At 60.0% G+C, this 109,942-nt stretch carries 113 protein-coding genes, 1 tRNA gene and 2 pseudogenes (2 of these 116 only partly in view); 53 read left to right on the top strand and 63 right to left on the bottom strand.

What is annotated here, in order from left to right:
* Window positions 1-1,842: the 5' portion of a bifunctional diguanylate cyclase/phosphodiesterase gene (locus tag ACZ89E_RS04400; protein ID WP_476254945.1), read on the bottom strand. Its footprint begins 744 nt before the window's first position; the window shows 1,842 of its 2,586 coding nt (coding positions 1-1,842); the start codon lies at window positions 1,840-1,842; the stop codon falls past the left edge of the window.
* Between the two features lie 195 nt (window positions 1,843-2,037).
* Entirely contained in the window at window positions 2,038-3,237 is a 1,200-nt protein-coding gene (gene punC, locus ACZ89E_RS04395) for a purine nucleoside transporter PunC (protein ID WP_476254944.1), read from the bottom strand.
* A 122-nt stretch (window positions 3,238-3,359) separates the two neighbouring features.
* Between punC and punR the strand changes: the two genes are divergently transcribed.
* Complete coding sequence (punR, locus tag ACZ89E_RS04390; protein WP_476254943.1) at window positions 3,360-4,289, top strand: DNA-binding transcriptional activator PunR; 930 nt, start codon at window positions 3,360-3,362, stop codon at window positions 4,287-4,289.
* Window positions 4,290-4,295: 6 nt separating this feature from the next.
* On the opposite strand, the gene ACZ89E_RS04385 is transcribed toward punR, so the two are convergent.
* The gene (locus tag ACZ89E_RS04385) at window positions 4,296-4,421 is read right to left on the bottom strand and encodes a hypothetical protein (RefSeq protein WP_476254942.1); all 126 of its coding nucleotides are present in this window, start codon (window positions 4,419-4,421) and stop codon (window positions 4,296-4,298) included.
* Window positions 4,422-4,441: 20 nt separating this feature from the next.
* Complete coding sequence (locus ACZ89E_RS04380) at window positions 4,442-5,359, bottom strand: LysR family transcriptional regulator (RefSeq protein WP_476254941.1); 918 nt, start codon at window positions 5,357-5,359, stop codon at window positions 4,442-4,444.
* A 131-nt stretch (window positions 5,360-5,490) separates the two neighbouring features.
* Between ACZ89E_RS04380 and ACZ89E_RS04375 the strand changes: the two genes are divergently transcribed.
* The gene (locus tag ACZ89E_RS04375; RefSeq protein WP_476254940.1) at window positions 5,491-5,892 is read left to right on the top strand and encodes a RidA family protein; all 402 of its coding nucleotides are present in this window, start codon (window positions 5,491-5,493) and stop codon (window positions 5,890-5,892) included.
* 115 nt (window positions 5,893-6,007) lie between these two features.
* Here ACZ89E_RS04375 and ACZ89E_RS04370 read toward each other — a convergent pair whose 3' ends face one another.
* Window positions 6,008-6,655: a hypothetical protein gene (locus tag ACZ89E_RS04370; RefSeq protein WP_476254939.1), complete on the bottom strand. Its 648-nt coding sequence runs from the start codon at window positions 6,653-6,655 to the stop codon at window positions 6,008-6,010.
* 802 nt (window positions 6,656-7,457) lie between these two features.
* On the opposite strand from ACZ89E_RS04370, the gene ACZ89E_RS04365 reads away from it, so the two are divergent.
* The 4 genes from ACZ89E_RS04365 (at window position 7,458) to ACZ89E_RS04350 (ending at window position 13,787) form a co-directional block, all read left to right on the top strand.
* Window positions 7,458-8,834 carry a pyridoxal-phosphate dependent enzyme gene (locus ACZ89E_RS04365; protein ID WP_476254938.1) on the top strand — a complete coding sequence of 459 codons (1,377 nt, stop codon included), beginning with the start codon at window positions 7,458-7,460 and terminating at the stop codon, window positions 8,832-8,834.
* Window positions 8,831-10,009: a trans-sulfuration enzyme family protein gene (locus ACZ89E_RS04360; RefSeq protein WP_476254937.1), complete on the top strand. Its 1,179-nt coding sequence runs from the start codon at window positions 8,831-8,833 to the stop codon at window positions 10,007-10,009. Before ACZ89E_RS04365 ends, ACZ89E_RS04360 begins: the two co-directional genes overlap by 4 nt.
* A 681-nt stretch (window positions 10,010-10,690) precedes the next feature.
* The gene (locus tag ACZ89E_RS04355; RefSeq protein WP_476254936.1) at window positions 10,691-12,550 is read left to right on the top strand and encodes an ABC transporter ATP-binding protein; all 1,860 of its coding nucleotides are present in this window, start codon (window positions 10,691-10,693) and stop codon (window positions 12,548-12,550) included.
* 163 nt (window positions 12,551-12,713) lie between these two features.
* Window positions 12,714-13,787, top strand: a complete 1,074-nt coding sequence (locus ACZ89E_RS04350) for an NAD(P)/FAD-dependent oxidoreductase (RefSeq protein WP_476254935.1) — start codon at window positions 12,714-12,716, stop codon at window positions 13,785-13,787.
* 410 nt (window positions 13,788-14,197) lie between these two features.
* On the opposite strand, the gene ACZ89E_RS04345 is transcribed toward ACZ89E_RS04350, so the two are convergent.
* Entirely contained in the window at window positions 14,198-14,653 is a 456-nt protein-coding gene (locus ACZ89E_RS04345) for a VOC family protein (protein ID WP_463257759.1), read from the bottom strand.
* Between the two features lie 242 nt (window positions 14,654-14,895).
* Here ACZ89E_RS04345 and ACZ89E_RS04340 point away from each other — a divergent pair, with 242 nt between their 5' ends.
* Complete coding sequence (locus ACZ89E_RS04340) at window positions 14,896-15,726, top strand: alpha/beta fold hydrolase (protein ID WP_476254934.1); 831 nt, start codon at window positions 14,896-14,898, stop codon at window positions 15,724-15,726.
* Between the two features lie 54 nt (window positions 15,727-15,780).
* Here the strand turns inward: ACZ89E_RS04340 and ACZ89E_RS04335 are convergent, their stop codons facing one another.
* Both ACZ89E_RS04335 and ACZ89E_RS04330 read right to left on the bottom strand, forming a co-directional pair.
* Entirely contained in the window at window positions 15,781-16,653 is an 873-nt protein-coding gene (locus ACZ89E_RS04335) for a hypothetical protein (protein ID WP_476254933.1), read from the bottom strand.
* Between the two features lie 40 nt (window positions 16,654-16,693).
* A complete protein-coding gene (locus ACZ89E_RS04330) occupies window positions 16,694-17,620 on the bottom strand; it encodes a Gfo/Idh/MocA family protein (RefSeq protein WP_149659758.1) in 927 nt (308 codons plus the stop codon).
* A gap of 152 nt (window positions 17,621-17,772) precedes the next feature.
* On the opposite strand from ACZ89E_RS04330, the gene ACZ89E_RS04325 reads away from it, so the two are divergent.
* Both ACZ89E_RS04325 and proP read left to right on the top strand, forming a co-directional pair.
* Window positions 17,773-18,684: a bestrophin family protein gene (locus ACZ89E_RS04325; RefSeq protein WP_463257763.1), complete on the top strand. Its 912-nt coding sequence runs from the start codon at window positions 17,773-17,775 to the stop codon at window positions 18,682-18,684.
* Window positions 18,685-18,792: 108 nt separating this feature from the next.
* Window positions 18,793-20,295, top strand: a complete 1,503-nt coding sequence (gene proP, locus ACZ89E_RS04320; RefSeq protein ID WP_149659760.1) for a glycine betaine/L-proline transporter ProP — start codon at window positions 18,793-18,795, stop codon at window positions 20,293-20,295.
* Between the two features lie 125 nt (window positions 20,296-20,420).
* Here proP and ACZ89E_RS04315 read toward each other — a convergent pair whose 3' ends face one another.
* Window positions 20,421-20,876 carry a hypothetical protein gene (locus ACZ89E_RS04315; protein ID WP_149659761.1) on the bottom strand — a complete coding sequence of 152 codons (456 nt, stop codon included), beginning with the start codon at window positions 20,874-20,876 and terminating at the stop codon, window positions 20,421-20,423.
* Window positions 20,877-21,169: 293 nt separating this feature from the next.
* Window positions 21,170-24,073, bottom strand: a complete 2,904-nt coding sequence (locus tag ACZ89E_RS04310; RefSeq protein ID WP_476254932.1) for a sensor domain-containing phosphodiesterase — start codon at window positions 24,071-24,073, stop codon at window positions 21,170-21,172.
* 244 nt (window positions 24,074-24,317) lie between these two features.
* Here ACZ89E_RS04310 and ACZ89E_RS04305 point away from each other — a divergent pair, with 244 nt between their 5' ends.
* Window positions 24,318-25,016, top strand: a complete 699-nt coding sequence (locus ACZ89E_RS04305; RefSeq protein ID WP_306108895.1) for a tRNA (adenine(22)-N(1))-methyltransferase — start codon at window positions 24,318-24,320, stop codon at window positions 25,014-25,016.
* 12 nt (window positions 25,017-25,028) lie between these two features.
* Here the strand turns inward: ACZ89E_RS04305 and ACZ89E_RS04300 are convergent, their stop codons facing one another.
* A complete protein-coding gene (locus ACZ89E_RS04300) occupies window positions 25,029-25,895 on the bottom strand; it encodes a DNA/RNA non-specific endonuclease (RefSeq protein WP_476254931.1) in 867 nt (288 codons plus the stop codon).
* Between the two features lie 273 nt (window positions 25,896-26,168).
* On the opposite strand from ACZ89E_RS04300, the gene ACZ89E_RS04295 reads away from it, so the two are divergent.
* The 6 genes and pseudogenes from ACZ89E_RS04295 (at window position 26,169) to ACZ89E_RS04270 (ending at window position 32,521) form a co-directional block, all read left to right on the top strand.
* Entirely contained in the window at window positions 26,169-28,649 is a 2,481-nt protein-coding gene (locus ACZ89E_RS04295; RefSeq protein WP_476254930.1) for a hypothetical protein, read from the top strand.
* Window positions 28,650-28,709: 60 nt separating this feature from the next.
* Entirely contained in the window at window positions 28,710-29,006 is a 297-nt protein-coding gene (locus tag ACZ89E_RS04290; RefSeq protein WP_463257768.1) for a DUF3144 domain-containing protein, read from the top strand.
* 133 nt (window positions 29,007-29,139) lie between these two features.
* Entirely contained in the window at window positions 29,140-29,811 is a 672-nt protein-coding gene (locus ACZ89E_RS04285; protein WP_476254929.1) for a hypothetical protein, read from the top strand.
* 201 nt (window positions 29,812-30,012) lie between these two features.
* The gene (locus ACZ89E_RS04280) at window positions 30,013-30,705 is read left to right on the top strand and encodes an EcsC family protein (RefSeq protein ID WP_463257770.1); all 693 of its coding nucleotides are present in this window, start codon (window positions 30,013-30,015) and stop codon (window positions 30,703-30,705) included.
* Between the two features lie 250 nt (window positions 30,706-30,955).
* A pseudogene (locus ACZ89E_RS04275) lies at window positions 30,956-31,228 on the top strand (PAS domain-containing protein); the annotation flags it as partial.
* Window positions 31,229-31,429: 201 nt separating this feature from the next.
* Entirely contained in the window at window positions 31,430-32,521 is a 1,092-nt protein-coding gene (locus ACZ89E_RS04270) for a methyl-accepting chemotaxis protein (RefSeq protein WP_463260627.1), read from the top strand.
* A gap of 126 nt (window positions 32,522-32,647) precedes the next feature.
* Here the strand turns inward: ACZ89E_RS04270 and ACZ89E_RS04265 are convergent, their stop codons facing one another.
* Window positions 32,648-33,043 (bottom strand): RidA family protein, encoded by a 396-nt coding sequence (locus tag ACZ89E_RS04265; RefSeq protein ID WP_149659767.1) that lies wholly within the window; start codon window positions 33,041-33,043, stop codon window positions 32,648-32,650.
* An 18-nt stretch (window positions 33,044-33,061) separates the two neighbouring features.
* Window positions 33,062-34,075 (bottom strand): GlxA family transcriptional regulator, encoded by a 1,014-nt coding sequence (locus ACZ89E_RS04260; protein ID WP_178129154.1) that lies wholly within the window; start codon window positions 34,073-34,075, stop codon window positions 33,062-33,064.
* A 130-nt stretch (window positions 34,076-34,205) separates the two neighbouring features.
* On the opposite strand from ACZ89E_RS04260, the gene ACZ89E_RS04255 reads away from it, so the two are divergent.
* Window positions 34,206-34,526, top strand: coding sequence for an isochorismate lyase (locus tag ACZ89E_RS04255; RefSeq protein ID WP_463257771.1), 321 nt, complete (start codon window positions 34,206-34,208; stop codon window positions 34,524-34,526).
* Between the two features lie 636 nt (window positions 34,527-35,162).
* On the opposite strand, the gene ACZ89E_RS04250 is transcribed toward ACZ89E_RS04255, so the two are convergent.
* A complete protein-coding gene (locus ACZ89E_RS04250) occupies window positions 35,163-36,560 on the bottom strand; it encodes an MFS transporter (protein WP_149659770.1) in 1,398 nt (465 codons plus the stop codon).
* Window positions 36,561-37,261: 701 nt separating this feature from the next.
* On the opposite strand from ACZ89E_RS04250, the gene ACZ89E_RS04245 reads away from it, so the two are divergent.
* A complete protein-coding gene (locus ACZ89E_RS04245; protein WP_476254928.1) occupies window positions 37,262-37,513 on the top strand; it encodes a DUF6555 family protein in 252 nt (83 codons plus the stop codon).
* A 38-nt stretch (window positions 37,514-37,551) separates the two neighbouring features.
* Here the strand turns inward: ACZ89E_RS04245 and ACZ89E_RS04240 are convergent, their stop codons facing one another.
* The 9 genes from ACZ89E_RS04240 to ACZ89E_RS04200 all read right to left on the bottom strand — a co-directional run bounded on the left by ACZ89E_RS04240 (window position 37,552) and on the right by ACZ89E_RS04200 (window position 44,782).
* Window positions 37,552-37,704 carry a hypothetical protein gene (locus ACZ89E_RS04240; protein ID WP_178129155.1) on the bottom strand — a complete coding sequence of 51 codons (153 nt, stop codon included), beginning with the start codon at window positions 37,702-37,704 and terminating at the stop codon, window positions 37,552-37,554.
* Window positions 37,705-37,846: 142 nt separating this feature from the next.
* Entirely contained in the window at window positions 37,847-39,247 is a 1,401-nt protein-coding gene (locus ACZ89E_RS04235) for an XAC2610-related protein (RefSeq protein ID WP_476254927.1), read from the bottom strand.
* Between the two features lie 88 nt (window positions 39,248-39,335).
* Window positions 39,336-39,935: a hypothetical protein gene (locus ACZ89E_RS04230; RefSeq protein ID WP_476254926.1), complete on the bottom strand. Its 600-nt coding sequence runs from the start codon at window positions 39,933-39,935 to the stop codon at window positions 39,336-39,338.
* A gap of 134 nt (window positions 39,936-40,069) precedes the next feature.
* Entirely contained in the window at window positions 40,070-40,369 is a 300-nt protein-coding gene (locus ACZ89E_RS04225) for a hypothetical protein (protein ID WP_149659775.1), read from the bottom strand.
* Between the two features lie 122 nt (window positions 40,370-40,491).
* Window positions 40,492-41,490, bottom strand: coding sequence for a bile acid:sodium symporter family protein (locus tag ACZ89E_RS04220; RefSeq protein WP_149659776.1), 999 nt, complete (start codon window positions 41,488-41,490; stop codon window positions 40,492-40,494).
* 105 nt (window positions 41,491-41,595) lie between these two features.
* On the bottom strand, window positions 41,596-41,871 hold the full coding sequence (locus tag ACZ89E_RS04215) for a hypothetical protein (protein ID WP_476254925.1): 276 nt from the start codon (window positions 41,869-41,871) through the stop codon (window positions 41,596-41,598).
* A gap of 21 nt (window positions 41,872-41,892) precedes the next feature.
* Window positions 41,893-42,831 (bottom strand): methyltransferase, encoded by a 939-nt coding sequence (locus tag ACZ89E_RS04210; RefSeq protein ID WP_476254924.1) that lies wholly within the window; start codon window positions 42,829-42,831, stop codon window positions 41,893-41,895.
* Window positions 42,828-44,246, bottom strand: a complete 1,419-nt coding sequence (locus ACZ89E_RS04205; protein ID WP_476254923.1) for an iron-containing redox enzyme family protein — start codon at window positions 44,244-44,246, stop codon at window positions 42,828-42,830. The genes ACZ89E_RS04210 and ACZ89E_RS04205 overlap by 4 nt, the downstream gene beginning before the upstream one ends.
* 134 nt (window positions 44,247-44,380) lie before the next feature.
* Window positions 44,381-44,782: a DUF1801 domain-containing protein gene (locus ACZ89E_RS04200; RefSeq protein WP_476254922.1), complete on the bottom strand. Its 402-nt coding sequence runs from the start codon at window positions 44,780-44,782 to the stop codon at window positions 44,381-44,383.
* A 159-nt stretch (window positions 44,783-44,941) separates the two neighbouring features.
* Between ACZ89E_RS04200 and ACZ89E_RS04195 the strand changes: the two genes are divergently transcribed.
* Complete coding sequence (locus tag ACZ89E_RS04195) at window positions 44,942-45,604, top strand: glutathione S-transferase family protein (RefSeq protein WP_476254921.1); 663 nt, start codon at window positions 44,942-44,944, stop codon at window positions 45,602-45,604.
* A 132-nt stretch (window positions 45,605-45,736) separates the two neighbouring features.
* Here ACZ89E_RS04195 and ACZ89E_RS04190 read toward each other — a convergent pair whose 3' ends face one another.
* Entirely contained in the window at window positions 45,737-46,120 is a 384-nt protein-coding gene (locus ACZ89E_RS04190; RefSeq protein ID WP_476254920.1) for a c-type cytochrome, read from the bottom strand.
* Between the two features lie 60 nt (window positions 46,121-46,180).
* Window positions 46,181-46,507 carry a hypothetical protein gene (locus tag ACZ89E_RS04185; protein WP_372242351.1) on the bottom strand — a complete coding sequence of 109 codons (327 nt, stop codon included), beginning with the start codon at window positions 46,505-46,507 and terminating at the stop codon, window positions 46,181-46,183.
* A gap of 157 nt (window positions 46,508-46,664) precedes the next feature.
* Here ACZ89E_RS04185 and ACZ89E_RS04180 point away from each other — a divergent pair, with 157 nt between their 5' ends.
* The gene (locus tag ACZ89E_RS04180; protein WP_476254919.1) at window positions 46,665-47,600 is read left to right on the top strand and encodes a SphA family protein; all 936 of its coding nucleotides are present in this window, start codon (window positions 46,665-46,667) and stop codon (window positions 47,598-47,600) included.
* A gap of 228 nt (window positions 47,601-47,828) precedes the next feature.
* Here the strand turns inward: ACZ89E_RS04180 and ACZ89E_RS04175 are convergent, their stop codons facing one another.
* Window positions 47,829-48,350 (bottom strand): GNAT family N-acetyltransferase, encoded by a 522-nt coding sequence (locus ACZ89E_RS04175; protein WP_476254918.1) that lies wholly within the window; start codon window positions 48,348-48,350, stop codon window positions 47,829-47,831.
* Window positions 48,351-48,555: 205 nt separating this feature from the next.
* Here ACZ89E_RS04175 and ACZ89E_RS04170 point away from each other — a divergent pair, with 205 nt between their 5' ends.
* The gene (locus tag ACZ89E_RS04170) at window positions 48,556-48,804 is read left to right on the top strand and encodes a hypothetical protein (RefSeq protein ID WP_149659785.1); all 249 of its coding nucleotides are present in this window, start codon (window positions 48,556-48,558) and stop codon (window positions 48,802-48,804) included.
* A gap of 57 nt (window positions 48,805-48,861) precedes the next feature.
* Here the strand turns inward: ACZ89E_RS04170 and ACZ89E_RS04165 are convergent, their stop codons facing one another.
* Together ACZ89E_RS04165 and ACZ89E_RS04160 are read right to left on the bottom strand one after the other, a co-directional pair.
* Window positions 48,862-49,482, bottom strand: a complete 621-nt coding sequence (locus ACZ89E_RS04165; RefSeq protein WP_476254917.1) for an NADPH-dependent F420 reductase — start codon at window positions 49,480-49,482, stop codon at window positions 48,862-48,864.
* 76 nt (window positions 49,483-49,558) lie between these two features.
* Window positions 49,559-50,497 carry an SDR family oxidoreductase gene (locus ACZ89E_RS04160; protein WP_476254916.1) on the bottom strand — a complete coding sequence of 313 codons (939 nt, stop codon included), beginning with the start codon at window positions 50,495-50,497 and terminating at the stop codon, window positions 49,559-49,561.
* 165 nt (window positions 50,498-50,662) lie between these two features.
* Between ACZ89E_RS04160 and ACZ89E_RS04155 the strand changes: the two genes are divergently transcribed.
* On the top strand, window positions 50,663-51,115 hold the full coding sequence (locus ACZ89E_RS04155; protein WP_149659787.1) for a winged helix-turn-helix transcriptional regulator: 453 nt from the start codon (window positions 50,663-50,665) through the stop codon (window positions 51,113-51,115).
* Window positions 51,116-51,175: 60 nt separating this feature from the next.
* On the opposite strand, the gene ACZ89E_RS04150 is transcribed toward ACZ89E_RS04155, so the two are convergent.
* From ACZ89E_RS04150 to ACZ89E_RS04135, 4 genes are all read right to left on the bottom strand, one after another.
* Complete coding sequence (locus ACZ89E_RS04150) at window positions 51,176-51,589, bottom strand: nuclear transport factor 2 family protein (protein ID WP_476254915.1); 414 nt, start codon at window positions 51,587-51,589, stop codon at window positions 51,176-51,178.
* A 47-nt stretch (window positions 51,590-51,636) separates the two neighbouring features.
* On the bottom strand, window positions 51,637-52,065 hold the full coding sequence (locus ACZ89E_RS04145; RefSeq protein WP_476254914.1) for a nuclear transport factor 2 family protein: 429 nt from the start codon (window positions 52,063-52,065) through the stop codon (window positions 51,637-51,639).
* 84 nt (window positions 52,066-52,149) lie between these two features.
* On the bottom strand, window positions 52,150-52,749 hold the full coding sequence (locus ACZ89E_RS04140; protein WP_476254913.1) for an NADPH-dependent F420 reductase: 600 nt from the start codon (window positions 52,747-52,749) through the stop codon (window positions 52,150-52,152).
* Window positions 52,750-52,819: 70 nt separating this feature from the next.
* Window positions 52,820-53,554, bottom strand: coding sequence for an SDR family NAD(P)-dependent oxidoreductase (locus ACZ89E_RS04135; RefSeq protein ID WP_149659790.1), 735 nt, complete (start codon window positions 53,552-53,554; stop codon window positions 52,820-52,822).
* A gap of 111 nt (window positions 53,555-53,665) precedes the next feature.
* Here ACZ89E_RS04135 and ACZ89E_RS04130 point away from each other — a divergent pair, with 111 nt between their 5' ends.
* Window positions 53,666-54,028: a winged helix-turn-helix transcriptional regulator gene (locus ACZ89E_RS04130; RefSeq protein WP_149659791.1), complete on the top strand. Its 363-nt coding sequence runs from the start codon at window positions 53,666-53,668 to the stop codon at window positions 54,026-54,028.
* Window positions 54,029-54,102: 74 nt separating this feature from the next.
* Complete coding sequence (locus ACZ89E_RS04125) at window positions 54,103-55,296, top strand: M50 family metallopeptidase (protein WP_476254912.1); 1,194 nt, start codon at window positions 54,103-54,105, stop codon at window positions 55,294-55,296.
* A gap of 3 nt (window positions 55,297-55,299) precedes the next feature.
* Here the strand turns inward: ACZ89E_RS04125 and ACZ89E_RS04120 are convergent, their stop codons facing one another.
* The 3 genes from ACZ89E_RS04120 to ACZ89E_RS04110 all read right to left on the bottom strand — a co-directional run bounded on the left by ACZ89E_RS04120 (window position 55,300) and on the right by ACZ89E_RS04110 (window position 57,574).
* A complete protein-coding gene (locus ACZ89E_RS04120) occupies window positions 55,300-55,623 on the bottom strand; it encodes a hypothetical protein (protein ID WP_476254911.1) in 324 nt (107 codons plus the stop codon).
* Between the two features lie 530 nt (window positions 55,624-56,153).
* A complete protein-coding gene (locus ACZ89E_RS04115; protein WP_149659793.1) occupies window positions 56,154-56,552 on the bottom strand; it encodes a hypothetical protein in 399 nt (132 codons plus the stop codon).
* A 41-nt stretch (window positions 56,553-56,593) separates the two neighbouring features.
* Entirely contained in the window at window positions 56,594-57,574 is a 981-nt protein-coding gene (locus tag ACZ89E_RS04110; protein ID WP_463257793.1) for a fimbrial protein, read from the bottom strand.
* A gap of 406 nt (window positions 57,575-57,980) precedes the next feature.
* On the opposite strand from ACZ89E_RS04110, the gene ACZ89E_RS04105 reads away from it, so the two are divergent.
* The 3 genes from ACZ89E_RS04105 (at window position 57,981) to ACZ89E_RS04095 (ending at window position 60,174) form a co-directional block, all read left to right on the top strand.
* Window positions 57,981-59,114, top strand: a complete 1,134-nt coding sequence (locus ACZ89E_RS04105) for a pyridoxal-phosphate-dependent aminotransferase family protein (protein WP_476254910.1) — start codon at window positions 57,981-57,983, stop codon at window positions 59,112-59,114.
* A gap of 116 nt (window positions 59,115-59,230) precedes the next feature.
* The gene (locus ACZ89E_RS04100; RefSeq protein WP_476254909.1) at window positions 59,231-59,800 is read left to right on the top strand and encodes a DJ-1/PfpI family protein; all 570 of its coding nucleotides are present in this window, start codon (window positions 59,231-59,233) and stop codon (window positions 59,798-59,800) included.
* A 134-nt stretch (window positions 59,801-59,934) separates the two neighbouring features.
* Entirely contained in the window at window positions 59,935-60,174 is a 240-nt protein-coding gene (locus tag ACZ89E_RS04095; protein ID WP_476254908.1) for a hypothetical protein, read from the top strand.
* A 120-nt stretch (window positions 60,175-60,294) separates the two neighbouring features.
* On the opposite strand, the gene ACZ89E_RS04090 is transcribed toward ACZ89E_RS04095, so the two are convergent.
* The 6 genes and pseudogenes from ACZ89E_RS04090 to ACZ89E_RS04065 all read right to left on the bottom strand — a co-directional run bounded on the left by ACZ89E_RS04090 (window position 60,295) and on the right by ACZ89E_RS04065 (window position 66,050).
* A complete protein-coding gene (locus tag ACZ89E_RS04090) occupies window positions 60,295-61,617 on the bottom strand; it encodes a purine-cytosine permease family protein (RefSeq protein ID WP_476254907.1) in 1,323 nt (440 codons plus the stop codon).
* Between the two features lie 111 nt (window positions 61,618-61,728).
* On the bottom strand, window positions 61,729-62,703 hold the full coding sequence (locus tag ACZ89E_RS04085) for a 5-oxoprolinase subunit C family protein (RefSeq protein WP_476254906.1): 975 nt from the start codon (window positions 62,701-62,703) through the stop codon (window positions 61,729-61,731).
* Complete coding sequence (locus ACZ89E_RS04080; protein WP_149659799.1) at window positions 62,700-63,572, bottom strand: 5-oxoprolinase subunit B family protein; 873 nt, start codon at window positions 63,570-63,572, stop codon at window positions 62,700-62,702. The genes ACZ89E_RS04085 and ACZ89E_RS04080 overlap by 4 nt, the downstream gene beginning before the upstream one ends.
* Window positions 63,569-64,943, bottom strand: a pseudogene (locus tag ACZ89E_RS04075) (acetyl-CoA carboxylase biotin carboxylase subunit). The gene ACZ89E_RS04080 and the pseudogene ACZ89E_RS04075 overlap by 4 nt, the downstream one beginning before the upstream one ends.
* A 10-nt stretch (window positions 64,944-64,953) precedes the next feature.
* Complete coding sequence (locus ACZ89E_RS04070; protein WP_095079351.1) at window positions 64,954-65,199, bottom strand: acetyl-CoA carboxylase; 246 nt, start codon at window positions 65,197-65,199, stop codon at window positions 64,954-64,956.
* A gap of 92 nt (window positions 65,200-65,291) precedes the next feature.
* Window positions 65,292-66,050 carry a 5-oxoprolinase subunit PxpA gene (locus tag ACZ89E_RS04065; RefSeq protein WP_476254905.1) on the bottom strand — a complete coding sequence of 253 codons (759 nt, stop codon included), beginning with the start codon at window positions 66,048-66,050 and terminating at the stop codon, window positions 65,292-65,294.
* A gap of 125 nt (window positions 66,051-66,175) precedes the next feature.
* Between ACZ89E_RS04065 and ACZ89E_RS04060 the strand changes: the two genes are divergently transcribed.
* Window positions 66,176-67,093, top strand: coding sequence for a LysR family transcriptional regulator (locus ACZ89E_RS04060; protein WP_149659802.1), 918 nt, complete (start codon window positions 66,176-66,178; stop codon window positions 67,091-67,093).
* 137 nt (window positions 67,094-67,230) lie between these two features.
* Here the strand turns inward: ACZ89E_RS04060 and ACZ89E_RS04055 are convergent, their stop codons facing one another.
* Window positions 67,231-67,980, bottom strand: a complete 750-nt coding sequence (locus ACZ89E_RS04055; RefSeq protein ID WP_476254904.1) for an SDR family NAD(P)-dependent oxidoreductase — start codon at window positions 67,978-67,980, stop codon at window positions 67,231-67,233.
* A gap of 143 nt (window positions 67,981-68,123) precedes the next feature.
* On the opposite strand from ACZ89E_RS04055, the gene ACZ89E_RS04050 reads away from it, so the two are divergent.
* Window positions 68,124-68,987 (top strand): AraC family transcriptional regulator, encoded by an 864-nt coding sequence (locus tag ACZ89E_RS04050; RefSeq protein WP_476254903.1) that lies wholly within the window; start codon window positions 68,124-68,126, stop codon window positions 68,985-68,987.
* Between the two features lie 274 nt (window positions 68,988-69,261).
* Here ACZ89E_RS04050 and ACZ89E_RS04045 read toward each other — a convergent pair.
* The 5 genes from ACZ89E_RS04045 to ACZ89E_RS04025 all read right to left on the bottom strand — a co-directional run bounded on the left by ACZ89E_RS04045 (window position 69,262) and on the right by ACZ89E_RS04025 (window position 73,609).
* Window positions 69,262-69,336 (bottom strand) — tRNA-Gln (locus ACZ89E_RS04045).
* Between the two features lie 89 nt (window positions 69,337-69,425).
* Window positions 69,426-70,538: an agmatine deiminase family protein gene (locus tag ACZ89E_RS04040; protein WP_476254902.1), complete on the bottom strand. Its 1,113-nt coding sequence runs from the start codon at window positions 70,536-70,538 to the stop codon at window positions 69,426-69,428.
* A 14-nt stretch (window positions 70,539-70,552) separates the two neighbouring features.
* Entirely contained in the window at window positions 70,553-71,650 is a 1,098-nt protein-coding gene (locus tag ACZ89E_RS04035; RefSeq protein WP_476254901.1) for an extracellular solute-binding protein, read from the bottom strand.
* A 2-nt stretch (window positions 71,651-71,652) separates the two neighbouring features.
* Entirely contained in the window at window positions 71,653-72,561 is a 909-nt protein-coding gene (gene aguB / locus ACZ89E_RS04030) for an N-carbamoylputrescine amidase (protein WP_476254900.1), read from the bottom strand.
* Window positions 72,562-72,565: 4 nt separating this feature from the next.
* A complete protein-coding gene (locus tag ACZ89E_RS04025; RefSeq protein ID WP_476254899.1) occupies window positions 72,566-73,609 on the bottom strand; it encodes an agmatine deiminase family protein in 1,044 nt (347 codons plus the stop codon).
* A gap of 134 nt (window positions 73,610-73,743) precedes the next feature.
* On the opposite strand from ACZ89E_RS04025, the gene ACZ89E_RS04020 reads away from it, so the two are divergent.
* Window positions 73,744-74,598 (top strand): LysR family transcriptional regulator, encoded by an 855-nt coding sequence (locus ACZ89E_RS04020; RefSeq protein WP_149659809.1) that lies wholly within the window; start codon window positions 73,744-73,746, stop codon window positions 74,596-74,598.
* A gap of 146 nt (window positions 74,599-74,744) precedes the next feature.
* Entirely contained in the window at window positions 74,745-75,017 is a 273-nt protein-coding gene (locus ACZ89E_RS04015) for a DUF2790 domain-containing protein (protein ID WP_476254898.1), read from the top strand.
* Window positions 75,018-75,059: 42 nt separating this feature from the next.
* On the opposite strand, the gene ACZ89E_RS04010 is transcribed toward ACZ89E_RS04015, so the two are convergent.
* From ACZ89E_RS04010 to ACZ89E_RS03990, 5 genes are all read right to left on the bottom strand, one after another.
* Complete coding sequence (locus ACZ89E_RS04010) at window positions 75,060-75,998, bottom strand: LysR family transcriptional regulator (protein ID WP_476254897.1); 939 nt, start codon at window positions 75,996-75,998, stop codon at window positions 75,060-75,062.
* Window positions 75,999-76,138: 140 nt separating this feature from the next.
* Window positions 76,139-77,095: an aldo/keto reductase gene (locus ACZ89E_RS04005; RefSeq protein WP_463257804.1), complete on the bottom strand. Its 957-nt coding sequence runs from the start codon at window positions 77,093-77,095 to the stop codon at window positions 76,139-76,141.
* Between the two features lie 31 nt (window positions 77,096-77,126).
* Window positions 77,127-78,581, bottom strand: a complete 1,455-nt coding sequence (locus tag ACZ89E_RS04000; protein ID WP_476254896.1) for an efflux transporter outer membrane subunit — start codon at window positions 78,579-78,581, stop codon at window positions 77,127-77,129.
* Between the two features lie 20 nt (window positions 78,582-78,601).
* Window positions 78,602-80,056 (bottom strand): DHA2 family efflux MFS transporter permease subunit, encoded by a 1,455-nt coding sequence (locus ACZ89E_RS03995; protein ID WP_476254895.1) that lies wholly within the window; start codon window positions 80,054-80,056, stop codon window positions 78,602-78,604.
* A gap of 6 nt (window positions 80,057-80,062) precedes the next feature.
* Window positions 80,063-81,184, bottom strand: coding sequence for an HlyD family secretion protein (locus ACZ89E_RS03990; RefSeq protein WP_476254894.1), 1,122 nt, complete (start codon window positions 81,182-81,184; stop codon window positions 80,063-80,065).
* 225 nt (window positions 81,185-81,409) lie between these two features.
* On the opposite strand from ACZ89E_RS03990, the gene ACZ89E_RS03985 reads away from it, so the two are divergent.
* Genes ACZ89E_RS03985 through ACZ89E_RS03975 form a run of 3 tightly spaced genes read left to right on the top strand, consistent with a single transcriptional unit; the run spans window position 81,410 to window position 83,074 of the window.
* The gene (locus ACZ89E_RS03985) at window positions 81,410-82,033 is read left to right on the top strand and encodes a TetR/AcrR family transcriptional regulator (RefSeq protein WP_149659816.1); all 624 of its coding nucleotides are present in this window, start codon (window positions 81,410-81,412) and stop codon (window positions 82,031-82,033) included.
* A gap of 12 nt (window positions 82,034-82,045) precedes the next feature.
* Window positions 82,046-82,564, top strand: coding sequence for a G/U mismatch-specific DNA glycosylase (gene mug / locus ACZ89E_RS03980; protein ID WP_476254893.1), 519 nt, complete (start codon window positions 82,046-82,048; stop codon window positions 82,562-82,564).
* 39 nt (window positions 82,565-82,603) lie between these two features.
* Window positions 82,604-83,074 (top strand): hypothetical protein, encoded by a 471-nt coding sequence (locus ACZ89E_RS03975; RefSeq protein WP_149659818.1) that lies wholly within the window; start codon window positions 82,604-82,606, stop codon window positions 83,072-83,074.
* On the opposite strand, the gene ACZ89E_RS03970 is transcribed toward ACZ89E_RS03975, so the two are convergent.
* Window positions 83,075-84,010, bottom strand: coding sequence for a Ppx/GppA phosphatase family protein (locus tag ACZ89E_RS03970; protein ID WP_149659819.1), 936 nt, complete (start codon window positions 84,008-84,010; stop codon window positions 83,075-83,077).
* 190 nt (window positions 84,011-84,200) lie between these two features.
* Between ACZ89E_RS03970 and ppk2 the strand changes: the two genes are divergently transcribed.
* A complete protein-coding gene (ppk2, locus tag ACZ89E_RS03965; protein WP_149659820.1) occupies window positions 84,201-85,118 on the top strand; it encodes a polyphosphate kinase 2 in 918 nt (305 codons plus the stop codon).
* A 99-nt stretch (window positions 85,119-85,217) separates the two neighbouring features.
* Here the strand turns inward: ppk2 and map are convergent, their stop codons facing one another.
* The 4 genes from map to ptrR all read right to left on the bottom strand — a co-directional run bounded on the left by map (window position 85,218) and on the right by ptrR (window position 88,086).
* The gene (gene map / locus ACZ89E_RS03960; protein ID WP_372242350.1) at window positions 85,218-86,018 is read right to left on the bottom strand and encodes a type I methionyl aminopeptidase; all 801 of its coding nucleotides are present in this window, start codon (window positions 86,016-86,018) and stop codon (window positions 85,218-85,220) included.
* Window positions 86,015-86,266 carry a ParD-like family protein gene (locus ACZ89E_RS03955; RefSeq protein ID WP_149659821.1) on the bottom strand — a complete coding sequence of 84 codons (252 nt, stop codon included), beginning with the start codon at window positions 86,264-86,266 and terminating at the stop codon, window positions 86,015-86,017. The genes map and ACZ89E_RS03955 overlap by 4 nt, the downstream gene beginning before the upstream one ends.
* A 507-nt stretch (window positions 86,267-86,773) precedes the next feature.
* Window positions 86,774-87,109, bottom strand: a complete 336-nt coding sequence (locus tag ACZ89E_RS03950) for a hypothetical protein (RefSeq protein WP_149659822.1) — start codon at window positions 87,107-87,109, stop codon at window positions 86,774-86,776.
* A 98-nt stretch (window positions 87,110-87,207) separates the two neighbouring features.
* Window positions 87,208-88,086: a putrescine utilization regulator PtrR gene (gene ptrR / locus ACZ89E_RS03945; RefSeq protein ID WP_463257812.1), complete on the bottom strand. Its 879-nt coding sequence runs from the start codon at window positions 88,084-88,086 to the stop codon at window positions 87,208-87,210.
* A gap of 100 nt (window positions 88,087-88,186) precedes the next feature.
* On the opposite strand from ptrR, the gene ACZ89E_RS03940 reads away from it, so the two are divergent.
* Window positions 88,187-89,578, top strand: a complete 1,392-nt coding sequence (locus tag ACZ89E_RS03940; protein ID WP_476254892.1) for an aldehyde dehydrogenase family protein — start codon at window positions 88,187-88,189, stop codon at window positions 89,576-89,578.
* 42 nt (window positions 89,579-89,620) lie between these two features.
* Here ACZ89E_RS03940 and ACZ89E_RS03935 read toward each other — a convergent pair whose 3' ends face one another.
* Complete coding sequence (locus ACZ89E_RS03935; RefSeq protein ID WP_476257015.1) at window positions 89,621-90,529, bottom strand: GNAT family N-acetyltransferase; 909 nt, start codon at window positions 90,527-90,529, stop codon at window positions 89,621-89,623.
* A gap of 241 nt (window positions 90,530-90,770) precedes the next feature.
* On the opposite strand from ACZ89E_RS03935, the gene ACZ89E_RS03930 reads away from it, so the two are divergent.
* Window positions 90,771-91,076: a panthothenate synthetase gene (locus ACZ89E_RS03930; protein WP_463257814.1), complete on the top strand. Its 306-nt coding sequence runs from the start codon at window positions 90,771-90,773 to the stop codon at window positions 91,074-91,076.
* On the opposite strand, the gene ACZ89E_RS03925 is transcribed toward ACZ89E_RS03930, so the two are convergent.
* A complete protein-coding gene (locus tag ACZ89E_RS03925; protein ID WP_476254891.1) occupies window positions 91,077-92,489 on the bottom strand; it encodes an MFS transporter in 1,413 nt (470 codons plus the stop codon).
* Window positions 92,490-92,607: 118 nt separating this feature from the next.
* On the opposite strand from ACZ89E_RS03925, the gene ACZ89E_RS03920 reads away from it, so the two are divergent.
* The 8 genes from ACZ89E_RS03920 to ACZ89E_RS03885 all read left to right on the top strand — a co-directional run bounded on the left by ACZ89E_RS03920 (window position 92,608) and on the right by ACZ89E_RS03885 (window position 103,625).
* Window positions 92,608-93,513: a LysR family transcriptional regulator gene (locus tag ACZ89E_RS03920; protein WP_476254890.1), complete on the top strand. Its 906-nt coding sequence runs from the start codon at window positions 92,608-92,610 to the stop codon at window positions 93,511-93,513.
* A gap of 421 nt (window positions 93,514-93,934) precedes the next feature.
* Window positions 93,935-94,027 (top strand): K(+)-transporting ATPase subunit F, encoded by a 93-nt coding sequence (gene kdpF, locus ACZ89E_RS03915; RefSeq protein ID WP_123402870.1) that lies wholly within the window; start codon window positions 93,935-93,937, stop codon window positions 94,025-94,027.
* A complete protein-coding gene (kdpA, locus tag ACZ89E_RS03910) occupies window positions 94,024-95,796 on the top strand; it encodes a potassium-transporting ATPase subunit KdpA (protein WP_149659828.1) in 1,773 nt (590 codons plus the stop codon). Before kdpF ends, kdpA begins: the two co-directional genes overlap by 4 nt.
* Before the next feature lie 10 nt (window positions 95,797-95,806).
* Window positions 95,807-97,885: a potassium-transporting ATPase subunit KdpB gene (gene kdpB / locus ACZ89E_RS03905; protein ID WP_476254889.1), complete on the top strand. Its 2,079-nt coding sequence runs from the start codon at window positions 95,807-95,809 to the stop codon at window positions 97,883-97,885.
* Window positions 97,886-97,897: 12 nt separating this feature from the next.
* The gene (kdpC, locus tag ACZ89E_RS03900) at window positions 97,898-98,470 is read left to right on the top strand and encodes a potassium-transporting ATPase subunit KdpC (protein ID WP_476254888.1); all 573 of its coding nucleotides are present in this window, start codon (window positions 97,898-97,900) and stop codon (window positions 98,468-98,470) included.
* A 26-nt stretch (window positions 98,471-98,496) separates the two neighbouring features.
* Entirely contained in the window at window positions 98,497-101,193 is a 2,697-nt protein-coding gene (gene kdpD / locus ACZ89E_RS03895; RefSeq protein WP_476254887.1) for a two-component system sensor histidine kinase KdpD, read from the top strand.
* Entirely contained in the window at window positions 101,190-101,879 is a 690-nt protein-coding gene (locus ACZ89E_RS03890; RefSeq protein WP_476254886.1) for a response regulator, read from the top strand. Before kdpD ends, ACZ89E_RS03890 begins: the two co-directional genes overlap by 4 nt.
* A 294-nt stretch (window positions 101,880-102,173) precedes the next feature.
* Window positions 102,174-103,625 (top strand): hypothetical protein, encoded by a 1,452-nt coding sequence (locus ACZ89E_RS03885; RefSeq protein ID WP_476254885.1) that lies wholly within the window; start codon window positions 102,174-102,176, stop codon window positions 103,623-103,625.
* A gap of 690 nt (window positions 103,626-104,315) precedes the next feature.
* Here ACZ89E_RS03885 and ACZ89E_RS03880 read toward each other — a convergent pair.
* On the bottom strand, window positions 104,316-104,798 hold the full coding sequence (locus ACZ89E_RS03880) for a VOC family protein (RefSeq protein ID WP_463257822.1): 483 nt from the start codon (window positions 104,796-104,798) through the stop codon (window positions 104,316-104,318).
* A gap of 405 nt (window positions 104,799-105,203) precedes the next feature.
* On the opposite strand from ACZ89E_RS03880, the gene ACZ89E_RS03875 reads away from it, so the two are divergent.
* Both ACZ89E_RS03875 and ACZ89E_RS03870 read left to right on the top strand, forming a co-directional pair.
* Window positions 105,204-105,338, top strand: a complete 135-nt coding sequence (locus ACZ89E_RS03875) for a hypothetical protein (RefSeq protein WP_476254884.1) — start codon at window positions 105,204-105,206, stop codon at window positions 105,336-105,338.
* A 51-nt stretch (window positions 105,339-105,389) separates the two neighbouring features.
* Window positions 105,390-105,611 carry a hypothetical protein gene (locus ACZ89E_RS03870; protein WP_476254883.1) on the top strand — a complete coding sequence of 74 codons (222 nt, stop codon included), beginning with the start codon at window positions 105,390-105,392 and terminating at the stop codon, window positions 105,609-105,611.
* A 104-nt stretch (window positions 105,612-105,715) separates the two neighbouring features.
* Here the strand turns inward: ACZ89E_RS03870 and ACZ89E_RS03865 are convergent, their stop codons facing one another.
* Complete coding sequence (locus ACZ89E_RS03865; RefSeq protein ID WP_476254882.1) at window positions 105,716-105,841, bottom strand: hypothetical protein; 126 nt, start codon at window positions 105,839-105,841, stop codon at window positions 105,716-105,718.
* Window positions 105,842-106,028: 187 nt separating this feature from the next.
* Between ACZ89E_RS03865 and msrA the strand changes: the two genes are divergently transcribed.
* Window positions 106,029-106,535 carry a peptide-methionine (S)-S-oxide reductase MsrA gene (msrA, locus tag ACZ89E_RS03860; RefSeq protein WP_476254881.1) on the top strand — a complete coding sequence of 169 codons (507 nt, stop codon included), beginning with the start codon at window positions 106,029-106,031 and terminating at the stop codon, window positions 106,533-106,535.
* A 50-nt stretch (window positions 106,536-106,585) separates the two neighbouring features.
* Here msrA and ACZ89E_RS03855 read toward each other — a convergent pair whose 3' ends face one another.
* Complete coding sequence (locus tag ACZ89E_RS03855; protein ID WP_476254880.1) at window positions 106,586-106,861, bottom strand: DUF2798 domain-containing protein; 276 nt, start codon at window positions 106,859-106,861, stop codon at window positions 106,586-106,588.
* Between the two features lie 124 nt (window positions 106,862-106,985).
* On the opposite strand from ACZ89E_RS03855, the gene ACZ89E_RS03850 reads away from it, so the two are divergent.
* From ACZ89E_RS03850 to ACZ89E_RS03840, 3 genes are all read left to right on the top strand, one after another.
* The gene (locus tag ACZ89E_RS03850; RefSeq protein ID WP_476254879.1) at window positions 106,986-107,930 is read left to right on the top strand and encodes a LysR family transcriptional regulator; all 945 of its coding nucleotides are present in this window, start codon (window positions 106,986-106,988) and stop codon (window positions 107,928-107,930) included.
* A 72-nt stretch (window positions 107,931-108,002) separates the two neighbouring features.
* Window positions 108,003-108,173 carry a DUF2986 domain-containing protein gene (locus ACZ89E_RS03845; protein WP_149659836.1) on the top strand — a complete coding sequence of 57 codons (171 nt, stop codon included), beginning with the start codon at window positions 108,003-108,005 and terminating at the stop codon, window positions 108,171-108,173.
* A gap of 133 nt (window positions 108,174-108,306) precedes the next feature.
* Window positions 108,307-108,594 (top strand): hypothetical protein, encoded by a 288-nt coding sequence (locus ACZ89E_RS03840; RefSeq protein ID WP_149659837.1) that lies wholly within the window; start codon window positions 108,307-108,309, stop codon window positions 108,592-108,594.
* Window positions 108,595-108,640: 46 nt separating this feature from the next.
* On the opposite strand, the gene ACZ89E_RS03835 is transcribed toward ACZ89E_RS03840, so the two are convergent.
* Window positions 108,641-109,021, bottom strand: coding sequence for a RidA family protein (locus ACZ89E_RS03835; protein ID WP_149659838.1), 381 nt, complete (start codon window positions 109,019-109,021; stop codon window positions 108,641-108,643).
* A gap of 222 nt (window positions 109,022-109,243) precedes the next feature.
* Between ACZ89E_RS03835 and ACZ89E_RS03830 the strand changes: the two genes are divergently transcribed.
* Together ACZ89E_RS03830 and ACZ89E_RS03825 are read left to right on the top strand one after the other, a co-directional pair.
* On the top strand, window positions 109,244-109,696 hold the full coding sequence (locus ACZ89E_RS03830) for an Ohr family peroxiredoxin (protein ID WP_476254878.1): 453 nt from the start codon (window positions 109,244-109,246) through the stop codon (window positions 109,694-109,696).
* A 103-nt stretch (window positions 109,697-109,799) separates the two neighbouring features.
* Window positions 109,800-109,942, top strand: partial view of an Ohr family peroxiredoxin gene (locus tag ACZ89E_RS03825; RefSeq protein WP_149659840.1) — the beginning only. Its footprint extends 310 nt past the window's final position; only the first 143 of its 453 coding nucleotides appear in the window; its start codon is at window positions 109,800-109,802; its stop codon lies beyond the right edge, outside the window.

Raw genomic sequence — 109,942 nt, 5'->3', positions numbered from 1 at the left:
GATGGCGTAACGCAGGTCGCTTTCCAGGCGGCGGCGCTCAATGATTCGGGCGTTCATATCACCGGCATAAAAGCGCCAGGTGTTGCGACCGGCGGACTTGGCTTCGTACAGCGCAATATCCGCGTAGCGCAGCAACTCGGCGGCTTCAAAAGCGTCGGTTGGCGCCATCGCGATGCCGATGCTGGCGCTGACAAACACTTCCTGCTCCTCGATGGCGATAGGCCGCTCGATGGACTCGATCAGGCGATGACAGAGTGCCTCGACTTCGTCCTGGGAGCTCACGTCGGTGAGGATCAATACGAATTCGTCCCCACCGATACGAGCGACAAGGTCGCCATCGCGCACGCAGGCCGCCAGGCGGCTGGAGACTTCATTGAGGACCAAATCACCGGCGGCATGCCCCAGCAAGTCGTTGACCGGTTTGAACCGGTCCAGGTCCAGGCTGAGCATGATCAGCGGCTGCTCTACCGTCGGCAGCGCTTTGAGTTTGCCATCAAGAAACTCCTGCAGACGCGTCCTGTTGGGTAAGCCGGTCAAGGCATCATGCTGGGAGAGGAATTCGATGCGCCGGCGGGATTCAACCTCCTCCGTCACATCGGTCGCGGTGCCCCGGAATCCTTCCCGGGCCATTTGTCGAGCCGATAGGCGAGTGATGCGCTCCCGGCCCTTGGTGTCGACGTATCGGCACTGGACGCTGATATCCGGACGGCGATTCGGGATGCTGAGCCATTGGGATAACGTGCCTAATTCGGTGCTCAGCAGATCGTCGATAAGCGCACCGGCCCAGGCGTCCCGGGAAAGACCGGTCACGATTTCAAATCGTTCGGACAAAAAGGTCAGACGCCAATCAGCATCGATTTCCCATACCCAGTCCGAGCTGGCTTCCACCACGTCGCGAAACCGCGCTTCGCTGATGGCCAGCGCATCTTGACTGCTCTGTAGCGACGCATAGCTGGCGTCGAGTGCCAGTGCGCCAGCGGTCGTGCGACGCAAAATGGCCCAGGTCATCAACCACACCAGCAGCGCGGCGACGCCGATCAATGGCAAGCCGATACCCAACAAACGCAGGCCTGGCTGTGACGACTTCCAATGCAGGCTGCCGGCCGCACCGTTATCGCCCAATGCAAGCAAAGAACCTGCGTCCTTTTCGTCGGGGGTGGCGACGTGCAAATGATCGACCCCAAAATCGCTGCCGATTAGTTCAAGTTTGGTGCTGCTCAGCATGTCCACGAAAACCAGCACCGAAGGCGACCGGTCATCGAGCGCCACCGTGGGGTCAGTGCCCGGGGTGATCGCGGCCGCGGCGACAAGCACGGGGGTGCCCCTGACATTGATAAAGGTCGTGATCGGCGTTTCCGTTTCCGCACCGGCACGCGCTTTATCGAGAATGCCGACAATGGACTGGCCGAGCCAATCGGCGGCTTCTACAGGTTTCAACTCACCCTTGATCACAGAGTAAACGGTGCGATTAACGTCGTTGACGACAAACACGCCCTGCATTCCGAAGTCCGTATAAAGCGTTGAACCAATGTTCTGCCGAACGTAAGCCCAGTCAGTGTCCACTTCCGTGTGCAGGTGCTTGTAGGCATCGCCCCAAAATGCGTAGTCCTTGACGGTCGAACGCATGGACTTTTCCAGCGATTGCACGGCCTTCTTGGTGTAGAACGCACTTTCGACCTCTTCCGTGCGGTCGAGATCATGGGCCAGATAAATAAGGGAGAGGCTGGCCAGTACAAATACGGCGGCTAACAGCCCCACAAACTTGAACAGAGAACCGCGTGCCAGCGACAGGCTTGAGCGAATGGTGAGGGTTTGGACGATAGAAGCGAGATTGCTCGGCATAATTTCCCGCTTGTCTTGGAGGCGAGTCGGTCGCATATAACGCTATCGGCTGCGTTAACAGAAGGGTGAGTAACCTCGCTTTTCACGACGCCGTTTAAATACTCTCCAAGAGGCTAGCTGAGTATTTCCCTTCCCCTTGGGAAAGAGGTGAATTAGCGCCAATCCGCAGAGGTTGCGACATCAGATAAATCGAGGTTACCGATCTATCTCGGCTCGCCCAAACCGCGCCACTTGCGCCCTCTTGCGCCCCTGAATCCAATACCCCAACGCCGCCACCGGCACTGTCCCGAGCATTACCACCACGGCAATCTGCAAAGGCTGCTCGATCCACGTCGACACCAGCAAACTCGCGCCAAAACACGCTCCCAGTTGCAACGCGTTTTGCAACGCCGCCGCTTTGCCGGAGTTTTCCGTAAAGGGTGTCAGTGCGTTGGTAATGATGATCGGGAAACTGGCGCCGTTGACCAAGCCCATCAGACAGAACGGGATCAGCAGTGTGGTGAGGGTCGGCGTGGTCAATGTCGCGACCAGGTACAGCGCGACCATGCTCACGCAGTAGGCGAGGATCAGCCAGGGCAGCATGACGTTACCGCTGATGCGTTGCAGCAAACTGCGGCAGCTGAAGCCGCCGATCAGGAAACCGAGGGTTGGCAATGCGTAGCTCAGGCCGATGTCGCTGGGGCTGTAGCCCATGCCGCCGAGGATGAACGGTGAGGCGGTGAGCCAGGCGAAGAACGCGGCTGAGCAGGCGGCGTAGATCAGGACGTTGCCGCTGAAGGCCGGGGTTTTGAGGAGTTGTCCGAAACTGATGCGCGAGCGTTCGCCGTTGGCTGTCAGGCGTTTCGCGGTAGTTTTGAGCAACACCGTGGGCACCAGCAACAGAACACTGACGCCCAGCAGCACGGCAAAAATCGACAGCCAGCCCAAGTGATTCAGCAGCAGCGCGCCCAGCAGCGGCGCGAGTGCGGGTGACAGGGACATCAGCGGGATGATCCCGGCGAACAGGCGATTGGCTTGTTCTGGCGGGTAGCGGTCGATCACCAGCGCTTGCCAACTGACCGCCGCCGAGCACACGCCGACAGCCTGGATAAAGCGCAGCGCCCAGAGTTGCACGTCGGTTTCGACCCAGAACATGCCGAGGCAGCCCAGGGCGAACAGGCTCAAGCCCATCAGCAACACGGGTTTGCGGCCGATGCGGTCGGACATCGGGCCCCACAGCAATTGGCCGACGGCAAATCCGGCGAGGAAAATGCTCAGGCTTGCGCCGACCGCGCCGGGCGACAGATGCAGTTCGCCGCCGATAACGCCGAACGCCGGCAGGTACATGTCCATGCCCAGGTAGCCAAGCACACTCAGCCCAATCAGGTAACAGGTGAAGCCAAACGAGTTTTTCATCAACGCCCTAACGGAATCTTCAATCAAATAATTTGTTAGCAGCGTGCCATTATGGGTGGGGAGCATTTCGTGTGAAGCGTTAATAATTGAACACTGTGATCAATATTTTTGAAGGCAACTGAATGTGGTCTGAATATTCCCTGGATGTGGTCGACGCCGTGGCCCGGCATGGCAGCTTCAGCGCGGCGGCGCAGGAGCTGCACCGCGTGCCGTCAGCGGTGAGCTACACCGTGCGCCAATTGGAACAATGGCTGGCGGTGCCGTTGTTTGTGCGGCGTCATCGCGACGTCGAGCTGACGCCGGCCGGCAAGTTGTTTATCGAGCAAAGCCGTGGGGTGATGAAGTCGATGCTCGACACGCGCCGTTTGTGCCAGCAAGTGGCCAACGGCTGGAGTGGTCAGTTGAAAGTGGCGGTAGACGCCATCGTCAAACAGGAACGCTGTCGCCAATTGGTGCTGGATTTTTATAAACAGTTTCCCGACGTGGAATTGCTGCTCAGCTACGAAGTGTTTAACGGCGTGTGGGACGCCCTCGCCGATGAGCGCACCGACATCGTGATCGGCGCCACCAGTGCCGTGCCGGTGGCCAGTCACTACAGCTTCCGCGACATGGGCCTGTTGAACTGGTTGTGCGTGGCCAGCGCCCGGCATCCATTAGCGGCATTGGACGGACCACTGGAAGACGATCAACTGCGCCCCTACCCCGCGCTGTGCATGAACGACACCTCGCGCCATCTGCCGAAACGCGATACCTGGTCGCTGGATAATCAGCGGCGGTTGGTGGTGCCGAACTGGGCTTCGGCCCTGGATTGCTTGCGCGAAGGTTTGTGCGTGGGCATGGCGCCGGCGCACTTGATGCTGCCGCTGATCGAGCAAGGCGAACTGGTCGCGCTGAACCTGCAACGACCGTTCGCCGCCAGTCCGTCATGCGTGGCGTGGAATCAAAACAAGCATTCGCCGGCCATGGCCTGGTTGCTGGATTATTTGAGTGATGCCGAGACGATGAATCAGGAATGGTTGAATGGCGCGTTGATCATTGGCGACAAAAACTGAAGCCGATCAATCCGCCGACACCCACTTCAACCCGATCACACCGCCCAGGATCAGTGCGATGCAGAGAATCCGCAGCGGCGTGGCGGCATCGCCCAATACCGCCATGCCCGCCGCGCCACAGGTTTTGCACACTACAGCGGATCCGGCGTTTTCTATGGGCCAGTGATCGGCGCGTGCTGCGCCATCAACTCCGCGACCCAATCGATGAACACCCGCACCTTGATGCTGATGTGCCGGTTGGGCGGAAAAGCCACATAAAGCGGCATCGGCTCCAGGCGCCAATCCGCGAACAGGCGCATCAGTTCACCCCGGGCTTCGGGGCCTTTGGACATGTAGTCCGGCAACCAAAACACGCCCATCCCGGCCAGCCCCGCCGCGAGGTAGGCATTGCCATCATCGACCGCCAGCACATAGCGACCCTTGATCTGTAAGCGCTCACTGCCGCTGCTCATCGCATAGGGCAAAGCCTTGCCCGTACGCGCCCACAGGAAGCCGACGATCCGATGCTCCGAGTCTTCCAGCTCCCGCGGATGCGTCGGCGTACCGAGCCGCTCCAGGTAACTCGGCGCGGCAAACACGCCCAGCTGAAGCTCGCCCACTCGCCGGGCCATCAGCGATTGATCCGTAAGCTCGCCGCCGCGCACCACGCAATCGACGTTCTCGCCGATGATGTCGACGATGCGATCACTGACGCCCATGTCGATCTGGATGTCCGGATAGCGCGCATGAAACGCCGGCAATGCTGGCATCAGAATCAGCCGCGCCAGCGGGCTGGGCACATCGACCCGCAGGCGGCCCCGGGGTTGCACCGAGGCGCCGGACAGGCTGGTTTCGGCATCGTCCATGTCCGCCAGCAGCCGCACCACGCGCTCATAAAAAACCGCGCCGTCGGCGGTGACGTTGACCTTGCGCGTTGTGCGGTTGAGCAATTTCACCCGCAACCGCGCCTCCAATTGCTGCACCAGTTGCGTCACGCTGGTCTTGCTCATGTGCAGGGTCTCGGCAGCCTTGGTGAAGCTGCCGGTTTCCACCACCCGGGCGAAGGCCTGCATTGCATCAAAACGGTCCATTTTTGCCCCGGATTGTTTGGGTATTACAAACAGTGATGGCCAAGGTTGCTCGTTTATCGGGCGGGCGCAAGTGCCTACAGTTCCTTCATCGTTAATTGCGGGTCAGTGTTGACCTGCCGATGGAGGTACTTATGACTCAGCGTGATGTGGTTTTTCCGCCTGGACGCCAGGCACTTTACGAGCGCAATCGTTATTCGCCGGCGATCAAGTCCAATGGCTTTTTGTTCGTCTCGGGCCAAGTCGGCAGCACCGAAGACGGCTCGCCCGAACCCGATCTGGAAACCCAAGTGCGGCTCGCGTTCAATAACCTGAATGCGATCCTGGTCGCGGCGGGTTGCACGTTCGATGATGTGGTTGATGTGACGGTGTTTATCGTCAATCCCGAGGAGAAGTTCGAAACCATCTGGAAGATCGTGCCGGAGTTCTGGGGCAACGCACCGCACCCGACGCTGACGGGGGTGGGTGTGACGTGGCTGTATGGGTTTGATTTCGAGATCAAGGTGATTGCCAGGCTTCCACAGGCACAGGCGTAACCCAAAACCACAACGACCTTCCTTGTGCGGGGCCCGGATTGCCACCCGACACAAAGAAGGCCGTTTCCTTTGTCTGACTGCGGAAAAGTCCTCGGGGCTTACACGCTAAACCGGTTTAGCATGCGCTCGCCACAGCACGATGTAGCGTAACGACTGAGTCGGTTTTTTTCGCTCGCCAAGTCAACACCAGCATCGTCAGGAAGCCCAGCACGATCAGCACCGGATAGGCCAGCAACAGTTCAGAAAGCGAATATTTCCAGGCCAACGGGCGCCCGACACCGAGCATCGCGGCATACATCCAGGACACCGCTGATAACGAGCCACAGAACAGCGCCAGCATCCGTGCACTGAACCCGAGATTGAGCAAGGAGCCCGCCTTTTGCAGGGCCGGCAACACCAAGCGATGCAGCAGGATGCCGTTATAACTCAACAACAGGACAATAATCACTTTGGCTTGAAGTTTTGGATTCATAAAGTAATCCATCCCCTTGTCCAGATAATCAATACCGACTATGCCGATACCGGTCAGCCACAACGCTATCAATGCCACGATGACAGACTTCTGAAGGCCTTCCATGTGAGCGTTATCATGTTCAGTGAATGTTTTTCGCTTAAATAAATCTTTGACCATTGTGATATCACTGGTCAACACCAGGCCAATTGCCACACAACACGCCACTAAATGAACATACACAACACCTAGACGTAAAAACTCCATGAATTCTTTATTTTCGAGCAGGCTCATAATTGTATTTATCGCCACGGTCAGTTCTCCACCTTATTCGATAGTACAGATCAGCTACTTAACAGGATATTTGTCCACTCAAAAAATCCTGCGCGACCTTACTTATACAAGACAAGCCAAATCATAGACTTGGCACTGCAATGCCCATTGATTCGCCTGGCAAATCAACGACCGGCATATGTGATACCTCCTGAATTGCAGATAAAAAAATCCCCATTTGCATACTCTGCACATGAGGTTCAATTTCCACTTCTTTTTCTGCGACAGCTGCAGCAGGTCATGGGGTGACGTGCTGAAGGATCAGAGGCCCATGCTCCAGAAATGTTCATTTTTCGAGCAGACTACCGACAAACGGCAGCCCCACTTAACACCGTCTTAATCGCCCACTAATCTGACAACTAACCGTCAACGCCCATGGCAACTGGCTTACTTGATTACAGAGGGGCGCGACTACTATCTATTGGATCCACTAGTTACTGTACAGCCTCAAACAGGTGCAATAGCGACGAACTCTCATTTACACCTCCCCCCCTTCAAAAACGTCGTACTATTGAGCGTGCGATCATCCGCCATTAGACATGAACACTCAAAGACCCAATTGAATTGTTCCGCCCCCAACTTTCGCCGACTAATCCATATCAATTGAATATTGTTAACGCTATCCAGTAACTATTTATCTAATATTTCGAACCGTTATACCGAGTGACGATGCAAGGTTGCGGATGGTGCCAACCCGGCCTATGGTCCAAGCGTGATTTACCTGCAACTGGTAGACGACAAATCCCGTCGCCAGTGGCTGCCCCCCACAGGAGGTGACGACATGCCAACTAATTCCCGCCCCGCCGTTCTCGAACTGATTGGCAACACGCCGCTGGTGCGCGTCAGCCGCTTCGATACCGGCCCATGCACGCTGTTTCTCAAACTCGAATCGCAGAACCCCGGCGGTTCGATAAAGGACCGTATCGGCCTGGCGATGATCGACGCCGCCGAACGCGATGGGCGCCTCAAACCCGGTGGCACTATCGTTGAAGCCACCGCTGGGAATACCGGCCTGGGCCTGGCGCTGGTCGGGCGTGCCAAAGGCTATCGGGTGGTGCTGATGGTGCCGGACAAGATGTCCACCGAGAAGGTCTTGCACTTGAAGGCCATGGGCGCCGAAGTGCACATCACCCGCTCCGATGTCGGCAAGGGCCATCCCGAGTATTACCAGGACGTGGCCGCGCGGTTGGCCAAGGAAATTCCCGACGCGTTTTTCGCCGATCAATTCAACAACCCAGCCAACCCGCTGGCACACGAATGCAGCACCGCGCCGGAGATCTGGGCGCAGACCCAGCATGATCTGGATGCGATTGTGGTCGGCGTGGGTTCCGCCGGCACGCTCACCGGGCTGACCCGATTCTTCAAGCGCGTACAGCCGGACCTGGAAATGGTCCTGGCCGATCCGGTCGGTTCGGTCATGGCCGAATACAGCCGCAGCGGCATTCTCGGCAAGCCTGGTTCGTGGGCGGTGGAAGGCATTGGCGAAGACTTTATTCCGTCAATCACCGACCTCTCCAGCGTGCGCCACGCCTATTCCATCAGCGATGAAGAAAGCTTCGACCACGCCCGCCAACTGCTGCGCGCCGAAGGGATTCTCGGCGGCTCGTCCACCGGCACCTTGCTGGCCGCGGCCCTGCGTTATTGCCGCGAACAAACCGAGCCGAAACGCGTGGTCACCTTCGTCTGCGACACCGGCACCCGCTACCTGTCGAAGGTCTACAACGACCAATGGATGAACGACCAGGGCTTGCTGCAATACAAACGCTACGGCGACCTGCGCGACCTGATCTCCCGGCGTTTCGAGGATGGCCGGGTGATCAGCGTTGGCCCGGATGACACCCTGCTCACTGCGTTCCAGCGCATGCGCCTGGCGGATGTATCGCAACTGCCGGTGCTGGTGGATGGCAAGCAGTTGGTCGGCGTGATCGACGAGTCCGATATTCTGCTCGGCATGCAGGAAGACGCTTCGCACTTTCGCTTGACCGTGGCCAGCGCGATGACCGACAAGGTACAAACCCTGTCGCCCGGCGCCAGCCTGCCTGAACTGCAGGCCGAACTCGACCGCGGACTGGTGGCGATCATCGCCGACGCCTCGGGCTTCCACGGCCTGATTACCCGCGTCGACCTTCTCAATCATTTACGGAGATCCCTTACATGAGTCAGCACGATGAAACCGGTGCGCCACGTGCCTTCGCCACGCGGGTGATCCACGCCGGCCAGGTCCCGGACCCGTCCACCGGGGCGCTGATGCCGCCGATCTACGCCAACTCCACCTACTTGCAATCGAGCCCCGGCGTGCACAAGGGCCTCGACTACGGCCGCTCGCATAACCCGACGCGCTTTGCCCTGGAACGTTGCGTCGCCGACCTTGAGGGCGGCACCCAGGCCTTCGCCTTCGCCTCCGGGCTGGCGGCGATTTCCACCGTGCTCGAACTGCTCGACGCCGGCTCGCACATCGTCTCCGGCAATGACCTGTACGGCGGCACCTTCCGCCTCTTCGACAAAGTGCGCCAACGCAGCGCCGGGCATCGCTTCAGCTACGTCGACCTGACCAGCCTGGCGAATTTCGAAGCCTCGCTGCAGGACGACACGCGCATGGTCTGGGTCGAGACGCCGAGCAATCCCCTGCTCAGCCTCACCGACCTCAGCGCCATCGCCCGCACCTGCCGCGACCGCGGCATCATCTGCGTCGCCGACAACACCTTCGCCAGCCCGTGGATACAACGTCCGCTGGAGCTGGGCTTCGACATCGTCGTGCACTCGACCACCAAATACCTCAACGGCCACTCCGACGTCATCGGCGGCATCGCCGTCGTCGGGCAAAACCCGGAACTGGCCGAACGCCTGGGCTTCCTGCAAAACTCCGTCGGCGCGATCTCCGGCCCATTCGACGCCTTCCTCACCCTGCGTGGCGTAAAAACGTTGGCCCTGCGCATGGAACGCCACTGCAGCAACGCCCTGGAACTGGCGCAATGGCTGGAAGCCCAGCCGCAAGTGTCCCGCGTCTACTATCCGGGGCTGCCGTCACATCCGCAGCACGAACTGGCACGCCGGCAAATGCGGGGTTTTGGCGGGATGATTTCGGTTGATTTGAATACCGATCTGGCCGGCGCCACACGCTTCCTTGAGAACGTAAAAATCTTCGCCCTGGCGGAGAGTTTGGGTGGCGTGGAAAGTTTGATTGAGCATCCGGCGATCATGACCCATGCGAGCATTCCGGCGGCGACGCGTGCGCAGTTAGGGATTGGGGATGGGTTGGTGCGGTTGTCGGTGGGGGTTGAGGATGTGGAGGATTTGCGGGCGGATTTGGCGCAGGCTTTGGCGTTGATTTGATTGAAACCGTAGGAGCGAGGCTTGCCCGCGAAGAACGATAACGCGGTGTATCAGGCCTGACGCCTTCGCGAGCAAGCTTCGCTCCTACAGGGATTGATGTTGCCCGCCAATTTTGTGAACGACGCAAACAAATGTAGGAGCAAGGCTTGCCCGCGAAGGCGGTGTGTCAATGACGAGGATGTCGACTGACACGCCGCCTTCGCGAGCAAGCTTCGCTCCTACAGGGCCGGGTGTTGCCCGCCAACTCTGTGAACGACGCAAACAAATGTAGGAGCGAGGCTTGCCCGCGAAGGCGGTGTCTCAGCGACGAGGATATCGACTGACGTGCCGCTTTCGCGAGCAAGCTTCGCTCCTACAGGGATTGATGTTGCCCGCCCATTTTGCGAACGACGCAAACAAATGTAGGAGCGAGGCTTGCCCGCGAAGGCGGTGTCTCAGCGACGAGGATGTCGACTGACGCGCCGCTTTCGCGAGCAAGCTTTGCTCCTACAGGGATTGATGTTGCCCGCCAACTCTGTGAACGACGCAAACAAATGTAGGAGCGAGGCTTGCCCGCGAAGGCGATCGGTCAATGACGAGGATGTCGACTGGCACGCCGCCATCGCGCAGGCGAACCTTCCAAACCCTCAACGCCGCCGTTCAATGGCAAACTCCCCCCAACTGATCGTTTTGGAGACCGCCATGCTTCGTGTGTTTGAACGAAGGCTCGACCCCTTCCCCCCCGACGAGGTCCCCCCGCCGCCCGACGGCCTGGCCCGATTTCTGTGGGCCTGCACCCGCGGCGCTCGCGGTTACATCCTGGCGCTGGCGCTGCTCAGTGCCGGTGTGTCGATTTACGAAGCCTGGCTGTTTTCCTTCCTTGGGCAGATCGTGGACCTGCTCTCGACCTGGCAGGCCGGCGGTGAAGCGGCGGCGCAGGAAAGTTCCGTGTTGTGGGGCATGGGCATTGTCATGGTGACCAGCGTCGGGCTGGTGGCGTTGCGCACGATGGTGCAGCACCAGGTCTTGGCGATCAATTTGCCGTTGCGCCTGCGCTGGGACTTCCATCGCCTGATGCTGCGACAAAGCCTTTCGTTTTTTTCCGATGAGTTTTCCGGGCGCGTCACCACCAAGGTGATGCAGACCGCGCTGGCCGTGCGTGACGTGCTGTTTACCCTGATCGAAATCCTCCCGGGGATTGGCGTTTACTTCATCGCGATCATCGCGCTGGCCGGCGGCTTCGCGCTGAAGCTGATCCTGCCCTTCGTGGCCTGGTTCGTGTTGTTCGGGCTGGCCATGTGGTATTTCGTGCCTCGTCTGGGGAAAGTCGGACAGGAACAGGCAAACGCACGCTCGATGATGACCGGGCGTATCTCGGACGCCTACACCAACATCACCACGGTGAAGCTGTTCTCCCACTCCAATCGCGAGGCGCATTTCGCGCGTGCCGCGATGGAAGACTTCAAGCAAACCGGGTTCCGGCAGATGCGCCTGGTCAGCCAGTTCGAGATCGTCAACCAGGCCTTGGTGGTGGCGCTGATCATGGCCGCCGGCGGTTATGCCCTGTGGCTGTGGCACCAGGGTGCGGTCGGCGCCGGCGCCGTGGCGGCAATCATTGCAATGGCATTGCGGATCAATGGCATGTCGAACTGGATCATGTGGCAAATGACCTCGCTGTTCGAAAGCATCGGGACCGCCCAGGATGGCATGGCGACGCTGACCCTCGGCACCCAAGTGCAGGACGCGCCGGATGCGGGCGTGCTGCAGACCACCGGCGGCGCGGTCACCTTCAACAATGTGAGTTTCAACTACAACGGCGAACGCCAAGTGCTCAGTGGCCTGAACCTCAGCATCCGCCCGGGCGAAAAAATCGGCCTGGTGGGCCGTTCCGGCGCGGGTAAATCCACGCTGATCAACCTGCTGCTGCGCTTCTACGACGTCAACAGCGGGGAGATTTGCATCGACGGCCAGAACATCGCCAAAGTGACGCAAGACAGCCTGCGCGCCTCCATCGGCATGGTCACGCAGGACACCTCCCTGCTCCACCGTTCCATCCGCGACAACATTGCCTACGGCCGTCCCGACGCGACCGACGCGCAAATCCGCCGCGCCGCCGCCAACGCCCAGGCCGATGAATTCATCAGCCAACTCAGCGACCGCCAAGGTCATAGCGGCTACGACACCCTGGTGGGTGAACGCGGCATCAAACTGTCAGGCGGCCAGCGCCAACGCGTCGCGATCGCCCGGGTCATGCTCAAAAATGCCCCGATCCTGCTACTGGACGAAGCCACCAGCGCGCTGGACTCGGAAGTCGAAGTCGCCATCCAGGAAAGCCTCGATGACATGATGCAAGGCAAAACCGTCATCGCCATCGCCCATCGACTGTCCACGATCGCCGCCATGGACCGCCTCATCGTCATGGATGACGGCCGCATCATCGAACAGGGTACGCACAGTGAGTTGCTGGCGAAGAATGGGGTGTATGCGCGGCTTTGGCAGCATCAGAGTGGTGGGTTTCTGGGGGAGGATAAGGGTGTGGTTGAGGTGTTGGATCAGGTTTGAGGGGGACGTTCGGGCAGCGATGGGCGTCATGATCGGCGCTGCTTGGTGAGGGTGCTTTCGGCCAGAAGCAGACACTCAAAAAGCGTCCTGAACGATCAGGCTCTCATGTCATGAAATCATCCAGCTGTCGTACCATCGGCACATCGACAGAACGGAGGTTGATATGGGAAATGGTCAGGGAAAACGAGTGGTTGTCATTGGTGCAGGCATCGTGGGCGCGTCATTGGCGTATCACTTGGCAGGTAAAGGCGCGAATGTCACCTTGGTCGAGGCTCAAGGAATAGCTTCGGGAGTGACTGGCAGTTCATTCGCCTGGATCAATACCTCACACCCCGAACCTGACCCAATTGCGCAACTGCGCGGTTCTGCAATCAAGGAGTACCGCCGACTCGAAACGCAGCTGCCTGGTCTGAAGATACGATGGACAGGAGCCTTGTCTTACAGCGTGATGGCAAGTGGAGAGCTGCAGATCTCAGGTAGCCAAGCTTCGGCAAACCTGGTGTCTCGATCGCAGATTCTCGACCTTGAACCAAATCTCAAGAATCCTCCTCAGTCTGCTGTGTATGTGGCTGAAGAAGGGGCGCTGGACGCAGTGGCAGCTACGCATGTGTTGATCGCAGGTGCCCAGGCACATGGGGCGAAGATTCTCACTCAGACGCGGGTGCTCGGCTTTGTAACCCAGCGTGCAAAGGTGACCGGAGTCGAAACAACAATAGGCATCATCGATGCCGATATTGTCGTATTGGCGGCCGGGACAGGCATTACGAAGCTGGCAGACATGCTTGAAGTGTCCCTGCCAATCGAGGCCTCGCCTGCCATTTTCATCCGTTACAAGTCACAACCCAACCTCGTGCACACCCTCATCTCCAGCCCTGAAATGGAAGTGAGGCAAAGTCCGGAGGGTGCGTTGCTGGCGGCAGAAGATTACGTGGACGACTCCATGGAAAATCAGCCGGCAGCGATAGCGCTTCGAACTGCCAAGACCATCCAGAACGAACTCCATGGTGTTGTTTCCATAGATCCGGAATGGGCTTGTGTCGGACTTAGGCCCATGCCTGCCGATGGCATCCCCGTTATCGGTTATCTACCAAAAGTGGGCGGCGTCTATGTTTGTGCAATGCACCCTGGAGTGACTTTGGCGGCGGTAGTGGGACGCCTTGCCAGCGAGGAGATCATCGATGACAAGGCGTCCAGTGCCCTTTGCCCCTGCCGGCCCGATCGATTCTTCCAAGCGTAGGGATCCTCTTGGGAGGCGGCAATCGGCCCATCCGCGTCCAATTCGACTCTGGCACTTCCCGTTAGTAAATCTGACTGGGCCGTATTTAGCATGACGGAGACAAACATTCAGGAAAGGAAAACTCGATGAATACACAGACTCAGCCCCCTGAACACCATTTATAAAATGAATGACGACTCAACTTACCCAACAGTCGTCACGAAAGTAAGATTAGGGAAAAAGGGACAGACTTATTTACATGCCCCCCTTTTTCCTGTGTAGAACGGAAAAATAAATCCGTCCCTTTTTCTGTCGAAAAATAAATCCGTCCCTTTTTCTCGGTGTATAGCATTCAGAACAGGCGAAAAGACGGATGTTGAACGTCCGCTTCTGCCAAAAGTAGACTGTCGTGAACGGCTGCTACATTGTTTTTAGATAAAGGCAGTCTCGATAAACGCTTCCAGAGCCTTTTCTTCAAGTATCTCGATAGAAAAGTGCCCGAAGCGCTTTGGTAACCAGATGATGCGTGCGCCGGACGGGGATTGCAGATTCGCGCGAGCCAATGGTTCTCCATTTTCGTCTTGAGGCTGAACACCGACGTCTATCAATTCGTCATAGGCTTTTTCGATATCCGTTGTTGAGTAGCAGTGGCGGTAAATCATCCCTTCACCCGAAGAATCTAAAAGTTCTTTCAGATTCCCCGCCAACGGTTGCACCAGCATGAAACGCTCTTGACCGATCATTGCAATCGCGTAGTGGACGTGCAAACCACCCCGCTCCCAGACAAGCGTTTTGGAGATCCTGGCGTTTAGTATGTGTGCGTAGTAAGCACAGGCTTCCTCAAGATTCTTGACCAGTACATCTACGTGACTGAACTTCAGATCCATTGCATTGCTCCTGTCGAAACGGCACCTATCGTAAACACAACTCGGCGTATTAGGTTGTCAATGAGTGACTGCTCCTTGCCGATAGCTGCCAGTAACCAACAAACCCCACCCATCGCTTGAAAGCGTCCCTCCCCGCCCGTCTTCTACACTGACCAAGCCCGCTCGTGCCCCGTCGTTCGCGACCACGAGCGCGCTATCTTTTGCACGCCCCACACCCACCAGATCACAAGGGGACACATCCCATGAACACCATCACGACCAAAGACGGAACGCGGATTTTCTACAAGGATTGGGGTCCGAAGGACGCGACGCCGATCGTGTTTCACCACGGCTGGCCCTTGAGCGCGGATGACTGGGACAACCAGATGATGTTCTTCCTGCTCAAAGGCTACCGGGTGATCGCCCACGACCGTCGCGGACACGGGCGCTCGACGCAGACGTGGGAAGGCAATGAAATGGACACCTACGCCGCCGATGTCATCGAGTTGACCGATGCCCTCGACCTCAAGGGCGCGATTCATGTCGGCCATTCCACCGGTGGCGGTGAAGTTGCACGCTACACCGCGCGCGCCAAGCCTGGACGCGTGGCCAAGGCTGTATTGATCAGCGCGGTGCCGCCGATCATGGTCAAGTCGGAGAAGAACCCCGGCGGGCTGCCGCTGGAGGTGTTCGACGGGTTCCGCTCGGCGCTGGTCGCCAGCCGCGCGCAGTTTTATGTGGACGTGCCGGCGGGGCCGTTTTATGGCTTCAATCGGCCCGGGGCCAAGGCCTCGCAAGGCGTGATCGACAACTGGTGGCGTCAAGGCATGATGGGCGGCGCCAAAGCGCATTACGACTGCATCAAGGCGTTTTCCGAGACTGACTTCACCGAAGATTTGAAGGCGATTGAAGTGCCGACGCTGGTCATGCATGGCGAGGATGATCAAATCGTGCCATTTGCCGACTCGGCGCCGCTGTCGGCCAAACTGTTGAAGCATGCAACGCTCAAAACCTACCCGGGCTTCCCGCATGGTATGCCGACGACGAATGCGGATCAGATCAATGCGGATTTGTTGGCGTTTATTCGCGGTTGAAAGTGAGATAAGGGAACAGATTTATTTCCGAAAAAAATAGATCTGTCCCTTTATTCAAGCCTCGTTCAGTAAGGCTTCAAGCGCACTTTCCAAATCCGATAACCCAACTGTTTTTCCGCCCCCCCAACGCGCAACGCGCCCATCACAGTCGACCACGACGCGCACGCCCTGCCCCATCCGGTCTCCAGGGAATTTGCGCAGTTTGAGTTCTACGGTCGTCGGGGTGAGCCAAGTGGATTTATCCGCCGACCAACAAGCGTCCGAGAATTGAAAAATGCAGAGGCCCTGCCGGGTATCGATGATGCGCGGCGGATAGACCCAAAGCGAGTGGCGTGCCTCCCAAGGCGTCACCTGAACACAATAGTGACCGTCCGGTGAGCTGGATTGAGTTTCGCTTTCGTCCACCGGACGTCGGGGGCTACGCGAGGTGACGTACAGGTCGAACGCCCCGACTTGAGCCGTCATCAGAGCGGCATCCTTGTAGGAGTAAACGTGGTTTCGATAGGCCACGAACGCCTCCGACTGCGCACCGTCAGCGAACAGCGAAGCGAGCGCCGCGCTTTGCATCAGCCAGTAAATGTCCGGCGAAAGCTCTTGGGCTTTGGAGCTGCTGAGGTCAATCGCTTTTCCCAGCAGGTCCCTGGCCAGGCGCCGCCCGGCCTCGCGCAACGCTGCGTTGGCCACGGGCGCATCGAGCGTCTCCACTTGCGCAATGTAGGCCCGATAGCGACTGACCAACTCGCCGGTGGACGGCCCTAATGGCGGACAGGCGGGAGGCGGCAGACCAAGGGGCTTCGGCGCTTCGAATGTCGGCATCCACGCCAGGTTTTGTTCCTGGCGGGACGAAGCTTGATCGTTATCTTGCGCCTCTGAAGCGCCGGCCTCCCGATGCGAATTCCACCCAAAGTACGCCTTGATCCGTTGCATACACTTCATCACTGAGTCATCCCTGAAAATACCACCTCCGCTAGTCGTAAAACGCCTCAACCAACGCCCGACTCCCCACAAAAAAACTATCCGCCACCAGCCGCAACGGCTGAAGATCCAGATCACTGGCCTTATCGCCAATCAACTGCTGAAAATGCCGATACACCGCCGCGTACTCGCCCTCCTCCGACACCGCCTGGCGCACGCCGTCGATGCTCAACAGGGCGCCGCCGTTGTCCAGGCGCAGGACGCCTTCGGTGCAGCGAATTTCGATGCTCCAGAGTTCGTCGTGACCGTGGTCGAAATCGAACTCGGCGCGCACGTCGAGGTGGCGGGCGTCGGACATTTTGATCGACGCGGCAATCGGCGACTGGCAGTTGCTGGGGACGCGCAGTTCGGCCGACTCGACAAACAGCGGCAGCGCCAGCAAGTGGGTGGCGATCGACAAGGCGTTGATGCCGGGATCGAACACGCCCAGGCCGCCGGGTTGCCAGATCCAGGCCTGGCCGGGGTGCCATTTGCGCACGTCTTCCTTCCAGTCGATCTGCACGCTTTGCAAGGTGCGGCTAGCCAGCCAGTCACGGGCGGCCTGGATGCCGGGGGCGTAGCGGGAATGCCAGGCGAACAAGCCGCTGACGCCCTGCTCCGCGACCTGATCCACCAGCGCCATCGCCTCGCCCAAGGTGGCGCACGGCGGTTTTTCGACCAGCACGTGTTTGCCCGCGGCCAGTGCTTGTTGCACCAGAGCGAAGCGGCCTTGTGGCGGTGTGCAAAACGCAATTGCATCGACGGGCGGGCCGTTTTCCAGCAACTCGCCCAGGGACTTGAAGTTTTCGACCCCGGCGCAGGGCTGCCCTTGGGTGGCGACGGACACCAACTGGAACGCGGGGTTGGCGTGGATAGCGGGGACGTGTTGATCCTGGGCAATCTTGCCGTAGCCCACCAGACCGAGACGGATCGGTTGCATCAATGACTCCTGTTTATTTTTCTTGTCGGGGTATGCGAGCGGGCAAGATTACACCTCTCATGACCATTGATCGCCCCCCTACCGAACCTTTACCCGACAACCACCGTCCGAGTTAGAGCATTAATGCCCCCCACTCGCCGCGAGGTCGCCGCTTGAAAGCCGCCGTCATCAAAAAATACCGCCTGATCATCAAGACCATGGGCTATGTGGGCTGGGCCCTGTTCTGGTTACTGCTCTGGGATATTGCCGTCACCGTGGACTTCATGCTGTTTCTGGAAAACAAGATCACCCTGCCGCTGATGCCGCTGACATTGCTCGGCTCGGCGTTGGTGGTGCTGATCAGTTTTCGCAACAGCAGTGCCTACAATCGCTGGTGGGAGGCGCGCACGTTGTGGGGGGCAATGGTCAATAACTCCCGCAGCTTTGCGCGGCAAGTCCTGACGCTGGTGGATGACCCGGATAACGAAGTCAACCCGATGAAATCAACCCTGCTGCGCCGTCACGTGGCATATGTGAATTGCCTGGCGGCGCATCTGCGGGGCCAGCCATGCCCGCCCGAATTACAGGCGTTTATTCCCGCCGGGGAGTTCGCGCGCAGTGGTTCTACCAATAACTTCGCCAACGATATCCTCAACGGTTCCGCGGCGCTGTTGGCCCAGGAATACAAGGCCGGGCATCTGGACAGCATTCGCCTGTCGCGGCTGGAGACGACCCTGGTCGATCTGTCCAACAGCCAGGGCGGCATGGAGCGGATTGCGAATACGCCGCTGCCCTACCCTTACGTGTATTTTCCACGGCTGTTTATTTCGCTGTTCTGCCTGATCGTGCCGGTGGGGCTGGTCGAGTCCCTGGGCTGGTACACCCCGCTGGCTTCGACGGTGGTGGGCTTCATGCTGCTGGCCATCGAACGCATTGGCACCGATCTGCAAAGCCCGTTCCGTGACAGCGAGCACCAGATCCAGATGGAAGCCTTGTGCGAAACCATCGAGAAAAACCTGCACTCCATGCAGCGCGATTCCCTGGGCGGCGAACGCCTCCACTACCCCAGCCCGGCGGTGATTTAACAAAAATGCGGCGAGTGGTGAATTATTTCGTGTCCTGATGTATCTGAACCAAGAGCACGTGCCATTAGAACAATGGCATCGACAGCCATCAGGGACAGAGTAATTCGTATGAAATCAAGCAAGAAAACCGTCAATCCGATCGGACTGGACGACATCATCATTGTCGACGACGCCAAGATGCGCAAAGCGATTACCGCCGCCGCACTGGGCAATGCCATGGAATGGTTCGACTTCGGCGTTTACGGCTTTGTCGCCTATGTGCTGGGCAAGGTGTTCTTCCCCGGCGCCTCGCCCAGCGTGCAGATGATCGCCGCACTGGCGACCTTCTCGGTACCGTTCCTGATCCGTCCTTTGGGTGGCCTGTTCTTCGGCGCCTTGGGCGACAAATATGGCCGGCAGAAAGTCCTGGCCGCCACCATCGTCATCATGTCCTTGAGCACCTTCGCCATCGGGCTGATTCCGTCCTATGACACGATTGGTATCTGGGCGCCGATCCTGCTGTTGCTGGCAAAGATGGCCCAAGGCTTCTCGGTGGGCGGCGAATACACCGGCGCCTCGATCTTCGTCGCCGAGTATGCCCCGGACCGCAAACGCGGCTTCCTCGGCAGTTGGCTGGACTTCGGCTCCATCGCCGGGTTTGTCCTGGGTGCCGGCCTGGTGGTGTTGATTTCCGCCGTGATCGGCGAGCAGCAGTTCGAATCGTGGGGCTGGCGCCTGCCGTTCTTCCTCGCCCTGCCCCTGGGCATGATCGGCCTCTACTTGCGTAACGCACTCGAAGAGACCCCGGCCTTCCAGCAACACGTGGAAAAACTCGAACAGGGCGACCGCGAAGGCCTGGCGCGCGGCCCGAAAGTGTCGTTCAGAGAAGTCGCGACCAAGCACTGGCGCAGCCTGATGACCTGCATCGGCGTGGTGGCCGTGACCAACGTCACTTACTACATGCTGCTCACCTACATGCCGAGCTACCTCGCACACAACCTGCACTACAGCGAAAACCATGGGGTGCTGATCATCATCGCGATCATGGTCGGCATGTTGTTCGTGCAGCCCCTGATCGGCTTCTTGAGCGACAAGATTGGCCGCCGCCCCTTCATCCTCTTCGGCAGTATCGCGCTGTTCTGCCTGGCCATTCCGGCCTTCATGCTGATCAACAGCGGCAAGCTCGGGTTGATTTTCTCGGGGCTATTGATCATCGCCGTGGTGCTCAACTTCTTCATCGGCGTGATGGCCTCGACCCTGCCGGCGATGTTCCCCACGCACATCCGCTACAGCGCCCTGGCCAGTGCGTTCAACGTGTCGGTGCTGATCGCGGGCCTGACCCCGACTTTGGTGGCCTGGCTGGTGGAGAGCACCAACAACCTGTACATGCCGGCGTACTACCTGATGGTGATCGCCATCGTCGGCCTGGTGACCGGCTTCACCATGAAAGAAACCGCCAACATGCCCTTGCGCGGCGCGGCCCCGGCAGCCTCCGACCTTGAGGAAGCGAAAGAACTGCTGCAAGAGCATGAAGACAATATCGAACAGAAGATCGAAGACATCGACGCGCAGATCGCCGAACTGGAAGCCAAGCGCAAGAACCTGGTGCAACAGCATCCGCGCATTGAGTGACATCCGGTCAACCCGCACGTGTTCTATCGGCAATGGTGCGTTGGCTGGGGCGGCGGGCGTAGGCGCGCGTTTAATCACACCAGGTGAATTGAACGCACGCCTACTTCATACAACGAACTGCTCACTCAATGCGTGATGGCTTCACATTCAGTGCGCTGGTCGCTGTTGGAGATCGAGTTGCAATTGCTTCTGCCTCCGCCTGCCTTGGCATTGCAGTAAGCGCGCTGGTCACTGTCGCTGATGCTGTTGCAATTGCTGCGGCCGCCGCCCGATTCTGCGTCGCAGGTGGCGCGCAGGGCGGAGCCGGAGATCGAGTTGCAATTACTGCTGCCTCCACCAGCCTTGGCATTGCAGTAAGCGCGTTGGTCACTGTCGCTGATGCTGTTGCAATTGCTGCGGCCGCCGCCGCTTTCTGCATTGCAGGTGGCGCGCAGGTCGGAGTTGGAAATCGAATTGCATTTGCTGCTGTCTCTATCCGCCCTGGCATCGCAGTAAGCACGCTGATCACTGTCACTTAGGCTGTTGCAGCCGGCAAAGGCATAACCGCTAAGCATCAACAGCATCGCAACAATAATTCTCATCACTCTCTTCCCTGGTTTTCCGGGAAACAGCCCGGCACTGTCTGGCTCTGTAGGACGCGCGCTGCAAGGCGCATGTCAAATTGACACTACTGTTTAGAATAGTTCCCTTACTGCGGACGAAGTAGCCATGTGGAAGCAATCACACGACTTGATTGCGACCATTTCGCTTGGCTTGATAGTCCGCATCATCGGCACGCACCACCAGGTTTTCCACCGTGTCGTCCGCACCGGAAGCCAAGCGCAAAAACCTAGTGCAACAGCACCCACGCATCGACTGACGGGGCGATCGCTCGTCAGCCCTGACAACCGATCAGCTCACTCGCCAACAACGCCTTCAACCCCATCGGTTTGGCAAAGTAATAACCCTGGGCCTGCCCCGCGCCCATTTCGCGCAGCAGGTCCAGGGTCGCTTGATCCTCGACCCCTTCCGCCACCACGCTCAAGTCCAGCGATTCGGCCATGCGCACGATCGCCCGCACGATTGCGCGGCTGCGGGGGCTGGCGGTCAGTTCGAGGATGAACGACTTGTCGATTTTCAAGCCGCTGAAACGGTATTGATGCACGTAGCTCAGGGACGAAAAACCGGCACCGAAGTCATCCAGCACCACCGACATGCCGTTGTCGGCCAACTGCTGCATGGTCAGGCGGGCAATCGCCGGTTCGGCCACCAGCGCGCCTTCGGTCAGTTCCAGGCAGATCCGCGACGGCGCGACCCCGTGCCGCGCCAACAGGGCCAGCACGTCACTGGCGAAGTCCGGGCGGGTCATGCTGTAGCTGGAGCAGTTGACGTGCACTGGCGGCCAATTCGCGTGTTGGGGTTGGGCAAGGATCAGAGCGACGCTGGTGAGCATGTACAGGTCCAGGCGACCGATCAGGCGCAGGCCCTCGACATCCGGCAGAAACTCGCCCGGCGCGATCACTCGGCCACCCGGTTGATGCCAGCGGATCAGCGCTTCGAGGGCCACCAGTTCACCGGTGTCGACGCTGACAATCGGCTGGAAATACGGCAGCAGTTCGTCGGTACGTTTGAGCGCATTGCGCAGCGCGCCTTCGCGTTCGACCTGGTCCGAGACTTCCCGGCGCACTTCCTGGTTGAACACCGCGTAGCTGTCGCGCCCGGCACTTTTGACCCGGTACATCGCCGCATCGGCATCGCGCAGCAAATCGGCGGGTTCGTGATGGAACTGGCTGTCGGCGCTGACAATGCCGATGCTGCAGGACGAAAAAACCTGATGGCCATTAATCACAAACGGCAGGTCGAACGCCACCAGGATCCGTTCGGCGATGTCGATCACCACCTCCAGCGGCGCTTCGGGCGCGAGTACGGAAAACTCATCGCCGCCCAGGCGCGCGAGCATGTCGGTGTCGCGCAGGCAACCGCGCAGACGCTGGGCGGCCTGCATCAGCAGCAGGTCGCCAAAATGGTGGCCGAGGCTGTCGTTGACCATTTTGAAACGGTCGAGGTCGATGAACATCACCGCCAGATGCCCGCCGTCGCTGCCGAATTGCGACCAGGCCAGGTTGAGGCGCTGTTGCAGGTAGGTGCGATTCGGCAGCCCGGTCAGCGCATCGTGGGAGTTTTCGTGTTGCAGCTTGGCATTGGCGTGATCGAGTTCACGTGTGCGGTTCTGTACCCGGGCTTCGAGCTTGAGGTTGGCGGCATGGATCGCCTCGGCGGCGGTGCGGCGCGACAACGCAGTGTCGATGTGCCGCGACACGAACGTCAGCAGTTCCTGGTCCCGCAAGGTATAGCGCACGTTCGAGGTGTAGCTTTGTACTGCCAGCACGCCGCGCACCACATCGCCATCGAACAGCGGAATGCCCAGCCAGGAATAGGCTTGGTAATACACATCGGCGACTTCGATTTCGCCTTCTGCGGTCAATCGTTCGGCTTCGTCGACGTCAATCAGGCATGCCCGGCGCTGACGAATGACGTACTCGGTCAAGCCCCGACTCCCGCGCCGAGCTTCCGGGCGAACCGTCTGGCGCTCATCGACGTAATACGGGAAGGTCACTTCACTGGTGCCGTCGTCGAACAGCGCGATGTAGAAGTTCTGCGCGAACAGCAAATCACCGACGATGCCATGCAAGGTTTGGAACAGCTCGGCCATGTCACCGGGCTGGCTCGACAGTTCGGCGATCTGGAACAGCGCGCTCTGCAGATGTTCGGCGCGCTCGCGGTCGGCCACTTCCTGGCGCAAGGCGTCGTTGAGCTCCGAGAGCTCCAGGGTACGCCGCATTACCGTTTCTTCCAGATCGGCGCGGTGCAGGATCCGGTCCAGCGCCATGGCCACGTGGCGGGCCACCACCAGGAACAGCGCGCGGTCTTCAGCGCTGTAGATTCGGGACACGTCGTAGACCTGCATCGCCAGCATGCCAAACACGTCGTCCGAGGCGTTTTTCAACGGCGCGCCCATCCAGAACTCCGGACAGTCGCCCACGCAGTAGAAGCGACCTTCGGCCGCCGCCGCGTGAATGCCGGCGGCGTCGATCAGCAACGGCTGCCCCGAGGTCAACACCTGGGCGGTCAGCGACAAGTGCGCGGGGTCAAGGTATTCGTAGTTCTCGGATTCCAGGGCTTCGACATCGATGATGTCGACGTAGTACGGGTATTCCATCTTGCCGGTGTGCGGGTCATACAGCGCGAGATAGAAGTTCTCGGCGTCGATCAGGCTGGCCAGCAACTGGTGAACCCCCACCAGGAACACGGCGCGGTCGCGGGTCGAACTGGCCAGGTAGGTGATTTCATACAGCACGCGTTGGGTAATCTGCGCACGGGCCAGGGTGTCGGTCTGCACCTGAATGCCCAGGCGCAGGGCAAACTCGGCGAGCGCTGGTTGCGCGGCATCGCTGATGGGTGCGAGTAGCCAACCGAGCTCACTTTCGCCGCGACCGGTCGGCCAGCGGTGCAACTGCCGACTCCGGCAAAAGGCTTCGAACTCGTCATTGGCCACGCTGGACGGCCACTGCACCTGCGGATCGCCCTGCCCGACCAGATGCAGTTGTTCACCGGCGCGATAGACCACCCACGCGGTGGTGTGGGCCCAGTTGCGCGCCGAGTCCAGCAAGTGTTCGATGGTGTCCCTGTTGCCAGCGTAAGCCATGCCGACTGTTTCCAGATTCCCTTTCAGTTGGGATGCGATAACGCCGCAATCGTTCGATTGCGCTGGGAAGTCAGTCAATGGGCGAAAACTCATCAGCGTTCCCTGAGCCAGAAACTGGCGATACTTAATTATTGTTTGCTAGCACTGCGCCAGTGATCTTCCCGTTTAAAGCTTATGGCCGTTTTTTTCAATAGCTTTATCGCTTTAGTGCCAACCAAGGCACGGCCTCAAGCCCAAGTAGCGGTCGCTGGGATTTGACATGCACGGCGTTGCTCGCCAGAGTCGCGCCCCGATCCGGCCAAAGGTGCCGGGCGTTCGTGGTGAAAAGGGGTTGCAGTTGAACGAACAGACATTGTCCATGCGCCTGGAGCGCGTGGCGGCACATGTGCCCGCCGGTGCGCGCCTGGCCGACATCGGCTCGGATCATGGCTACCTGCCAGTGGCGTTGATGCGCCGTGGCGCCATCGTGGCGGCGGTGGCTGGCGAGGTGGCATTGACGCCGTTCCGCTCGGCCGAACGCACGGTGCGCGAGAGCGGCCTGGAACAACAGATCAGCGTGCGCCTGGCCAGTGGCCTGGCGGCCATCGAGCCGGAAGACGGGATCACGGCGGTCAGCATCTGCGGCATGGGCGGCGAGACGATCCGCGACATCCTCGACCACGGCAAGGCGCGCCTGAACGGCCAGGAGCGCCTGATCCTGCAACCCAACGGCGGCGAGCAGCCGCTGCGCCAATGGCTGATGGACAACGGCTACCGCATCTTCTGCGAGGAGTTGCTGCGGGAGAACCGCTTCTACTACGAAATCATCGTCGCCGAGCGCGCCGGGCCGGTGATGTACAGCGACGAGCAGCTGTACTTCGGACCGCTGCAAATGCAGGCGCGCAGCCCGGCGTTCCTGGCCAAGTGGCAGCGCATACTGCGAGAGAAGCATAAGACCCTGGACAACTTCGCCCGGGCGCGGCAGGCCGTGCCCGAGGAGAAACTGCAAGAGATCGCCCGGCAGGCCCGGTGGATCACCGAGCTGCTCGGGGCGTAGTGCATCAGGCGATCAAGAGCGCCCGACGGAACCGCTCACCGGTAGATTCCCGAGCAATTTGAGCCCGGTGCTTTTCACGAAGGTGTCGTAGTCCATCGGTTTCTGGATGCGGGTTTCAGCGTTGGGCAGCACGTAGGCCCAGGCCCGCTGGGACGAGGTGTCGTATACCAGCTTGAACAGGCGCGTCGGCACCCAGACCTTGTTGGCGCCGATGGTGCCGTGGCCGTCGTCAAACAGCGGGCCGGTGAAGACGAACACATTGCCATCGGCGCGCTTGGCAAACTTGCGCACATCCGCCTCGACCTTGCTCCAGATCTTCCGGTTGTTGGTGGGGTCCTGTGGCACCATGTTCGACAACGCGAAGGACTGGGCCATGGCATTCGGACTCGGTGCATCGGCGGCCGGAGATTGATGCCCACGGTCCACAGCCGGATGCTGGCTGCGGTAGTCGCTCAACTCGGCGCGCCCACTCTTGGGAATGCGTGGGTCCGGGTAAAACTGATTGGTGCGTTCCTCGCCTTTGGCGTCCCGTAACTGGGCGGCATTCAGGCGTTCGACCACTAACAGCGGCGTGCGGCTGGTTTGCGAGTACAGCACCGCGAAGTTGTCGGAACACAGGGCCATCGGTTTCATGGTGGCAGGCACGGTGGCGGTGCTGATCGGTTTCGCGGCCGGGAACAGGTCTGCGCAACCGTCAAACGAGGGCTGTTTCTGTTTGTTCGAATAGAGGTCCAGGGCGGCGTTCTGGTTGATCGAGCCCGAGTGCGACGTTTGATGCTGGGTTTGCGGCTTGAGCAGATCCAGCAGACTGCGCGCTTCGGCGCCGGTGGAGAGCAAAACAAGGGCCGACAGCCCAACTGCAATTTTGCGTAGGTGCATGCTTTAATTCTTCGAATGGGATTGAGGGACAAACACAAGGCGAGTTCCGTTGACGGAACCAGGTGGCGGCGGTGGCGGATTATCGTGCGGCGAGCATGCGTTCACTTTCCTTGATCAAAATACCGATGCGCAGTATGACCACTGACGGTCGTGGGGGTTTATGGACCGTGATAAATCACTTTAGTGCTGGGCACTTTTACATTCTATCTGCGCGTTCCATCGTCCTAACGACACCCAGTAGCCCTTTGAAATCGCCCATCTGTTATCGAGGTAATGGTGCCCCACTCTTGCGAACAATCTGCTGACGAAAAAAGCCTGCCGCGATTATTGCTCGATCTGCTGTGGCAACTCGCCGTGCTGCTGATCCCGATTTTCCTCGTGACAGTCATCCCGTTGTTGTGGGCCCTCGGTGTCGTGCTGGCGTGTGCGGCCCTGATGTGGCTGGCGTCGTGGGCGGGTTGGCTACGCGCCGGCCGAGGGCTTGCCCGGTTCATGACCTCCGCCGCCATCGGCCTGGGCTTTAACCTGGGCCGGGCGTTGCCAGCGTACTGGGACATCGCGGGGGCCGCCGTGGTGATGTTTGCCGGGCTGGCCTGCGTCAGTCATCTGGAGCGACGTTTGGGCTTTGCCGAGCCGACAAAGGCGAAGGCCAGGTCGACACCCCTGGCGTCGGGCCAGTCTTGCGGCGGCGCCAGTGCCTGGGGCGGCGGCGAGCCCCAACAGACACCCGAGGGCGAACCCATCCGCGTGTTCAACTACAGCGAAATCGCCATGGGCGGCCCCGTCCTGTGCGATTACCTGTTCCCCGATGGCGTGCTGCTCCAGAGTCTTGGGTCGTCGGCGCGTTTTTCCAACGACGGGCGTTACTTCGCCGCGCCTTTGCCCTCGCGCCAGGCTTGGGGTTTAGTGATTCTGGATCGGCAGGAGCGTGTGCTCTACCAATGTGCCTGCGATGAATTCTGGGAACTGGATGCCTTTAACGACGGCACCCTGACTGGGCGTTACAGCCCTTTGGTCGACAACGGCGGGCGGGCGATCAGCCTGGAGCAACTGCTGGCCACGGCTGAGCGGATCAGCCTGGTGCCGGTGGCCGACCTCTGGCTAGAACCGGGAACCTGGCAACACAACCTGGCGCGCGAAACGCTCCACCATACATCCCCCGATGGCCAGCACCGTCTGGACGCGAGTGCGGCCGTGCCCGCCAGTCTGCGCGACTTGCCGCAACCCTGCGACCCGCTGAGGTACCCGCAATACCGCGTGAGCCTCAACGGCGAGCTCACGTCGCTGCTGATCACGGCCGACACCGCCATCATCTGGCATGCCGATAGTCGCTCGTTCGCGTGCCGGGCACGGATGGGTGCCGAGCAAGCCCTCGATTACTGGCTCTGGCACGTGGACCGAGGCTGGCAAGCACTGCCCTGCCCGTGGATACCCGCTGACAACGAACCCTCCCTGGGCTGGAGCGAGCCGCTGGAACTGGACGACCACTGCCTGCGGTTGTCGTCCTACTTCGACTACCCGCAGCCTGATCACGGTCGTTATGGTTACGGCTTGTACAGCATTCACAGCGACTGTGAGACGCAGGTGGGCCACGCGCCGAACGGCCGGATGCAAGTCGCGGAGCGACAACTGACTCGCGTGCAGTTAGCTGTGCCGCTGGCGGGTGATGGACAGCGTGGCGCGACGAAGGTCGAGTCCGCGCCCTTGAGCGGTAAAACCCGCGCTCAATTCAGTTGGCAGCAAGACAACGGCCTGGGCCTCGGCGGCTATGGCTGTCGGATTGGCGACTGGGATTTGCCGGGGGTTTGGCAACTCGATCATCGGGTGTGCGACACCGGACGCTACATCGCCTTGATCCCGTTCACCCAGCCACCCGCCACTGCCGGTCATGTGGTGGTGGCCGACGCCCAGGAACGCCGGTTGCTGAACAGCCCCGCGCTGATGGTCGCCCGGGTGTTGGATTTCCGTGGACCGACACTCAGCGTGGCGGTGATTCGCGGTCGCCTCGATCAGGATCGGCAAGGCACACCGTTGCAGCGCTTTGACCAAGCAGCCCCCGCAGCGGACGATGGCGCGGCCTTCTGTGAGCATCGACCGGACTCGCGACTTTACTATGAGTGGTGCGAGCTGAATGTCACCCCGCAAGGCCTGACCGCCCTCCCCGACTGGCGTCTGGTCAATCAGCCACAGTCTGCCACCGCCGATGGCAACTTCATCCAGCCCGCACCGACGGACAAGGATGCCGCCTGGCTGTTCGGCTGTGAAACCGAATACGCCGACAGCTGGCTGCGCGTCCAGAGCCCACGCCTGGGCGGGCATTTGCTGACGGCCTCCGGTTGCGCCATCAGCCATCTCGCGCCCTCGATGATCTGGTCCGAAGACGCCCGTTATCTGGCCCTTACCCGTCTGCATACCGACGCCGACGATGACCACGACGGCCGATTGGCATGGCAGGTTCTGCTGCTGGATGTCCAGGCGCGAACCCTGAGGCAATCGACACAGCGGTTGCACAACCGTCCGCAGTTTGAAAGTTTTAAAGCGGAGGTCTTGAAGGTGCGGCTATTCCAGCGCGACTGGGAAGCCGAGAATGACAAAGACCGAGGCTCGATCAACGTGATGAAGCTGAGCGATCTGCTGGCACTCCCCGCCGAAGCCCTGTGCCCGTACGAGGGGCTGTGGCTGACAGAAGATCAACTGGCGGAGGCTGACGCGTGGCGTGCCTTGGGTGCGTCGGCGTTGAGTGATTGGCGCTAGTCAGATTCATCGAAGGGGCCGCCCCCCTTTTCTCTAAAAATGATCAAAAGGTATCAAGCAATGCCAGAAACTACTGACGATTCGTTCTATGACCGTGCCGACGCACATATCCACTTATCAAACGAGCAGCTCAAGGCCTTCGAAAACCTTGGCAAGGTCAGTGCATCGATGATGTTCGGCACGACCCGATTCAATGCCTGGGTGAGCGCTCGCGGCTTCAAATCCGGCGCTGAGATGGCTCAGGCTCGCGAGGCGATGTTGAGCTACTTCTGTGAGCAATACCGAATGATGCTCGAGGATAATCTCGACGACCACATCAACAACTTCACGCAATACATGGGTACGACGGACGTTTGATTGATCTGCCTTCATTTTTTTTCAGAAAATGGAGCTTCCCTTTTTCCTGGCGTAATGAGGCCCGCGTTTGGAGTGCGGTATCATCGGCCGTGGACCCGGATCTACTGGGCTCCTTCCCCTGATAAGGATCATCATGAACGACAACACCCCCCCTCTGCAGAATGCAGGTGACGCCGTGGCAGTTCCGATTGCAACGCCCGCGCAAGCAGATCAGCACGCTCAGCAGATGCCACCTGAACCGCCCGCAGAATCAGCACTCCCTGAGCAACCCACGCCAGCACCTGGCGCATCCGAATCGCCAACGTTGCTTGTTTCCAAAGAGGACAAGTTCGTTAACGCGGTTACCCCATGGGTTAAAAGTGCGCTGTACGTCGTTACGCTATCGGCCGTATGTTTTGCCGTATTTCTGAATTATAAGTTTGGCTGGGAAATAGCACTGGCTTACTCCTTCGCCGCCGGAAGCCTGATGCTGATCTGTTTTGGGTTAGTGCTCACGAGCCAGCGCGCACAGATACTCATCGCGATCAGCGGGATTGTGCTGACGGTCATAGGCGTAAGCGTCTTCAAGCCTTGGGAAGCCGGTCCGCATGACCCTAAAATCGGCCACGGTTTCGAGGCAGCTGGTTACAAGGTTGTAGGGCAAAATAATGAGCCATGCGTGTGGAATCTGGAGGAGAAGGTGCAGACCTACACTTGCTACTTGACGATAGAGCCGCTTGGAAAAAAAGGCGTCGCGCCGATAGCAGCAGATCCTCAACCTGAGGCAATGCCTCCATCGACGCCGTCTCCCGCCAAGGCTGGTTAATCCACTCAATCAGCGAATCGAGTGGTCTGACCGATAGCCCGGACGACCTCAATAAAAGCCCGCCCTGTGCGGGTTTTTTACGCTTGGGTGCTTCCCGCGACAATCAAGACCAGCCCCGGACAGCCCATGGAGTGTTCCCGTGTCGAGGCGAACCTTTAAGTTGCGGATATACTGCGCTTTCACTAGGGAAGGAAGTTTTACATGACGGCAGAGAAAGAAGACACCGGCTCATCGCTGATGAAGATGGTCGAGGCAATTGCTATCACGCCTCAGGATGCTCGCGTAGTGGTGGAACAATATAGAGCCCAGGCACGCAAATCGTTGCCTGAAGCCACAGACGAAAAAATCCAGAAACTTGTAACCGATAAGATCATCAGCCGATATTCCAAACTGGCCGCGACGTCCGGCGCTGCCACCGCAATTCCCGGTGCCATTCCAGGCATAGGAACAGCGGTCAGCATGATTGGAGGCGGGTTGGTGGACGTTTCAGTCTGCATGAAACTGCAAATCGACATGACGATGTGCCTGGGCATTGCCATCAATGACGGGATGTCCAATGAAGATGCGAAGCACATGTCTTACATCATCGCCTTGTACGGTTCTCTTGAGCAAATGGGCTCAGCCGGTGCCACAAAGATCGCCAGTAAGGCCGGTGTGCGCATGGTGAACCAATACCTCGCTGGCGCAACACTCGTTGCAATCAAAGAGTTTTTCAAAAAAATAGGCATCACCTTTACCCAAAAGGCCGTCGCCAAAGCTATCCCGTTCGGGGTTGGCATTATTATTGGGGGGAGCGCCAATTATGCTTTGACGAAATATGTTGGTAGCGCCGCTCGCGAAACTTTTTTGCTGGATACCGCTGAAAAAACCCAACCGACGGATTCAGTAACTTAAGACCACTTCCAGTTGTTGCAAAGAAAAGCGAACGACCGCTACGCAACCGAAGCCTGCGGTCGGCTCGCCCGGGATTGCAGGTGCCACTATCACCATCGCGGAAAATGCTTGGCGACCTGTGCGAGGCAAGCTGGCTTTCTATACCGCATAATCCGGCTTTCCGACGCGCAGCAGCTCCTTTTCAGAATACTCGCTAACCTTTCACTGATTGCAGCCGATGCCTCTAACTTAGGGCATTGGAGCAATACAGATGAGAAACAATCAACCAGTTACGCAGCGCGAGGTTGCCCTTGGACCTCAACAAAAACTCATCTCCACCACGGATGCACGAGGCGTCATCACGTACTGCAATGACGCCTTCGTCGAGATCAGCGGTTTCAACAAGACAGACCTGATCGGCGCCCCGCAAAACATCGTGCGTCACCCCGATGTACCGTCGGCGATCTTTGCCCATATGTGGGGCGCGCTGAAGCAGGGCAAGCCGTGGATGGGCATCGTCAAGAATCGCTCGAAAAACGGCGACCACTACTGGGTCAACGCCTACGTCACGCCGGTTTTCGAAGGCAGCCAGGTCGTGGGTTATGAGTCGGTCCGGGTCAAGCCAACCGCCGAACAGATCCGTCGCGCCGAAGCGCTCTACAAACGGATCAACCTCGGCAAGTCCGCCGTCCCGGCCAGTGATCAATGGCAGCCTGCCGTATTCGCCTGGCTTCCGGTGGTGACCATGGGCCTGGTGGGTGCGCTGGGTGGCGTGTACCTCGGCATGACGGAGGCGATCATCCTCGCGGTCGGGGTTTCAGTGCCGCTCGGGCTCTGGGTGTCGAGTCGCCAAAATCGTGGGGCGTTGCATCTGCTGGCGATGGCTGAAGCCTCCACCTCCGATGCGGTGCTGGCCAAAATGTACAGCGATGAACGCGGCCCTCAGGCACGCCTCGAAACGGCATTTGTCAGCCAGGCATCGCGGCTCAAGACCTGCCTCACCCGGCTGCAAGATACCGCTGAGCAACTGACCAGCCTCGCCGGCCGATCCGATGGCCTGGCCGCCGACAGCGCTCGTGGGCTGGACCGCCAACGCGTCGAGACCGAACAGGTGTCGACAGCGGTCAATCAAATGGCCGCCACCACACAAGAAGTCGCCAGCCATGTACAACGCACCGCCGACGCCACCCAGGAAGCCAATGTGCTGACCGGGCGTGGCCGCGATGTGGCCCGTGATACCCGCGAAGCCATTCAGCGCCTCTCGGTGGTGGTCGGTGAGACCGGGCTGACGGTCGCGCAACTGGCCAAGGACAGCAATGAAATCGGCACGGTGGTCGACGTGATCAAAGGCATCGCCGACCAGACCAACCTGCTGGCGTTGAACGCCGCCATCGAAGCCGCACGTGCGGGTGACATGGGTCGAGGCTTCGCTGTCGTCGCCGATGAAGTGCGTCAGTTGGCACAACGCACGACAGAGTCCACGACGCAGATCCATAGCCTGATTTCCAAGCTGCAGGTTTCGTCGAACAACGCGGTGAAGACCATGGAAAGCGGCCACCGACAGGCCGAAGAAGGCGTGGCGTGGGTGCTGGAGGCCGACAAGGCGCTGGTCGGTATCAGTGAAGCCGTGGCAAACATCACGGACATGACCACCCAGATCGCCGCCGCGACGGAAGAGCAAACAGCGGTGGCCGAGGAAATCAGCCGCAACATCACCACCATCGCGACGCTGGCGGATCAAACGTCGGAACAGGCCAGGCATTCGGCTGAATTGAGTAAGGAACTGACTCAGACCGCTAAAACCCAGTATTCGCTGGTTGAGCGGTTTAACCGGTAGTTTTTAGGTCAACACTGGAATTGTGGCGAGGGAGCTCCCTCGCCACAGGTTTTATGTTCGCCGTACCCTTTCCTTAACTTAAAGCCATGACGTCCTTGGCAGGCTATTAGTCTCTCGATGCTTCGCTCATTTGCGCCGCACCGCCACGCACTTGATCTCCACCAACAACCCCGGATGGGCCAACTCGCTGACGCCGATGCACGTCCAGGCGCAGTGTCCTTTGGGGAACATCCGATTTTTCACGTCCCGAAACACCGCCATATGCCTGGACATGTCCACGTGGTAAGTGGTCATGTCCACCACATCCTCAAACGTGCACCCGCCCGCCTCCAGCACTTGCGCGAGGTTTTCCCAGGCGCTGATGAACTGCTGCTCGGGATCCTCGATTACTTGCAAGTCAGGCGTGCGCCCCACTTGGCCGGCGCAGAACAACGTGTCGCCGACCTTGACCGCCGGGGCGTAACCCGCGCGTTCGACGATGGGGCGCATGGCCTCGGGAATGATGATTTCACGCTCAGACATTGCTGGGTCTCCGGTAGTTTATTTGACCAGCCGCTTTTCCTTGGAAGGTCGGTAGCCAAAGTACGAGCTGTAGCATTTGCTGAAATGACTCGGCGACACAAAACCGCAGGCCACCAGCACGTCGACCTGGGACAGTTCGGTGTGTTGCAGCAAACGCCGCGCTTCGGTGATGCGCAGTTCCATGTAATAGCGTTGCGGCGTGGTGCCCAGTTGTTCCTTGAACAGCCGCTCCAGTTGGCGGCGGGAACGGCCGGCGTACACCGCCAGTTGCTCCAGCTCCAACGGCTCTTCGAGGTTGGCATCCATCAGCTTCACCACCTCACGCAACGGCGCGCTCACGCAGATGTTTTCCGTCGGTTTGATCCGCCGGTAGCGCGACTCTTCGAACGCCAGAATGTCTTCGATACCCTCGACAAGAGCTTTGTCGTACAAGCCTTTGATCCAGTCCAGCGCCATGTGGAAGGCGCCGGAAGGACTGGACGCGGTGAGCCGGTCGCGATCAATCACAAAGGGCTCGCTGGTGACCTGCGCGGCCTTGGCAATTTCCGCCAATGCCGGGCGATGTTCCGGGTGGATGGCGCAGCGATAACCGTCGAGCAAACCCGCGGCGCCGAGGAACCACGCACCGTTCCACAATCCGGCCAGCATCACGTCATGGTCGGCTGCGGTTTTGAGCAAGTGGATCAGTTCATCGTTGGCTTTGAGTTCGGTGCGATAGCCGCCGCAGATGACCAGCAGGTCCAGGTCTTGAATCGCAGCAGCGTCGAACCGGGCATCGGGCCGAATAACCAGGCCCAGATCGCTGACGACCTCGCCTTCGTTCAAGCCGAATGTGCGGGAAGTGAACAACTTCGGTCGCAGCAGATTCGCGGTGATGATCGTATCCAGCGCCTGGGTAAACGCGGGTAGCGAGAAATGCTCGAGCAGCAAAAAACCGGCGCGAACCGATTGGCTGGTCTCGCTGGGTTGCTCATTCAGATAGCGAAGGTTTTTCCCCTTCATGCCTCCGCTGAATTGGCGTCGTTCGATCAAGGTCTGGGTCACTCGTTGTTATTAGCGAACAGGTGCGTTGATAAAGGCCATGCTAACCTCCAGCCGCATAAAAAGCCCTTCCCTCTTCGTCATTATGTGACTGATCAGTTCAATAAAAGGAGTTGGCGACATGGACGTTATCAATCAGATGCAGCCCGCCGAGTGTGCAGACATGGTGGACATCCGACGCGAAATCGATGCCCTCGATCAGGCCGTTATCAAGTTGTTGGGCAGGCGTTTCAACTATGTGCTGGCGGCGTCGAAGTTCAAGACATCCGCGACCTCCGTACGTGCCCCGGAGCGATTCAAAGCCATGCTGGAAATACGTCGGGAATGGGCCGCTGCCGAAGGCCTGAGCCCGGATGCCATTGAAAAGATGTACAGCGATTTGGTGCACCACTTCATTGCCGAAGAAATGAAGCATTGGGCGGCGCATCAATCGGAGACATGATTCGGCCGTCAAAAGCACCTGTAGGAACGAGGCTTGCCCGCGAAGAACGATAACGCGGTATGCCAGACCTGACGCCTTCCCCGTAGGAGCAAAGCTTGCTCGCGAAGAACGATGACGCGGTGTGTCAGACCTGACGCCATCACCGTAGGAGCAAAGCTTGCTCGCGAAGAACGATGACGCGGTGTGTCAGACCTGACGCCATCACCGTAGGAGCAAAGCTTGCTCGCGAAGAACGATGACGCGGTGTGTCAGGTCCGACGCCATCGCGAGCAAGCTTTGCTCCTACAGGTGTCGGGCCTGATTTGCGTTGTAGGAGCGAGGCTTGCCCGCGAAGAACGATGACGCGGCGTGTCAGACCTGACGCCATCACCGTAGGAGCAAAGCTTGCTCGCGAAAAACGATGACGCGGTGTATCAGACCTGACGCCTTCCCCGTAGGAGCAAGGCTTGCCCGCGAAAAACGATGACGCGGTGTGTCAGGTCCGACGCCATCGCGAGCAAGCTTTGCTCCTACAGGTGTCGGGCCAGATTTGCGTTGTAGGAGCGAGGCTTGCCCGCGAAAAACGATGACACGGTGTGTCAGACCTGACGCCATCGCGAGCAAGCTTTGCTCCTACAGGTGGTGGCGAGATTGCGTTTACAGGTCGGTGATTTCCTTGTGCTGCGGCACCAGCGCTTTCATCACGCTCCACGCCACCAGGTAGGCCAGTGCGCAGATGGCGAACATGATCATGTAACCGGTGTGAATGTCGTTGATCGATTTGTAGTAGTCGAACACCCAGCCGCCGATCTTGGTCATCACCACACCGCCCAAACCGCCGGCCATGCCGCCGATTCCCACCACCGAGGCCACGGTTTTTTGCGGAAACATGTCGGACACGGTGGTGAAGATGTTGCACGACCACGCCTGGTGCGCCGAGGCGCCAACACCGATCAGCAACACCGGCACCCAGAAACTGATGTAGCCGAACGGCTGCGCCAGCAACACCACCAGCGGGAACAGCGCGATCACCAGCATGGCTTTCATGCGACCGTCGTACGGCTTGTCGCCGCGCGCCATGAAGTAGCTCGGGAACCAGCCGCCGCCGATGCTGCCGACCATGGTCATGCTGTACAGCACGGCCAGCGGGACCACGATGTCCGGGCCTTTCATGCCGTATTGCGCCGACAGGTAGGTCGGCAGCCAGAACAGGAAGAACCACCACACGCCATCGGTCATGAACTTGCCAAAGGCAAACGCCCAGGTCTGACGGTAGGTCAGCAACTTGAACCAAGAGACTTTCTTGACCACTTCACCCGGTGTGGCAATCACTTGCACCGGTTCATCGCTGCGGATGTAAGCCAGTTCCGCCGCCGACAGGCGTTTTTGCTGCTCCGGTTTCTGGTACAGCGTGATCCACACCGCCACCCAAACGAAGCCCAGCATACCGATGACGATAAACGCCGCTTCCCAGCCCCACAGGCCAGCAATCAACGGCACGCAGATGGGTGCCAGGATCGCGCCGACGTTGGCACCGGAGTTGAAGATGCCGGTGGCGAACGAGCGTTCTTTTTTCGGGAAATATTCGGCGGTGGCCTTGATCGCGATCGGGAAGTTTCCCGCCTCGCCAATCGCCAGCACCGCCCGGGACAGCATGAAACCGGCAATCGAAACCGGAATGACCGCCAGGCCGAATGCGCTGCACACCGCCGCGATCCCCTCGCCCATCGGTACTGCAAACGCATGCATGATCGCGCCCGTCGACCAGATGCCGATGGCCACTACAAACGCGGTTTTGGTGCCGATCTTGTCGACCACACGACCGGCGAACAGCATGGAAATCGCATAGACAAACTGGAACACCGACGCAATGTTGGCGTAATCGGTATTACTCCAGCCAAATTCCGTCGACAGGCCCGGCGCCAGCAGGCTGAGCACCTGGCGGTCGAGGTAGTTGACGGTAGTCGCAAAGAACAACAGCGCGCAGATCGTCCAGCGGTATTTGCCTACGGCTTGGCCGACACGTTGCGCATTGATGGGCTCGTTCAGATTCATGGCATCACTTTATTATTGGATTAGGGTGATGAACTCTCGACAACCTTGTGAGAGTGCAGGTGCACGCTCTCCATGCCCGGCGGCTGGAGTTGGACCTGGGCACTGCTATGAGGCGTTGGGCGGGACGGTTGTTTGGGAGGGACCGGCTGCGTTAAGGCAAACAGTCAGGATCGAACCATGGGGAGCGGCATTCGGGGAGGCGAGAACGCAGGTTGGATTCATGATGGGGTCGACACTCTTTTTTATTTTTAGGGTTCAACAGCCGAGCTATCGTCTGTCGTCGTACAACTGTGCCTTTTATATCGAGGCCGATACCCGGCTGTCAATCTGAAAGATGGCCGTTCGTCATGACACAGTCCATTCGATTTTCAAGGAATACGATGGATGCAGGCGAGATCAGCAGGGTAATGTCATGGGCGAGTGGCCGATGGAAGGGGAAATGTCGTTGTACGACAACGTCAGCAGAACTCACAGCCTGCAATATTCATCAATGGATCGAGAATTGGCGCGAGGCTCCACATGGCTGAAGGGTCTGTCCGCCGGTCATTACCATTGAACTCTCGCGCCATGGACACCGTCCAGCGCGTCCTGAAACCCGCAATCTTCCCTTCAGAAATCAATAAGTAACAACGACCGAAAATGCTTTGAATTTTTTTCTGACGCCACCACTCCTTTATCTATGAGCATATGGAGGGGGCCTCATGAAGACTGGACTGTACATCATCGAATACAAGCTTCACGGACAGACGAAGTCCTTCATCATCCGCGCGCAGACCATGAGCAATGCCCAGGCCTGGCATTGGGCGAGTTGTGATGCGGGGATCGCGCCGATACCGAAACCCGGACGGCCGCCGCTCAAGGTCGTGTCCAAGCCCATGGCAGAAAAATACGGACTGACCGAGGTCAAGTGGAAGGAATCGGCGACGTTGAACTGGACGCAGGTATCGACGTGAGGCCGGCGCTGGCGCTGTCCAGGCAACCTGGTTGCCGTTCAGATGATCCGAACGCTGTCTTTTCGCAGAGAACAGGGCGACACCCTGCTGCTGCCCCACGATCCGTCATCGTTGACCATCACCGCTTCCCAGGGACCTGCGTCGCTCGTGATCTGCCGGTTCTGGTTCGATGCCAGCAGCTTCCAGGCCATGCTGTTCGCATTGCCGTGGCTGATCCACATCAAGCATCAGCCGCGCCTACAAGGCGTATTTCGGACGCTCGCCACGGAACGACAACAACCAAAGGCACGTTTGAAGGCAGCAATCCTTGTATTGATCTGCCAGAGCTTTCGCTCAAGGCTGCTTGCGATACATCCCCGTCAGCATGTCCTGGCAATCCGGCGCGGCGTTGTAGTTGATCACCGCAAAGTTTTTCACCAGTTGGAGGTGATACGGGCCGTGTAATTTGGACGCTTGCGGCTCGCGCACGATGATCAGGTTGTCGGCTTCCATCGGTACGATGTGATGCTCGGTCGCGATGTCCTTCAAGGTTGCGGCGTCTTTCAAGGTCACGGTGAATTCCGCCACTTCTCGGCCCTGGGCATCGCGGTCGGGCAGGATGTTCAAGTCCAGGTCGCCATCACGCCCGAGGAAGTCCCGGCGCATTTGGTAATGGCCGCTGCGCTGGTCGCGCTCGACTTCGCTGAGTTTGGTGTATTCCGGTTCACGCTGTTCATAGTGCAGCTGAATCGCCAGTTCGCGGTCGTCCCCCTTGGCGCCGCTGACCCAAGTGCCGATGTAGTTGTAGGGTTTGACCTTTTCCTGGGTAAGGCGCCAGATGCCCGTCTGACGCCCCTCGTCGGTGTATTCGAGAAGGCCGAAGTGGGTGTCGCTGGAGTCTTCCCGAACCCCCACCAGTTTGATCGGTTCGCCATTGCCGCCCTTGGTGTAGCGCACTTCGCCGATGATCACCTCGCCCTGCTGCTGGTACCAGAGTTCTACCGGGATCTTGCCATTGAGGGTCCCGGCGAGCATCTGTGGATCGTCGTTGACCGGTCCTTCCAGGCTCGGTTGTTCGTGCCACTGGCCGTCCTTCCATTCGCCGGTGGTACGCAGCATATAGCCACCAGGCATGCTGGAGTTTTCGCCAAACTCGGTCGCTGGCACGTCTTCCTGGGTGTACGTAGAAAGCTGCGCCAGCTCGCCGTCGTGCATTTTCCATTTCGTAAAGCGCATCCAGCAGCAGCCCCGGTCGGTTTGCGTATGCAGAATGCCGTCCTGCGGAGTGACCGAGAACATCCCGCCGCTGACGCCTTTCGCCATGTCGGTCAGCGCACGGTTGAGGACCCACTGGTGTTGCTGCGGGTCCTGCAGATAGATGTCGAACTGCGCCTCGTAGTCCTTTTCGGGATGGGTGCCGTTGCGAATCGCCAGATCCTGATGGCCATCGGAGTCGAAGTCGGCGAAGTACAACAAGCCTCCATTGCCGAGCAACTCGGGATCGGCTTTGCCGTCGCGTTCCCTGGGCACATTGCCGGCCTGAGTCTGCAATTGCTGCAGGGTTTGGAGGGTGTTTTTGTCGCGCACGGTGATGAGCGCTGGCATCAGTTGACGCGGTTCGCTCGGCGGCTCGGGGAACAGCACGTCGACCAGGTATTTCCCAGTCGGATCGTTGACCGCAAACGACAGCGGTTCGGCCACGGCCGGGGCCGCCAGGACCATGGAAAAGAGCACACCACTGACGAGCGAACGCATACAACGCTTCCTTGCGGTAAATTCGGGGCCGCCGTGTAGCGGCAAACGGGGGGGTTATCGAAAAAGTGGCCAGCCTTGAACCGGCGATTCACTCATCGGCATTGCAATCGACATCGCCTGCGCCCATGTGATCGAAGCCAGTCAACATCACCAACGTCAGCCCATTGGAGGGGTCAGCCTGGACACTGGTGTCCATGATGTTTTCCGGCAAGGCCCCCTGCTCCGCTTCGGATAAAGAATAGGCTTCGGCACGCGGCAACTTGAACGCCCTTCGGACCTCGACCTCGTTGAACGTGCCCTTGAGCACGAGCGTGACCTGTTGCAACTCCCCATGCTCCCAGCTCAGTTCCACGTCCTTCGCGAGCGGGTGAACCCGGGCAGCCAGGCGTGCGGGAAACTCGGGGCCTTCTGCGTAGGCCGCAGCGTTGGTGCACGGATCGCCCTGATTTTCGTAGCCTTTCAAGGCGCAGTTGAAGCGCTTGTCACGATGCCCCAGCGTCTTCTCCAGGTAGCAACCAAACGCGCTGGAAGACAGGCGCGGCCATGCCAATACGTCGACGCTGGCTGGCGGCAGGTCCGCAGCCAAGGCTTGATGGGTACAGGTAAACACTACGATGAAGGCGCACAACGAACGTAAAAGTGTCGCTGGCCGAGGGGATATGGAGGTCTTGAGCGAAGGGATAACCACGTTATTGCACCCTGCCTTTTTGAAGTAAGGGCCGTGATCAAAGAAATAACGCGGCGACTTCAGACGTTCCCAAATAACTGCGTGGCGCCTACTTCGAAAGTAGATGCCACGTGCATCAGTTCTACGCAGTGCGCTTAGTGCGCATTAAGCAGCGCGAAGACAGCAATCAATGCCCACAACACCGACACATATTGCATAGGCACAAAGAACAACGTGTTTTTCTTGCGAAAGACGACTTCGCCACCGGTGGCTGGATCAATGTAGGTTTTGCCCGGCTGGTTATTCAGTTTGTGGCCAACGAAGGCGTTGACGGCCGCGCCCACCAACAGACCGAAACCCAGACCGAACCCGCCGAAGAGCCCTACAAAAGGAATCATGCAGACCAACGGGATAATGATCGAAAGAACGCCCCATCCTTGCCAAATAATAAACATCACTCTTCCCTGATTCATTTTTGAGGCGCGCAATCTAACAACAAACAGTGGACGCAGCAACAAATTGAAACAGGTTGTCGGCAACTTGATGAATCATCGTTGAGCAATCACAGGCCGAGCCCTCAAGGGTCCACCTGCCCCATCATTTCAGCGACCGTTTCCTGGCGATTGGCATAACGCTGGGCCAACACTGCACACACCATCAATTGAATCTGGTGAAACAGCATCAGCGGCAAAATCAGCACACCCAAGGTGCTGCCCGCGAATAACACCTGGGCCATCGGCACCCCGGTCGCCAGGCTTTTCTTCGAACCGCAGAAGAGAATGGTGATGCGGTCTTCCTGATTGAAGCCGAAGACTTTGCCCAGCACGGTGGCTGCGACCAGTACCAACGCGAGGACGATGCAGCAAGCGACCACCAGCCCGGCCAGTTCCCACAGCGGAATCTGGTGCCAGATGCCTTCATTCACCGCCTCGCTGAACGCACCGTAGACCACCAGCAGGATCGAGCCCTGATCGACGAACTTCAGCCAACTCTTGTTGCGCGCCACCCAGTTGCCGACCCAGCGACGAGCGATCTGCCCAGCCACGAATGGCAGCAACAGTTGCACGCTGATTTTCAGGATTGCATCAAGGGTCGAGCCGCCATCGCCGTGCACATTGAGCAGCAACGTCACCAGCAGCGGCGTAAGGAAGATCCCGAACAGGCTGGACGCCGCCGCACTGCAAATCGCCGCCGGCACGTTACCCCGCGCCAGCGAGGTGAAGGCAATCGCCGATTGCACGGTGGCGGGCAGCGCGCAGAGGTAGAGCATGCCCATGTACAGGTCTTTGCCGATCAGCGGCGACAGCACCGGTTTGAGCGCCAGACCAATCAAGGGGAACAGGACAAAGGTCAGGCTGAAGATCAGCAAATGCAGGCGCCAGTGGCCGGCGCCGGCGATGATCGATTCGCGGGAGAGTTTGGCGCCATGCAGGAAGAACAGCAGGCCGATGGCAAGGTTGGTCAGCCAGCCAAAGCCGACCGCGACCTGGCCGCTGGCAGGCAGGAAACTGGCGAGAATCACCACGCTGATCAGGGTCAGGGTGAAGTTGTCGGGCAAGAAACGGGGACGGGTCATCTTCAGGTATCCGGGCGCCAGGAACAGTGTCGCCACTCTAGCGCGCCGCCCCATGACCGACTAACGCCAACAAGCCAGTAGATGTCGGCAAAAGGACATATATGCTTACATTAATCGGACCCGGCTCAGCCCAGGGTGGTAATCCCCGCCCGCCACCGCCCGCAAATACGCCGCATCCGCTTCGACGCGCAAGTCTCGCCACTCCTCCCAATTCACGATGCCTTGGCGATCCATTTCATCGGCCTGGCGCAGCAGCTCTTCATGGTAGGCATCGGGACATTCCATACGCAGCGTGCAGTTGTCGAGTGCACGGTGCCAGGCATCCAGCGCGTAGAGCCGCTGTTCTTGAGCCAGGGTCAGCAAGTTTTTGAATGATTTCATGACGGTATCCTGCAGAAGGAACTACACCGGTAGTCGTCGCGTGACGATCAGCTCAACGGCGGCAATTCGATCAACCTGCTCGTAACCCGACTCCAGCAATTCCTCGCCGAACACATCCGGGTCGAGTTCCCGGTACTGCCAGTCCAGCGCCGGGCGGTCCAGCGTCGCTTGCACTGACGCGAGAAACGGGTCCTGGCCATCCACAATGGCAACGCCGGTATACAGCACCAGCGACCCGCCGATGGACAACCGCTCAATCGATTCGCGCACGATCCGCACGGACAGGTCGGCGCCTAATGCATCACCGCCATGTCGATAGGCACGTTGCCGGGAATCCTTCATGTACGGCGGGTTGGCGACGATCAGGTCGAAGCGCCCTTCTACCTCGTTGAGCACATTGCTGACGTGACAGGCCAGGTTCTTCAAGCCTGCCAATTCAGCGTTGATCCGGGTGAAGTCGAGCGCCTTGGGATTGATATCGACCGCCAGGACTTCAGCCTGGGGACACGCCCGGGCGATGAGCATCGCGCCGGCGCCGGTCCCGCAGCCGATGTCGACCGCGCGCTGGATGTCGCCAACGGTTGAGCGCAAATGCCGTTCGATCGTTTGCGCAAAACGATAGGTATCGGGGCCGAAGAACACCGAATCTTCCTGGGTGGTCGGAAAGGCAGAATGCACCAGCAACAGGTTATCCAGCGACGACCATCTGACCGTGCTTTTGAGTCGCAGGTGGTCGCGTTCCAGCAGCCCAGCTTCGATCAACTCCTGCTCAACGTTCGAGGGCAGCAAGCCCGGCTCGAAGGGCCGGTTCCAGCCAAACGCATCACGCAATGTTTTGCCGATAGCGTTGCCCTTCCGCTCGTTGACCCGTTGATGAGTGACGGGTGTCGGCGTCACGAACCTGTAGTTGCTTTCGCGCAACCAATGGCCCAGTTGCAACACTGCCTGCTGTCCATTCATGCCGGTAGCCCCTTGATGTTCTCGCTCATCGCTTTGACGAACTCACGGGTGGCATAGAGCCCGGCCGGTGTCGCGTGCATGGCGGGACACATGAAATCCTTGAGCAACGACATCTTTTCACCGGGCGCACAGTGCTTGAGATCGCGGATCAACCCTTGCAGGTCCGGGTCGGTTTGCACGAGCGAAGTCGGGACTTCCAGTGCCCCGGAGGACTTGCCTCTGAACTGGAATCGAAAAGCGTTGGTCGCGCTTTCTTCGACCACCCGCTCGCCGGCAATCCAGTCCCAAAGCAGCTGTTTTTCATAGCCCGAAAACACCCCGAACATCGGCGCGCCTGCGCCATCGATCAAGGTCCAGAAGCGACTTTTGGCGGGGTCTTCATCGCGCTTGATCCAGCCTTTTTTCAGCAAGGCCTCAAGAAAAGCCGGGATCTGATCCGGCGTGCCCAACCACTCATTGATGGTCCGGCCTTCGAGACGGCAGTAGTCGGAATGCATGTGCTGGCCGAACGATCTTTTGCGTTCGAGCATGGCGATGACTTCCTGCTTCAGGTCGAAAGACTGGATGACCGCCGTCGAGCCAATCCCCAGTTCATTGAGCTTGTAGCCTTGCACGACACGCCGATAAAACTCATCACGCTCGGCCCCCATCGGCATCAGCGACAGCACGCTCTGGGCTGCCTTGCGCGCATGGCCGGTGCTGGCGTTGTCGATGGTCACGTGCAAGGTGAAATAGTGCGGATCAATGCCCAGTTCATTCAACTCGAACGAGGTGATCAGCAAGTGCAACGGCAACTGTTCATAGCCCAGGTTGTAGCCGATCACTTCAGGCAGAAACGCCGCGCCATGCTGCCCCAGCGCCAATTGGATAGCGCCCTGCACGTAATAATCATCCGCCAGCGAATAGCCGGGGTCGCAGTCCACATCGGCGATCAGTTTTTGATACAGCGCCACATGATTGAGCGCGGGGTCGCCGTCGCCCAACTCTTCCAGGTACGTGCGAATCAACCCATGAAACCGATAGTCCGCCCAATGCGGCAACAGCCCGTAAAGCCAGGCGCCGTCCACCCGTTTGGTCGGCGCGACATGCTGCAGGAAAAACATCGCATGACTGCGGCCGCTGAAAAATCGCCGGGGGCCGCCCGCATGCCGCTCTTGCAGGTACGCCGAATACTGCTCGGCAACCCTCGCCACACCCTGCTCGATCCAGCCTTCAAGTTGCTCCGGCGTGGTCGGCACCTCACCGTTTGCCTGGTCGGCGCGGGCCAGTTCTCGCTGCAGAAAATCGGTAACGTCGACCTGGCGTAATTTTTCGCTCGGTTGCATCAAGGCGTCATAGACGGTTTTTGCCGGATCGCCGTCGGCTACCGCAGGATGACCTATTGGCGTTCCTGTAAGGGTCTGAAGGGAGGTCATAGGTCCACCTGGCAGTGTCAAATCTCAAGGAATCCCGGCATTTCGCCGCTCTAATTCTTACGATTCACCTCGCTTCGGAACATTCATTTAATTTCACGGCTGTCCGGTGGACGGCCATATCTCCCTTGTTTTGCTCACTTCACCGGTTTCGATGTATTGAGCTTCACCGCCTCGCGAATCAACGCTTTCAACGCGGTTTCATTGATTTTTTCGCCCTTGCGAATATCGATGGCCCGCCGGGTGTTGCCTTCAAGGCTGGCGTTGAACAGGCCCGAAGGGTCTTCCAGCGACGCCCCCTTGGCGAAGGTCATTTTCACCACGGACTTGTACGTCTCGCCGGTGCAAATGATGCCGGCGTGGGACCACACCGGAACGCCCCGCCACTTCACTTCCTCGATCACGTCGGGGTCGGCCTTGTGGATGAGCGCGCGGACCTGCGCCAGGGTCTTGCCCCGCCAATCACCCAGCGCAGTGATGATCCCGTCGATTTGCGAAGAGGCCGCGCCGCGTTCCTCTGCATCCGTTTCCTGGTTCATGGTGGGCCTCGCTCGTGTGGGTTGCCGACTGTTGAGTATTGCCGACGCAGGATTTTTCTCCAGGCGCCACGACCGCTGGGCCTGTCGCCTCGCGCATCCCGCAACCTCGGCCGATAATTGCAACGTCGTGGGCTGCACACGTTCATCGAGGACCGAAAGATGCCGCTGACTCTTTACTACCATCCGCTCTCGTCGTTCTGCCACAAAGTGCTGACGGCACTGTACGAAAATGGCGTCGAGTTCGAGAAGAGGATCGTTGACCTGACCAACGAGGCCGACCGGGCGGAGCTTCAGGCGCTGTGGCCGATCGGCAAGTTCCCCGTCATCCATGATCACGCGCGCGAGCAGGATGTGCCGGAATCCACGATCATCATCGAGTACGTGGACCAGTGTTATCCCGGCCCGCATCGCCTGGTTCCGCAGGAGTGGGAGACCGCACTGGAGGCGCGTTTGTGGGACCGGTTTTTCGATCTCTATGTGCAGGGGCCCATGCAACGGATCGTGGCTGACCGCCTGTTCGCCGCCCATGGCGATTTGACCAAGGAACGCGCCCTGCTGACCACGGCGTACCAGATGTTGGAGCGGCGGATGGCGTCGAGAATCTGGGTCGCCAGCGAGGCGTTCAGCCTGGCCGATTGCGCGGCGGTCCCGGCGTTGTTCTACGCCAGTACGCTGGTGCCGTTCCCCAATGACTACGGGCACTTGAGCGCCTATTTTGAGCGGTTGATGCAGAGGCCGTCGGTGCAGCGGGTCATCGATGAAGCCAAGCCGTATTTTCAGTTTTATCCGTTTGCGGAGGCGATACCGTTGCGGTTCCGGTGATGCCGCCGCACCGCAAAACCAATTCGAATTGTAGGAGCGAGGCTTGCCCGCGAAAGCTATGTAACAGTCACCCTATCGGTTGGATGTTATGACGCCTTCGCGGGCAAGCCTCGCTCCTACAATTTTGGGGTGCTACTGAAAAGTCTCGAGGTAAGCCAGCAGGTTTTCGATCTTTTCCTGATCGCTGATGCCCCAGAAGATCATCCGGGTTCCGGCCACCACGCTTTTGGGGTGTTCGATGTACTTGGCCAGGGTTTCGCGGGTCCAGACCACACCGGAGGATTTCATCGCCTCTGAATATTGATAGCCCCCGGTGCTGCCAGCGGTGCGGCCGATCACACCGTTGAGCACGGGACCAAAACCCGGTCGCGCCGATTCGCCGACTTGATGGCAGCCACCGCAGGTGCGGGTGAACAGTTTCCCGCCCGCTTCGGCATCGCCGGCCGCGTGAGCCCCGTTGCCGAACAATCCTGTGGTGAGCAATAAAGCGATAGTCAGTACGCCAGCCTGGTTCATATAGCGGCTCTCGAAAAAACGAGCGGCTATTTCATCACGACCGGCGCCCGGACCGAAGCATCATTTACGCGCCAATTTGTAGCGCACGCAGTCCTCATAAAAACTCTTGCGGATCGCTTCCGGCTTGAACCGCGACTTGCTGTCATAGGTTTGTTCGGTAATGCCCATGGCCATCATGTGCATCCACGGTTTGTTGAACTTGTAGACCTGGATCTTCTGGCGGGCGGCATACAGCGAAACACCTTGCAGTTTCAGCTCCTGAGCCCTGGCCGCCGTCCCCGCGCCCCAGCTGCACATGTACCGATCATTGGGCTTCAGCTCTTTGGCCTCGACCGCGACGGCAACGCTCGCCAGGGCCAGCGAGATCACTAGATTGCGCAATTGAATGTCACCTAACCATCTGAAAGTGCGGCGATTCTGGCGATTAGTCGAGGGTTTGGGGGCCAGCAAAATGCCTTATCTGCCAATGCCAAATCCGTACCCTCACCTACACTTGCTTCCCGTGCATGGATGACTCCAATAACGGTCGACAAATGAGGCCCCGATGACAAAAACAAAAACACTGATTGGGCTAATGGCCATGTTGCCGGCAATCACCGTTCAAGCGGATGACGGCGGTATCAGCTTCTGGCTGCCCGGCCAGTTCGGTGCACTGGCGGCGGCGCCGACCGAGCCGGGCTGGAGCATGCCGCTGATTTACTACCATGTCAGCGCCAGCGAGGGCGGGAGCAAGCTATTTCCACGGGGCGGCCGCACCACCGTGGGGCTGGATGCGAAAGCCGATTTGCTGTTCGCCAGCCCCACCTACACCTTCGCCGAACCGCTGCTGGGTGCCCAAGCGGCGGTGTCGATGGTCGCCGCCGTGGGCCGGTCCGAGGCCAGTGTCGATGCCACGTTGACTGGCCCGCGCGGGCGGACCTTTTCCGGGGGCACGGACGATAGCCTCAAGGGCGCGAGTGACCTTTATCTGCTGGGCACGTTGAAGTGGAACCACGGCGTGCACAATTTCATGGCGTACAGCATGGGCAACCTTCCCGTCGGCGCCTACGACCCGGATCGGCTGGTCAATACCGGGCTGGGCCATGCCTCGATGGATGCGGGGGGCGGCTACACCTACTTCGACAAAACCAACGAGTTTTCCGCCGTGGCAGGCATGACTTACAACTGGGAAAACACCGATATCGATTACAAAAACGGCATCGACGCCCACCTCGACTTGAGCGCTTCGCACTTCATCACCAGCCAGACCCACCTGGGCGTGGTCGGCTACGTTTACCATCAGGTCACGGGGGACAGCGGCAGTGGCGCCACCCAGGGTGACTTCAAATCCAAGGTCAGTGCGGTCGGGCCACAGGCCGGGCATTTCTTCAAGGTTGGCAAAGCGCTGTGGTACGCCAATCTCAAGGGTTATTACGAGTTCGATGCCGAGAACCGTGCCGAGGGCTGGAACACCTGGGTGACGTTGGTGGTGCCGCTATAGGGGCGGCGGCTCGGGGCTGATCGTCGAATTGGGTGGTGGCTGACAGGGCCTTTTCGCGGGCAAGCCTTGCTCCTACAGGGATGGGTGGTGACACGCTCTCCCCCGTAGGAGCAAAGCTTGCTCGCGATGGCGGTTTCACATCCAGGATTGAAGGTGCCTGACGCACCGCTTTCGCGAGCAAGCTTCGCTCCTACACAGGATCTGCTCGCGACAAATTGCCCAACGGTTTCAGGTATTGGTCTTCAGCTTGTTCCAAAGACGCGTGGTCAACCGCGCGATGGCCGGCGGCAGGTCTTCGACGGTGAACAGTTTTTTCAGGACCTTTTTCGGCGGGTAGATCGCCGGGGCTTGCTTCACGTCCGGGCTGACCCACTCGTCCGCCGCCAGGTCCGGCGAGACGTCGAGGTAAACGCGGTCATGACCTTTTTCCATCGCCCGGGTTTTCACCGCCTCAACCAACCGAGCGACCACGCCAGAACCGCGTGCGGCGGGTTCAACCCACATGCCAATCAGGTTGAAGCGATTCGCCTGGCTGACCCCGGCTCCGATCATGCCCACGGGTTGATCGTCCTTGAGGGCCAGCCAGAATTGCGTTCCCGTGGACGAAGCGCGCTCTTTCCACTGGTCGTCCGTGTAATTGGCCGCCGTTTGGTAACTCACGCCAAACGCTGTCGGCGCGTCCAACAGCGCGGCAAGACGGATTTGCTTCAATAGCCGCCAGTCCTTTGTTTCCGTCAGACGAATGTTCATGACCTTCCTTGGTAAATAGCGAAACCTCATCGTCCCCTAAGAATGATGAAGGGGAACATGAGGGGGCGCTGTGCCACCACAACTTGAAGAAAATTTCCGAAGACCTTGCATCAAAAAATTTGAACCGCTTTTGGACGCGCTCGCCTAATGATCAGCAGGTGGGTAATCCCACAGGCAATTTGCCAATACCAACAGACTCCGAGAGGTGGTCAACGTGGCTAAAGACGAGAAGAAAAGCAAAGGTGAGTCTTCAAAAGCCAGCAAGGAATTGAAGGACAAAAAATCATCACCGGCAAAAAAATCAGCTGCGGCGTCGGCTCTTTCGAAATCTTCCGACAAGAAAGACAAGAAAAAAGATGCCGAACCAAAGAAATCTGCAAAAAAAGCTGATAGCAAGCCAGACAAGGCTAAGAAATCAGAGAAGGCCGATAAGCCGGCGAAAAAGAAAAAGTGACATCTGCTAGGGCTTTACGCCCTAGCTTCCTAATGCCGTGTTGCGGCTGTCGGCGATTCAGCCGATATCGACGTTCATGGCGATGTCCCAAGTGCCGGCGCCGTTTTTCGCCAGGCCGATCATCATCAGGCCGAGCGCCTCGAGCGTCTGGGCCATGTGCAGGCCACCGACATCCAACGGACGCAGCCCGAGACTTTCGATGAACGTCGAGACGCGCGCCTTGACCTGCGGATCGTCGGCCGCGATGAACGCGTCGAGGGGGCCTCCCTTGGCAAGGACGTGGCCGAAGAGGGTGTTGAATGCCTTCACGACATGCGCGCTGGCGGGAGCGACCTTGGCGATCTCTTGCGCACCCGAACTGCCGGCGGGAGAGACGAGGCCCGTGAGGTCCGGAGAGGCTGTGTTGGTGATGTCGATGATCACCTTGCCGTCGAGCTCGTCTCCATACTCGGCCACCACCGACGCCGCACCGGTGTATGGCACGGCGAGGATGACGATGTCGCCGGCCGGCGCAGCCCCATACGTCCCTGTGGTCGCTCCGGCCGCAAGCTTATCGACCAGCGCCTGCGCCTTGGCGGGGTCACGGCTCATCACCTCAACGGCATGTCCAGCTCTGGCGGCACGACCGGCGATCGCCGCAGCCATGCCTCCTGAACCGATAATGCTGATAGTGCTCATGTGCAGTCTCCTCGTGAATTAGGGTATTGCTCATTGATGTCCGCCGGGCCAGTTGCGACCCGGCAGCCTGCCGAACTCAACCGGCCGGGAAGTAATGGCCGTTGTCGAGGTCCTCGAGCAGGCCGGGCTGAACAGGCTCCCAGCCGAGGGTCTGGCGGGTGATGAGGTTGGACGCCGGGAGGTCCAGCGTGACCAGATTCGCGAGGAATCCAAAGTATCCCGGCAGCATCAGTACGTCCGCGGGAATGCTCACGGCCGGCACGCCCAGTCGGCTACCAATGGCCTCGGCGATCTCGCGGAACCGGAAGCCCTCACTCTCGACCCCGTGCCAATATTTGCCAGCCTCACTCTTCTCCAGCGCCAGGCGGAACAAGACGGCGAGGTCACGGGCGTGCACGGCCGGCCACAGGTTCGCGCCTTCTCCCGGATAACCGATGACGCCCTTTTCCTTCGCCAGCCCGATCAACAATGGAAGGAAGGCGACGTCGGTCGTGCTGTGCGCGATCGTAGGAATTCGCACGATCGCCGACCGCACGCCCCGCTCAGCCAGGCCGATCACGGTGGTTTCGACGATGTTGCGAACCCGCAAGGTCCCCTTGTACGCATCGCCGCCGGGAAGTGATGGGTCTTCCTCGGTGGCGGGTCGGCCCAGGTTTTCCCACCCGGGCGCGCCGATGCTCCCCGAGACGATCAGCGGCTTGCCGCTTCCAGCCAGTGCCTCGCCGTACGCGAGCATGATTTGGAGTTCCGCAGCGGCGACGGCGTCGATCCCGCCAGTGGGAAGCAGGTCTTGCCGGTGCGCGACGTGGATAACGCCGTCGGCGTCCGCCGCCGCAGCCTTGAGCCCCTCGAGGTCGGAAATATCCCCGCGACGCACCTTGGCGCCGAGTGCGATCAGCGCAGCCGCGGACTTGTCGGACCGGGCCAGGCCGGTGACTTCGTGGCCGGCGGCGATGAGCTCGGGGATGATGTAAGAACCGATATGGCCGGTTCCGCCAGTGACTAAAACGTGCATGTTACGACTCCATATGCGTGATGTGATGCGAGAAGTGGTTCACCGGGAACGCTCAGCCGAGATGGCACTCATTCAACGTACGATCCATGCTGGTCGCTTTACTTGCAAAAAGCAAGTGATCTGCCGGGTTTACTTGCGACATGCAAGCAATGCTAAGATCCCGCCATGAAGACAACTCTTAAAGAAGACTTTCGATCCCACTGCGCGGTGAACTACGGCGTGGAGATTTTCGGCGACCGGTGGTCGCTCTTGATCATTCGCGACATCGTTTTTGTAGGAAAGAAAACGTATGGCGATTTCCTGAAATCGGAAGAGGGAATCGCGACCAATGTCCTTGCTTCCCGACTGGCCTTTCTTGAGAAGCAAGGCGTCCTCGCGAAGGCGCCCAGCCCCGACGACAGGCGCAAGGACTTCTACACCTTGACCGAGAAGGGTCTGGACCTCATTCCTATTGTGATCAACATTGTGCTCTGGAGCGCGAAGCATGATTCGGAGTCGTACGTGCGACGCCAGGAGGATCTGGTTGCTCGATTCAGTCAAAACCCCATGCAGGCGAGCGAGGAAGTGAAGGCGCTGGTCCGCAATGGCGGGTGCCTTTTTCCTGAGGGTGGGAGATGAACAAGGCGGCGAACGCGCCTTTTCACGGCGCGTAAATGAGTGGGTATCGGTCCTGATGACTCAGGGCCTTGGGCTCGCGACCCTTTCTGAGGCCCGCGCCAATGCTTGGGTGTCGACGTACTCGCGAATGTTCGTCAGCTCGCCATTGCGCACAGTGATGGCGAAGACAAAATAGTCCTCGAACGTCCGGTTCGTGGCTTTGACTTTCCCCGTCGCAAAGCCGACAACCAGAACCCGGTCGCCCTGCGCTACAAACTCGGGGGGCTCCATGGATGTTTCCAGTTCTGCGGATGCCTTCTGAAGCATGTCCGCCAATCCCGCGTGCCCGCGGTATGTGCCGGCCAGCGGCCAATCCTCCCCCGGAATGATCCACTCGAAATCTTCGGCACACAACGCCAGCAGACGTTGCCTATCGCCGCCGCCCATTGCTGCAAAAAAGTCCTTCACAGCCTGGATATTCTCTTGAATGCTCATAAAGACGTCTCCATTGCGCTTGCATCGGATTGCGTGGTGGCGGTCATTCAGCCGGGGACGAGGCCAAGTTGTTGCTGCATCGCGCAAGCCTCGTTGTAGCAATGGAAAGAAATGACCTTCCCGCCTTCGAGGTGAAAAACATCGCATGACGGAACATCTATCTTCTTGCCCGTGGGAGCCAGGGTCCCTGAAGGAAGAGGCAGATCACCTTTGTGCGTGCCGCGAATCGCGAGTTCGACAACAACGACGTCTCCCGCAACATGGATGTTAAATATCTCACGGTGAACATCGGGGAACGCACTGACCATAGCCGCGATAGACTCACCAATGGCCTTCCCGCGAAACTTCATGCCGGATGCCATATCCCACATGTACCCTTCCTCAGAGAACATGGAAACAAACTTCTCGATATCCGTTCCTTGCCCTTCCGCGGCGGCGCAGAGCTCTCTGACTATTTTTTCATTATCAAGCATCATCATTCCTCTCCTTCATTATTGAGTACTGACCTGGCCACATAAGTGGTGGCCAGGACCGCCCTCAACATTTGCGATCGAGATTTATCAGTCGAACTTGACCAAGTCCTTGAAGATCAGTTGGCCCCAGGTATTTCCGCGCGCCTGCACCAGCAGTCCACCTTCCGAAAGCCCACCCAGCTTGATCGGCGAGAAACCAAGTTTTTCTGCCAGCGCACCAATTTCCGCTGCGGCGCCGTCATCGTCGCTCGCCAGGAACACGACTCTCCTGCCACCCTTCACGGCCGGATCCTGGCCAAGGACGGCGGCGCCCAAATGGTTGAAGCCCTTGACCAGTCGTCCACCCGTAAAAGCCTGCGCGACGACTCGGGAAGAAGGCTCTCCTCCCAGTTCTTCAGGGGACACGCCGTAGGCATTGGTCACATCGATGATGGTCTTCCCCTTCCAGCTCGGCAGCACCTTCGCGACGTCCGGGTGCGACTCGAAACGAACAGCCAGAAAAATGATGTCCGCCTTGACCGCGTCCGCCAGTGTTTTGGCAATGATTTGGGGGCCGATCGCGGCAGCGGCAGCGGCAAAGCTTTCCGGTTCACGCGTGGTTGCCACGGCTACTTCGATGCCATTGCGGGCAAACGCCTTGGCCAGGGCCTGGCCGATATTGCCGAAGCCGATAATTGCGTAGCTCATATATTCTCCTGAGGTTTATAGCGTTCTAAGGCGCTCCGAATCATCGAATGGAGCGCCTGGGCGTAGGGCGTCAGAGTTGCGCAAGACCGCCGTCAACGGCGACTTCGCTGGCGGTCATGAAGCTGCTGTCCGGCGACGCGAGAAAGGCGGCCACGGCCCCGATCTCCGCCGGATCGGCCATGCGCTGAAGCGGCGTCATCGCGGCGTAGATTTTCTGGCCCTCTTCGCCCAGCGCTTCCTTCGCAAGTTCGGTCGCCGTCGCCCCGGGCGACAGCACGTTTACCCGAATGCCGGTGCCCTTCAGGTCCTCGGCCCAGGTCCGCGCGAGGTTGCGCACTGCCGCCTTGCTCGCGCTGTAGGCGCTCATTCCCGGGGCGCCCGTGGTGCCGGCGCTCGAACCGGTCAGGATGATCGAACCGCCTTTGCCCATCAGCGGCAGCGCCTTCTGGACGGTGAAAATCGTCCCCTTCACGTTGGTGTCGAAGGTTTCGTCAATGTGCTCGGCGGTGATCTGGCCGAGCGCAAGCTGGCTTCCCGCCCCGGCGTTGGCGAAGACGATGTCGAGGGTTCCGCGCTCGGCCTTCACCGCCGCGTAGAGTCGGTCGAGGTCGGCCAGCTCGGACACCGAGCCCTTCACTGCGCGGGCATTGGGCCCGAGTTCGGCGACAGCGGCATCGAGCGCTTCCTGCCGGCGGCCAAAGATGAAGACAAAGGCGCCCTCCTCGATGAAGCGTTTTGCAGCGGCGCGGCCGATGCCGGTAGCGCCGCCAGTGATCACGGCGGTCTTTCCATTCAGTCTGGTCATGTCGTGCATCCTTCGTTGGAGTTGTGCCAAGCAGGGAATTGCTTGCTTGAGACTAGGATGCAGCGCTGATAACCTAAGGACAAGTATGTACCTTTAGGTAAGTATCAAAAAATGACGACGACTTCTGAAATCTGTGGCACCGGTTGTGGGCTCAACGCCACGCTGCGCATCATCTCGGGCAAGTGGAAACCGCTGGTCCTGTTTTTCCTGCGCGACGGCCCGAAACGTTACGGCGAGCTCAAGCGTTTGATCCCGGGCGTCAGTGACAAGGTGCTGATCCAGCAACTGAAGGATCTGGAGGCCGATCACGTGCTGGTGCGGACCGACTACAAAGAAGTGCCGCCGCGCGTGGACTACGCGTTGACCCCGCTGGGTCGCAGCCTGGCTGACGCGATCATGCCGCTGTGCACCTGGGGAACCGAGAATGCGGCGCAAATGGCAAGCATCTTCGCCAAGCGCGACGCTTTGCCATAGCAGGATGCTGACTGTCGCAAGCGTCTGGAAAATCCGGAGCTATTGCGCCGGTTGCAAGCTCAAGGAAGGCTGTAGTGAAAATCAGCAAGACGCAGGTCGTTCTCAATAGCCTATTGCGCCTTCTGCAGGTGCTCATGGGCTTGGCGGGCTGGATAGGCGCAGGGGTGATTCTGGGGCTGCACCTGCGCTCCGAGTTACAACCGTTTTTGTCGATGATCCTGGCGTCGGGGTTAGGTGTCGTTGCCTTGGTCGCGCATGAAGGCGGTCATTACCTGGGCGCCAGGTTGCATCACATGCCGGTGTTGATGATGCGAGTCGCCGCCGTGGAGGTTCAGGTAGGACGCCGGAGTTGGCAGATTCGCTGGTCGCCACAGCTCAAGGGTCGTCGACTCGGCGGCTATGTAATGGCGGCGACAAACTGTCAGCTTCCGCTGCGCCAGCAGATGCTGTGGTTTGTGCTGATGGGGCCCTTGGCCAATCTGCTCATGGGCCTGGCCTCAGCGGGATTGGGCTGGCTCACCGGTGGGCTAATGTCAGCATTTTTCCTGGCGTTTGCCATGCTTAACCTGAGCATGGCATTGGCTAATCTGATGCCAACCTCCCGCATTCTGCACAGCGACGGTATGCTCCTTATCGCCTGGTGGCTGCACCGCGACGACCAGCGTGCCGAATTGGCCGAGGTGCGCTTGCTGGCAATGTCAGTGGCAGGAGTAACCTGCGAGCAACTGCCGGAAACCGACATTGCACAGCTGTCCCAAGGCGCCATGCCTCAACCCTTGATTGCCATCGGCTACCGCCTTGGCGCCTTGCTGGACCGAGGCGATTTCCGGGCGGCGACGCAGCTGGAGCAGAATCTGGAGGCGGTGTTGCAGGAACATGCGCAGTCACTCAACGGCATGGGCACGCTGATCACTCTGTTGCGCGTTGAGTTCGCTTTCGTCCGCGCTTATCTAGAACAGGACGCGAGGCACCTGTGGGACGATTGGGCGAACAGCGACCTTGACTGGTTTAACCCTTGGCTGCGTCCACGCTGTGCGGCGCTGCGGGCGTTTTTGCAGGGAGACCTGCAACTGGGTGAACAATATTTGCAGCAGGCGCTATCAGCTGCGAACAACAGCGTGGTAGCTACGACAAGCCGCAGCGAGGCACTTCTGGCGGACAGCATGCGGGCATTACCGGCAGCGGTGCAAAGCAAGGATCTGGAGCCCGAGTGCGTGTCTTGTCCTGCGGCGAGGGGACTTGCCCCCTCGCCACAAAAACAGCGCTAGACGCTATTCCGACGGCATTGCCCGCAACCGCCGCCCAAGCACATCCAGCACATCACACCCATCGCGTAATGGAATGGCGCACAGCAGGGCAAAGTCGCTGAGGATGAAGGATTCACATTCGATTGAGCCGCGCATGGACAGGTTTTCCAGCGCTTGGGTTACGGCGCGGATTCGGTAATTGGCGGCGTCATACAAAACATCGAGCGGCGCGTGGGTGTCGACGAACAAGGTGGGCATGTCGTCGCAGTTGCTGGTAAGCGCCATGAAGCGGCTTTCGGGGTGGGGAGTTGGTTTTTTGTAAGGTGGATCAGGATGAAGATTTTTCATGCTTTTAGCCTCTGGTAGTAAATGAAGCTGCCAACAGCCCTCCTACAGGCTTGGGTGGCAGCCATACGCGGGGTAGGAATATCGAGACCAGAGAACTCGACCACACCGAAGCGTGCCCGCGCACGGCCGCCGCAGCTGATATTACGGTCGCACGCAGCCGGCCGCAAATCAGGTATCGACGCCAAAGCGTTTCTCATGGTCGGAAGGGTTCCTACACCCTGTCACTGAAAATGCAGCGACCACCAAAGCCTACCGATCAAACTCACCGCGCACCAGTTCACCAAAACCGCCACAACTTGAAGGAAATTTCCGAAGACCTTGCCCGGAAATTTCGCTCGGAAGGAAGCAATGTGGTGAAAGTATTCACTGAAGCTGGGCCTCGTTTATTCAGCCGCTGAGGGACCGATTTCGGCCAATCGCAGACGTCGAGCGTCGTCGGGAACCAAGTCAAAAACATAGGAGGTGCCCGCACCGCGAACGAAGCCACCTCAGCAAGTAGCTCCAATACGGCAGGGAGAAGAGAAGCGGAATCAATCGATAACGGGGCGCGGATCGAATGCCAGCACCGCAGGAGTGCTTGCGGCACTTTGCAAGGCCGCCTGGAAATGTTCTTGATCGCCTCTGTCGTTGAGGATATTGAAGAACAGCGACGTGCCGAATGAAATAGATGTGACAGGGATAACCCTTCGCTCTCCGGCGGCCAACGTTAGCTGCTCGGCGAGCAATACCTTTTCATTTCTTCGTTGGGTAACCACTTGCGACATTGAAATGGGAAAGGCTCCCGTGTTTTGAACAACGACACTCTCACCGCTTGGGCCCAAACGCCACAGCAAATTGCTAGCGGTTTCTGCGGTATTGGAATTGGCCAGTGCCGTGTTGACTAGCAGAAAAACAAACAACCCCATAAGCCAAACTTTAAATTTACACATTTTCATTATCCAATGATATTAAACTTAAGCAAGACCGCTACTTATTCAATACTCGTGACAAAGGTTAGGTTTGTGTTGATGTTACCACCAGAAAGTGCTTGATCTGGGTTTCGTTGTAGATCCGCGATAAAACCATATTTCAAACCGGTGGGACTGATCGTCGACGAACCATTGCTCGATAACTTGTAGCTCCTGGATAGATTAATCGGTGTTCCTTTGCCATCCTTCAATGCTATCTGAAGTCCTTTAGCGCAGTTGGCACATGACTTATTTAATAGTGCTGAACCGTCAGCACGAATATCGTCAGATACAAAGCTTAAGGAAACCGAATCATTAAAGCGCTTGGTGTCAGCCTGATTGGTGCATCCCGAGAACTCAATATCAAACGGTTCTGACGCGTTCGCCTCCGAAACTTCGCCAAAGTTGACCAAGATATCTGTGTTTACCAGGGAGCAGGTGGTAATAATGGCAGGCCCCTCATCGCCAGTGTGTAACAATACATGAAGGTAAGGGTTCGTCGGGGTTGTAGTCCCCCTATACCAACCTAAATAAAGAGTGTTCAGCTTAGGTCCCAGTTTGTAATTGCCAGGCGCGGAAAGTTGATATTGATTTCGAACAAAATTTTTCCGTATATATCCAGATTGCGGAAACGGCTGATCAATTCTAATCACTGTCGTCATAGACCCGAATGGAGCATCTACCCGACAGTAAGAAGGCGACACATCAAGATAGATGCCACTGATCGTCGACGTACAATAAGGGTCGCTAATACCTCCAGGACCGTAATATCCAACATAGGCCGCACTCCCATACGGCGCGCCTGGTACATTGTCACAATTGCTAACAGTCCAACCATATTCGAAGTAACCCACCACCTCGTGGAGCTTCGCGGACGCGAAATCACCGGTCATGACACTACGCGAATATAGATTATCAAAATAACATGCTGGAGATGCGCCGGCAGCACGCGCGCCCGCAGAATAATAAAACATGAGAAAAAAGATAATAACGAAGCGAACCACTGCACGCCCTCCACTCTAAATACATTGGGAAGGGATTAGATTATAAATGGTCGATCAACTTTGTAGGAATGGTCCGAGGCTTATGTCGGATGACGCCCTGCAGCTCTGTAGGATGCACGGTCATCTGTCCCCTCCGGCACCGATGCCTCTTCGACGAACGTCAGCTTTGGGTCGACTGCTGCCCTTCGCAACTGGTCGTTATCGACCGAACGTAAGGAGGTAGGAATTTTTAAAGCCCACCCTCCCACAACTCAGCAGCCACCTGCGAGCGTTACTACGTCCAGTAATCGACCTGAGGATGCCAGCCGCTCGTCAGAAGTCGCAATTCATCCTGAGCAATCTTGTCATTTGCCAAGGCTTAGGGCAGGGTCGATACCACTGAGATCTCTGCCAAAGGAGTCACGCCATGTCAAAGCTATATCCCAATATCGATCCCGAGGGGCTGGTCGAATACTCAGTGGTCTACACCGACCGCTCGCTCAACCACATGTCGCAGTCATTTCAAGGCGTGATGAAGAACATTTCCAGGACCCTGAAGCAGGTCTACAACGCCCAGGCGGTTGCGGTGGTCCCGGGCAGTGGCACGTTCGGCATGGAAGCGGTGGCGCGACAGTTTGCCACCAACCAGAAATGCCTGGTGATACGCAACGGCTGGTTCAGTTATCGCTGGAGCCAGATCCTTGAGATGGGCAACATCCCGGCGGCCACTACGGTGCTGAAAGCCCGACCGGTCGAGACTGGTCACCAGGCTGCCTACGCCCCACCCCCTCTGGACGAAGTGCTGGCAGCCATTGCGGCGCAGAAGCCGCAGATTGTCTTCGCCCCCCACGTTGAAACCTCATCAGGGATTATCCTGCCCGACGAGTACTTGCGGGCCGTCGGCGACGCCGTGCATGCGGTGGGAGGCCTGTTCGTGCTGGACTGCATCGCCTCAGGCACGCTATGGGTTGATATGGACAAATGCGCAGTCGACCTGCTGATCAGCGCACCGCAGAAAGGCTGGAGCGCCTCCCCTTGCTGCGCCCTGGTGATGCTCAGTTCTTTGGCCCTCGAGCGCATCGAACAAACGCAAAGCAGCAGCTTCGCCTGCGACCTGAAAAAGTGGCTGCAGATCATGCAGGCCTACGAACAGGGCGGACATGCCTACCATGCGACCATGCCCAGCGATTCCCTCGCGCGATTTAACGAAGTGATGAAAGAGACGCAAGCCTACGGTTTCGACAAGGTCCGCGGCGAACAACAGGCTCTGGGCGATCGGGTGCGCGCAATGTTGACCGGCAAAGGCATCAAAAGCGTCGCCGCAGCCGGTTTTCAGGCCCCTGGCGTAGTGGTGAGCTACACCGATGATGCCGACATCAAGAGCGGCAAGAAATTTGCCGAACACGGCCTACAGATCGCCGCCGGAGTGCCGTTGCAGTGCGACGAGCCGGCCGACTTCCAAACCTTCCGCATCGGTCTGTTCGGACTCGAAAAGCTGCACAATATCGAGCGCACGGTCAGCACCCTCGAGCAGGCACTGGACGAGGTGATGGTTAACTAAACGCTAAAAAAGGGACTGATGTGTTTTTCCTTTTTAATGGACTGTCGCAAAGGACTGCGACCCAAAACAGTCCTTGATGTATGTTTGTTTTTGGCATTCATGGAGGATTTTGGCTGATGGCACGCGTGGGATTGATACTGACACCCGGTTTTGCGGACTGGGAATATGCTTTCATTGCCGGAACTGCGTCCCCGTTTTACGGGATCGACGTCAGGTTTTTCGCTCCTGCCACGGGGCAGTTCCGCTCGCAGGGTGGATTAGCTGTAACGGTCGATAGCAGTTTGTATCAATGTCTGGACTGGAAACCGGACGTTGTTGTCGTCATTGGAGGAATGGTCTGGGAATCTGCAGAAGCACCGGATATTCGAGACTTTCTTCATGCCAGTCGTTCAAGTGGAGCGACAATTGCCGGTATCTGTGGGGGAACGCTGGCACTGGCGAGGGCCGGGCTTCTCGATACGGTTGCTCATACCTCGAACAGCGCTGACTTCTTACAACAGAAGGCCGTAGGTTATGAAGGGCACTCGCTTTATCGAAACAGCCCAGCAGCTGTGGTTGCGGACCGCATCATCACGGCTCCAGGCACCGCCCCCGTTAGCTTCACCTGCGCAGTGTTCGAAGGTGCCGGGCTATCTTCAGAGATCATTTTTCAGTTCAGATCAATGTTGGCAGCGGAACATGGTTGACCGCGCCGTCCCTGCATTTCGGGCACATTCTCAGGAGATAGCTTATGAGCGCTGGCGACGTGCCTGTGGGGCAAGTGGTACGAGGCTATGTAACCTTTGTCGGGAGTGAGGGGTCGTGGATCGGAGCACCGTTCATGAGCTTCAGCTATAGCGCCAATGGGAAGCGGTTTCACAAGTCTCTCAACGAAACCATTGACGCTTGGTCAACCGCAACGCTCCGTGAAGCCTCCTACGGGTTGAAGGTAGGCGACCCGGTGTCGGTTTGGTGCTCTCTCAGCGACCCGGACGTGTGTTGCGTCGGCGAAAAACCGGCCGAAAAACCAGCCATGTTGCGTTTGATTGAGGCTCTGGGAGCGATAGGCTATTTAAATTGATCCTCGCGGTCCAAGGCGAGGTCCGACTTTGTGCCTGAATCTCGACGCGCCATGGCAATTTCTGGCCGCTTCCCGCCCGTCACGACCGGCTGAAAACGACCAAAAGCAATGCCTGCTCCCCTACTCCGCCAGCGGCAACCGCAACCGGCTCCGATGAGACAAACCTACCTGCAACGCGAACGCAGCGATCACCGTGGCTGGCGCAGAAAAACTCCCCAAACCACCACCAGAAAACATCAACGCCAGCCCCAATCCCGTCGCGCCAAACCACGCCGTCAAGCCCACCGGGTTGAACGCGGCCACCCGCTCCAGCGCCGCCACATCACTGCGTCCATAGAGAATCTGCGCCAACGCCACGCCCACCCAGGCCACGACGAAAATCCCCTGATAAGCCAACGCCTTGAGGATGTACGCAAACACATCGGCAAGCATCAAGCCGTACACAATGACCCCGACCACCAACGCCCACATCAGGTACGAACCACGAATGCCAAACCGCCCGAAGAACGCCTGCATGTTCAACGTCGCCAAGTAGTAGTTGGCCGTGTTGATACGGGTTTGCGTGGCCCAGACAAACAACAATCCCCACAGGCCCATCAGTTGCAGAATCGCCATCACCACCGAGACTTCGTTCAGCGCGCCGTCGTGGGGAATGCTGCTGACCAGGTAGATGCCGGCCGCGCCGTTGAGCAGGAAGGTCACGGCGTAGAACGGCATGCCGAAGTTCCAGCGACCGTGGTACTCGGCGTCTTCAGGTTTGCCGAAACGCGCGTAGTCGAAGGTGAACAGCATCAGCACCCAGACGCCCATGTAGGCGACGAAGCAGTCCCACCAGCCGAAGGCGCTGGGGGTGGCCGGGCCGAAGTCGAGCCATTGCGGCTGGTAGCCATAACGACTGATCGACAGCCCCACCGCCACCAGCAAGCCGCCCAGGTACACCGGCAGCAGCACGCCGTTGAGCTTGTCCAGCCAGTGCTGCACGCTGCCCAGGATCATCGGCACGCTGTAGAGCACCACCGCCAACGCCGCCAGCGGATACACCAGTTCCGGGTACAGGTGATTGAGCGCGACGGCGATTACCGAGCCTTCGAACACCGCGTAATAGATCGCCGTGGAAAAGAAGATCAAGGTCGCCAGGCACGCCCCGGTGCTGCCGAACAACAGCCGCGAAAACAACGCCACCGACAAGCCGCTGCGAATCGCGAAACGACTGAGCACGCTGTTGACCAAGCCGTAGCTGATCACCGACAGGAGCATGCCGATCAGCGCATTGCGCGCGCCGTACGACAACGCCAGTGATGCGCCGACCACGATGTAGAACATCGCGCTGCACACCGCCCACCAGGCCATGGTCAGGGACAGTCGCCCCATGCGCGCTTCGGCGGGGACGGGTTGATTGGCCGGGTCTTGCCCGGTTTGACTCGATTGCGATAAAGCAGCCATATGCGTGAACTCCAGAACCAGTCAAAGGTTGAAGCGCGGGCAGCCGCCACCGCACCGAAGTGCGGCGTTGGCTTACCGTTTGGCATGGCCCGCGCTGTGCGGCGGGCAGAATCAGGAAGGGAACAGCTTGCTCAGGCAGCTGAGTTTTTTCTTATAGGAACGTCGCGCTTCCAGCGCCTCTTCGAGGGTCACCGCGACAAAGCGGGCCTTCTGGTTGGGTTGCATCTGGCCGATCAGGTCGAGGTCGGCGCTGATCACCGTGCCGATCATCGCGTAGCCACCGCCGGACACGGCATCGCGGTGCAACACGATCGGCTCGAGCCCGGCCGGGACCTGGATCGAGCCGATCGGGTAGCAACTGTCGACGATGTTCGACGGATCGGAACCGGCACCGAACGGTTGCTCCCGGGGCTGGAAGCTCAGCGCGCTGCCGCCCTTGAAGCGATAGCCGATGCGGTCCGCTTCCGAGCCGACCGTCCACGGCTCGGCGAAAAAGCTCTTCGCCGCCGATTCGGTCAAGCGGTGGTAGTACAAACCGGACACCACCCGCAAGGTGATTTCGCCGCCCAGCGCTTGCCGCAACGCCATCGGCAAACTGGCGCCGACGCGGCTCTTGCCGCTGGCCATGCCCACTGGCAATTCGTCGCCCGCGATCAAGCGTCGTCCTTGAAAACCGCCGAGTGCGCCGAGGGCATAGGTCGAACGACTGCCGAGCACCACCGGCACATCGATGCCACCGGCCACTGCCAAATAGGCACGGGCGCCAGCCTTGGGAAAGTCAAAGCGCAGCACCTGCCCGGCCTTCACTGCGAACGCCGTGTCGTGGTGCATTTCCACGCCATCGACCCGTGGCGTCATGTGCGCGCCGGACACGGCCACCAATGCGTCTTGTTGAAATTCCAGCTCCGGCCCGAGCAACGTGCATTCCAATGCCGCTGCACCCGCCGGATTGCCGACCAGTTGATTGGCTGCGCTCAAGGCGTATTGATCGAGCGCGCCGGAGGGCGGAATGCCCAGGTGGTAATACCCTTCGCGGCCCAGGTCTTGTACCGAAGTGGCGAGGCCGGGTTTGAGGACCTTGATCATGCCAACACCTCCTGCAGCGACTTGGGATAGCCGACGGGATCGGCGAGGAACGCGTCCAGCGAAAACTCCACCGGGCGAATCCGCAGATCGAAACGCCCGGCTTCGACTTCGGCCACCGCGTGGTCGTAGGCTTCACGGTCCATCGGTTTGAACTGCACGATGTCGCCCGGACGGAAAAACACCATGTGCTCTTTCAGGTACGCCAGGTTTTGCTGCGGGTCGTAGATCGGTGCCGGCGTGACGCCGAACATCTGATAACCACCGGCACCGCGCACCGAGTAGATGCAGCCGAAGCAGCCGCCGTGACCCAGGGTCAGTTTCGGCGTGTCGGTGCGCGGGCGCAGGTATTTAGGCACCTGCAACTGCCGCTCGCGTTCGACCATCTGGAACATGAACGGCAGCCCGGCGACGAAGCCGACCATCGAGACAAACCACGGCGCACCACTGTGGGCCGCAATGAATGCCTCGACGTCGGCCAGGCCGTTGATGCGTGCGGCGTATTCCAGGTCCGTGGCGCTCGGGTCCTGATGCCGGTCGCGAAAACGCATCAGGGTTTCATGGGTCCAGGGGTCGTTGTAGAGCACCGGGATCTCGATGATCCGGGTCTGCAACGTACGCTCGGCGACGGCCCCGGCCTCGGCGATTTTGACCGCTTCGAGCAAGGTATGCGGGGCGATGCGATCCGGGTCGAAACGAATCTGGAACGATGCGTTGGCCAGGCAGATATCGAGCACGCCATCCAGTGCCAGCCGTTCCACCGCGCGGGTGACGGCCAGGCCTTTGAAGAACGCTTCAAGGGACATGCTGTCGCTGACTTCGGCGAACAAATGTTCATCGGCGCCAAAGCTGTAGCGGATGGGCGTGCTCATACTTGACCTCCGCTGCGGCGCTCGGCCAGCCAGGTTTCCAGGGTGCCGGTGTGGAAGTCGGCGCTGTGCAGCCACGGTTGTTCCAGCAGTTCGCCGTGCAACGCCAAGGTGCTGGCCATGCCGGTGAGCGTGGTCCGCCTGACCGCCACCCGCGCGCGGGCCAGGGCTTCGGCGCGATCCGCACCGTGCACGATCAGCTTGGCTAACAGCGAGTCATAGTACGGCGGCACGCGGTAGCCTTGATACAGGTGCGTGTCGACGCGAATGCCCTCGCCCTGCGGCCAGATCAGTTCCTCGACCAGCCCCGGGCTGGGGAAGAAATCCCGCGCCGGGTCTTCAGCGTTCAGGCGCATTTGCAGGGCGGCGCCGTTGAGTCGGATGTCACTTTGCTTGAAGCCCAGCGGTTCACCACCGGCAATGCGCAACATGGCCTGGACCAGATCGATGCCGGTGATCAATTCGCTGACCGGGTGCTCCACCTGAATCCGCGTATTCATCTCGATAAAGAAGAACTCGCCAGTGGCGTCGTCATACAGGTATTCCAGGGTTCCGGCGCCCTTGTAGCCCAGGGATTCGGTCAGGCGCACGGCACTGGCGCAGAGCGTCTTCCCGTTGCTGCTGGCTGAGGACCGGCGACGGCGCTTCTTCGAAGATTTTCTGGCGTCGACGTTGCAGCGAACACTCGCGCTCGAACAGATGCACCGCGTGCTGACCGTCGCCCAGGACCTGCACTTCGATGTGCCGGGCCCTGCTGATAAACCGTTCCAGATACACCGCGCCATTGCCGAACGCCGCCTGGGCTTCGCGCTGGGAACGGGGAAATTCTTCTGCCAGTTGTTGGGCATTTTCGGCGAGGCGAATACCGCGTCCGCCACCACCGGCCGAGGCTTTGATCAGCAGTGGAAAACCAACGGCTTCGGCGGCTGTGAGCGCCGACTCGACGTCAAACAATTCACCGGGGGAACCCGGCACCACGGGCACGCCGGCCTCTTGCGCGGTGCGGCGGGCCTCGGCTTTGTCGCCCATGCGCCGGATCGTCTCCGGGCTCGGGCCGACGAAAATCGCCCCGGCGGCGAGGACCGCTTCGGCGAAATCGGCGTTCTCCGAAAGAAAGCCATAACCGGGGTGTACGGCATTGGCGCCGGTGGCTTTCAAGGCGCCGAGCAAGGCTTCGACGTTGAGGTAACTTTTATCCGCGCGGGCCGGGCCGAGGACGTGGATTTCATCGGCCATGCGCGCGGCCTGGGAGTCGACGTCCGCCTCGCTGCACGCCGCGACGGTGGGAATCCCCAGCGCTTTGGCAGCGCGGATAATCCGCACGGCGATCTCGCCACGGTTGGCGATCAGTAATTTATGAATGGCTTGCGTCATGATCGCGCCCTCACTCGTCGTCGAGTGTTGCGACGACCTGACCCGGTTCCACCGGATCGCCGTCTTCTACCAGGAATGCGCTGAGGCGACCGGCCGTCCCGGCGGTCAGTTCGGAAAACTGCTTCATGACCTCGATCAGGCCAATCACCGTGTCGGCACTGACCTGCGCGCCCACCTCGACGAAGTTCGCCGATTCGGGGGTGGCTTTGCGGTAGAAGGTCCCGGGCAACGGGGTGATTACAGTGTGTTCGGCCATGTCTGTTCCTCTTGGAATAGTTGTAGAAAGGCAGGCAAAAATGAATCGGTGTGCAAACCCTGGCATCTGTGTGCCAGGTGTCTCGTCCTGATTTAGCGCGGTGCGCGGACCTCGATCCCGGCGCTGTCGAGGGCACGGCGCGTGGCTTCGACCAACGCCAGGGCGCCTGGGGTATCGCTGTGTAAACAGATGGAATCGAATTCGATCGCCAGGTCTTCACCCTCGACCGTGCGCACCACGCCTTGCTGACAGGCACGCAGTACTCGCGCGGCGACTTGCGCCGGATCGTAGGCGCGGACGTTGCGGGTGAAGACGATGGAGCCCGTGAGGTCGTATTCGCGGTCGGCGTAGAACTCGCGGATCACCGGCTGGCCGAGCTCTTTGGCGACTCGCCAGATCACCGAGTCGGGCATGCAATACAGCAGCAACTCTGGCTCCAGGCGCTGGAGATGTTCCACCAGCAAACGCGCGGCCTCTTCGTCCCGAGCCAGGTGCATGTAGAGCGCGCCATGGGGCTTGATGTGTTGCAGGGCCACGCCTTGAACCCGGGCGAGTTCACGCAGGGCGCCCAACTGGTAGAGCATGTCGTCGACCAGTTCCTGGGCCGGTGCATTGATGTGTCGACGGCCGAAACCGACCAGGTCGCGAAACCCCGGATGCGCGCCGATGGCCACACCCAGGCGCTTGGCCTGCTCGATGGTGCGGCGCATGGTGCTGGGGTCGCCGGCATGAAAACCGGTGGCGATATTGGCCGAGCTGATGAAGCCCATCAGCTCATTGTCGACGCCATCGCCGATGGTCCATGGGCCGAAGCCTTCACCCATGTCCGAGTTGAAATCTACTGCTTGCATAACGCTTGCTCCTGACGCTTGTGACTTCATGCAGCCCAAGTTAGATTCCTCCGCACCCCTTGGGAAGATCTATTAACAGATAGGGTATCTTCTGAAAAACAGATACCCCATCGTCGGGAGAACTCATGTCACTGACCCTGCGCCAAGTCCGCTATTTCGTCGCCACCGCCGAGATCGGGCAAATTTCCCAGGCCGCGATTCATCTCAACATTTCGCAATCGGCGGTCACCACGGCGATCAAGGAACTGGAAGGAATGCTGGGCGCGCTGTTGTTCCAGCGCTCGGCCCAGGGCATGAGCCTGACCGATGCCGGGCGGCATTTTCTGAATCGCGCGTATGTGATTCTGCGCAGCGTCGATGACGCGATGAACAGCCCGTTGCCGGACATTCGCGCCAGTGGCCTGCTGCGTCTGGCGGCGAGTTACACGGTGATCGGCTACTTCCTGCCGCACCATTTGCAGCGGCTGGAACATTGGCATCCGGACGTGGCCATCGAAGTCCACGAACAGGAACGCACGGCCATCGAGGAAGGCCTGCTGGAAGGTCGATTCGACATGGCCGTGGTGCTCACCGCGAACCTCACGCACCCGGACATCGTCTCGGAAATCCTGTTCAATTCCGAGCGCCGGTTGTGGCTGCCCAGCCACCATCCGCTGTGCGAACGTTCGGCGGTCAGCCTCGCCGATGTGGCGAAGGAACCCTACATCCTGCTGACCGTCGACGAAGCCGAACAAAGTGCGATGCGTTACTGGGAACACGCACGCCAGCAACCCAATGTGCGGGTGCGCACCAGTTCAGTGGAAGCGGTGCGCAGCATGGTCGCCAATGGCAGCGGCGTGGCGATCCTCTCGGACCTGGTGCACCGCCCCTGGTCGCTGGAAGGCAAACGCATCGAAACCCTGACAATCACCGACAAGGTGACGCCCATGAGCGTCGGTTTGGCGTGGCATCGCGAGCGGGAATTCAGCCCGGCGATGCAGGCGTTTCGTAATTACTTCCACGATGCGTTTCTGGCGCCGCAACAACTGTCTGCGCGACGCTGAAAACCGCATGCACGATTTTCCAGCATTCGAATAACACCCTAAAAATCGGTGATGGTCGTCCCGGCAATCGTTTCGGCAAAGCCCATTCCGAACACTCGCCCAGGCGTTTCAAAACGGCGTCGGTTAGGCGGGTGTGATCAGTAGCCCACCCCGCGCACGCCACCCGATGCCCGGATCGATTCTCCGGTGATCCAATGCGAGTCCCCGGAGGCCAGAAACACGGCCAGCGGCGCAATATCTTCCGGCTCACCAAACCGGCCCAGCGGCGTGCCCGCGATCAGCCTTTCGCCAAACTCACCGGCGAAGTTACCGTCCGTAGCAGGTGTATTGGTGTGGCCAGGCATGATCGCGTTGACCCGGATACCGCGCGCCCCAAGCTCCCTGGCCAGGGCGAAGGTCAATGTGTCGACCGCGCCTTTGGTAGCCGAATACACACTGGAGGCCAGGTAGGGATCGGTGCTGAGAATCGAGCTGATGTTGATGATGCTGCCCGCATGGCCAAACAGTTTGACGGCTTCTCGAGCGGCCAACAGATAGCCGAGCACATTGAGGTTGAACTGCTGATGAAATGCTTCCTCAGTGAGGTCTTCGAGCATTTGAAACACCGCGACGCCGGCATTGTTCACCAGAATATCCAGGGTTCCGTAGTTGCTCCTGACGGCGTCGAACAAACGAATCACGTCGGCAGACTGGCTCATGTCCGCCTGAATGCCGACGGCGTTGCCGCCCAATGCCTGGATCTGCGCAACCACCGCATCGGCGTCGCTTTTGCTGGTCGCATAGTTCACCACCACCGTGGCGCCTGCGGCACCGAGCGCCTTGGCGATCCCCGCACCGATGCCTTTCGATGCGCCGGTGACCACTGCAATTTTGCCTTCGAGTTTCATGTCATGACCTTTTAAACAGGAGTGATGTGTCGCACCAGTATTCGCGCAACCGCCGGTCAAACGGTTGCCGGTTCTTCCCCGATGCTTGCCTATTCTTCTCGCACGCCTTGCGTTGTACGCGGGTCTGCGCCATGTTCGACCCCATGAATGAAGCAATGGATGAGCTGCGCAGCATCGTGATGCGCGCGCAAGACAAGTGGACGGATACGGGCCTTGCACGCGTGTCGATGGTCCGGGCCGAGGCGTGTGCGAATCAGGTGTATCAACCGATGCTGCACTTGGTGCTTCAAGGCTCCAAGACGTTGTCGATTGGCGATCAGGTGTTGCAGTACCCGCCGATCAGCTATTTCCTGGTGCCCGTGGACGTCCCCGCCACCGGCGAGATCTACCCTGGCGCCCCGGGCGAACCCTACCTCGCCATCAGCCTGACCCTGGACCCCAACGTCATTGCCACCTTGCTGGTGGATGAGGTCAAAACCGGCGAGCAGCCCACCGACAGTGGCTTTGCTGCGGTGACGGCGCCGACTGAACTGATTGACGCCTGGCTGCGGATGATGCGGTTGATGGATCGCCCAGACGAGGCGGCGGTACTGGCGCCGATGATCGAGCGAGAGATTCTGTTTCGAATCCTGCAAGGGCCGTTCGGCGCGATGCTGCGGGAAATCGCGCGACCCGATGGCCGACTGGCGCAGATCCGGCGTTCCACTTTATGGATCCGCGAGCACTACGCCGAACCCTTTCGTGTGGAACCCCTCGCGGCGATGGCGGATATGAGCGTCTCGGCGTTCTATCGTCACTTCAAAGCCATCACCGGCATGGCGCCCATTCAGTACCAGAAACGCCTGCGCCTGCTCAGGGCACGCTGGTTGCTGCTGTTCGATCCGCGCGATGCCGCTTCCATCGCCTTCACCGTGGGCTATGAAAGCGCCTCGCAATTCAGTCGTGAATATGCGCGCCTGTTCGGGATGCCACCGGGGCGAGATGCGGCGCGGTTCAGACCGCAATAAGCAAAAAAAACCCCGCAACCTCATGAGACGCGGGGTTAAAAAATTGGTTGGTTGCGGCCAACCAAAGGAGCTTCGTTGAAAACCGGTGACATTCCTGAGCAGCGTTTTCGATGGAGGCGATTCTCAACGTTTATCCGGCGGAGCAGAACTTGGCATTGGTGATTGTCACTATTAGTCGAACCGATGGTCGGGCGACGGGCACAAAAAAAAGGCAATAAAAAAAGGGGACAGATCTATTTTCTGGAAAATAGATCCGTCCCCTTTTTAGGGAATATGGCAGGGGCGGCTGGATTTGAACCAACGCATGGCAGGATCAAAACCTGCTGCCTTACCGCTTGGCGACGCCCCTGCAAGAGCGGGCGGGAATTTAACAACTTTCGCGCGCTCTGGGAAGCCCCCTGCTCAAACTAAATTTGTTTTAAAACAGCCACTTGTCATTTAAACCAACGGCTGATGGCTGGTAACGCAGTGAATACCGCCGCCCCCGGCGCTGATCGCGTCGATATTGAGCTGCACCACTTCACGGTCCGGGTAGAGCTGCGACAACAGCTCAAGAGCCTTGGCATCCGCTGTCTTGTCACCAAATTCGGGCGCGATGATCGCCCCGTTGATCACGAAGTAATTGATGTAGCCGGCCGCAAAATCCGGGTTGTTGCGGTTGAATTTGCTCTTGCGCGGCTTGAGCGGTGGCGACACGGTGTGGACCTGTAGTTTGCGACCCTGCGCGTCCGTGGCGTTTTTGAGAATGTCCAGATGCGCGCGGGTGACCTTGTAATCGAAGGATGCAGGGTCGTTGTCGAGGTTGGCGATCACCACGCCGGGTTTGGCAAAGCGCGCGTAGAAATCCACGTGAGCATCGGTGATGTCCTTGCCCTTGATGCCCGGCAGCCAGATGATTTTGCGCAGGCCCAATTGGGCTTTCAGTTCCTCTTCGACCTCGGCCTTGCTCCAGTCGGGGTTGCGGTTGCTATTGATCCAGCTGCTTTCGGTCATGATCCCGGTGCCATGGCCATCCACTTCGATCGCACCGCCCTCGCCCACCAGTTCGCTGCGCAGATAATCGGCCTGCGCGTTGCTCGCCACCCGAGCGGCCAATTGCGCATCCTTGCCATGCTGCTGCTTGTTGCCCCAACCGTTGAAGTTAAAATCCACCGCACCCAATCCGCCTTTCCCGTCGATGACAAAGTTGGCGCCGATATCGCGCATCCAGATGTCGTCGAGTTCGGTGATGACGTAGGTGACATTGCGCGTGCCGCAATGCTTCTCGGCCAACGCCCGCTCACGCTGACGGCAGAACACGGTCACCGGTTCATAGCGGGCGATGGTGCGCGCAATCAGGCCCAGGGCGGCTTGCACATCGGCGGTGAAATCGGCCCAGATCGCCTCCTGCGCGCCGAACGCGATGAAGGCCCGCTGGTGTTTGTCGCCCTCGTCCGGCATGTGCCAGCCCTGAGCCACCGCCGCTTGCACGCGCGTCAGCCCCAGGGAAGCGGCGATGCCCACACCGGCGACAACCGATGCCTGTTTGATGAAATCCCGACGCGTCGGCATGTAGTTCTCTCTGATCATTTCGCAGTGGCCGTCTTGAATTTAGTCCAGGTCCGCATGCGCGCTCGCATATCAGCCTGAGGAATGTCCTTGCCGGGAATCAGCCGTGCATAGGTGGCCTCATCAAGGTAGATATCCGGGTTGTTGCGCATCGTCGCATCGACATCCGGCCGGGCCTTGGCATTGGAAGTGGGATAGCCGGTGAAGTTACTGATGGCCGCCATGTTCTGCGGGCGCATGACGAAGTTGATGAACGCGTAGGCGTATTCCGGGTGTTGCGCGTCAACCGGAATCGCCATGGTGTCCATCCACACCGTGGTGCCTTCGCGGGGGATGCGGTACTGGAACGCAGTCTGCTTGCCGGCGCTGTCCGACGTCCGCTGCGCCTGGGTCATGTCGCCGCTGTAGCCGAGGGACAGGCACAGGTTACCGTTCACCAGGTCGGTCACTGGCTGCGACTGGAACTTGCGAATGTACGGCCGCAGTTTCATCAGCAGCTCACTCGCCGCCGCCAGGTCTTGCGGCTTGGCACTACGCGGTTCGCGACCGAGGTAGTTGAGCACCACCGCCAGCACTTCGTCGGGCGAGTCGATCATCGAGATACCGCAATCGGCGAATTTGGCGGCCAGTTCCGGCTTGAACAACATGTCCAGGCTGTTGACCGGCGCATCCGGTGCGCGTTGTTTGATCTGCTCGGCGTTGTAGGTCAGGCCGATGGTGCCCCAGGTGTAGGGCACGGTGGCGTTTTTCGAGAACGCGTAATGGGAGCGCAGCTTCTGCAAGCCGGGTTCGATATCGCCCACAGCGGTGAGTTTGGCTTGGTCCAGCGGCAACAGACTGTGGGCACGCATCAAGCGTTCGGCCACGGTGTCGCCGGGGAAGATCAGGTCGTAACCACTGCCGCCGGCGAGCATTTTCGCCTCCAGGGTTTCGCTGCCGTCCATGACGTCGTAGATCACCTTGATCCCGGTTTCAGCGGTGAATTTACTCAACGTGTCTTCGGCAAAATAATCGGCCCAGTTGTACAGCCGCAGGGTTTTCTCTTCGGCGTGCAGCGACGGCGCGACACACGCCAGTGCCAGGGCACCGAGCAGCAGTTGGTTGGCAATACGCATGTTCAAACCCCTTGAGTCGCCCAGCGTGAATGAAGATGACGACCGTCCTGGCTCAGCAGCGCGCCGTACATGTCCGGACGCCGGTCGCGGTAAATGCCCCAGCTCAGGCGCTCTTCGCGCATGGCGGCCAGGTCGAGGCTGTGGACCCGCACGCCGGTGCTGTCACGGTCGGCCTCGGCGAGCAATTTGCCCTTGTGGTTGCAGATGAACGAGGAGCCGTAGAAGTCCATTTGCAGGCCCGGATCGGTGGTCGCGACTTCGCGGCCGACCCGATTGGCCGCCACCACCGGCAGGATGTTCGCCGCCGCATGGCCGCGCATGGTCATCTGCCAGTGGTCGCGGGAATCGAGGGTGGCGCAGCCCGGTTCAGAGCCGATGGCGGTGGGAAACAGCAACACCTCGGCGCCCATCAACGCCAGGCAGCGCGCGGTTTCGGGGAACCACTGGTCCCAGCAGATCCCCACGCCGAGGCGCCCGAACGCCGTGTCCCAGACCCGGAACCCGGTATCGCCGGGGCTGAAGTATTCCTTCTCCTGATAGCCGATGGCGTTGGGGATATGGGTCTTGCGATACACCCCCAACAGGCGCCCGTCGGCATCGGCCACGCTCAGGGAATTGAAGTAGGCATTGCCGGCCTTTTCAAACCAGCTCAGCGGCAGCACCACCCCCAATTCCTTGGCCAATGCGGCGAAGCGCTGGAGCACGTGGCTGTCGCGATATTCTTCGGCGAGTGCCAGATGTTTATGGCTTTGCTCGATGCAGAAATACGGCGTGGCAAACAGCTCTTGTAGCAGGATGACTTGCGCGCCTTTGGCCGCTGCTTCGCGGACCAACTGCTCAGCCAGATCAAGGTTGTTTGGCAAGTCCCAGGTGCACGGCATCTGGGTGGTGGCAATCGTCAACAGGGTCATGGCTTCAACCCTCCACTGGCCAGGCCGGTTGTTGCTGGGTGATGCAATGCACCCCGCCGCCGCCATGGGCCAGGTGATTGATCCGCACCGGCACCACTTCGCGTCCCGGGAACGCCTGCGCCAAGACTTCGGCCGCCGCGTGGTCGGCGTCGATGCCATAGGCCGGCATGATGATCGCGCCGTTGGCGATGTAGAAGTTGGTGTACGAGGCACAAAACACTTCGGCGTCGGTGTCCACGGCGTCGCTGGCTTCGAACAGTTCGATCAGCTCGAACTTGCGGCCCTGGGCATCGGTGGCCAGTTCCAGGGCGCGACGGTTTTCCCGGGCCACTTCGGCGTACACCGACTGCTTGTCGTGGGTCGCGTCCACCAGCAATACGCCAGGACGGGCGAAGGCGCAGACGCCATCGACGTGGCCATCGGTCATGTCGCCGGTCACGTAATCCGGATCGCCCGGTAGCCAGATGGTTTTCTTCACCCCCAGCAGACGGCTGAAGATGTCTTCCATCTCAGCCTTGCTGGTGTCCGGGTTGCGATTGGCGTTGAGCAACACCGATTCGGTGGTGATCAGCGTGCCTTCGCCGTCGACATGAATCGCCCCGCCTTCGTTGCTCAGCGGTGTGCCGAAACACGGCAGGCCGAGGTGATTGAGTGCGCGGCGCGCCAGGCTTTCGTCGAGGTCGTGGGCCGACTTGCCGCCCCAGGCGTTGAAGCGCCAGCTCACACCGGCCAGGCCTTGTTGCGGGTGGCAGACGAAGCTCGGGCCGGAATCGCGGAACCAGCTGTCGTTCACCGCCAGCGGGATCAATTCGATGTTGCGGCCGCACAGCGCTTTGGCACTGGCGAGCGCCGACGGATCAACGACCATTTTCACCGGTTCGAAACGCGCGATGGCGTTGGCCACTCCGGCGAAATCCGCTTGCACTTGCGCCAAGGTGACGCGCCAACCGGATTCCCAAAGCGCTTGGTTGTGGGGCCACACCATCCAGGTCGCCGCATGCTTTACCCACTCTGCCGGCATCATCCAACCATTGTTGTTCTGTTGCATCACCAGTACCTTTTAGTTAAGACATTGTGTTCAATGAAATCTGTCTCGAAAGTCTTGGCATGCATGCTACGGCCGTAAAAACAGGCGAACAAACGATGGATTTAGTGGAAAACTGATTAGAGGAACTTATCGATATGCTCAAGCACTGGCCCCCGCTCAGTACCCTTCGCGGCTTTGAAGCCGCCGCTCGGCTGGGCAGTTTCCACAAGGCCGCCGCCGAGCTGAACCTGACCCAATCGGCGATCAGCCAGCAGATCCGCAGCCTTGAGGCCTACCTGGAACAGCCGCTGTTTTTGCGCAGTGGCCGCAGCGTCACCCTGACGGATGCCGGTCACGACCTGCTCAGCACCACCCAGGCGCTGTTGCAGCAATTGGCCGTGGGCATTCGTCGCCTCGGGCAATACCAGAAGCCCAATCAACTGGTGCTCAACACCACGCCGGCGTTCGCCCGTCACTGGCTGCTGCCACGTCTGGGGGATTTTCGAAGTCAGCATCCGGAGGTGGATCTGTGGATCTACAGCACCGATGAAGTCCCGGACATGACCACCCAGACCATCGATGTGGCGGTGCGCGATGACATCAGTTCCCAGGCCGAATGCAGTTTCAAAGTGCTGCACGCCGACCGCCTCTACCCGGCGTGTCATCCGCGCCTATTGGCGCTGCCACCGGCACAACGCACCACGCTGCATGGCGAGCGGGAGATGGATTGGAGTCATTGGGCGGTGGAGTCCGGCATCGATGTCGGCCAGCAGGATCAGGGGCTTAACTTCTCCGATCCCGGCCTGCTGCTGGACGCTGCCTGCGCCGGACTGGGCATCGCCCTGGTCAGCGAATTACTCAGTGGTCAGGCACGGGCCAACGGGTCGTTGCAACCCTTGGTGGAGCAAACCATTCGTGGCCCGAACTGGGCGCTGCTGACCCACCGCGACAGTGAAACCAACGCGCGAAGTTTCAGTGAGTGGTTGCTGAGTCAGCTGGAAACGGCCTGACGGCGCTATTCATGCGAAATCCGGCAACAGTGTTTGTCCCATTGCCGGCTATTTGAGGGAAAGGCAAACCCCTAGCATCGTCTCTACCCGCTGAGCAAACAGCCCGGCAGGCAAAACAACTAACCTTGAACGAGACGGTGAACATCATGAAACTCTCAAACATTGCTCTGTTTTTTGCGCTTGTCAGTGTGGGCGCACACGCATTTGCAGACGAGGCTGATTCAACTAACGCGACCCGCCAGCCACCGGTTGAAAATTACGCTTACGGCATGAAACCCGACATCCAGAATGTCATTTCGATTACCGACACTGGCAATGAGTGTGGCCCGGTCCCGGCGAAAATGACCTATGAAGATTCCGAGGGTCAACGCCACGTCATGGAATACCAAGTGATGGGCAGCGGCTGTTCTAACGGTTGAGGCCGGTGCAGACGATGGAGGGTCGACACTCCATACCTGCGGTCATCGTAACTTTGTTGAGCCGACAATTTTTTCATCAGCAGCCAACAAGCCTGGAATGTAGGTTTTAAGAAATTCCACCCAGGTCTTTATTTTTGCGTCCACGAACTTGCGTGACGGGTAGATGGCAAAGATATTCAACTCTTCAAGATGATACTCAGGCAGTACACGCACCAGCGTGCCTGCTTTCAAGCCATCAACGGCCGAAGCAATCGGCTGGATGCCGATGCCCATCCCGCTCAACAGCGCGACGGTCATGGCGTCTGCGGTGTTCACATGAAAGGGTGACAAGGGAACGGTCACCGTCTCCACGCCGTCCGGCCCCTCGAAAGCCCAGTTCTCTGCGGGCATCACCGTATTAACGATCTTCAAACAATCATGTGAAGCAAGAGCCGCCGGTGATTGCGGCGCTCCGCGTTTTTTCAAGTACGCGGGCGAAGCGCACAGGATGCTGTAGGTGATGCCCAGCCGCTGGGCGACAAACCCGGAATCGGGCAGATCCCGCGCCAGCACAATCGACATGTCATAGCCCTCCTCCAGCAAGTCCGGCAGCCGATTGGTCAGGGACAGATCGAACATGACCGAGGGTTGCGTCTCCCGGTACCTGGCGATGGCATCGATCACGTAGTGATTGCCGATGGCGGCCATCGCGTGAATCTTCAGCCGGCCAGCGGGCATGACTTGCGCAGTGCCCGCCTCTTCATCCGCCTCACGGACCTCGTCGAGGATTTTCTCGCAGCGTTGCAAGTAGCGCGTACCGGCTTCGGTCAGCGCCAGGCGTCGGGTGGTGCGGTTGATCAGGCGGGTTTGCAGCCGCGCTTCAAGACTGGAGACGGCTTTGGAAACGTTGGTGGTGGTGGTGTCCAGAATCTCGGCAGCCGCGGTGAAGCTGCCGCTTTGAGCGACCGTCATGAAAAAACGCATGGTCTCGAAAACGTCCATCGTTTACCTCTGGAGGATAGAAAAAAAGTAGTGGCGAACACCAAACCTGTGGCGAGGGAGCTTTTGTGGTGAGGGGGCAAGCCCACTCGCCACAAAAGCTCCCTCACCACAAGGTCAGTGTCAGGGCAGAGAATCCGGCGTTACGCCTGCTTCTTGCGTGGGATAAACCCGGGCACGCCAGTCTCCACCACCGAGTTGAATCGCACCCGGGTCGTAATCTCTTCCTTGATCTCACGCATGGCCCGCTGCGGCAAGGTAGCAATATCCATGTTCTCCTGAATATGGCTGGGTGTTGCCGAGGTCGTTAAAAACGCGACGCCCCGCTGTACCGACCAGGCCAACGCCACTTGCGCCGGGGTTTTCTGCAAGCGCTGGGCAATCCCGGTAATCACCGCGTCTTCCAGGACTTTCGGCTCCATGCCATGCCCCAGCGGCGCAAAGGCCAGGACGATGATTCCATGCTGCTGACAAAACTCCAGCAGTTCCCATTCCGGCAAGTAAGGATGGGCTTCAACCTGCACGACGGCGGGTTTGATCCGCGCTTGGGCCACGATCTCTTTCAAGGCCGGCAAGGTGATATCCGACAAGCCGATGGACTTGCACCGGCCTTCGTCCACCAGGCGTTCAAGTGCGCGCCAGGTCTCGATCAAGGTCACGCCGCGATCATAGATCACATGCCCAAACGCATCCCTCGGGTCCTGGTTATCACCGGGCTCAAAGGCAAACGGCGTATGGATCAGATAGCAGTCGATGTAGTCGACCTGAAGCCGTCGGCAACTGGCCTCGAAGGCCGGTTCGACACGCTCGGGGCGATGGTTGGTGTTCCACAGTTTGGTGGTGATGAACACGTCCTCGCGCCGGACCTTACCGGCCGCCAACACTTCCTTTAAAGCAACGCCGACCAGGTCCTCGTTGCGATACCGTTCCGCACAATCGAAATGGCGAAACCCGGCGTCCAGCGCATCCTTGACCGCTTGCGTCGTCACGCTCAGATCGCGAAACAGCGTGCCAAAGCCAACGGCCGGGATCTGGCCGGAACCGTGATTCAGCGGGAATCGGGTATCGCGAAGTCCATCGTGAAAGGCTTCATATGACATGTCTTTACTCCACTACCTGAGGCCGCAGCCGTTATTGATACGAACGTTTCGGTGCGTCGCCAGACGCCACTTTCTGCTCGAACACACCCACGCAATTACCGCCGAGCGCCACATACAGGCGCACGGTGTCGAGGTATTGCGCGGTCTTCACTCTGATCTGCCCCAGCAGCGCCTGCTCATAGGCGCGCTCGGCTTCCAGCACTTGCAGGATGCTGTTTTCGCCTTGGGCGTAGGCTTGCTGGTTCAAGCGAAAACTGGTGTCGGCCGCGCGCAACGCATCTTCCTGCGCGAGGTTTTGCTCGGCGTCATGGTTGATCGCTTGCAGGGTGTCGGCGACCTGGCCGAACGACTTGATGACCGTCTGCTGGTAGCCCGCGAGGGACGCCTGATAGCCATCGACGGCGGCCTGGCGTTCAGCCTTGAGCGTGCCGCCATTGAAGATCGGCGCCGTGAGCCCCGCCGCGAAACCCCAGAGTGCAGCGCCGCCATTGCCGGAAGCGGCCTGGGCCAGCGACGCGGAAAGTTGTATGCGGGGATAGAGATTGGCGGTCGCCACGCCCACCGCCGCGCTGGCCATGTGCAGCTCGGCCTCGGCTTGCAGGACATCCGGGCGGTCGTGGGCCATTTCAGAAGGCAGACTGACCGGCACGTTGGACGGCAAGGTAAATTCGGCCAGTTCGAACTCCGGCGCAATCCAGTCACCCGGACCTTTGCCGGTCAGGATCGACAACGCGTGGCGCGCCGAATCACGCTGCTGCGCGAGGGGCGGCAACAGCGTGCGGTCCTGGGCGAGCCGGGTTTCAGCCAGCGACACATCGATCTGGGTGGTGGCACCACTAACGTTTGCCCGGCGCACGAGGTCGAGGTTCTTCGCGTCATTGGCCAGCAGCTTTTCAACCGCTTGCATCTGTGCGTTGGCAGAGGCCAGCAACAGTGCCTGGCTCGCGACGTCGCCGGTCAGGGTCAGGTACGCCGCCTCAAAGCGATGTTTTTGCAGCTCGGTGAACGCTTGCTGCTGTTCCACCAGCCGCTTGTTACCGCCAAAAGCGTCCAGGTCGAAGCCGACCCGCGGCCCGATTGCGTAGAAGTTGGAAACCGAGGCCTCGGGGGCATTGTGGGTGCGTTGGCGACCGGCCTGCGCCGCAAAATCGACTTGCGGATACAAGGCGCCCTCCGCCGCCGCGACCGAGGACGCCGCTTGCCGAATCGTTGCATCCGCCGCCACCAGCTCAAGATTGCCGTCGATGGCGCGCCGCACCAGCGCATCGAGCTTGGGCGAACGGAACGCCGTCCACCAATCACCGTAGAGCTTTTTGCCAAGGACAATCTGCCGGGCCAGTCGCTGCTCGGCCTGCTGGTCATAGTGCTGCGACTCGCTCGGCGCCGGGGTTTTAAAGTCCGGGCCAACGGTGCAGGCGGAGAGGAACACCAGGAACGACATCGCCGCGACCAGATGTCTGTTGCTGAAAAGCGCATGAGTTTTCATTGGGCAGACTCCACGACAAGTTAGAAGGTCGGAACCGGTTTGCGAAGAAACAGAACCAGCGGGCTCACCACCAGCATGGCCACCATCAAAATCTTGAACTGGTCGATGACCGCGATAAACGCCGCCTGACCGGTGATCATTTCGTTGAGCCCGCCCAGTGCCTGCTGGGACATCCCATGGGCTTGGCCGCGATATGGCGTGATGTGGCTGGCCAGCGCCAAGTGCATCGCCTGGGTGTTGTTGAAGAAGAATGTCTGCACCACCGCCACGCCAATCGTGCTGCCGTAGACACGGGTCAGATTGAAGAAACCGCTGCCTTCGGGGCGCAGCCTGGGGTCGAGTGTGTTGAACGCCACCTTGCTGATCGCCGGCATCAGCACACCGAGGCCGACACCCTGGATCGCACCCGCCATCGCCACCGGCGGCCAGTCCATCAACGGCGAATAGCCGAGCATCAGCCCGTTGCCATACACCACCAGCGCGATGCCCGCCGCCACGAAGAATCGTTGGTCGAGGTGTGCGGGAACACGGCCCATCAGCAGGAAGGCCCCAACCAGTCCCACGCCGCGCGGGATCGTCAGGCAGCCGGTCAGTACTGGCGGGTAGCCGAGAATCTCGTCGAGCATCGGCGACGTCAGCGCCATGGTCGACAGCAGCACGAAACCGAGGGCGAAAAAGATGATCGTCGAGCACACGAAGGTGCGGTCCCGGAACAATCCCTTGTTGAGAAAGTGGGTGTTCGCGGTCAGTACGTGCACGACGAACAGGTACAGCCCGAGTGCCGCCGCCACCGCTTCCAGCCAGATTTCGGGCGAGGCAAACCAGTCCAGGCGCTCACCGCGATCGAGGAACATTTGCAGGCCGATCATGCCCAGGGTGAAGGTGCCGACGCCGAAGAAATCCAACGTTGGACGTTGCTCGGCTTTCTTCTTGGCCAGCAACAGCGTCACCACCAGAAAGATCCACGCCGACAACGGAACACTGACGTAGAACAGCGAACGCCAGCCGTGATACTCGCTGAGCCAACCGCCGATGCTCGGGCCGGTGGCGATGCCCAACAGCACGATGGCGGTGAACACCGTGGCGAATTTCGCCCGCCGCGCTGCGGGCAATGTCTCCAGGGCAATCGCCATCGACAGCGGTGCCAGTACGCCACTCGCCACGCCTTGAACCATCCGTGCGCCAACGAACTCCAGCGAGGTGGTCGCCGCTGTGGCGAGCAGCAAGCCGAGGACAAAAATCGCCAACGCGGCCTGGTACACACGCTTCAAGCCAAAGCGCCCGGCGAGCCACTGCGCAACCGGCAAGGTAATGGCGCTGGCAGCGAGGTACGCGGTGAATATCCAGCCGGCCTGGTCGTCGGTCATCGACAGGCTGGCCTGAATAAACCGCAGCGCCGAGTTCGGCAGCGGCAGGTTCGCCGACTGCATATAGATCGCCAACAGCGCGGCGAACCTTAAGATTCCCGTGTTCATCAGCCATCACCCCGCCGTCAGCAACGATTTGAGCGGATACCACCAAGGCGTGCGAAACCCGGTATCGACCTTGACCGTAGCGCTGGTGCCGGAGAACAGCGGCAGCGCCGGATCCACCTCATCGAGTTCCAGTCGCACCGGTACGCGCTGAACGACCTTGACCCAGTTGCCGGTCGCGTTTTCCGGCGGCAGCAAGGCGAAGTCCGCGCCGGCGCCGGGGCTCATGCTGGTGACGTGGGCTTTGAACAGGTGATCCGGGTAAGTATCGATACGGATCGTGGCTTCCTGGCCGGGGCGCATGTGCGTCACCTCCGTTTCGCGGAAATTGGCCTCGACCCAGACCTGACGGTCGGACAGCAGCGCAAAGGCTGGCGCGCCGTTGTTGACGTAGTTGCCCACCTGCAAATCGTCGACCTTGGCAACGATGCCATCGTCCGGCGCATACACCGTGGCGTAGGAAAGGTAGAGCTGTGCTTCGTCGAGCTGCGCCCTGGCTTCATGCACCGTCGGGTGGTTGTCGGCATCGATGTTGGGATCACCGTTCAGCGCGACGACGGTACTGGCGATTTGTTGTTCGATCGACGCGATGCGTTGCCGGGACACTTTGAGGTCGGTGTCGGCGCGCTCGTAAATGGCCCGAGAGACGAACTCGGTCGCGACCAGCGCTTTCTTGCGGGCAAATTCCTTTTGGTCGAAATCCGCCGACTCTTTGGCCGATTGCAGCTCAGCCTGTTGCTGGCGGTAACTGGCCTTGAGTCCATCGATGCGCAGCCGCGCCATGCTCAGCTGTGCCTGGGCACGGTCAACCGCGATCTGCAGGGGTTTCGGGTCGATCCGAAACAGCACCTGGCCCTTGCGAACCGACTGGTTGTCCTCGACCGCGATGTCCACCACTTGCCCGGAAATTCGCGCATTGATCGAGGCCTTGGCCACCCGGGCATAAGCGTTGTCAGTCGAAACAAAGGACTCGCCCGCGACGTAATGGGCATAGCCGACGGCGGCGAAAATGACCGGCACACCGATTATCAGCCAAGGTCGCAGTTTCTCTTTGAGCGGCTTGCTGATGGGCGCGTCCGGCCCTGGATGCTCGACGGCGGGTGACGCTGAGAGATCGAACTGTTTGGTCATGATCGAATACACCTGTAACCGGGAAATTGGGGACAGCATCCACATCAACAGCCATACCGTGCGCGGCCGGGAGGATCGCTCCACCGCGCCTGTTTCGTCGCCGCAACACCCTGTTCGAGCTCCGCTTCAACAAACCTTCAAGCCAAGGAATTTTTGGTTCCTTATTTTTGTGCGATGATGTAAGAATATCGGCGAGCCCATCATTCATCAAGAGTTTTATACGACATGGCACAAAAAAAGATCACTGAGGGAAAAGGTCGCGGCCGCCCTCGCGCATATGACCCGCAGACTGCGCTGCAACAGGCGCTCGGGGTGTTCTGGAATACCGGTTATTCCGGCGCGTCCCTGGACAGCATCGCCACGGCGGCGGGCATGAATCGCCCCAGCCTCTATGCCGCGTTCGGCGACAAGCACGCGCTGTACATCAAGGCGCTCGAGCAATATTGGGAATTTGCCGCCGCCGACATGCACGAGGCGCTGACAGACACCTCACTCACCTTGCGCGAAGCGTTGATGCGCTTTTATGAGGGTCAGTTATCGATCTACTTTTCCGGCGAGGGCCAACCGCGAGGCTGTTTTGCGATTGGCACGGCCACCACCGAAGCGGTCGAGGATCAGGAAATACGCGATGTGCTGTCCGATCGGCTGAGCCGGCTGGATGCCGATCTTGAGGCGCGTCTGCAAACGGCAGTCACTGCCGGCGAATTGAAAGCCGATGCCGACCCGGCGGCCCTGGCGGTCCTCGCGTCATCCCTGCTGCACAGCATTTCGATACGCGCGCGAGCGGGCAAATCCCGGGCTGAATTGACGGAACTGGCGCGCAATGCGGTCAGCGTCATGTGCGGATGAGGGGCTTTTAAGGTGGGACTCGAAGACATTCTGGCCGAGCAACTCGCCGTGATTTTCTGCGGCATCAATCCGGGGATGATGGCGGCGGCCCAGGGTCATCATTTTGCCGGCCGGAGTAATCGCTTCTGGCGCACGCTGCATCTCGCCGGTTTTACTCCGCAGGAAGTGCGCCCGGAAAATGATCGGACGATCTTGCAGTATCAGTGTGGATTAACCGCCGTGGTTGACCGCCCCACGGCGCGCGCCGATCAACTGTCATTAAAGGAATTCAGCGCTGTCGCCGCGGACTTCGAACAGAAGATCACGCGTTATGCACCGCGCTTCGTGGCGTTTCTCGGCAAGGCCGCGTATGGCGCGTTAACTGGCCAACGGGAGATTGCTTGGGGGTTGCAGCCCAAGACCTTTGGCGGCGCGGCGGTGTGGATTCTGCCGAATCCGAGTGGACGAAACCTGGCGTTCGCCCTGGATCAACTGGTGGACGCATACCGCCAGCTGTATTTAGCCGCGATCAATGAAGCAAGACTCCGGTAGCATTGCCCTCAAGGATCAATCCCCCTCAAGGAAGCTTCAATGCTGTTCACCCAACGCTCGACCCACACCCCGCTTCTGCTGTGCCTGGCGATCTTCATCACGTTCTGGCTGGTGCAGCTCAACGCGTTCAACATCATCGTCTGGAGCTACAACTTCTGCCATTTCCTGTACGGCTTGTGCGCCGCACTGCTGTTGGGCTACGTGACGATTCCGACGCGGTTTTTCAAGCAGTCCCTGCGAGACAATTTCCATGCGCTGAAAACCGGCATCCCGTGGAGTCCCTGGGGCGGATTGATCATCGTGGTGTTCCTCTCGGCGTACAACGAGATGTACGTTGACCCGCGTGAGAACGGCATCCCGTTCAGCGCCGCCTACCAGAACTTTGTCGCCGATATGTTGGGCCTCGCGCTGTGCCTGATCCTCAGTCACTTCACCTTCCGCGACCGCCTGGGCAACACGCGAACGGACTATTCGACTGGCTCTGAAGTGAGCTCGATTCGCCCCGCGTGATCAATGCTGGCTCATCAAGCCATGCATCACCCCGAACCGTAACCCCGGCTCGGACGGTGTCATGTGCGAGATGCCAAACACCTTGAACGCCGCCAGCATGACCACCAGGCCGCCGGGCAAGATGCTCAGTCGATGGGGTTGCAGCCCGGCCAGCTTGAGTTGTTTGACGTGCCCGACTTCGAGCAGGCGCAATGACAGGCGCAGCAACCCGCCGTAGGTGATGCCGCTCTGGTCATCGTCGTTCAAGCCGTTGGCCTTGAGCACTTTGGCCAGCATCCGCGCGGTGCCGGACGAGCCGATGGTCTGCTGCCACCCCAATGCGCGATAACGCCGGGCGACTTTTTCGAATTGCAGCGAGGCCACGCGTTCGGCCTCCAGCAGAGCCTGGGCGGTGATGCGACCGCCATGAAAGTAGCGCGAGCCGAAGGTGCCGCTGCCGATGGCAATGCTCTCGGTGATCAGTGGCTGAGTGCCCCGGCCCAGAATCAACTCAGTGGAGCCGCCGCCAATGTCCACCACCAGCCGCTGACTCTCTGCACCCGGCAGCGTGTGGGCCACACCGGCGTACACCAGTTGTGCCTCTTCCTGCCCGGTGATCACGTCAATCCGAAACCCCAGGTGCCGCTCGGCGCTGGCCAGGAACAGCTGCGCATTATCGGCTTCGCGCACCGCGCTGGTGGCCACGGCCCGTACCCGGCACGACTCAAAGCCACGCAGCTTCTTGCCAAATCGCGCGAGCGCCTGCCAACCGCGATCCAGCGCCAGCTCATCGAGCGCCCCACCCTGGAATCCCTCGGCCAGCCGCACCGGTTCACGCAGGGTTTTCACTTCCTGGATGACGAACCGCTGGTTCCGTTTGACCGACTGGCCAATCATCATGCGAAACGCATTCGACCCCAGGTCAATGGCCGCAAACAGAGAGGCGTCACCTTTCATGGTAGGAATTCCTGGCAGATTCATCGGCCCGCCATCGGAGCCTGGAAGACGGTTTGTGAAGAGCTTGCCATGGCCTAGGTGACACGAAGATGACAGCGCCTGCGCAAAGTCCTACGGCTGTTTCGTCACGACTTCGTCATATCTCCCGGAATACCATCGCCCACGCCATCTTCCACGGGAGCGTCCCACCATGCTTGCGAACAACGACACCCTGATACAGCGAATCCACCGCGAGCTGCTCGATCACAGCGACGAAGAGCTGGAACTGGAACTGCTGGAGGACGGCCACAACCTCGATGAGCTGTTTGACGGTCACGTCGACGAAGGTAGCGAAAAGGAAGAGAGACGCCGCTATTTCAGCGAATTGTTCCGCCTGCAAGGCGAGCTGGTGAAGCTGCAAAGCTGGGTGGTCAAGACCGGGGCCAAGGTGGTGATTCTGTTCGAAGGCCGCGATGCCGCCGGCAAGGGCGGTGTGATCAAGCGCATCACCCAGCGCCTCAACCCTCGGGTCTGCCGCGTCGCCGCCCTGCCCGCCCCGAATGATCGCGAACAAACCCAGTGGTACTTTCAGCGCTACGTCTCGCACCTGCCGGCAGCCGGCGAAATCGTGCTGTTCGACCGCAGCTGGTACAACCGCGCCGGGGTCGAAAAAGTCATGGGGTTTTGCAATGACGATCAGTACGAAGAGTTTTTCCGCACGGTGCCGGAGTTCGAACGGATGCTCGCCCGTTCCGGCATTCAGTTGATCAAATACTGGTTTTCGATTTCCGACCAGGAACAGAACCTGCGCTTTCTCAGCCGCATCCACGACCCGCTCAAGCAATGGAAACTCAGCCCCATGGACCTGGAGTCCCGCCGGCGCTGGGAAGCCTATACCAAGGCCAAGGAGATCATGCTTGAACGCACCCACATCAGCGAGGCGCCGTGGTGGGTGGTGCAAGCCGACGACAAGAAAAAGGCCCGTCTCAACTGCATCAACCACCTGCTTGGGCAAATGCCCTATGAAGAGGTCGAACAGCCGACGATCCAACTGCCGCAACGGGTGCGCCAGGAAGATTACTCGCGCAACCCGACGCCACCGGAACTGATCGTGCCGCAAGTCTATTAAACGTCATCATTCTGTAACCTGAGGGCGTCAATACTCAGGTCATACACCGCGTGCTTTTTTTATGGCTGCCTTAACCGGCGGCTTTTTTTTGCCTGTTGTTCAGGGTGCCGGATAGCCTTCAACCTGATCCGGCCAAGAGGTCAGCACTTCGAAGCCGTCATCCGTCACCGCCACCATGTGCTCCCACTGCGCCGACAGCGACAGATCCTTGGTCACCACCGTCCAGGCGTCCGCCAGGGTTTTCACGTGGCGTTTGCCGGCGTTGAGCATCGGTTCGATGGTGAAGATCATCCCGGTTTTGAGCTTCAGGCCCTGGCCCGGATAGCCGTAGTGCAAGACCTGCGGTTCATCGTGGTAGACCTTGCCGATGCCATGCCCGCAGTACTCGCGCACCACGCTGTAACCGTCGCGCTCGGCGACACTCTGGATCGCGTGGCCGATGTCGCCCAGGGTCGCGCCGGGGCGCACCACGCGGATGCCGGCACACATCGCTTCATAGGTGGTCTGCACCAGGCGGCGCGCCTCCGGGCTCGGTTCGCCGACGAAGTACATGCGGCTGGTGTCGCCGTACCAGCCATCCTTGACCACGGCAATGTCGATGTTGACGATGTCGCCGTCCTTCAGCACCTGAGGCGACGGGATGCCGTGACACACCACTTCGTTGACCGAGGCACACACGGTTTTCGGAAAACCGTGATAGCCGACGTTGCCGGGAATGGCTTTTTGCACGTTGACGATGTAGTCGTGACACATCCGGTCGATGTCGTCGGTGGTGACCCCCGCCTTGATGTGCGGCGTGATCATCGCCAGCACTTCGGCCGCGAGTTTGCCGGCGATGCCGGACTGGGCGATTTGTGCCGGGGAATTGATCGGGACGCCTGCTTTCACTGCACGGTTCATTGCACGGCTCCGGCGACGGCGGGCGACGCTTCGGCGAGTGCGCATACCTGTTGCAAATCGAGGCCGCCGGCTTGTTCGGCACGGATCAGCAAACGGCAGATGGCGTTGTGGTCCAGATCGGGATGCAGCTCGGCGAGCATCCCGATGCGCATCCAGTGTTCGGCCTGAGCGTTGATCGAGCGGCTCAGCGCATTGCTGGCGACGCGCAGATTCTCATGCATGTCTTCTGAAATTTTGACGATTCCCACAAATCCACCCGATATGAAATGCATATGAAACGTATACTACTTGACTCCATACGGATGTCGCAAACCCCGATTAGCGTTTTTCTGTCCTGCGGCGCTTTCGCTTGGGCACAATCGATCTAAAACGCCCGCGCCGGGCATCAGGTGATGGGCTATTCTGAAGTGGTAGGTGAAGACGCAGACTGATGCGCAAGAGGATAGCGAGAACGCGTGGGGCGCGCTCCGAAGGGTACACGGTTAGAAAGATCTCCGCGCTGAGATCCAGCCCTTATGCCGTGTGAGGCAGTGACGCACAAAACGTTGCTGTGAGAGGCCTGATAAATCTCGTAAGCCGGAGACCAGCACCGGCCACCTACTCACATTCCAAAGCCCGCCTTGTGCGGGCTTTTTCATGGCGTATCGATCCTGGCCTTGATGGCATGCCCCGCCAAACGCCACAGACTTAAAAGCCCGGCTGAACCGGGCTTTTTCACGTTTCAAGCACCCTCGCCAAGCGGCGAGGCACTGTGCTTACTGAACGTTGTTCAGCTTGATCACATCACCCGAAACCTTGGTGGTGTAACCGGTCAGGACGTAGGCCCAGAACCAGTTTTCCTGCACCTGGGTGTTGATCATGGCGTCGCCGCCCTTGGCCTTGATCGCCGCGTCTTGTGCGCGAACGAAACGGTTGTTCTGCTTGATCGGGATGCAACCGAGCAACAGCATGCCAGTGGCGGTCGCTTCGCTGTGGCCCAGGACAGTGTATTGGCTGCTGTCATAGTGCTGGGTCTTCATCGCGGTGCCGGTGCAACCTGCCAAAACCAGACCGAACAAAACAACGGCAACCACTTTACTGAGGTAATTCACGGTGTAACTCCATTAGAAGAAGCCGGGATCCGTCTCCCGAGCGGCGCATACTCTAACGGACGTAGTGGCAAATTGGTATCGCCGCTGCAACTTCCCTTTCAAATGGCTGACTGGACCACACCTCGCTCCTCCAGCAAACGCACAAACATGGTCAGGCTTTGCGACACCGTGCCGCGACGCCACACCAGCCAGGTGCGCAAATAACGGAAGGATTCCGACAGCGGCCAGATACTCACGGTGGTGCAGCCGGGCATGCTGTCGAGCATGCTGCGGGGCATCAGCGCCAGCCCGGCCCCGGCGCTGACGCAGGCGAGCATGCCGTGATAGGACTCCATCTCGAAGATCTTGCCGGGCACCGAGGCATCCTGGTTGAACCAGCTTTCGAAGTGGTGGCGGTACGAACAATTGGAGCGAAACGCATAGATGTTTTCGCCGTTGACGTCCCGCGCGCGGTGGATCGGCGCATGGTTGAGCGGTGCGATCACCACCATCTCTTCCTCGAACGCCGGCACGCCTTCCAGCGCCGGGTGCAGCACCGGGCCATCGACGAATGCGGCGGCCAATCGCCCCGAAAGCACACCGTCGATCATGGTCCCCGAAGGACCAGTGGACAGGTCCAGCTCAACCTTGGCGTGCTTCTGGTTGTAGGCGGCCAACAGCTCGGGAATCCGCACCGCCGCCGTGCTCTCCAGCGAACCCAGCGGGAAAGACCCTTGCGGCTCTTCACCGGCCACCGTGGCCCGGGCTTCCTGAACCAGGTCGAGGATGCGCCGGGCATAGTCGAGAAAACTCCAGCCGGCCGGCGACAGGCGCAAGCGGCTTTTCTCGCGGATAAACAGGTCAACCCCCAGATCCTGCTCCAGTTGCTTGATCCGCGTGGTCAGGTTCGACGGCACCCGGTGGATGTGCTGGGCGGCCGCGCTGATGCTGCCGTGTTCGGCGACGGCCTTGAAAATTTCGAGCTGGACCAGATCCAAGTCATTCTCCAAACGTGAACGTTGCGCTCAGTATTATTCAGTTTCCAGAAAACTACCACCGCCGTAACCTGAGCGCATCCCCACCCAGCAGGACGGTGCCATGACCCAGGTTTCCAGTCACACTCATGCGATTTCGATCAACCCCGCCACGGGCGAGCAGATCGGTCACTACCCTTTCGAATCCGCCGCGGCACTGGACGCCGCCCTTGCCCGCGCCGCCGCCGGGTTCAAGGCCTGGCGCCGCACGCCGGTCGAACAGCGCGCGCAATCGCTGATCGCCCTGGCTCAAGCCCTGCGCGATGACGCGCAAAACCTGGCACACATGATCACCCTGGAAATGGGCAAGCCCACCACCCAGGCCCGGGGTGAAATCGAAAAATGTGCGCAATTGTGCGAGTGGTACGCCGAACACGGCCCCGCCATGCTCAGTGCCGAGCCGACGCTGGTTGAAGGTGGCAAGGCGCGCATTGAATACCGTCCGCTGGGGCCGATTCTGGCCGTGATGCCGTGGAACTTCCCGATCTGGCAGGTGCTGCGTGGCGCCGTTCCAGCGCTGATCGCCGGCAACACCTACGTGCTGAAACACGCGCCCAACGTCATGGGTAGCGCTTATCTGCTGCGCGACGCGTTCCAACGCGCCGGTTTCGCCGACGGTGTGTTCGAAGTGATCAATGTCACGCCGGAGGGTGTTTCCACCGCCATCAAAGATCCACGCATCGCCGCCGTCACCCTCACCGGCAGCGTGCGCGCCGGCATGGCCATCGGCGCCCAGGCCGGTGCCGCCCTGAAGAAGTGTGTGCTGGAACTGGGCGGTTCCGATCCGTTTATTGTGCTCAACGACGCCGACCTCGACGACGCCGTCAAAGCCGCCGTGATTGGCCGCTACCAGAACACCGGGCAAGTCTGCGCGGCAGCCAAGCGCTTGATCGTCGAGCAAGGCGTTGTCGAAGAATTCACCCGCAAGTTTGTCGAGGCGACGCGCCAACTGGTGGTCGGCGATCCGCAGTCCAGCGCCACTTACATCGGCCCCATGGCCCGTTTTGATCTGCGCGATGAGCTGGACCAGCAAGTCCGCGACACCCTGGAAGAAGGCGCGACCTTGCTGCTGGGCGGCCAAAAGGCTGAAGGCCCTGGCAACTTTTATGAGCCGACCGTGTTCAGTAACGTCACCGACCAGATGACCTCGTTCAAACAGGAACTGTTTGGCCCGGTCGCCTCGATCATTACCGCCCGGGATGCCGAGCATGCCGTGGCGCTGGCCAATGACAGCGAGTTCGGCCTGGCGTCGACGATCTACACGCGCAATCTCGATCTCGCCAAACAGATGACCGACGAACTGGAAACCGGCGGCGTGTTCATCAATGGCTACTGCGCCAGTGACCCGCGCGTCACCTTCGGCGGCGTGAAGAAAAGCGGCTTTGGCCGTGAGCTGTCGCACTTCGGTGTGCGGGAGTTCTGCAACGCGCAGACGGTGTGGCTGGATCGCCGCTGATTGCACCGACATATCTGGGAGCGTTTAGCTCCCGGGTTTAATTCAGGTTGGCGGATTGCCCGGCCCTGGTCGAACAAACCATTGCCCGGTAATCCGCCCACCCCAGTGCTCCCCTTCCTGCTCCTGCTCCAACGTGAACCCCACGTCTTCATACAGCTTGCGCGCCGCATCCAGACCTTTGAACGTCCACAGCCGCGTTGCCGTAAAACCGCATTCGTCACAAAACCGCATGGCTTCAGCCAGCAAGCGCTTCCCGGCGCCTTGGCCCCGCGCGCTGTCATCCAGAATGAAACAACGCAGCACCGCGCCCCCCTCTTCGCCTTCACCATCGATGGCAATCGAACCGACGATGCGTTCGCCGTCCAGCGCCGCCCACACCTCATTGCGCGGGTTGTGCAGACGCCCCATCAATTCGGCCATGTCGGAGGCGACCAGGCTTTCGAACGGCTGACCGAAGTTCGCGACTTTGGCGTAGTAGCAGGCATGCATTTCGACGATGCGGCCGATGATGCCGGGACGGTAGCCCCGAGCAATCTGCAACGTCACCTTGGGCGGTTCGGTGCCCAGGCGTTGGGATTGCAGGGCTACAGCGTAATGGCCCAGGCCTTCACTGACGGCCTGTTGTTGCGCCGGGCTCAAGTGCGTCATGGCGGCACCGACCCGTTGGTTGGCGAAGGCCTCCACCGCGCGCAAGGTCTGGCGGCCCTGGTCCGTGAGTTGCAGTTTTTTCGAACGTGCGTCCTGCTCATTCGGCACTTCTTCGATCTCGCCGGCCTCGATGAGCTTGCGCACCATGCGGCTGACGCTGGATTTTTCCAGGCCGAGCAGCGCCACCAGTTCCACGGCGGTCAGCGATTCGCGGTTGCCCAGTTCCACGAGGGTGTGCACGGAGGACGGCGGATAGTCGGTCGCCGCCAGGGTCGCCTGCATAAAACCCAACTCTCGCACCATCAGGCGCGACGCCGAACGAACGTGGTGGATCAGGTTGGAATCGGTCACGGCGCACACCTCCTGGGAAACAGTTATTTAGTTGTATCGCACAACAAAATATCCGTCAATCGAGGCGAGCGGTGTGATGACCGTCCGTAACCCTGCCCAAGGGCGCCCTGCGGCTTAACTATCCTTAACCACACAGAGCAATCCGGAGCCGGGATCTTGATAAGGAGCAGCCACTTCAACCGAGTACCCCATCATGAAAATGCTACTGACGGTCGAGTTCCCACCTGAACCTTTCAACACGCTGGTGCGCGCCGGCAAAGTCGGTGAAATCATCGGGCGCGTGCTGGAAAGCCTTAAACCCGAAACGGTCTACTTCACTGAACAGGACGGCAAGCGCGGCGGGATTTTGCTGATCGACGTGCAGGATGCCTCCGACATCCCGCGTTTCTCCGAACCGTTCTTTCTCAACTTCCAGGCCAGCTGCAAATTCCGCATCGCCATGAGCCCGCAGGATCTGCAAAAGGCCGGTCTGGAGGCGCTCGGCAAAACCTGGGGCTGATCAGGCCCGGCGTCCGCGACTGGCCAATGCAATGGCGAGCGCGACGACCATCAGCGCGGCGGCCACCGCAAACGTCATCCGCAGACCGGCAGCGACGGCTTCGGGGGCGGCCGTCGTCAGGTCGGTCGTCGCCGAAGCGAAGGCAAACACGGCACCGATCACCGAGGCACCGGTGATCAACCCGAGATTGCGCGACAAGCTGAGCAGGCCGGACATCACGCCGCGCTGCTCCGACGGTACGTCCAGCATCACCACGGTGTTGTTGGCGGCCTGGAACAGCTGATAACCCGGGGTCAGGATGACGATGGCCGTCACGTAGCCTGCCAGACCGAACCACGCCGGCAACACGGACAGCGCAATTGAACCCGCCGCCATGGCGACCAGCCCGAGGATGACCATGCCCGACGCGCCGAACCGGTCAACCACCCGCCCCGCCGGCAAGCCACTCAACGCGGAGATGACCGGACCGATCGACATCACCACACCGACCACGGCCAGGTTGAGTCCAAGCCCACGGGAAAGGTAGAACGGCCCGACCACCAGCGTTGCCATCATCACCGTCGACACCAACACGTTGGTGGCGAGGCTCCCGCTCAGCGATGCATCGCGGAACATCGCCAAACGGATCAACGGCGAATCCACCGTCGACTCGACGAACACGAAGAGGCCGGTGCCCAAAACAGCCCCGCACAGCAGCGCCACATTGAGCACACCAAAACTGCCCCGGCCCAAGGTCATGGCGAGGGAATAGGCAGCCAGCGTCAACGCCAGCAGCAACGTGCCCACAGGGTCGAAACCACCACGCTTCGGCTCTCGACAATCGGCTGGCAGATACAGCCAGGCGAGCGAGAACGTCAGAATCCCCAGCGGCACGTTGATCAGGAAAATCGCCTGCCAGCCGAACCCGGCAATCAGCACGCCGCCCAGGGATGGACCAAGCGCGGTGCCAATCGCCGACATCGTCCCCAGCAAGCCCATGGCACTACCGGTCCTTTCCTTCGGCACCACCTCACCGATAAACGCCATGGACAGCGCCATCATGATCGCCGCGCCAAGGCCCTGCACCGCCCTGGCGCCAATCAGCAGCCAGAGCGACGGCGCCAGGCCGCACGCGGCGCAAGCCAGGGTGAACAGCACTATGCCCGTCAGCAGCAAGCGGCGACGGCCGATACGGTCGCCGAGCCGTCCAACGCTGACGATCAAGGTGGTGATGGCGAGCAGATAGGCGAGGACGATCCACTGCACGGCCTGAAAGGACGCGCCGAACACTTCGGCTAACGCCGGCAAACCAACATTGGCGATGCTGGTGCCCAGCGATGACAACAGCATCGACAACGACAGGCTGGCGAGCACCCAACGCACCGAAGGTGTCCGTTGTGCACTGGCGGCGAGGGTCTGATCGGGGTGGGTCATGAAGGTGAGCTCCTTGGCTGGATGTCCACAGCGTACGGCCCGTCCTGACAAGGCGGAAGACGCACCGTTTGCACATTACTTGTGCACCAGACGCCATATCCCGTGCTAACGTCGCCACATGTCGATGCCCGATCTCAACTTGCTTATCACCCTGGATGTTCTGCTCGCAGAAGGCAGCGTCACGCGCGCCGCCAAGCGACTGCGGCTAAGCCCGTCGGCGATGAGCCGGGCGCTGGCGCGCTTGCGTGAAACCACCGGCGATCCGCTGCTGGTCCGGGCCGGCCGCGGTCTCGTGCCCACGCCCCGCGCGCTCGAATTGCGCGAACGGGTCAGTCAACTGGTGCAAGACGCCGAAGCGATCCTGCGCCCCGTCGAGCAGCTCAATCTGCAGCAATTGGTGCGCACCTTCACCGTGCGCACCAGTGACGGTTTTGTGGAGACGTTCGGCCCGGACCTGCTGGCTCGCATCAGCGAAGAAGCGCCGCGGGTGCGGTTGCTGTTCGTGCAGAAACCGAACAAGGACAGCACACCCTTGCGCGATGGGACGGTGGACATGGAAACCGGCGTGGTCGGAACGTCGATGGCGCCGGAGCTGCGAGCGCAGGCGTTGTTCCGCGACCGTTTTATTGGCGTGGTACGCCTGGAGCATCCGCTAAGCCAGGGCGACATGACCCCGGCCCGGTATGCGGCTGGCCGGCACATCGGCGTGTCGCGACGGGGCCCGGAGAAAGGGCCGACGGCGATTGATGACGCCTTGGCTGCGCTCGGGCTGGAGCGCGAGATTGTCACCGTCGTCGGCGGTTTCTCTACCGCACTGGCGCTGGTTCGCTCCTGCGACCTGATCGCCAGCGTGCCGGAACGCCATACCGCCAGCCTGCGTGCCGGCCTGCACAGTTTCGCCCTTCCGGTTGCCATCCCGCCGATCACCGTGTCCCTGCTCTGGCACCCCCGGCTCGATGCCGACCCGGCGCATCGCTGGTTGCGGGGGTGTATTCGGGAGGTGTGTGCCGAGCCGCTGTTGTAGCCCGGAACACAGCTTCTGTGGCGAGCGGCTTTTGTGGTGAGCGGCTTTTGTGGCGAGGGGGCTTGCCCCCGTTCGGCTGCGAAGCAGTCGACTCGGTTAGCCTGAAAAATAGTAAGGAGCCGCTTCGCGACCCAACGGGGGCAAGCCCCCTCGCCACAAAAGGCTCCCTTGGCCACAAACACATTCCTTGACCACAAAAGTCGTCCCCAGCCTGCAAAAAACAGCTCCTCCCGCACGTCTTTATAAGATCTTTATCCCCCCGCCCCCAATCCTGATAACAACTTACCAGCCATCCCTCTAGGCTTTTCCTCAATGCAGGAGGAAACGCCATGGACTTTATCTTTGTGGTACTCGGTGCGCTGCTTTTCGTCAGCCTGATCGGTCTGGCCCGTGGCTGCGCGGCGCTCAACAGGAGGCGGTCATGACCGGTTTCTATCTGTTCGGCGGCATCATCGCGGCCGGGTTGCTGGTGTACCTGGTCGCCGCGCTGTTCTTTCCGGAGGACTTCCTATGACCACGCAAGCCTGGATCCTCCTCGGGGCTTTTTTGCTGGTGCTGGGTCTGTTGGCCTGGCCCCTCGGACGCTGGCTGACCACGGTGATGGAGGGTCGGTTTGCCCTCGGCGCGCGGATTGAATCGCCGCTGTATCGCCTGGCCGGGGTCACGCCCGAAGCGCAGATGAGCTGGCTGCAATACGCCCTGGCCCTGATCCTGTTCAACGCCCTGGGATTGCTGGTTGTTTACGCGCTGCAACGCTTGCAAGGCGTGCTGCCGTTCAACCCCCAAGGCTTCGGCGCCGTGACGCCAGACTCTTCGTTCAACACCGCCGCCAGTTTCGTCACCAACACCGACTGGCAAGGTTATGGCGGCGAATCGACGATGAGCTACCTGACCCAAATGCTCGCGCTGACCGTGCAGAACTTCCTCTCCGCCGCCACCGGCATCGTCGTGGCGGTGGCGCTGATTCGCGGCTTCGCCCGCCACAGCGCCAACAGCATTGGCAATGCCTGGGCTGACCTGACCCGCATCACATTGTGGGTGCTGCTGCCGCTGTCGCTGATCTTCGCGTTGTTCTTAGTCAGCCAAGGCGCGATCCAGAATCTTGACCCCTATAAGGACGTCTCGACGCTGGAAGTCATGCAGTACCAGGCGCCAGTACTCAACGACGCCGGCCAACCGAAACTCGACGCCCAGGGCAGCCCCGTCACCGTGGCTGCCAGCACCGACAAGCAAACCATCGCCATGGGCCCGGTCGCCTCGCAAGAAGCGATCAAGATACTCGGCACCAACGGCGGCGGCTTCTTCAATGCCAACTCGGCGCATCCGTTTGAGAACCCCACCGCGCTGACCAATTTCCTGCAACTGATCGCGATCTTCCTGATCCCGACCGCGCTGTGCTTCGTGTTCGGCCACATCGTCGGTGACATCCGCCAAGGCTGGGCGTTGCTGGCGACGATGACGATCATCTTCGTGGTCGCGGTGATCGCCGTCACCCACTACGAACAACTGGGCAATCCGCAGTTTTCCGCGCTGGGCATCGACACAGCGGCGGGCAATATGGAGGGCAAGGAACTGCGCTTCGGCATCAGCGCCTCCAGCCTGTTCGCCGCCGTGACCACCGCCGCGTCCTGTGGAGCGGTCAACGCCATGCACGACTCGTTTACGCCCTTGGGCGGTGCGGTGCCGCTGGTGCTGATGCAACTGGGTGAAGTGGTGTTCGGCGGCACCGGCTCGGGGCTGTACGGGATGTTGGTGTTCGCAATTCTCGCGGTGTTTATCGCCGGTTTGATGATTGGCCGCACACCTGAATATTTGGGCAAAAAGATCGAAGCCTACGAGATGAAAATGGTCGCCATCGCAATCCTGGTGACGCCCTTGCTGGTGCTGTTCGGCACCGCCATCGCGGTCATGGCCGAGGCCGGCCGGCTGGGGATCGCCAACCCGGGTGCCCACGGGTTTTCGGAAATCCTCTACGCCTTCTCCTCGGCCGCCAACAACAACGGCAGCGCCTTCGCCGGGTTGTCGGCCAACACGCCGTTCTACAACACGATGCTGGCGATCGTTGCCTGGTTTGGCCGCTTCGGCGTGATCGTCCCGGTGCTCGCCATCGCTGGCAGCCTGGCGGCGAAGAAACGCCTGGCGGTCACCGGCGGCACCATGCCGACCCACGGCATGTTGTTTGTGGCGCTGCTGATCGGCACGGTGTTGCTGGTCGGTTTGCTGAACTACGTGCCGGCGCTCGCGCTCGGGCCCGTCGTCGAACACCTCAACCTGATCAAGTGAGACCACGACCATGTCCCGCCAAGCGTTCTCCTTGTTCGACCCTAAACTCATTACCCCGGCCCTCGTCGAATCGGTGCGCAAACTCAGCCCCAGAATCCAGTGGCGCAACCCGGTGATGTTCGTCGTCTACATCGGCGCGATCATCACCAGCGCCCTGTGGGTCCAGGCCCTGCGCGGCCAGGGCGAGGCCAGCAGCGGATTTATCCTGGCGATTGCCCTGTGGCTGTGGTTCACCGTGCTGTTCGCCAACTTTGCCGAAGCCCTGGCCGAGGGCCGGAGCAAGGCCCAAGCGGCCTCGTTGCGCGACCTGAAAAAGGAAACCTGGGCCAAAAAGCTGCGCGAGCCGCACTACGGCGCCGAGTGGCAATTGGCGCAATCGAGCGGCTTGTGCAAAGGCGATGTGGTGGTGGTCGAGGCCGGCGACCTCGGCGACTCGATCATCCCCGCCGACGGCGAAGTGATCGAAGGCGCGGCCTCGGTGGACGAGTCGGCGATCACCGGTGAGTCGGCGCCGGTGATTCGTGAATGTGGCGGCGACTTTTCGGCCGTGACCGGCGGCACCCGGGTGCTGTCGGACTGGATCGTCGTGCGCGTCACCACCAACCCCGGCGAAACCTTCGTTGACCGCATGATCGCCATGGTCGAGAACGCCAAACGGCAAAAGACCCCGAATGAAATCGCCCTCTCCATCCTCTTGGTGGCGCTGACCATCGTCTTCCTTGGCGTGACCGTGACGCTGCTGCCCTTCTCCCTGTTCGGGGTCTCGGTGGCCCAGGCCGGGACGCCGGTGTCCATCACCGTGCTGATCTCGCTGCTGGTGTGCCTGATCCCCACCACCATCGCCGGCCTGCTGTCGGCGGTCGGCGTGGCGGGCATGAGCCGCATGATGGAAGCCAATGTCATCGCCACCTCCGGCCGCGCCGTGGAAGCGGCCGGTGACGTGGACGTTCTGCTACTCGACAAGACCGGCACCATCACCCTCGGCAACCGCCACGCCTCGGCGTTTTTGCCGGCGCCGGGGATCAAGGAAGCGGATCTGGTGGATGTAGCGCAACTCGCCTCCCTCGCCGACGAAACCCCCGAAGGCCGCAGCATCGTGGTGCTGGCTAAACAACGCTTCAACCTGCGCGAACGGGACATCGGCGCACTCGACGCCCACTTCGTGCACTTCTCCGCCCAGACCCGCATGAGCGGCGTCGACATGGGCACGCGCCAACTGCGCAAAGGCGCCGGTGAAGCGATCCTGCGCCATGTGCAAAGTCTCGGCGGCCATTTCCCCGACGCCGTGCAAACCATCGTCGAAGACGTCGCGCGCCGGGGCAGCACACCGCTGGTGGTAGCTGATGGCGCCAAAGTGCTGGGCGTGATCGAGCTCAAGGACATCGTCAAGGGCGGGATCAAGGAACGTTTCGTCGAACTGCGCCGCATGGGGATCAAGACCGTGATGGTCACCGGCGACAACCGCGTCACTGCCGCCGCCATCGCCGCCGAAGCCGGGGTTGATGACTTTCTGGCCGAAGCCACACCGGAACAGAAACTCGAGCTGATCCGCCGCTATCAGGCCGAAGGTCGCCTGGTGGCGATGACCGGCGACGGCACCAACGACGCCCCGGCGCTGGCCCAGGCCGATGTCGCGGTGGCGATGAACTCGGGAACCCAAGCGGCGAAGGAAGCCGGGAACATGGTCGATCTGGACAGCAACCCGACCAAGCTCATCGAAGTGGTGGAAACCGGTAAACAAATGCTGATGACCCGGGGCTCGCTGACCACGTTCTCGATTGCCAACGACGTGGCCAAGTATTTCGCCATCGTGCCGGCGGCGTTCGTCACCACCTATCCATCGCTTGCGGCGCTGAACATCATGGGCCTGACCAGCCCCAATTCGGCGGTGTTGTCGGCGGTGATTTTCAATGCGCTGATCATCATTTTCCTGATCCCGCTGGCGCTCAAAGGCGTGAAATACCGTCCGGTCGGCGCCGCCCTGCTGTTGCGGCGCAACCTGCTGATCTACGGGCTGGGCGGGGTCATCGTTCCATTCATCGGCATCAAAATCATCGACATGGCCCTGGCCGCTGTCGGTCTGGTTTGAAGGAGCACTGTCATGACCACTCTGTTGCGTCCGGCGTTGACTCTGTTGATTGTCTTTTCACTGCTCACCGGCCTGGCTTATCCGTTGGTGACGACCGGCATCGCGCGGTTGGTGTTTCCCCATCAGGCGGCCGGCAGCCTGATCGAGCGCGACGGCAAAACCGTCGGTTCGCTGTTGATCGGCCAGGGCTTCAGCGATCCGAAGTATTTCTGGAGCCGCCCGTCTGCCACCAGCCCCATGCCCTATAACGCGCAAGCCTCCAGTGGCTCGAACCTCGGCCCGCTGAACCCGGCGCTGATGGACGCAGTCAAGGGCCGGATCGAAGCCTTGCACGCGGCCGATCCCGGCAACAACGCCACGGTGCCCGCTGACCTGGTCTACAGTTCCGCCAGTGGTCTTGATCCGCAGATCAGCGTGGCCGCCGCGTTGTATCAGGCCGGCCGCGTGGCGCGGGTGCGTAACGTGCCGGTGGAGAAGGTCCGGCAACTGATCGGCGCGTATGCTCAAGGCACGCTGCTCGGGTTCCTCGGCGAGCCTCGGGTCAACGTGCTGGCCCTGAACCTGGCGCTCGACGCCGCCCACTGAGCGGCAACTCACACACGGTGAGGGTGATGGCCGAACAACGTCCTGACCCGGACCAGCTACTGGCCCGGATTCGCGAAGAGGAAGCGCAAGCCAAACGCGGTCGGCTGAAGATTTTCTTTGGCGCCAGTGCCGGGGTCGGCAAGACCTACGCCATGCTCGCCGCCGCCCATACCGCGCAGTCGCAAGCCATCAAGGTGCTGATCGGTGTGATCGAAACCCACGGTCGCGCCGAAACCCAGGCGCTGATCGAAGGCCTCGAAGTGCTGCCGCTCAAACGGGTCATCGATAAGCAGCGCACCGTCAGCGAATTCGACCTCGACGCCGCCCTCGCCCGCGCGCCGGGGCTGATCCTGATCGACGAACTCGCCCACTCCAATGCCGTCGGCTCGCGGCATCCGAAACGCTGGCAGGACGTGGAAGAACTGCTCAGCGCCGGGATCGATGTCTGGTCGACCATGAACGTCCAGCACCTGGAAAGCCTCAACGATATCGTCGGTGGCATCACCGGCATTCGGGTGTGGGAAACCGTGCCCGACCATGTATTCGATACTGCCGACGAGGTGGTGATCGTCGACTTGCCGCCCGACGATCTGTTGCAGCGCTTGAAGGAAGGCAAGGTCTACCTCGCGCAACAGGCCGAGCGCGCGGTGCAGAATTTCTTTCGCAAAGGCAACCTGATCGCCCTGCGGGAACTGGCGCTGCGGCGCACCGCCGACCGGGTCGACAGCGACATGTTGCAGTACCGCCAAAGCAGCGCGGTGAAACCGGTGTGGGGCACCCGCGACTCGCTACTCGCCTGCATCGGGCCCCATGAACAGGCGGAGAAAACCGTGCGTTCGACGGCGCGCCTGGCCGCGCAATTGAACGTGCCGTGGCATGCGGTGTTTGTCGAAACCCCGGCCTTGCAGCGCCTGCCCGAGGCCAAGCGTCGTCGGGTGCTGGCGACTTTGAAACTGGCCCAGGACATGGGCGCGCAGATCTCGACCCTGGCCGGTCAGGACATTGCCGAAACGCTGGTTAAATATGCGCGCATGCACAATCTGTCCAAGGTGGTGCTGGGACGTGACGAACGTCCACGGCGAAAGTTTTGGCGCCAGGTGCTGGCGGATCGGATTGGTGCGCTGGGCGCGGATCTGGATGTGATTCAAGTGTCGTTGCCTGCCTCCAGCCAGCGCCCGGAAAGCAAGCCTGAAACCCGCGAAAGTCCGATTCTGTGGTCGACGTATCTGTGGAGCGCCGGGATCTGCGCGGCGACAACGCTGATCGCCATGCCGCTGGCGAACGTTCTCGAACAGGCCAACATCGTCATGCTGTTCCTGCTGGCGGTGGTCGCCGTCGCCGTGCGCTTCGGTCGTGGCCCGGCGGTGATGGCGGCGTTCATGTCCGTTGGCGCCTTCGATTTTTTCTTTGTCTCGCCGCGTTTTTCCTTCGCGTTTGCCGATGTGCAGTACCTGGTGACCTTCGTTGTGATGCTGGTGGTGGCGTTGGTGATCGGGCAGATGACCGCCGGCCTGACGTACCAGGCACGGGTGGCGCAACGGCGCGAAGACCGCATGCGCGCGCTGTATGACATGTCGCGTCTGCTGTCCGCCGCGCTGATCACCGAACAGGTGGCCGAGATCAGCGCGCAATTTCTAAGCGCCGAATTCGGCGCCCGCTCGGCGTTGCTGGTGGCCGATGACAACAACAAATTGCTGGCGCCGATGGTCACTGGCGATGCCCCGCAAGTCGATCTGGCAATTGCGCAGTGGTCATTCGATAAAACCGAACCGGCCGGTTACGGCACCGATACCCTGCCCTCCAGCACCACGCTGTACCTGCCGTTGTCGGCGCCGATGCGCGTGCGCGGCATCCTCGCCGTGCAGCCCCGGGACACGACGCGGTTGGTGGTGCCGGAACAGCGGCGTTTACTCGATACCTGCGCGTCGTTGCTGGCCATTTCCCTCGAACGGATTCACTACATCAACGTGGCCCAGGACACGACCGTGCAAATGGAATCCGAGCGCTTGCGCAACTCGCTGCTGTCGGCGATTTCCCATGATTTGCGCACGCCGCTGTCGGTGATGGTCGGCCTCGCCGAAGCGCTCAAACTGACCCAGCCAGCGCTGACCGGCGAAGCGGCCGAGATCGCCACGGCGGTGGGTGAATCGGCGCTGCGCATGAACACCCTGGTCAACAACCTGCTGGACATGGCGCGACTGGAGTCCGGCAAAGTGGTGTTGAATCGGCAGTGGCAACCGGTGGAAGACGTGGTCGGCAGTGCCTTGCGTGCCGTGCAGCCGATCCTCGGCGGGCGAACCGTGCACGTCGCCCTGGAGGATGACTTGCCGCCGGTAAGGATCGACGCGGTGTTGATCGAGCGCATCCTGATCAACCTGATCGAAAACGCCGTCAAATACACCCCGCCCGCCACCACTATCAACCTGGGCGCCTCGGCCACGCCCGATACGATCGAAGTGTGGGTCGCCGACGAAGGCCCGGGCCTGCCCCAGGGTCACGAAGAAGCGATCTTCAGCAAATTCATGCGCGGCAAAAAGGAAAGCGCCATCCCCGGCGTCGGCCTGGGTTTGGCCATCTGCCGGGCCATCGCCCAGGCCCATGACGGCACCATCGTCGGCGCCACCCGGCCCGAAGGCGGCGCGCGCTTCACGCTGCGCCTGCCCCGCGAAACCCCGCCCGTTATCGAATCCTTCGCCCCGCAGACTGACGAGGAACAGCCATGACCGACTCTGTGCCCCACGTCCTGATCATCGAGGACGAAAAGGAAATCCGCCGCTTCGTGCGCATGGCCCTGCAAGCCGAAGGCCTGGACGTACATGAAGCCGACACCTTCCACCGCGGTCTCATCGACGCCGGCACCCGCCGCCCGGACCTGATCATCCTCGACCTCGGCCTGCCCGATGGCGACGGCATCGACCTGATCCGCGACGTGCGCAGCTGGTCGCCGGTCCCCATCATCGTGCTGTCCGCCCGAGGCGCCGAATCGGACAAAATCCTCGCCCTCGACACCGGCGCTGACGATTACCTGGTGAAGCCGTTTGGCACCGGCGAATTGCTCGCCCGAGTGCGCGCCTTGCTACGCCGGCAGGCGAAAGAGGCCGATAACAGTTCAGTGCTGAGCTTTGGCGACGTGCGCATCGACATCGAACGCCGGGTAGTGGAACGCTCCGGCGCACCGCTGCATTTGACGCCGCTGGAGTATCGGCTGCTGGTACACCTTTGCTCGCATCCGAATCGGGTGTTGACCCATTTGCAACTGTTGAAAGCGGTGTGGGGCCCGTCGCATACGACGGATACGCCGTATCTGCGGGTGTTTATGGGAGGGTTGAGGAAGAAGGTCGAGGTGGATCCTTCGCAGCCAAAGCATCTGGTGACGGAGACGGGGGTTGGGTATCGGTTTATCCCATGACCCTGTAAGAGCAAAGCTTGCTCGCGATGAACGATGACGCGGTGTGTCAGGTCCGACGCCTTCGCGAGCAAGCTTCGCTCCTACAGGGATCGGGGCTGATTTTTGTGTAGGAGCGAGGCTTGCCCGCGAAGAACGATGACGCGGTATGCCAGGCCTGACGCTCTCACCGTAGGAGCAAAGCTTGCTCGCGATGAACGATGACGCGGTGTGTCAGGTCCGACGCCTTCGCGAGCAAGCTTTGCTCCTACAGGCTCATGCTAATATGCCATCACTCAATCAATGTAGTACGCCCGCATGGATGCCACGCTCCACCCCTTCCGCCGTTTCTCACTGTTCGCCGTTGCGCTGATCCTCTCTGGATGCCAGACGACAAAACCCACACCTGTTAAAACCCCGCAACCAGGCCTCGCGGTGTTCAACAGTGTGTTGGTGGAAACGCCCGAGCCTAATTCGATCATCCGCGAACGGGACCGAATCACCTATGTCGTGGTGTCATCACTGGGGCCGGAAGACCGCTATTTGGCGCGTTTCGACGCGGACTGCAAGCAGCCTGATGCGCAAATGGCCTACCGCAGCAAAGGCGGAATGTCGCGGTTTGCCATCGATCCGCGGGGTCGCACAGAGGAATCCTGGCAATTACCGGCGGAACAAAAGAGCCAATACCTGCAAAGCGCTCAGTTCAAGCAGGTTTGCACCCAGACCGCATCGCCCGAATGGCGAGTGTTCTCGGCCCCGGAGCATCAGGATTGGCAGATGATCGACCGCGCCAGCCTGAAGGTAAAAGGTGATGAAGTGACGTTCTGGACGGCTCGAGTGCCGCCCGCCGAGTTGTTGCTACCTGACCAAACCAGCCTGTATGGGCAGGTACGCCAGCGGTGGACAGCCAACTGCTCGCGGCAAGAACTGACGGCGCTGAGCAGTTTCTACCTGGATAAGCGCAGTCGCGTGATCGCGGGGGAGATGAAAACAAATCCTGAAGCCATCCGCTTGCAAAGCCTCTCAGCTGACGAGCGCCGGTTGCTTGAGCTGGGCTGTGGTACGCCGCAGTCGCTGGATCAATACGCACATTTCGATGGGCGTGAGCAGTCATCCTTTGAACTGCCTGTCCCCGTCGTTACTGCCCCGGTATTGAAAGCCATCGCGGCATTGAAGATGCCCAAACCGGAAAAAAGCATTCAGCACCTGCGCTTGGTGTTCAAGGACATGTCCGAGCCGAAACAGTTTTCAGAGGTCGGTGTGCGGTACAAGGGACGTGACGCCAGATACCAGCCAGAGGCGTCGGTTAATCAATTGCTTGAGCGCTTTAAAAGCGCACGAGAGCAACGGGCCAACGTTAGTTTCCGCGGCTTGATAAAACTGGCTGACAGTAAATTCACGACTGTCGCCGATCTGATAGAAATTGAAGACAGCGCCCTCTCGGACCTGCGCTTCGAAGGCGATTGGGCAAATATGCCGGTCGGCGCGCTCCTGAGCTACACCGTGCAGCGCCCCACAGAGCACTATGGCAAAGGTTTGGTGCCGGTCGACGACCGGTTCACTTGCGACGTCGAATCACAAAAGCCCGCCAGCGCGTACTACCCGAGCCTGACAGGGACTGCCAAGGTGTTCAGCTGTACGGGTGATGACTACCACCTCGGCCAGGGCACCGCTTTTTACGCCTACCTGGAAGCGTATGGCATGTTCGTGCCGGTTCGGTACGTCGCGAAGGATTGGCAAGGGGAATGGAGCATTGAGGCTTTGGAGTGAAGTGGTGTTTACCCATAAATAATGGGGACTCCCATTAGCCGGTCTCCAGTCAAGGCTAAAAGCCAACTCTCCCTGCAGTTTTTAACTGCAGGGTTGTCCTCTCTCGCAACCTGCCCGGTTGAACCCGTCGTACCCGCTTTCTCGTCAATGGCTACGACCGAGTCGTGCCTGACGCCTTCGCGAGCAAGCTTCGCTCCTACAAGGGATCGGGGCTGATTTATGTGTAGAAGCGAGGCTTGCCCGCGAAGAACGATGACGCGGTATTCCAGGCCTGACGCTCTCACCGTAGGAGCAAAGCTTGCTCGCGATGAACGATGACACGGTGTGTCAGGTCCGACGCCTTCGCCGTAGGAGCAAAGCTTGCTCGCGAAGAACGATGACGCGGTGTGCCAGGCCTGACACCTTCGCGAGCAAGCTTCGCTCCTACAGGGATCGGGGCTGATTTATTTGTAGGAGCGAGGCTTGCCCGCGATGAACGATAACGCGGCGTGTCAGGCCTGACGCCTTCGCGAGCAAGCTTCGCTCCTACAAGGGATCGGGGCTGATTTATGTGTAGGATCGAGGCTTGCCCGCGAAGAACGATAACGCGGTGTGTCAGGCCCGACACCTTCGCCGTAGGAGCAAAGCTTGCTCGCGATGAACGATGACGCGGTGTGTCAGGCCTGACGCCTTCGCGAGCAAGCTTCGCTCCTACCGGGGTTTCAGCGCTGCTTCGATCGCCGCGATGTCGATCTTGCCCATGGTCATCATGGCGTCGAATGCCCGTTTGGCCTTCGCTTGATCGGGGTCGGTGATCGCGGCCGACAGGATGCGCGGGGTGATTTGCCAGGACAGTCCCCATTTGTCCTGGCACCAGCCGCAGACGTTTTCCTTGCCACCGTTGCTGACAATCGCATGCCACAAGCGGTCCGTTTCGGCCTGGTCGTCGGTCGCGACCTGGAACGAAAACGCCTCGTTGTGCTTGACCCCGGAGCCGCCGTTCAACCCGAGACAGGGGATGCCCATCACGGTGAATTCGACGGTCAGGACATCGCCCTGCTTACCCGCCGGATAGTCGCCCGGCGCGCGATGCACCGCGTCCACCGTGCTGTCCGGGAAGGTTTTGGCGTAGAAGGTCGCGGCCTCCAGCGCGGCGCCGTCGTACCAGAGGCAAATGATGTTTTTGCTGAGCATTTCGGTTCTCCAACATTCAGACTGACCCCGATCATTCTAGCTGCGCATTTTCAGCACCGATGGTCACCGGTCCGGGCCAGTCACCCAGGCCGATCTATACTCTTCAGTTGGTTATCGCTTTGTCATGCAATACGTCGACACCCGTGCGCCATGGGCGCACCCGTGCCAATCGCCAACGTAACCAGCCCGAGCCCGTGCGTCGTGTCGCCCAGGATCGAACGACCGGTCGTGCTTGATGGCTTTGTGGCTGATGGGTTATGGAGAACATCATGAAATACAAGTTTTTTTCAGGCGTTGTATTGGCGCTCGCGGCGACGGTGATGGTGCCCAGTGCGCTGGCTGCGAAGGCGCAAGCCGTGGCGGCGGATGGTGCGGATCATGTCGGGGCGGGGTCGGTGGCTGCTGATGGCTCGGATCGCGTTGGCGCTGGAGCTGTTGCTGCTGATGGCTCGGATCGTGTTGGGGCCGGTGCTGTTGCTGCTGATGGCTCGGATCGTGTTGGCGCTGGTGCAGTTGCCGCTGACGGATCGGATCGCGTAGGCGCTGGTGCTGTTGCCGCTGACGGCTCGGATCGCGTAGGCGCCGGTGCTGTTGCTGCTGATGGCTCGGATCGTGTTGGGGCTGGAGCTGTTGCCGCTGATGGCTCGGATCGTGTTGGTGCCGGAGCCGTTGCCGCTGACGGCTCGGATCGTGTTGGTGCCGGAGCCGTTGCCGCTGACGGCTCGGATCGTGTTGGTGCCGGAGCCGTTGCCGCTGATGGTTCAGATCGCGTCGGCGCCGGAGCCGTTGCCGCTGACGGCTCGGATCGCGTAGGCGCCGGAGCAGTTGCCGCTGACGGCTCAGATCGGGTAGGCGCTGGTGCTGTTGCCGCTGACGGCTCGGATCGAGTCGGCGCTGGAGCAGTTGCCGCTGACGGCTCAGATCGAGTCGGTGCCGGAGCCGTTGCCGCAGACGGCGCAGATCGAGTCGGCGCCGGAGCCGTTGCCGCTGACGGCGCAGATCGAGTCGGCGCCGGAGCAGTCGCCGCTGACGGCTCCGACCACGTCGGCGCCGGAGCCCTCGCCGCAGACGGCGCCGATCACGTCGGCTCCGCCCGCCTCGCCTACTCGCGCAGTGGCATAGGTTCGGATCGAGTGGCATCCTCGCTGATGGACGGCAGTTACTCCGACCAGTTCAACCGTCCGATCATCAATCAGTAACGCACGCTTTCACTGAGGGAAATGACCGCTTATGACGACGCAAACCGAAACCGCCCTCCTGGCCGGTGGCTGCTTCTGGGGCATGCAGGATCTACTGCGACGCTATCCCGGCGTGGTGTCCACGCGGGTGGGTTATTCCGGTGGCGATGTACCGAATGCGACCTATCGCAACCATGGCAACCACGCGGAAGCGATCGAGATCGTGTTCGACCCGCAGCAGATCAGCTACCGCCAGATTCTCGAGTTTTTCTTCCAGATCCATGACCCGACGACCCAGAATCGCCAGGGCAACGACATCGGCGCCAGCTATCGCTCTGCCCTTTTCTACCTCAGCGATGAGCAGAAACAGGTGGCCGAAGACACCGTCGCCGACGTCGAAGCCTCCGGCCTCTGGCCCGGCAAGGTGGTCACCGAAATCAGCCCGGCCGGGCCATTCTGGGAAGCCGAACCGGAACACCAGGACTACCTCGAACGCTTGCCCAACGGTTACACCTGCCACTTCATCCGCCCAAACTGGAAACTGCCCCGGCGCGGTTGATCACTGAACTAAGGCGGCTCGAATGAGCCGCCTCTTTTTTTGGGCGAAGTTCAGTGATGGGGACGCACCGTCAACGCCACCAGCCTGATCACAACAGGACGCACGACAAGGATGCACAGGAACGCCACGGGCATCGCCAACTGGTAAGCGTGCAGCGCATTACTTAGAAAATCCTGCTGAATACCGGAATTGGCCGCCGTAATCACAAACGACATCAGCAGCGCCATGATCGCCGCCATGTACAGGGCAAACACATAGGGCGTCGCGCGGGCCGAAAGCTTACGTGGGTTTTGGAACAGTGTTTTGGCGGTTGTCTTTGAATTCATATCAGACCTTATTGACCTTCGATTGATAAGGATCCGCACCATAACAAGCCAGGCAATCGCCAACTAGACGCTTATCCGTGAGTGCTTTATAAAGAGAAACTTACGAATCAGATCAGGCCAAACAATGAACCTGCTCGGCGCCATAGACAGCTTTATCAAGGTCGTTGAAGCCGGCTCCATCGTCGGCGCCGCCAAGACGTTGGGCGTCAGCGCCGCGGCCGTGAGCCAGACCCTCAATCGTCTGGAAACGCACCTGGACACGCGCCTGCTCCAACGCACCACACGCAGCATGGCGTTGACCGAGAACGGCACGGCGTACTACGAAAAAGTGAAACACATCGCGCGCGATCTCGAATCGGCGCACAGCGCAATCACCCACGCACACACTCCGCTGCAAGGGCGCCTGAGCATCGCGTCTACCTCGGCGTTTGGCCGGCATGTCTTGGCAACCGTCATCGCCGGCTTCGCGGCGCGTTACCCGCGTCTGATCCTCGAACTCTCCACCACCGATCGCAAAATCAATCACATTCAGGAAGGCATTGATCTGAGCTTGCGGATCAAGCCGCAACTGGAAGAAGGGATCGTCGCGCGCAAGATTGTGTCGGTGCCGTTTATCATCTGCGCCTCCCCCGCTTATCTGGAACGCGTCGGCTGGCCGCACGCCCCGGAAGATCTTCAACAGCACGCCTGCCTGGCATTTCGTTATCCGCTGGACGGGCGTTTTCTACGCTGGGGTTTTATCCGCGATGGACAGCGGTATGACGCAACGATCAACGCCACCGCCATCAGCGACGACATTGACGCGCTGGCGCAAATGGCGATCCGCGGCGCGGGCATTACCCGCCTGGCCGAGTTCGTGGCTGCGCCCTACCTCGACAGCGGGCAACTCGTTCCGCTGTTCGAACATCGCGACGCCGAAGCCTATGCCTACGCCGAACCCCTCGACATATACGCATGCGTCCAGGAACGCGCCGCCCTGACGCCCAAGGTCAAGGCGTTCATGAGTTATCTGGCGGAGTATCTGGAAACGCGCTGGCCGATGGACGCTGGCGACATCGAAGAAAGGTAGAATGCCTTCCACCAGGACGACCCCATCAGCGCGATATAGATCATTCAAGACCTGACAAACCGAGTAGAAAACATGAATCGTCGTAAAAAAATCACCCAGTTATTAAAGGCCCACGCCAAAAAGGCCAGTGCCAAACTGGCACCGGCCAACAAGTCCAAATACATCAGCAAAGCCGACCGATTGAAACTGGCTGCCGAGCCGGGTCAAGACGCAATTGTTCCAGCCAACGATGCTGTCGATTGAAATCACCTTCGCATCAGAAACGTGAAACTTTCATGGCCGTGCCCGCCGCTGCCGGGACAGGCGCAATACCCGCTATTCTCAATACACACGCCCACCAACACGCCTCCAGCCTGTTGATACAGGGGGACATGGCATGACCGGAAAAACTGCGCGCCAATGCTCGTCATGGGGCCTTCCCTTCCTGCTCGCCATCACCCTTGCGCTGATAGCGGGATGTGCCGGCCATCGCCATTCGACCGCAAGCCTGGGCTCAAGCTGCTATGCCAAAGCGCTCCCCACATCCGGCGAAGGCGGCCTGGCCTGGGGCGACACCTTGAGCATGGCGCGGCAAAAATCCCTGAACAACTGCATGCGCTATGCCGGCCGCTCCGGTGGCACGCCGAGTACTTGCCAGGTGGTGTTGGCGCAGTGCAAGAAATAACTGGCGGCGGTCGCTGATTCAGCGGCGCCACCGGGTCACTCGCCGATCAGGCTTTGGCCGCCATCGCGGTCACTTCCACCCGCATCCCTTCGACGGCCAAAGCAGCCACGCCAACCGCGGCGCGGACCGGCCACGGCTTGGCGAAGAAGCGCTTGTACACCTCATTGAAAGCGGCGCGGTCGGCCATGTCGGTCAGGTAGATGGTCAGGTGCAACACCCGATCCATCGAACTGCCCGCGCCCTCCAGCGCCACCTTTAGCGCCTGCAAGGTGCATTCACTCTGCTCGACGATACCACCCAGCTCCAGGCTGCCATCGGCGTGGGTGGGAATCTGCGTGGAGACCAGCAGGCCGCCGAAACCGGCGACATCGGAGGAGATGGAGTCTGCGTCTGGATCGGGGGTGAAAGCGATGTCTTGGTTTGCCATGAGGTTCTCTTGTTCGAGGTGAGAAAAGGCGGCCAGTTTACAGCGCATCGACGGCTTGTTCGCAGATTGGCGCAAAAAGCGCAGTCCCGACCACTCGTCGGCCAGCACTCAACGCCCCTATTGACACCCCTTTGCGTCTGCGGGACTATTATTTCCATCGGATGCGATATAAACGTATACGATAACAAAATCACACGTAATGCAATTTTGAGGATTCATCCCATGAGCAAGATCGAAAAAGTCCTGGCCAGCGGCAAAACCCACACCACCCTGAGCAGCGCTGGCACCACTTCGCGCGGTCATAACGGCAGCGTCGACATTCAGCTCTCCTCGCCGGGCAGCGCCAAACTGGTGCACGAGTTCAAGGCCATCCAGCCGCACCCGACTGCCGAGCAATTGTTCGCCGGCGCCTGGTCCGCCTGTTTCATCGCCGCCGTCGGCCTCGCGTCCAAGCAACTGAATATCGAGTTGCCGGCCGATCATGCCGTCGACATCGAAGTCGATCTGGGCCAGACCGGCGAGGCCTACTTCCTCCAGGCTCGCTTGACCCTGCGCGTACCGGGCCTGTCGCACGATGACGCGAGCGCGCTGGTGCATGCCGCCGACAGCATCTGCCCTTACTCGAAAGCGATCAAAGGCAACATCGACGTGGCCCTGAACGTTCTCACCGCTTGAAGCCTTGCGTGGGCTTGATCACAACCGCCCCCTTAGAAGCGCCACATATATCGCATGCGATATAAGCGCATACGAAAACAAATCGAAACTTTCAGGAATCATCATGAGCAAGATTGAAAAAGTACTGGCCAGCGGCAAAACTCACACCACCGCCAGCAGCGCCGGCACGACTTCGCGCGGTCATAACGGCAGCCTCGACATTCAGTTGTCCTCGCCCGGCAACGCAAAACCGGCCCACGTGTTCTC

The organism is Pseudomonas sp. TE3899 (genome assembly GCF_056279105.1).
This window is presented reverse-complemented; position numbering and strand designations above follow the sequence as displayed.

What these genes read in the sequence shown, in the direction of transcription:
- ACZ89E_RS03935 (WP_476257015.1), bottom strand. Translation starts at nt 90,529, where the DNA reads ATGGTGCGAGAGTTGGGTTTTATGCAGGCGACCCTGGCGGCGACCGAC.
- ACZ89E_RS03985 (WP_149659816.1), top strand. Translation starts at nt 81,410, where the DNA reads ATGGCACAAAAAAAGATCACTGAGGGAAAAGGTCGCGGCCGCCCTCGC.
- ACZ89E_RS04060 (WP_149659802.1), top strand. Translation starts at nt 66,176, where the DNA reads ATGTCACTGACCCTGCGCCAAGTCCGCTATTTCGTCGCCACCGCCGAG.
- ACZ89E_RS04000 (WP_476254896.1), bottom strand. Translation starts at nt 78,581, where the DNA reads ATGAAAACTCATGCGCTTTTCAGCAACAGACATCTGGTCGCGGCGATG.
- ACZ89E_RS04280 (WP_463257770.1), top strand. Translation starts at nt 30,013, where the DNA reads ATGACGGCAGAGAAAGAAGACACCGGCTCATCGCTGATGAAGATGGTC.
- ACZ89E_RS04010 (WP_476254897.1), bottom strand. Translation starts at nt 75,998, where the DNA reads ATGGACGTTTTCGAGACCATGCGTTTTTTCATGACGGTCGCTCAAAGC.
- ACZ89E_RS04165 (WP_476254917.1), bottom strand. Translation starts at nt 49,482, where the DNA reads ATGAGCACTATCAGCATTATCGGTTCAGGAGGCATGGCTGCGGCGATC.
- ACZ89E_RS04215 (WP_476254925.1), bottom strand. Translation starts at nt 41,871, where the DNA reads ATGAAATCATTCAAAAACTTGCTGACCCTGGCTCAAGAACAGCGGCTC.
- ACZ89E_RS04085 (WP_476254906.1), bottom strand. Translation starts at nt 62,703, where the DNA reads ATGATCAAGGTCCTCAAACCCGGCCTCGCCACTTCGGTACAAGACCTG.
- ACZ89E_RS04205 (WP_476254923.1), bottom strand. Translation starts at nt 44,246, where the DNA reads ATGACCTCCCTTCAGACCCTTACAGGAACGCCAATAGGTCATCCTGCG.
- ACZ89E_RS04065 (WP_476254905.1), bottom strand. Translation starts at nt 66,050, where the DNA reads ATGCAAGCAGTAGATTTCAACTCGGACATGGGTGAAGGCTTCGGCCCA.
- ACZ89E_RS03930 (WP_463257814.1), top strand. Translation starts at nt 90,771, where the DNA reads ATGAAAATGCTACTGACGGTCGAGTTCCCACCTGAACCTTTCAACACG.
- ACZ89E_RS04115 (WP_149659793.1), bottom strand. Translation starts at nt 56,552, where the DNA reads ATGTGTAAATTTAAAGTTTGGCTTATGGGGTTGTTTGTTTTTCTGCTA.
- ACZ89E_RS03925 (WP_476254891.1), bottom strand. Translation starts at nt 92,489, where the DNA reads ATGACCCACCCCGATCAGACCCTCGCCGCCAGTGCACAACGGACACCT.
- map (WP_372242350.1), bottom strand. Translation starts at nt 86,018, where the DNA reads ATGAACCGTGCAGTGAAAGCAGGCGTCCCGATCAATTCCCCGGCACAA.
- ACZ89E_RS03995 (WP_476254895.1), bottom strand. Translation starts at nt 80,056, where the DNA reads ATGAACACGGGAATCTTAAGGTTCGCCGCGCTGTTGGCGATCTATATG.
- ACZ89E_RS04375 (WP_476254940.1), top strand. Translation starts at nt 5,491, where the DNA reads ATGACTCAGCGTGATGTGGTTTTTCCGCCTGGACGCCAGGCACTTTAC.
- ACZ89E_RS04265 (WP_149659767.1), bottom strand. Translation starts at nt 33,043, where the DNA reads ATGTCTGAGCGTGAAATCATCATTCCCGAGGCCATGCGCCCCATCGTC.
- ACZ89E_RS04330 (WP_149659758.1), bottom strand. Translation starts at nt 17,620, where the DNA reads ATGCAACCGATCCGTCTCGGTCTGGTGGGCTACGGCAAGATTGCCCAG.
- ACZ89E_RS04365 (WP_476254938.1), top strand. Translation starts at nt 7,458, where the DNA reads ATGCCAACTAATTCCCGCCCCGCCGTTCTCGAACTGATTGGCAACACG.
- ACZ89E_RS04105 (WP_476254910.1), top strand. Translation starts at nt 57,981, where the DNA reads ATGTCAAAGCTATATCCCAATATCGATCCCGAGGGGCTGGTCGAATAC.
- ACZ89E_RS03920 (WP_476254890.1), top strand. Translation starts at nt 92,608, where the DNA reads ATGTCGATGCCCGATCTCAACTTGCTTATCACCCTGGATGTTCTGCTC.
- ACZ89E_RS03835 (WP_149659838.1), bottom strand. Translation starts at nt 109,021, where the DNA reads ATGGCAAACCAAGACATCGCTTTCACCCCCGATCCAGACGCAGACTCC.
- ACZ89E_RS04070 (WP_095079351.1), bottom strand. Translation starts at nt 65,199, where the DNA reads ATGGCCGAACACACTGTAATCACCCCGTTGCCCGGGACCTTCTACCGC.
- ACZ89E_RS04145 (WP_476254914.1), bottom strand. Translation starts at nt 52,065, where the DNA reads ATGATGCTTGATAATGAAAAAATAGTCAGAGAGCTCTGCGCCGCCGCG.
- ACZ89E_RS04015 (WP_476254898.1), top strand. Translation starts at nt 74,745, where the DNA reads ATGAAACTCTCAAACATTGCTCTGTTTTTTGCGCTTGTCAGTGTGGGC.
- ACZ89E_RS04035 (WP_476254901.1), bottom strand. Translation starts at nt 71,650, where the DNA reads ATGCGTATTGCCAACCAACTGCTGCTCGGTGCCCTGGCACTGGCGTGT.
- ACZ89E_RS03855 (WP_476254880.1), bottom strand. Translation starts at nt 106,861, where the DNA reads ATGAATTCAAAGACAACCGCCAAAACACTGTTCCAAAACCCACGTAAG.
- ACZ89E_RS03885 (WP_476254885.1), top strand. Translation starts at nt 102,174, where the DNA reads ATGGATGCCACGCTCCACCCCTTCCGCCGTTTCTCACTGTTCGCCGTT.
- ACZ89E_RS04285 (WP_476254929.1), top strand. Translation starts at nt 29,140, where the DNA reads ATGAACGACAACACCCCCCCTCTGCAGAATGCAGGTGACGCCGTGGCA.
- kdpA (WP_149659828.1), top strand. Translation starts at nt 94,024, where the DNA reads ATGACCACGCAAGCCTGGATCCTCCTCGGGGCTTTTTTGCTGGTGCTG.
- kdpF (WP_123402870.1), top strand. Translation starts at nt 93,935, where the DNA reads ATGACCGGTTTCTATCTGTTCGGCGGCATCATCGCGGCCGGGTTGCTG.
- ACZ89E_RS04190 (WP_476254920.1), bottom strand. Translation starts at nt 46,120, where the DNA reads ATGAACCAGGCTGGCGTACTGACTATCGCTTTATTGCTCACCACAGGA.
- ACZ89E_RS03975 (WP_149659818.1), top strand. Translation starts at nt 82,604, where the DNA reads ATGCTGTTCACCCAACGCTCGACCCACACCCCGCTTCTGCTGTGCCTG.
- ACZ89E_RS04100 (WP_476254909.1), top strand. Translation starts at nt 59,231, where the DNA reads ATGGCACGCGTGGGATTGATACTGACACCCGGTTTTGCGGACTGGGAA.
- ACZ89E_RS04270 (WP_463260627.1), top strand. Translation starts at nt 31,430, where the DNA reads ATGGGCCTGGTGGGTGCGCTGGGTGGCGTGTACCTCGGCATGACGGAG.
- ACZ89E_RS03880 (WP_463257822.1), bottom strand. Translation starts at nt 104,798, where the DNA reads ATGCTCAGCAAAAACATCATTTGCCTCTGGTACGACGGCGCCGCGCTG.
- ACZ89E_RS04355 (WP_476254936.1), top strand. Translation starts at nt 10,691, where the DNA reads ATGCTTCGTGTGTTTGAACGAAGGCTCGACCCCTTCCCCCCCGACGAG.
- ACZ89E_RS04255 (WP_463257771.1), top strand. Translation starts at nt 34,206, where the DNA reads ATGGACGTTATCAATCAGATGCAGCCCGCCGAGTGTGCAGACATGGTG.
- ACZ89E_RS03875 (WP_476254884.1), top strand. Translation starts at nt 105,204, where the DNA reads ATGGCTCGGATCGCGTTGGCGCTGGAGCTGTTGCTGCTGATGGCTCGG.
- ACZ89E_RS03845 (WP_149659836.1), top strand. Translation starts at nt 108,003, where the DNA reads ATGAATCGTCGTAAAAAAATCACCCAGTTATTAAAGGCCCACGCCAAA.
- ACZ89E_RS04295 (WP_476254930.1), top strand. Translation starts at nt 26,169, where the DNA reads ATGGTGCCCCACTCTTGCGAACAATCTGCTGACGAAAAAAGCCTGCCG.
- ppk2 (WP_149659820.1), top strand. Translation starts at nt 84,201, where the DNA reads ATGCTTGCGAACAACGACACCCTGATACAGCGAATCCACCGCGAGCTG.
- proP (WP_149659760.1), top strand. Translation starts at nt 18,793, where the DNA reads ATGAAATCAAGCAAGAAAACCGTCAATCCGATCGGACTGGACGACATC.
- ACZ89E_RS04200 (WP_476254922.1), bottom strand. Translation starts at nt 44,782, where the DNA reads ATGAACCAGGAAACGGATGCAGAGGAACGCGGCGCGGCCTCTTCGCAA.
- ACZ89E_RS04080 (WP_149659799.1), bottom strand. Translation starts at nt 63,572, where the DNA reads ATGAGCACGCCCATCCGCTACAGCTTTGGCGCCGATGAACATTTGTTC.
- ACZ89E_RS03850 (WP_476254879.1), top strand. Translation starts at nt 106,986, where the DNA reads ATGAACCTGCTCGGCGCCATAGACAGCTTTATCAAGGTCGTTGAAGCC.
- ACZ89E_RS04245 (WP_476254928.1), top strand. Translation starts at nt 37,262, where the DNA reads ATGAAGACTGGACTGTACATCATCGAATACAAGCTTCACGGACAGACG.
- ACZ89E_RS04195 (WP_476254921.1), top strand. Translation starts at nt 44,942, where the DNA reads ATGCCGCTGACTCTTTACTACCATCCGCTCTCGTCGTTCTGCCACAAA.
- ACZ89E_RS03890 (WP_476254886.1), top strand. Translation starts at nt 101,190, where the DNA reads ATGACCGACTCTGTGCCCCACGTCCTGATCATCGAGGACGAAAAGGAA.
- ACZ89E_RS04210 (WP_476254924.1), bottom strand. Translation starts at nt 42,831, where the DNA reads ATGAATGGACAGCAGGCAGTGTTGCAACTGGGCCATTGGTTGCGCGAA.
- ACZ89E_RS04160 (WP_476254916.1), bottom strand. Translation starts at nt 50,497, where the DNA reads ATGCACGTTTTAGTCACTGGCGGAACCGGCCATATCGGTTCTTACATC.
- ACZ89E_RS04095 (WP_476254908.1), top strand. Translation starts at nt 59,935, where the DNA reads ATGAGCTTCAGCTATAGCGCCAATGGGAAGCGGTTTCACAAGTCTCTC.
- ACZ89E_RS04090 (WP_476254907.1), bottom strand. Translation starts at nt 61,617, where the DNA reads ATGGCTGCTTTATCGCAATCGAGTCAAACCGGGCAAGACCCGGCCAAT.
- msrA (WP_476254881.1), top strand. Translation starts at nt 106,029, where the DNA reads ATGACGACGCAAACCGAAACCGCCCTCCTGGCCGGTGGCTGCTTCTGG.
- ACZ89E_RS04040 (WP_476254902.1), bottom strand. Translation starts at nt 70,538, where the DNA reads ATGCCGACGCGTCGGGATTTCATCAAACAGGCATCGGTTGTCGCCGGT.
- kdpC (WP_476254888.1), top strand. Translation starts at nt 97,898, where the DNA reads ATGACCACTCTGTTGCGTCCGGCGTTGACTCTGTTGATTGTCTTTTCA.
- ACZ89E_RS04345 (WP_463257759.1), bottom strand. Translation starts at nt 14,653, where the DNA reads ATGGATCTGAAGTTCAGTCACGTAGATGTACTGGTCAAGAATCTTGAG.
- aguB (WP_476254900.1), bottom strand. Translation starts at nt 72,561, where the DNA reads ATGACCCTGTTGACGATTGCCACCACCCAGATGCCGTGCACCTGGGAC.
- ACZ89E_RS04150 (WP_476254915.1), bottom strand. Translation starts at nt 51,589, where the DNA reads ATGAGCATTCAAGAGAATATCCAGGCTGTGAAGGACTTTTTTGCAGCA.
- ACZ89E_RS04380 (WP_476254941.1), bottom strand. Translation starts at nt 5,359, where the DNA reads ATGGACCGTTTTGATGCAATGCAGGCCTTCGCCCGGGTGGTGGAAACC.
- ACZ89E_RS04130 (WP_149659791.1), top strand. Translation starts at nt 53,666, where the DNA reads ATGACGACGACTTCTGAAATCTGTGGCACCGGTTGTGGGCTCAACGCC.
- ACZ89E_RS04335 (WP_476254933.1), bottom strand. Translation starts at nt 16,653, where the DNA reads ATGCAACGGATCAAGGCGTACTTTGGGTGGAATTCGCATCGGGAGGCC.
- ACZ89E_RS04055 (WP_476254904.1), bottom strand. Translation starts at nt 67,980, where the DNA reads ATGAAACTCGAAGGCAAAATTGCAGTGGTCACCGGCGCATCGAAAGGC.
- ACZ89E_RS04300 (WP_476254931.1), bottom strand. Translation starts at nt 25,895, where the DNA reads ATGCACCTACGCAAAATTGCAGTTGGGCTGTCGGCCCTTGTTTTGCTC.
- ACZ89E_RS04315 (WP_149659761.1), bottom strand. Translation starts at nt 20,876, where the DNA reads ATGAGAATTATTGTTGCGATGCTGTTGATGCTTAGCGGTTATGCCTTT.
- ACZ89E_RS04310 (WP_476254932.1), bottom strand. Translation starts at nt 24,073, where the DNA reads ATGAGTTTTCGCCCATTGACTGACTTCCCAGCGCAATCGAACGATTGC.
- ACZ89E_RS04025 (WP_476254899.1), bottom strand. Translation starts at nt 73,609, where the DNA reads ATGCAACAGAACAACAATGGTTGGATGATGCCGGCAGAGTGGGTAAAG.
- kdpB (WP_476254889.1), top strand. Translation starts at nt 95,807, where the DNA reads ATGTCCCGCCAAGCGTTCTCCTTGTTCGACCCTAAACTCATTACCCCG.
- ACZ89E_RS03970 (WP_149659819.1), bottom strand. Translation starts at nt 84,010, where the DNA reads ATGAAAGGTGACGCCTCTCTGTTTGCGGCCATTGACCTGGGGTCGAAT.
- ACZ89E_RS04155 (WP_149659787.1), top strand. Translation starts at nt 50,663, where the DNA reads ATGAAGACAACTCTTAAAGAAGACTTTCGATCCCACTGCGCGGTGAAC.
- ACZ89E_RS04220 (WP_149659776.1), bottom strand. Translation starts at nt 41,490, where the DNA reads ATGACCCGTCCCCGTTTCTTGCCCGACAACTTCACCCTGACCCTGATC.
- ACZ89E_RS04020 (WP_149659809.1), top strand. Translation starts at nt 73,744, where the DNA reads ATGCTCAAGCACTGGCCCCCGCTCAGTACCCTTCGCGGCTTTGAAGCC.
- ACZ89E_RS04175 (WP_476254918.1), bottom strand. Translation starts at nt 48,350, where the DNA reads ATGAACATTCGTCTGACGGAAACAAAGGACTGGCGGCTATTGAAGCAA.
- ACZ89E_RS04250 (WP_149659770.1), bottom strand. Translation starts at nt 36,560, where the DNA reads ATGAATCTGAACGAGCCCATCAATGCGCAACGTGTCGGCCAAGCCGTA.
- punR (WP_476254943.1), top strand. Translation starts at nt 3,360, where the DNA reads ATGTGGTCTGAATATTCCCTGGATGTGGTCGACGCCGTGGCCCGGCAT.
- ACZ89E_RS04140 (WP_476254913.1), bottom strand. Translation starts at nt 52,749, where the DNA reads ATGAGCTACGCAATTATCGGCTTCGGCAATATCGGCCAGGCCCTGGCC.
- punC (WP_476254944.1), bottom strand. Translation starts at nt 3,237, where the DNA reads ATGAAAAACTCGTTTGGCTTCACCTGTTACCTGATTGGGCTGAGTGTG.
- ACZ89E_RS04050 (WP_476254903.1), top strand. Translation starts at nt 68,124, where the DNA reads ATGAATGAAGCAATGGATGAGCTGCGCAGCATCGTGATGCGCGCGCAA.
- ACZ89E_RS04360 (WP_476254937.1), top strand. Translation starts at nt 8,831, where the DNA reads ATGAGTCAGCACGATGAAACCGGTGCGCCACGTGCCTTCGCCACGCGG.
- ACZ89E_RS04120 (WP_476254911.1), bottom strand. Translation starts at nt 55,623, where the DNA reads ATGAAAAATCTTCATCCTGATCCACCTTACAAAAAACCAACTCCCCAC.
- ACZ89E_RS04135 (WP_149659790.1), bottom strand. Translation starts at nt 53,554, where the DNA reads ATGACCAGACTGAATGGAAAGACCGCCGTGATCACTGGCGGCGCTACC.
- ACZ89E_RS04240 (WP_178129155.1), bottom strand. Translation starts at nt 37,704, where the DNA reads ATGGCCTGGAAGCTGCTGGCATCGAACCAGAACCGGCAGATCACGAGC.
- ACZ89E_RS04180 (WP_476254919.1), top strand. Translation starts at nt 46,665, where the DNA reads ATGACAAAAACAAAAACACTGATTGGGCTAATGGCCATGTTGCCGGCA.
- ACZ89E_RS03830 (WP_476254878.1), top strand. Translation starts at nt 109,244, where the DNA reads ATGAGCAAGATCGAAAAAGTCCTGGCCAGCGGCAAAACCCACACCACC.
- ACZ89E_RS04340 (WP_476254934.1), top strand. Translation starts at nt 14,896, where the DNA reads ATGAACACCATCACGACCAAAGACGGAACGCGGATTTTCTACAAGGAT.
- ACZ89E_RS04290 (WP_463257768.1), top strand. Translation starts at nt 28,710, where the DNA reads ATGCCAGAAACTACTGACGATTCGTTCTATGACCGTGCCGACGCACAT.
- ACZ89E_RS04225 (WP_149659775.1), bottom strand. Translation starts at nt 40,369, where the DNA reads ATGTTTATTATTTGGCAAGGATGGGGCGTTCTTTCGATCATTATCCCG.
- ACZ89E_RS04350 (WP_476254935.1), top strand. Translation starts at nt 12,714, where the DNA reads ATGGGAAATGGTCAGGGAAAACGAGTGGTTGTCATTGGTGCAGGCATC.
- ACZ89E_RS04005 (WP_463257804.1), bottom strand. Translation starts at nt 77,095, where the DNA reads ATGTCATATGAAGCCTTTCACGATGGACTTCGCGATACCCGATTCCCG.
- ACZ89E_RS03840 (WP_149659837.1), top strand. Translation starts at nt 108,307, where the DNA reads ATGACCGGAAAAACTGCGCGCCAATGCTCGTCATGGGGCCTTCCCTTC.
- kdpD (WP_476254887.1), top strand. Translation starts at nt 98,497, where the DNA reads ATGGCCGAACAACGTCCTGACCCGGACCAGCTACTGGCCCGGATTCGC.
- ACZ89E_RS03990 (WP_476254894.1), bottom strand. Translation starts at nt 81,184, where the DNA reads ATGACCAAACAGTTCGATCTCTCAGCGTCACCCGCCGTCGAGCATCCA.
- ACZ89E_RS03940 (WP_476254892.1), top strand. Translation starts at nt 88,187, where the DNA reads ATGACCCAGGTTTCCAGTCACACTCATGCGATTTCGATCAACCCCGCC.
- ACZ89E_RS04235 (WP_476254927.1), bottom strand. Translation starts at nt 39,247, where the DNA reads ATGCGTTCGCTCGTCAGTGGTGTGCTCTTTTCCATGGTCCTGGCGGCC.